The sequence below is a fragment of the Cupriavidus sp. GA3-3 genome (assembly GCF_000389805.1).
GTDB lineage: Bacteria > Pseudomonadota > Gammaproteobacteria > Burkholderiales > Burkholderiaceae > Cupriavidus > Cupriavidus necator_D.
In genome coordinates, this window is sequence record NZ_KB944478.1 from 56,042 (window position 1) to 169,263 (window position 113,222).

107 protein-coding genes and 1 tRNA gene (2 of these 108 running past the window's edge) are annotated in these 113,222 nt (G+C 68.1%); 45 read left to right on the forward strand and 63 right to left on the reverse strand.

Translation table 11 applies throughout. From position 1 onward, the window contains the following. The 6 genes from C265_RS14045 to cysS all read right to left on the reverse strand — a co-directional run. Positions 1–63 (reverse strand) — tRNA-Ser (locus tag C265_RS14045); it reaches 31 nt to the left of the window's first position. A 129-nt stretch (positions 64–192) separates the two neighbouring features. Continuing rightward, on the reverse strand, positions 193–1,443 hold the full coding sequence (locus C265_RS14050; RefSeq protein WP_010808959.1) for an aspartate kinase: 1,251 nt from the start codon (positions 1,441–1,443) through the stop codon (positions 193–195). Positions 1,444–1,565: 122 nt separating this feature from the next. Then, entirely contained in the window at positions 1,566–3,017 is a 1,452-nt protein-coding gene (gene tilS, locus C265_RS14055) for a tRNA lysidine(34) synthetase TilS (protein ID WP_371258353.1), read from the reverse strand. After that, positions 2,983–3,954 carry an acetyl-CoA carboxylase carboxyltransferase subunit alpha gene (locus C265_RS14060; protein ID WP_010808961.1) on the reverse strand — a complete coding sequence of 324 codons (972 nt, stop codon included), beginning with the start codon at positions 3,952–3,954 and terminating at the stop codon, positions 2,983–2,985. The genes tilS and C265_RS14060 overlap by 35 nt, the downstream gene beginning before the upstream one ends. A gap of 115 nt (positions 3,955–4,069) precedes the next feature. Further along, positions 4,070–4,897, reverse strand: coding sequence for a DNA-3-methyladenine glycosylase (locus C265_RS14065; protein ID WP_010808962.1), 828 nt, complete (start codon positions 4,895–4,897; stop codon positions 4,070–4,072). Then, positions 4,894–6,282, reverse strand: a complete 1,389-nt coding sequence (cysS, locus tag C265_RS14070; protein ID WP_010808963.1) for a cysteine--tRNA ligase — start codon at positions 6,280–6,282, stop codon at positions 4,894–4,896. The genes C265_RS14065 and cysS overlap by 4 nt, the downstream gene beginning before the upstream one ends. A gap of 283 nt (positions 6,283–6,565) precedes the next feature. Between cysS and C265_RS14075 the strand changes: the two genes are divergently transcribed. The 4 genes from C265_RS14075 (at position 6,566) to C265_RS14090 (ending at position 9,320) form a co-directional block, all read left to right on the forward strand. Then, positions 6,566–7,276 carry a tetratricopeptide repeat protein gene (locus C265_RS14075; RefSeq protein ID WP_010808964.1) on the forward strand — a complete coding sequence of 237 codons (711 nt, stop codon included), beginning with the start codon at positions 6,566–6,568 and terminating at the stop codon, positions 7,274–7,276. Between the two features lie 74 nt (positions 7,277–7,350). After that, positions 7,351–7,932 carry a peptidylprolyl isomerase gene (locus C265_RS14080; protein WP_010808965.1) on the forward strand — a complete coding sequence of 194 codons (582 nt, stop codon included), beginning with the start codon at positions 7,351–7,353 and terminating at the stop codon, positions 7,930–7,932. Between the two features lie 23 nt (positions 7,933–7,955). Continuing rightward, the gene (locus tag C265_RS14085; RefSeq protein ID WP_010808966.1) at positions 7,956–8,456 is read left to right on the forward strand and encodes a peptidylprolyl isomerase; all 501 of its coding nucleotides are present in this window, start codon (positions 7,956–7,958) and stop codon (positions 8,454–8,456) included. A 66-nt stretch (positions 8,457–8,522) separates the two neighbouring features. Next, entirely contained in the window at positions 8,523–9,320 is a 798-nt protein-coding gene (locus C265_RS14090) for a UDP-2,3-diacylglucosamine diphosphatase (protein WP_010808967.1), read from the forward strand. 30 nt (positions 9,321–9,350) lie between these two features. Here C265_RS14090 and cysE read toward each other — a convergent pair whose 3' ends face one another. Next, complete coding sequence (gene cysE, locus C265_RS14095) at positions 9,351–10,094, reverse strand: serine O-acetyltransferase (RefSeq protein WP_010808968.1); 744 nt, start codon at positions 10,092–10,094, stop codon at positions 9,351–9,353. A gap of 305 nt (positions 10,095–10,399) precedes the next feature. Beyond that, positions 10,400–11,230 carry an RNA methyltransferase gene (locus tag C265_RS14100; RefSeq protein ID WP_010808969.1) on the reverse strand — a complete coding sequence of 277 codons (831 nt, stop codon included), beginning with the start codon at positions 11,228–11,230 and terminating at the stop codon, positions 10,400–10,402. 191 nt (positions 11,231–11,421) lie between these two features. On the opposite strand from C265_RS14100, the gene C265_RS14105 reads away from it, so the two are divergent. The 6 genes from C265_RS14105 to C265_RS14130 all read left to right on the forward strand — a co-directional run bounded on the left by C265_RS14105 (position 11,422) and on the right by C265_RS14130 (position 18,272). Then, complete coding sequence (locus C265_RS14105; protein ID WP_010808970.1) at positions 11,422–12,240, forward strand: inositol monophosphatase family protein; 819 nt, start codon at positions 11,422–11,424, stop codon at positions 12,238–12,240. 223 nt (positions 12,241–12,463) lie between these two features. Further along, on the forward strand, positions 12,464–12,679 hold the full coding sequence (locus tag C265_RS14110; protein ID WP_010808971.1) for a YdcH family protein: 216 nt from the start codon (positions 12,464–12,466) through the stop codon (positions 12,677–12,679). A gap of 13 nt (positions 12,680–12,692) precedes the next feature. Then, complete coding sequence (ppk2, locus tag C265_RS14115; protein ID WP_010808972.1) at positions 12,693–13,805, forward strand: polyphosphate kinase 2; 1,113 nt, start codon at positions 12,693–12,695, stop codon at positions 13,803–13,805. 52 nt (positions 13,806–13,857) lie between these two features. Then, the gene (locus C265_RS14120; protein ID WP_010808973.1) at positions 13,858–14,292 is read left to right on the forward strand and encodes a universal stress protein; all 435 of its coding nucleotides are present in this window, start codon (positions 13,858–13,860) and stop codon (positions 14,290–14,292) included. A 234-nt stretch (positions 14,293–14,526) separates the two neighbouring features. Then, positions 14,527–17,226 (forward strand): DNA mismatch repair protein MutS, encoded by a 2,700-nt coding sequence (gene mutS, locus C265_RS14125; protein WP_037024355.1) that lies wholly within the window; start codon positions 14,527–14,529, stop codon positions 17,224–17,226. Then, positions 17,223–18,272, forward strand: a complete 1,050-nt coding sequence (locus C265_RS14130) for a hypothetical protein (protein ID WP_010808975.1) — start codon at positions 17,223–17,225, stop codon at positions 18,270–18,272. Before mutS ends, C265_RS14130 begins: the two co-directional genes overlap by 4 nt. Before the next feature lie 82 nt (positions 18,273–18,354). Here C265_RS14130 and C265_RS14135 read toward each other — a convergent pair whose 3' ends face one another. Beyond that, positions 18,355–18,882: a peptidylprolyl isomerase gene (locus tag C265_RS14135; RefSeq protein WP_026201125.1), complete on the reverse strand. Its 528-nt coding sequence runs from the start codon at positions 18,880–18,882 to the stop codon at positions 18,355–18,357. Positions 18,883–18,893: 11 nt separating this feature from the next. Here C265_RS14135 and C265_RS14140 point away from each other — a divergent pair, with 11 nt between their 5' ends. Together C265_RS14140 and C265_RS32855 are read left to right on the forward strand one after the other, a co-directional pair. After that, positions 18,894–20,099: a cupin domain-containing protein gene (locus tag C265_RS14140; protein WP_174549450.1), complete on the forward strand. Its 1,206-nt coding sequence runs from the start codon at positions 18,894–18,896 to the stop codon at positions 20,097–20,099. A 199-nt stretch (positions 20,100–20,298) separates the two neighbouring features. Next, positions 20,299–20,535, forward strand: coding sequence for a hypothetical protein (locus C265_RS32855; RefSeq protein WP_037024358.1), 237 nt, complete (start codon positions 20,299–20,301; stop codon positions 20,533–20,535). Between the two features lie 93 nt (positions 20,536–20,628). Here the strand turns inward: C265_RS32855 and C265_RS14150 are convergent, their stop codons facing one another. The 7 genes from C265_RS14150 to C265_RS14180 form a co-directional block, all read right to left on the reverse strand. After that, the gene (locus tag C265_RS14150; protein ID WP_010808978.1) at positions 20,629–21,417 is read right to left on the reverse strand and encodes an MBL fold metallo-hydrolase; all 789 of its coding nucleotides are present in this window, start codon (positions 21,415–21,417) and stop codon (positions 20,629–20,631) included. 67 nt (positions 21,418–21,484) lie between these two features. Next, positions 21,485–22,711 (reverse strand): outer membrane protein assembly factor BamC, encoded by a 1,227-nt coding sequence (gene bamC, locus C265_RS14155; protein ID WP_010808979.1) that lies wholly within the window; start codon positions 22,709–22,711, stop codon positions 21,485–21,487. Between the two features lie 48 nt (positions 22,712–22,759). Next, the gene (dapA, locus tag C265_RS14160) at positions 22,760–23,644 is read right to left on the reverse strand and encodes a 4-hydroxy-tetrahydrodipicolinate synthase (RefSeq protein ID WP_010808980.1); all 885 of its coding nucleotides are present in this window, start codon (positions 23,642–23,644) and stop codon (positions 22,760–22,762) included. Between the two features lie 137 nt (positions 23,645–23,781). Continuing rightward, positions 23,782–24,360 (reverse strand): bifunctional 2-polyprenyl-6-hydroxyphenol methylase/3-demethylubiquinol 3-O-methyltransferase UbiG, encoded by a 579-nt coding sequence (locus C265_RS14165; RefSeq protein WP_010808981.1) that lies wholly within the window; start codon positions 24,358–24,360, stop codon positions 23,782–23,784. Between the two features lie 16 nt (positions 24,361–24,376). Further along, complete coding sequence (locus C265_RS14170) at positions 24,377–25,042, reverse strand: site-2 protease family protein (protein ID WP_010808982.1); 666 nt, start codon at positions 25,040–25,042, stop codon at positions 24,377–24,379. Positions 25,043–25,121: 79 nt separating this feature from the next. Next, a complete protein-coding gene (locus tag C265_RS14175; RefSeq protein ID WP_010808983.1) occupies positions 25,122–25,745 on the reverse strand; it encodes an L-threonylcarbamoyladenylate synthase in 624 nt (207 codons plus the stop codon). Between the two features lie 71 nt (positions 25,746–25,816). After that, a complete protein-coding gene (locus tag C265_RS14180) occupies positions 25,817–26,662 on the reverse strand; it encodes a 3',5'-nucleoside bisphosphate phosphatase (protein WP_010808984.1) in 846 nt (281 codons plus the stop codon). A 170-nt stretch (positions 26,663–26,832) separates the two neighbouring features. Here C265_RS14180 and C265_RS14185 point away from each other — a divergent pair, with 170 nt between their 5' ends. Beyond that, positions 26,833–27,918 (forward strand): NAD(P)/FAD-dependent oxidoreductase, encoded by a 1,086-nt coding sequence (locus C265_RS14185; RefSeq protein ID WP_010808985.1) that lies wholly within the window; start codon positions 26,833–26,835, stop codon positions 27,916–27,918. A 16-nt stretch (positions 27,919–27,934) separates the two neighbouring features. Here the strand turns inward: C265_RS14185 and C265_RS14190 are convergent, their stop codons facing one another. Beyond that, positions 27,935–28,834, reverse strand: a complete 900-nt coding sequence (locus C265_RS14190) for an alpha/beta fold hydrolase (protein ID WP_010808986.1) — start codon at positions 28,832–28,834, stop codon at positions 27,935–27,937. 169 nt (positions 28,835–29,003) lie between these two features. Here C265_RS14190 and C265_RS14195 point away from each other — a divergent pair, with 169 nt between their 5' ends. Then, positions 29,004–30,734, forward strand: a complete 1,731-nt coding sequence (locus tag C265_RS14195; RefSeq protein WP_010808987.1) for an acyl-CoA synthetase — start codon at positions 29,004–29,006, stop codon at positions 30,732–30,734. Here C265_RS14195 and C265_RS14200 read toward each other — a convergent pair. Then, positions 30,731–31,618, reverse strand: a complete 888-nt coding sequence (locus C265_RS14200; RefSeq protein WP_010808988.1) for a LysR family transcriptional regulator — start codon at positions 31,616–31,618, stop codon at positions 30,731–30,733. The genes C265_RS14195 and C265_RS14200 overlap by 4 nt on opposite strands. Positions 31,619–31,731: 113 nt before the next feature. Between C265_RS14200 and C265_RS14205 the strand changes: the two genes are divergently transcribed. Then, on the forward strand, positions 31,732–32,934 hold the full coding sequence (locus tag C265_RS14205) for a serine hydrolase (protein WP_037024360.1): 1,203 nt from the start codon (positions 31,732–31,734) through the stop codon (positions 32,932–32,934). 39 nt (positions 32,935–32,973) lie between these two features. Further along, entirely contained in the window at positions 32,974–34,179 is a 1,206-nt protein-coding gene (locus C265_RS14210; RefSeq protein WP_010808990.1) for an MFS transporter, read from the forward strand. A gap of 17 nt (positions 34,180–34,196) precedes the next feature. On the opposite strand, the gene C265_RS14215 is transcribed toward C265_RS14210, so the two are convergent. Then, positions 34,197–35,078 (reverse strand): ferritin-like domain-containing protein, encoded by an 882-nt coding sequence (locus C265_RS14215; RefSeq protein WP_081645127.1) that lies wholly within the window; start codon positions 35,076–35,078, stop codon positions 34,197–34,199. A gap of 137 nt (positions 35,079–35,215) precedes the next feature. Here C265_RS14215 and C265_RS14220 point away from each other — a divergent pair, with 137 nt between their 5' ends. From C265_RS14220 to C265_RS14230, 3 genes are all read left to right on the forward strand, one after another. Then, positions 35,216–35,740, forward strand: coding sequence for a gamma carbonic anhydrase family protein (locus tag C265_RS14220; RefSeq protein ID WP_010808992.1), 525 nt, complete (start codon positions 35,216–35,218; stop codon positions 35,738–35,740). A 39-nt stretch (positions 35,741–35,779) separates the two neighbouring features. Further along, positions 35,780–36,781: an Hsp33 family molecular chaperone HslO gene (locus C265_RS14225; protein WP_010808993.1), complete on the forward strand. Its 1,002-nt coding sequence runs from the start codon at positions 35,780–35,782 to the stop codon at positions 36,779–36,781. Between the two features lie 104 nt (positions 36,782–36,885). After that, complete coding sequence (locus C265_RS14230) at positions 36,886–37,308, forward strand: hypothetical protein (RefSeq protein WP_010808994.1); 423 nt, start codon at positions 36,886–36,888, stop codon at positions 37,306–37,308. A gap of 55 nt (positions 37,309–37,363) precedes the next feature. On the opposite strand, the gene ftsB is transcribed toward C265_RS14230, so the two are convergent. From ftsB to edd, 12 genes are all read right to left on the reverse strand, one after another. Then, the gene (gene ftsB, locus C265_RS14235; RefSeq protein WP_010808995.1) at positions 37,364–37,705 is read right to left on the reverse strand and encodes a cell division protein FtsB; all 342 of its coding nucleotides are present in this window, start codon (positions 37,703–37,705) and stop codon (positions 37,364–37,366) included. A 168-nt stretch (positions 37,706–37,873) separates the two neighbouring features. After that, on the reverse strand, positions 37,874–39,163 hold the full coding sequence (gene eno, locus C265_RS14240) for a phosphopyruvate hydratase (RefSeq protein WP_010808996.1): 1,290 nt from the start codon (positions 39,161–39,163) through the stop codon (positions 37,874–37,876). 88 nt (positions 39,164–39,251) lie between these two features. Beyond that, on the reverse strand, positions 39,252–39,545 hold the full coding sequence (locus tag C265_RS14245) for a DUF1330 domain-containing protein (RefSeq protein WP_010808997.1): 294 nt from the start codon (positions 39,543–39,545) through the stop codon (positions 39,252–39,254). 82 nt (positions 39,546–39,627) lie between these two features. Then, positions 39,628–40,497 (reverse strand): 3-deoxy-8-phosphooctulonate synthase, encoded by an 870-nt coding sequence (gene kdsA / locus C265_RS14250; protein ID WP_010808998.1) that lies wholly within the window; start codon positions 40,495–40,497, stop codon positions 39,628–39,630. Positions 40,498–40,525: 28 nt separating this feature from the next. Further along, positions 40,526–42,178, reverse strand: a complete 1,653-nt coding sequence (locus C265_RS14255; protein ID WP_010808999.1) for a CTP synthase — start codon at positions 42,176–42,178, stop codon at positions 40,526–40,528. A 139-nt stretch (positions 42,179–42,317) separates the two neighbouring features. Beyond that, positions 42,318–43,124, reverse strand: coding sequence for an alpha/beta fold hydrolase (locus C265_RS30995; RefSeq protein ID WP_010809000.1), 807 nt, complete (start codon positions 43,122–43,124; stop codon positions 42,318–42,320). 21 nt (positions 43,125–43,145) lie between these two features. Continuing rightward, the gene (locus C265_RS14260) at positions 43,146–43,967 is read right to left on the reverse strand and encodes a proteasome-type protease (RefSeq protein ID WP_010809001.1); all 822 of its coding nucleotides are present in this window, start codon (positions 43,965–43,967) and stop codon (positions 43,146–43,148) included. Between the two features lie 115 nt (positions 43,968–44,082). Then, the gene (locus tag C265_RS14265) at positions 44,083–44,922 is read right to left on the reverse strand and encodes a transglutaminase family protein (RefSeq protein WP_193385847.1); all 840 of its coding nucleotides are present in this window, start codon (positions 44,920–44,922) and stop codon (positions 44,083–44,085) included. A gap of 47 nt (positions 44,923–44,969) precedes the next feature. After that, positions 44,970–45,923 (reverse strand): alpha-E domain-containing protein, encoded by a 954-nt coding sequence (locus tag C265_RS14270; protein WP_010809003.1) that lies wholly within the window; start codon positions 45,921–45,923, stop codon positions 44,970–44,972. 67 nt (positions 45,924–45,990) lie between these two features. After that, on the reverse strand, positions 45,991–47,466 hold the full coding sequence (locus tag C265_RS14275; protein ID WP_010809004.1) for a circularly permuted type 2 ATP-grasp protein: 1,476 nt from the start codon (positions 47,464–47,466) through the stop codon (positions 45,991–45,993). A gap of 334 nt (positions 47,467–47,800) precedes the next feature. Then, positions 47,801–48,307: a gluconokinase gene (locus tag C265_RS14280; RefSeq protein WP_037024362.1), complete on the reverse strand. Its 507-nt coding sequence runs from the start codon at positions 48,305–48,307 to the stop codon at positions 47,801–47,803. A gap of 151 nt (positions 48,308–48,458) precedes the next feature. Continuing rightward, positions 48,459–50,354, reverse strand: a complete 1,896-nt coding sequence (edd, locus tag C265_RS14285) for a phosphogluconate dehydratase (protein ID WP_010809006.1) — start codon at positions 50,352–50,354, stop codon at positions 48,459–48,461. Here edd and C265_RS32200 point away from each other — a divergent pair. Together C265_RS32200 and C265_RS14290 are read left to right on the forward strand one after the other, a co-directional pair. Continuing rightward, complete coding sequence (locus C265_RS32200) at positions 50,353–50,565, forward strand: hypothetical protein (protein ID WP_136227752.1); 213 nt, start codon at positions 50,353–50,355, stop codon at positions 50,563–50,565. The genes edd and C265_RS32200 overlap by 2 nt on opposite strands. Positions 50,566–50,608: 43 nt before the next feature. Further along, entirely contained in the window at positions 50,609–51,556 is a 948-nt protein-coding gene (locus C265_RS14290; protein WP_010809007.1) for a MurR/RpiR family transcriptional regulator, read from the forward strand. Between the two features lie 2 nt (positions 51,557–51,558). On the opposite strand, the gene C265_RS14295 is transcribed toward C265_RS14290, so the two are convergent. The 4 genes from C265_RS14295 to C265_RS14310 form a co-directional block, all read right to left on the reverse strand. After that, positions 51,559–53,973, reverse strand: coding sequence for a DNA internalization-related competence protein ComEC/Rec2 (locus C265_RS14295; RefSeq protein WP_037024387.1), 2,415 nt, complete (start codon positions 53,971–53,973; stop codon positions 51,559–51,561). A 175-nt stretch (positions 53,974–54,148) separates the two neighbouring features. After that, the gene (locus C265_RS14300) at positions 54,149–54,988 is read right to left on the reverse strand and encodes a TatD family hydrolase (protein ID WP_010809009.1); all 840 of its coding nucleotides are present in this window, start codon (positions 54,986–54,988) and stop codon (positions 54,149–54,151) included. A gap of 12 nt (positions 54,989–55,000) precedes the next feature. Continuing rightward, positions 55,001–55,741, reverse strand: coding sequence for a lipoprotein-releasing ABC transporter ATP-binding protein LolD (gene lolD / locus C265_RS14305; protein WP_010809010.1), 741 nt, complete (start codon positions 55,739–55,741; stop codon positions 55,001–55,003). Continuing rightward, the gene (locus tag C265_RS14310; protein ID WP_010809011.1) at positions 55,734–56,984 is read right to left on the reverse strand and encodes a lipoprotein-releasing ABC transporter permease subunit; all 1,251 of its coding nucleotides are present in this window, start codon (positions 56,982–56,984) and stop codon (positions 55,734–55,736) included. Before C265_RS14310 ends, lolD begins: the two co-directional genes overlap by 8 nt. Positions 56,985–57,120: 136 nt before the next feature. On the opposite strand from C265_RS14310, the gene C265_RS14315 reads away from it, so the two are divergent. Both C265_RS14315 and recJ read left to right on the forward strand, forming a co-directional pair. Next, the gene (locus tag C265_RS14315; RefSeq protein WP_010809012.1) at positions 57,121–58,230 is read left to right on the forward strand and encodes a hypothetical protein; all 1,110 of its coding nucleotides are present in this window, start codon (positions 57,121–57,123) and stop codon (positions 58,228–58,230) included. Positions 58,231–58,281: 51 nt separating this feature from the next. Beyond that, on the forward strand, positions 58,282–59,979 hold the full coding sequence (gene recJ / locus C265_RS14320; protein ID WP_010809013.1) for a single-stranded-DNA-specific exonuclease RecJ: 1,698 nt from the start codon (positions 58,282–58,284) through the stop codon (positions 59,977–59,979). 25 nt (positions 59,980–60,004) lie between these two features. Here the strand turns inward: recJ and C265_RS14325 are convergent, their stop codons facing one another. Then, positions 60,005–60,715 carry a peptidoglycan DD-metalloendopeptidase family protein gene (locus tag C265_RS14325; RefSeq protein ID WP_010809014.1) on the reverse strand — a complete coding sequence of 237 codons (711 nt, stop codon included), beginning with the start codon at positions 60,713–60,715 and terminating at the stop codon, positions 60,005–60,007. A gap of 190 nt (positions 60,716–60,905) precedes the next feature. Between C265_RS14325 and prfB the strand changes: the two genes are divergently transcribed. The 4 genes from prfB (at position 60,906) to C265_RS14345 (ending at position 65,471) form a co-directional block, all read left to right on the forward strand. Then, positions 60,906–62,010, forward strand: a protein-coding gene (gene prfB, locus C265_RS14330; RefSeq protein ID WP_099045607.1) for a peptide chain release factor 2 whose coding sequence is annotated in 2 segments (ribosomal slippage) — positions 60,906–60,986 and positions 60,988–62,010 — 1,104 coding nt in all. Because the reading frame shifts where the segments join, the coding sequence is not laid out codon by codon here. 97 nt (positions 62,011–62,107) lie between these two features. Next, positions 62,108–62,866, forward strand: a complete 759-nt coding sequence (locus tag C265_RS14335; protein WP_010809016.1) for an SDR family oxidoreductase — start codon at positions 62,108–62,110, stop codon at positions 62,864–62,866. Positions 62,867–62,929: 63 nt separating this feature from the next. Beyond that, complete coding sequence (gene lysS, locus C265_RS14340; protein WP_010809017.1) at positions 62,930–64,474, forward strand: lysine--tRNA ligase; 1,545 nt, start codon at positions 62,930–62,932, stop codon at positions 64,472–64,474. Between the two features lie 250 nt (positions 64,475–64,724). Continuing rightward, the gene (locus tag C265_RS14345; protein ID WP_010809018.1) at positions 64,725–65,471 is read left to right on the forward strand and encodes a glycine zipper 2TM domain-containing protein; all 747 of its coding nucleotides are present in this window, start codon (positions 64,725–64,727) and stop codon (positions 65,469–65,471) included. A 76-nt stretch (positions 65,472–65,547) separates the two neighbouring features. Here the strand turns inward: C265_RS14345 and iscX are convergent, their stop codons facing one another. From iscX to uvrB, 14 genes are all read right to left on the reverse strand, one after another. Next, positions 65,548–65,742, reverse strand: a complete 195-nt coding sequence (gene iscX, locus C265_RS14350) for a Fe-S cluster assembly protein IscX (protein WP_010809019.1) — start codon at positions 65,740–65,742, stop codon at positions 65,548–65,550. 32 nt (positions 65,743–65,774) lie between these two features. Continuing rightward, a complete protein-coding gene (gene fdx / locus C265_RS14355; RefSeq protein WP_010809020.1) occupies positions 65,775–66,113 on the reverse strand; it encodes an ISC system 2Fe-2S type ferredoxin in 339 nt (112 codons plus the stop codon). Between the two features lie 40 nt (positions 66,114–66,153). Then, positions 66,154–68,019 (reverse strand): Fe-S protein assembly chaperone HscA, encoded by a 1,866-nt coding sequence (hscA, locus tag C265_RS14360; RefSeq protein ID WP_010809021.1) that lies wholly within the window; start codon positions 68,017–68,019, stop codon positions 66,154–66,156. Between the two features lie 109 nt (positions 68,020–68,128). Next, positions 68,129–68,647: a Fe-S protein assembly co-chaperone HscB gene (hscB, locus tag C265_RS14365; RefSeq protein ID WP_010809022.1), complete on the reverse strand. Its 519-nt coding sequence runs from the start codon at positions 68,645–68,647 to the stop codon at positions 68,129–68,131. A gap of 63 nt (positions 68,648–68,710) precedes the next feature. Further along, positions 68,711–68,932: a DUF3565 domain-containing protein gene (locus C265_RS14370; RefSeq protein WP_010809023.1), complete on the reverse strand. Its 222-nt coding sequence runs from the start codon at positions 68,930–68,932 to the stop codon at positions 68,711–68,713. 25 nt (positions 68,933–68,957) lie between these two features. Beyond that, positions 68,958–69,278 carry an iron-sulfur cluster assembly protein IscA gene (iscA, locus tag C265_RS14375; RefSeq protein WP_010809024.1) on the reverse strand — a complete coding sequence of 107 codons (321 nt, stop codon included), beginning with the start codon at positions 69,276–69,278 and terminating at the stop codon, positions 68,958–68,960. 43 nt (positions 69,279–69,321) lie between these two features. Further along, on the reverse strand, positions 69,322–69,720 hold the full coding sequence (iscU, locus tag C265_RS14380; RefSeq protein WP_010809025.1) for a Fe-S cluster assembly scaffold IscU: 399 nt from the start codon (positions 69,718–69,720) through the stop codon (positions 69,322–69,324). Between the two features lie 66 nt (positions 69,721–69,786). Continuing rightward, positions 69,787–71,010, reverse strand: coding sequence for an IscS subfamily cysteine desulfurase (locus C265_RS14385; protein ID WP_269446663.1), 1,224 nt, complete (start codon positions 71,008–71,010; stop codon positions 69,787–69,789). 55 nt (positions 71,011–71,065) lie between these two features. Further along, positions 71,066–71,620, reverse strand: coding sequence for a Fe-S cluster assembly transcriptional regulator IscR (gene iscR, locus C265_RS14390; RefSeq protein WP_010809027.1), 555 nt, complete (start codon positions 71,618–71,620; stop codon positions 71,066–71,068). Positions 71,621–71,726: 106 nt separating this feature from the next. Beyond that, positions 71,727–73,823: a site-specific recombinase gene (locus C265_RS14395; protein ID WP_010809028.1), complete on the reverse strand. Its 2,097-nt coding sequence runs from the start codon at positions 73,821–73,823 to the stop codon at positions 71,727–71,729. 87 nt (positions 73,824–73,910) lie between these two features. Continuing rightward, positions 73,911–74,399 carry a low molecular weight protein-tyrosine-phosphatase gene (locus C265_RS14400; protein WP_010809029.1) on the reverse strand — a complete coding sequence of 163 codons (489 nt, stop codon included), beginning with the start codon at positions 74,397–74,399 and terminating at the stop codon, positions 73,911–73,913. A 90-nt stretch (positions 74,400–74,489) separates the two neighbouring features. Beyond that, positions 74,490–74,732: a hypothetical protein gene (locus C265_RS14405; RefSeq protein WP_010809030.1), complete on the reverse strand. Its 243-nt coding sequence runs from the start codon at positions 74,730–74,732 to the stop codon at positions 74,490–74,492. 33 nt (positions 74,733–74,765) lie between these two features. Beyond that, entirely contained in the window at positions 74,766–74,987 is a 222-nt protein-coding gene (locus tag C265_RS14410) for a hypothetical protein (protein WP_010809031.1), read from the reverse strand. Between the two features lie 97 nt (positions 74,988–75,084). After that, the gene (gene uvrB, locus C265_RS14415; protein WP_010809032.1) at positions 75,085–77,169 is read right to left on the reverse strand and encodes an excinuclease ABC subunit UvrB; all 2,085 of its coding nucleotides are present in this window, start codon (positions 77,167–77,169) and stop codon (positions 75,085–75,087) included. A 185-nt stretch (positions 77,170–77,354) separates the two neighbouring features. Here uvrB and C265_RS14420 point away from each other — a divergent pair, with 185 nt between their 5' ends. Both C265_RS14420 and C265_RS14425 read left to right on the forward strand, forming a co-directional pair. After that, a complete protein-coding gene (locus tag C265_RS14420) occupies positions 77,355–78,551 on the forward strand; it encodes an amino acid aminotransferase (RefSeq protein WP_010809033.1) in 1,197 nt (398 codons plus the stop codon). A gap of 311 nt (positions 78,552–78,862) precedes the next feature. Continuing rightward, positions 78,863–80,122 (forward strand): polyhydroxyalkanoate depolymerase, encoded by a 1,260-nt coding sequence (locus tag C265_RS14425; protein WP_010809034.1) that lies wholly within the window; start codon positions 78,863–78,865, stop codon positions 80,120–80,122. Between the two features lie 47 nt (positions 80,123–80,169). On the opposite strand, the gene C265_RS14430 is transcribed toward C265_RS14425, so the two are convergent. After that, a complete protein-coding gene (locus C265_RS14430; protein WP_010809035.1) occupies positions 80,170–80,805 on the reverse strand; it encodes a TetR/AcrR family transcriptional regulator in 636 nt (211 codons plus the stop codon). A gap of 295 nt (positions 80,806–81,100) precedes the next feature. Here C265_RS14430 and rsxB point away from each other — a divergent pair, with 295 nt between their 5' ends. Further along, positions 81,101–81,910 carry an electron transport complex subunit RsxB gene (rsxB, locus tag C265_RS14435; protein ID WP_010809036.1) on the forward strand — a complete coding sequence of 270 codons (810 nt, stop codon included), beginning with the start codon at positions 81,101–81,103 and terminating at the stop codon, positions 81,908–81,910. Beyond that, a complete protein-coding gene (nth, locus tag C265_RS14440) occupies positions 81,907–82,551 on the forward strand; it encodes an endonuclease III (RefSeq protein ID WP_010809037.1) in 645 nt (214 codons plus the stop codon). Before rsxB ends, nth begins: the two co-directional genes overlap by 4 nt. Positions 82,552–82,566: 15 nt before the next feature. Here nth and C265_RS14445 read toward each other — a convergent pair whose 3' ends face one another. Continuing rightward, complete coding sequence (locus C265_RS14445) at positions 82,567–83,193, reverse strand: TetR/AcrR family transcriptional regulator (protein ID WP_010809038.1); 627 nt, start codon at positions 83,191–83,193, stop codon at positions 82,567–82,569. A gap of 85 nt (positions 83,194–83,278) precedes the next feature. Here C265_RS14445 and C265_RS14450 point away from each other — a divergent pair, with 85 nt between their 5' ends. The 3 genes from C265_RS14450 to C265_RS14460 are packed head-to-tail and all read left to right on the forward strand — an operon-like array spanning position 83,279 to position 86,573. Further along, positions 83,279–84,844 (forward strand): NAD(P)/FAD-dependent oxidoreductase, encoded by a 1,566-nt coding sequence (locus C265_RS14450; protein ID WP_010809039.1) that lies wholly within the window; start codon positions 83,279–83,281, stop codon positions 84,842–84,844. Next, positions 84,841–85,824, forward strand: a complete 984-nt coding sequence (locus C265_RS14455) for an alpha/beta fold hydrolase (protein ID WP_010809040.1) — start codon at positions 84,841–84,843, stop codon at positions 85,822–85,824. Before C265_RS14450 ends, C265_RS14455 begins: the two co-directional genes overlap by 4 nt. Positions 85,825–85,841: 17 nt before the next feature. Next, positions 85,842–86,573 carry a Coq4 family protein gene (locus C265_RS14460; protein WP_010809041.1) on the forward strand — a complete coding sequence of 244 codons (732 nt, stop codon included), beginning with the start codon at positions 85,842–85,844 and terminating at the stop codon, positions 86,571–86,573. Positions 86,574–86,641: 68 nt separating this feature from the next. On the opposite strand, the gene C265_RS14465 is transcribed toward C265_RS14460, so the two are convergent. Together C265_RS14465 and C265_RS14470 are read right to left on the reverse strand one after the other, a co-directional pair. Continuing rightward, entirely contained in the window at positions 86,642–87,229 is a 588-nt protein-coding gene (locus C265_RS14465; RefSeq protein WP_010809042.1) for a malonic semialdehyde reductase, read from the reverse strand. 88 nt (positions 87,230–87,317) lie between these two features. Then, positions 87,318–88,256 carry a DMT family transporter gene (locus tag C265_RS14470; RefSeq protein WP_010809043.1) on the reverse strand — a complete coding sequence of 313 codons (939 nt, stop codon included), beginning with the start codon at positions 88,254–88,256 and terminating at the stop codon, positions 87,318–87,320. A gap of 101 nt (positions 88,257–88,357) precedes the next feature. Here C265_RS14470 and C265_RS14475 point away from each other — a divergent pair, with 101 nt between their 5' ends. Together C265_RS14475 and C265_RS14480 are read left to right on the forward strand one after the other, a co-directional pair. After that, positions 88,358–88,789: a DUF1841 family protein gene (locus tag C265_RS14475; RefSeq protein WP_010809044.1), complete on the forward strand. Its 432-nt coding sequence runs from the start codon at positions 88,358–88,360 to the stop codon at positions 88,787–88,789. A gap of 133 nt (positions 88,790–88,922) precedes the next feature. Next, positions 88,923–90,215, forward strand: coding sequence for a phospholipase A (locus C265_RS14480; RefSeq protein WP_010809045.1), 1,293 nt, complete (start codon positions 88,923–88,925; stop codon positions 90,213–90,215). 6 nt (positions 90,216–90,221) lie between these two features. On the opposite strand, the gene C265_RS14485 is transcribed toward C265_RS14480, so the two are convergent. Together C265_RS14485 and grpE are read right to left on the reverse strand one after the other, a co-directional pair. Beyond that, positions 90,222–90,650, reverse strand: a complete 429-nt coding sequence (locus C265_RS14485) for a thioredoxin family protein (protein WP_010809046.1) — start codon at positions 90,648–90,650, stop codon at positions 90,222–90,224. An 88-nt stretch (positions 90,651–90,738) separates the two neighbouring features. Next, a complete protein-coding gene (grpE, locus tag C265_RS14490) occupies positions 90,739–91,299 on the reverse strand; it encodes a nucleotide exchange factor GrpE (protein WP_010809047.1) in 561 nt (186 codons plus the stop codon). Positions 91,300–91,574: 275 nt separating this feature from the next. Here grpE and C265_RS32520 point away from each other — a divergent pair, with 275 nt between their 5' ends. Further along, positions 91,575–91,748: a hypothetical protein gene (locus C265_RS32520; RefSeq protein WP_010809048.1), complete on the forward strand. Its 174-nt coding sequence runs from the start codon at positions 91,575–91,577 to the stop codon at positions 91,746–91,748. A 68-nt stretch (positions 91,749–91,816) separates the two neighbouring features. On the opposite strand, the gene C265_RS14500 is transcribed toward C265_RS32520, so the two are convergent. The 3 genes from C265_RS14500 to hrcA form a co-directional block, all read right to left on the reverse strand. Next, positions 91,817–92,212, reverse strand: coding sequence for an RNA-binding S4 domain-containing protein (locus C265_RS14500; RefSeq protein WP_010809049.1), 396 nt, complete (start codon positions 92,210–92,212; stop codon positions 91,817–91,819). Beyond that, positions 92,209–93,324 (reverse strand): ferrochelatase, encoded by a 1,116-nt coding sequence (hemH, locus tag C265_RS14505; RefSeq protein ID WP_010809050.1) that lies wholly within the window; start codon positions 93,322–93,324, stop codon positions 92,209–92,211. The genes C265_RS14500 and hemH overlap by 4 nt, the downstream gene beginning before the upstream one ends. Before the next feature lie 106 nt (positions 93,325–93,430). Then, positions 93,431–94,465: a heat-inducible transcriptional repressor HrcA gene (gene hrcA / locus C265_RS14510; protein ID WP_010809051.1), complete on the reverse strand. Its 1,035-nt coding sequence runs from the start codon at positions 94,463–94,465 to the stop codon at positions 93,431–93,433. A gap of 102 nt (positions 94,466–94,567) precedes the next feature. Between hrcA and C265_RS14515 the strand changes: the two genes are divergently transcribed. From C265_RS14515 to mprA, 4 genes are all read left to right on the forward strand, one after another. Then, positions 94,568–95,485 carry an NAD kinase gene (locus C265_RS14515; RefSeq protein ID WP_011614898.1) on the forward strand — a complete coding sequence of 306 codons (918 nt, stop codon included), beginning with the start codon at positions 94,568–94,570 and terminating at the stop codon, positions 95,483–95,485. Positions 95,486–95,551: 66 nt separating this feature from the next. After that, positions 95,552–97,306 (forward strand): DNA repair protein RecN, encoded by a 1,755-nt coding sequence (gene recN, locus C265_RS14520; RefSeq protein WP_010809053.1) that lies wholly within the window; start codon positions 95,552–95,554, stop codon positions 97,304–97,306. Positions 97,307–97,360: 54 nt separating this feature from the next. Next, on the forward strand, positions 97,361–97,810 hold the full coding sequence (locus tag C265_RS14525; protein ID WP_010809054.1) for a hypothetical protein: 450 nt from the start codon (positions 97,361–97,363) through the stop codon (positions 97,808–97,810). A 109-nt stretch (positions 97,811–97,919) separates the two neighbouring features. Further along, positions 97,920–99,542, forward strand: a complete 1,623-nt coding sequence (mprA, locus tag C265_RS14530) for an MprA protease, GlyGly-CTERM protein-sorting domain-containing form (protein ID WP_010809055.1) — start codon at positions 97,920–97,922, stop codon at positions 99,540–99,542. An 18-nt stretch (positions 99,543–99,560) separates the two neighbouring features. On the opposite strand, the gene rrtA is transcribed toward mprA, so the two are convergent. Further along, the gene (gene rrtA, locus C265_RS14535; protein ID WP_010809056.1) at positions 99,561–100,199 is read right to left on the reverse strand and encodes a rhombosortase; all 639 of its coding nucleotides are present in this window, start codon (positions 100,197–100,199) and stop codon (positions 99,561–99,563) included. Beyond that, entirely contained in the window at positions 100,189–103,182 is a 2,994-nt protein-coding gene (gene glnE / locus C265_RS14540) for a bifunctional [glutamate--ammonia ligase]-adenylyl-L-tyrosine phosphorylase/[glutamate--ammonia-ligase] adenylyltransferase (protein WP_010809057.1), read from the reverse strand. The genes rrtA and glnE overlap by 11 nt, the downstream gene beginning before the upstream one ends. 194 nt (positions 103,183–103,376) lie before the next feature. Between glnE and C265_RS14545 the strand changes: the two genes are divergently transcribed. The 3 genes from C265_RS14545 (at position 103,377) to tldD (ending at position 110,065) form a co-directional block, all read left to right on the forward strand. Next, positions 103,377–107,657, forward strand: coding sequence for a YhdP family protein (locus C265_RS14545; protein WP_234788126.1), 4,281 nt, complete (start codon positions 103,377–103,379; stop codon positions 107,655–107,657). A 17-nt stretch (positions 107,658–107,674) separates the two neighbouring features. After that, complete coding sequence (locus C265_RS14550) at positions 107,675–108,505, forward strand: carbon-nitrogen hydrolase family protein (RefSeq protein ID WP_010809059.1); 831 nt, start codon at positions 107,675–107,677, stop codon at positions 108,503–108,505. A 99-nt stretch (positions 108,506–108,604) separates the two neighbouring features. Continuing rightward, positions 108,605–110,065: a metalloprotease TldD gene (gene tldD / locus C265_RS14555; protein ID WP_010809060.1), complete on the forward strand. Its 1,461-nt coding sequence runs from the start codon at positions 108,605–108,607 to the stop codon at positions 110,063–110,065. 64 nt (positions 110,066–110,129) lie between these two features. On the opposite strand, the gene C265_RS14560 is transcribed toward tldD, so the two are convergent. Continuing rightward, on the reverse strand, positions 110,130–111,191 hold the full coding sequence (locus C265_RS14560; protein WP_010809061.1) for a class I SAM-dependent methyltransferase: 1,062 nt from the start codon (positions 111,189–111,191) through the stop codon (positions 110,130–110,132). A 502-nt stretch (positions 111,192–111,693) separates the two neighbouring features. Here C265_RS14560 and aroG point away from each other — a divergent pair. Continuing rightward, the gene (gene aroG, locus C265_RS14565; RefSeq protein WP_010809062.1) at positions 111,694–112,773 is read left to right on the forward strand and encodes a 3-deoxy-7-phosphoheptulonate synthase AroG; all 1,080 of its coding nucleotides are present in this window, start codon (positions 111,694–111,696) and stop codon (positions 112,771–112,773) included. Between the two features lie 100 nt (positions 112,774–112,873). Here the strand turns inward: aroG and C265_RS14570 are convergent, their stop codons facing one another. Continuing rightward, a protein-coding gene (locus C265_RS14570) for a c-type cytochrome (RefSeq protein ID WP_010809063.1) crosses the window boundary here: on the reverse strand, positions 112,874–113,222 show its 3' portion. It continues 50 nt past the right edge of the window; 349 of the gene's 399 nt are visible here — the last part of the coding sequence; its start codon lies beyond the right edge, outside the window; it ends in the stop codon at positions 112,874–112,876.

Consider the following 113,222-nt stretch of genomic DNA (forward strand, 5'->3'; position numbering starts at 1 on the left):
CCAGGTTTTGGCCCGGATGCTCCCTTAGCAGGGGAGTGCCTTCGACCTCTCGGCCACGTCTCCCAAACTTGCGTTGTGTGAGGGAGCCACACAACGAAGCGCGTATTCTAGCGGCGCCGCACGTGTTGGTCAACGAAAAATCGATCACTCAACACAAAAATCGCGGCCCCGCCAGAAGTGTTCACGAACGGATCACGCCTGTTCCAGTTCGAAGGCCTTGTGCAGCGCGCGCACGGCCAGTTCCATGTACTTCTCGTCGATCAGCACCGAGATCTTGATTTCCGAGGTGGAGATCATCTGGATGTTGATGCCCTCTTCCGACAGGGTGCGGAACATCTTGCTGGCGATGCCCACGTGCGAGCGCATGCCCACGCCCACCACCGACACCTTCGATACCTTCGGGTCGCCCGACACGCTGCCGGCGCCGATATGCGACTTCACGCCGTCGTTCAGGATGGCCAGCGCGCGCTGGTACTCGCCGCGCGGCACGGTGAAGGTGAAGTCGGTCTTGCCGTCGACGGACTGGTTCTGGATGATCATGTCGACGTCGATGTTGGCGTCGGCGACCGGGCCCAGGATCTGGTAGGCGATGCCCGGCTTGTCCGGCACGCCCAGAACGGTGATCTTGGCTTCGTCACGGGCAAAGGCGATGCCGGAGATGACGGCTGCTTCCATGGTGGAGTCTTCCTCAAAAGTGATCAGCGTGCCCGAGTGCATTTCCTGCTCGAGCGGCATAAGCGGGTCGGTCAGCGACGACAGCACGCGAGTCTTCACGCGGTACTTGCCGGCGAACTCCACGGAGCGGATCTGCAGCACCTTGGAGCCGAGGCTGGCCATTTCCAGCATTTCTTCGAAGGTGATCTGGTCCAGGCGGCGGGCGTCTTCGACCACGCGCGGGTCGGTGGTGTACACGCCGTCGACGTCGGTGTAGATCAGGCACTCGTCGGCTTCGATCGCGGCGGCGATGGCCACGGCCGAGGTGTCCGAGCCGCCACGGCCGAGGGTGGTGATGTTGCCGTCGTCGTCGATGCCCTGGAAGCCGGTGATCACGACCACGCGGCCGGCGTCGAGGTCGGCCAGGATGCGCTCGTCGTCGATCGATTCGATACGGGCCTTGGTATAGGCCGAGTCGGTCTTCACCGGCACTTGCCAGCCGGTGTAGCTGACCGCGTCAATGTCTTCGCCGTGCAGCGCGATGGCCAGCAGTGCCACGCTGGCCTGTTCGCCGGTCGAGGCGAGCATGTCCAGCTCACGCGGATTGGGCTGCGGCGAAATTTCCTTGGCGAGTCCCAACAGGCGATTGGTCTCGCCCGACATGGCCGAAGGCACCACGACTACGCGGTGACCGGCGCGGTGCCATTTGGCCACGCGCTTGGCGACATTCTTGATGCGTTCCGTGGAACCCATCGAAGTGCCGCCGTATTTGTGAACGATGAGAGCCATCTTCTTGTCGACGCCAGCGATTATGCAAAGCCCTTGAAAATACACGAACAAGCCCTGTCAGGCAAGGCGGGAGCGGGATTCGGCTGCAGAGCGGGAGTGATGCCGACGGCGATCCGGCCGCTTCAGTGCGGCGGCATCGCCACTGCCGGCGGCCGCGGATGCCACTCGACGCGCCAGCGCGGCGCCGCCGGGGCGTCCGGCCAGCGGCGGTGCATGCCGAGGCCGGCGGCCAGCACCAGGGTATCGCCAGACCACAGCAGCGGCAGCCAGGCGCGGCGCCAGGCCGGGATGCCGGCTTCCTGGCAGGCTTGCTTCAGGGCCCGGGCCGGACCGCCCGGGCGCAGCACGATACGCTCGCCGCCACTGCGGGCGGCCAGGCGCAAGGGCTGGCGCAGCGCCGCTTCGGGCACGCCGAAGGTGTCATCGCGGAAGAAATGGAGTTCGCCGCGCCAGCCGGGCACGACGATACGGGCCTCGCCGCGCCAGTCCAGCATCACGGGTGCCGGCGCGGCAATCGGTGGCGGCGTGCAGGCCAGCACGCGGTCGCGGAAGCGGCGCAGGACCAGCCCTTCATGCGCGATCGCGGGCTCGCCGCCAGCGTGGGCGACCAGTTGCTCGCGCATCGCCGCCAGCCTGGCGGTGGACGGCGCGCGCACGCCGAGGTCGCGCAGCCAGAAGCGCAGCACGGCATCGGCATGTGCCACGGGCAAGGCGCGCAGCCCTCCCAGGTCGAGTTCGGCAAGCGTGTCGGCATCGCGGCCGGGGCGTGCCAGCGCCGCCAGCGAGGCGGCTGCCAGTTCATCGATCAGTGCGCCTGCCTGGGCGAAATGCGCTGCCGCCTGCACCACGTTGGCCGACAACGCCGGAAAGGCCGCGACCAGCGCCGGCAGGTGCGCGCGCAAGGCATTGCGCGCATAGCGCTCATCGGCATTGGACGGGTCGTCGACCCATTGCAGCGCGTTGGCCGCGCAGTAGGCCTCGATCTCGGCGCGGGCCACATCCAGCCAGGGGCGCAGCAGCGTCACGCCGCTGCGCTCGTCGAGCGGGCGCAGCCCTGGCATGCCGGCCATGCCGGCCACGCCGGCGCCGCGGAACAGCCGCAGCAGCACGGTCTCGACCTGGTCGTCCTGGTGGTGGGCAAACAGCAGCAGGCGCGCGCCGCTATCGGCACACATCGCCGCCAGCGCGGCGTAGCGCGCGCGGCGCGCGGCCGCTTCCACGCCCTCGCCCACTTCGGGCTGCACCGACACCCGCCGCACGAAATAGCCGACCTGCCACTGCGCGCACAGCGCGGCGCAGAAGCGGTCCCAGTCGTCCGCATCCGCCTGCAGGCCGTGGTGGACATGCAGCGCCACCACGCGCGCGCCAACGCCCCACTCCGCCGCGGCCGCACGGGCGGCATGCAGCAGCGCGACCGAATCGCGTCCGCCCGACAGGGCCACCGCGATCGTCGGCGCGCCCGTGCCGCCGCCAGAAACAACAAAGGCCGCACCGGCCTGGAGGGCCTGTGCGACCTTGTCGGTCAGCCGGGCGGACGGGTCAGTCCTGGGTGCCGGTTTCCTTGAACTTGCCATAGGCGAGCAGGCGCTCGTAGCGGCGGGCCTGCAGCTCCTTCACGCTCATGCCCTGGAACTGGCGCAGCGACTCGGCCAGCGAGCGCTTGAGCATCGCCGCCATGCCCTTGTAGTCACGGTGCGCGCCGCCCAGCGGCTCGCTCACGATCTTGTCGATCAGGCCCAGCGCCTTCAGGCGGTGCGCGGTCAGGCCCAGCGCCTCGGCGGCTTCCGGTGCCTTCTCGGCGGTCTTCCACAGGATCGAGGCGCAGCCTTCCGGCGAGATCACCGCGTAGGTGGCGAACTGCAGCATCTGCACCACGTCGCCCACGGCAATCGCCAGCGCGCCGCCCGAACCGCCTTCACCGATGATGGTGGCGATCAGGGGCACCTTCAGGCCGGCCATCACGTACAGGTTGTGGCCGATGGCTTCGGACTGGCCGCGCTCTTCGGCGTCGATGCCGGGGAATGCGCCCGGGGTGTCGACGAAGGTGAAGATCGGCAGGCCGAACTTGTCCGCCAGCTCCATCAGGCGCTTGGCCTTGCGGTAGCCCTCGGGCTTGGGCATGCCGAAATTGCGCATGGCGCGCTCTTTCGTATCACGGCCCTTCTGGTGGCCGATGACCATGCACGCCTGGCCGTTGAAGCGCGCCAGGCCGCCGATGATCGAAAGATCGTCGGCAAAGGTGCGGTCGCCGTGCAGCTCGTGGAAATCGGTAAAGATCTCGCGCACGTAGTCCAGCGTATAGGGACGCTGGGGGTGGCGGGCGATTTGCGCAACCTGCCACGGGGTCAGGTTGGCGTAGATGTCTTTGGTCAGCTGCTGGCTCTTGCCAGCCAGCCGCGAAATCTCTTCGGAAATATCAACAGCCGAATCGTCCTGCACAAAGCGCAGTTCTTCGATCTTTGCCTCGAGTTCGGCAATGGGCTGCTCAAAATCCAGGAAGGTGGTTTTCATAAAATCACACGTACCTGTCTGTGAAGGGGCGCATTCTACCGGAATTTGGTCGCTATCTTAGCGCCTGCCAGATAGCCCGGACTGCACCTGCCACTAAATTTTCTTGCTGCAATGCCTAATACGTCACTGGGAGCGGGTCAAGACTGCGCCACATATACCACGTGGCCACGGTTCGCCAGGGCTCCCAGTTGGCCGCCACCTCGCGCGCCTCGCTGCGCGTGACCGGCTCGCCGCTGAAGTAATTGGCGGAGATCGCGTTGATCAGGCCGATGTCATCGAGGGGCAGCACGTTGGGCCGCATCAGGTTGAACATCAGGAACATCTCGGCGGTCCAGCGGCCGATGCCGCGTATCTGCGTCAGCTCCGCAATTACCGCTTCGTCGTCCATCTGCGCCCATTCGCCGACATGCACCGTGCCCGCCTTGAAATGGTCGGCCAGGTCGACCAGGTATTCCCCCTTGCGCTTCGACAGGCCGCAACCGGCCAGCTTCTCGGGACCGGCGCGCAGGAACTGTGCCGGGGTCAGCCTGGGGCACAGGGCATGCAGCCGCTCCCACACCGACTGTGCCGCCTTGACCGAGATCTGCTGGCCCACCACCGCGCGCGCCAGCGTGACGAACGGATCCCCGCGCGACACCAGGTGCGCCGGGCCGTAGGTCGGGATCATCTTGCGCAGGATGCGGTCGCGCTTCATCAGGTCGGCGCAGGCCTCGTCCCAGTAGGCGGGGCGCACCGCGTCGATGACGGTTTCGACCGGCAGCGGCACCGCATCCGCTTCGGGCAGCACGGCCTTGGCGTTGCGCGTGTCCCTGGCCGTGTCTTTGCCGTCAGGCAGCGGCGCCTCCTTGGCGCCAGCCTTGCCCGGGCGCGGACCGGCCGCCTTCACCCGGCCCCTCGTGGCGGGAGGCGTGGCGATGGCGGGCTTGCGCGCGGCAGCGTTCAAGCACGCCTCCACTCGGTGGCACCGCCCGGCTTGTCTTCCAGCACGATGCCAGCTTCCAGCAGTTGCGCACGGATGCGGTCCGCTTCGGCAAAGTTGCGCTCCACCTTGGCGGTCTTGCGCGCGGCGATCAGGGTCTCGATCTGTTCCGGCGAGATGCCGTCGTCGGACCTGCCGCCTTGCAGGAAGGTATGCGGATCGCGCTCGAGCAGGCCCAGCGTGCCTGCCAGCCCCTTGAGCTGGCGCGCAGCCGCGGTCGAGCCGGTGCGGTTGATCTCGCTGGCCAGATCGAACAGTACCGACATCGCAATCGGCGTGTTGAAGTCGTCGCCCATGGCCTCGGCAAAGCGCCTGGCGTGCGGCTCGTCCCAGTCCACCGCGCAGCCGCCCGGCTGGCTGTCCTTGAGCGCCGTGTACAGGCGTGTCAGGGCGTGACGCGCATCGTCCAGGTGCGCGTCGCTGTAGTTCAGCGGGCTGCGGTAGTGCGCGCGCAGGATGAAGAAGCGCACGACCTCGGCGTCGTACGACTTCAGGACCTCGCGGATGGTGAAGAAATTGCCAAGCGACTTGGACATTTTTTCGTCGTTGATGCGCACGAAGCCGTTGTGCATCCACATGTTGACGAAGGGCTTGCCGCTGGCGCCTTCAGACTGCGCAATCTCGTTCTCGTGGTGCGGGAACTGCAGGTCTGCCCCGCCGCCATGGATGTCGAAATGCTCGCCCAGCAGCGTGCAGCTCATGGCGGAGCATTCAATGTGCCAGCCCGGGCGGCCGGCGCCCCACTTCGAGTCCCACTTGCTCTCGGGCGGCTCGCTGGCCTTGGCGGACTTCCAAAGCACGAAGTCGAGCGGGTCCTGCTTGGCGTCGTTGGCGCTGACACGCTCGCCGGCGCGCAGGTCTTCCAGCGACTTGCCCGAGAGCTTGCCGTAGCCGGCGAACTTGCGCACCGAATAGTTCACGTCGCCGTCGCTGGCCTGGTAGGCCAGGCCCTTGGCTTCCAGCTTGCCGATCATGTCGAGCATCTGCGGCACGTAGTCGGTGGCGCGCGGCTCGTGGTCGGGGCGGATCACGCCCAGCTCGGCGGCATCCTCGTGCATGTACTGGATGAAGCGCGTGGTCAGCTCGCCGATGGTCTCGCCGTTCTCGGCCGCGCGGCGGATGATCTTGTCGTCGATGTCGGTGATGTTCTGCACATACGTCACCTCGTAGCCGGCGGCACGCAGCCAGCGGTGCACCATGTCGAACACCACCATCACGCGAGCGTGGCCAACGTGACAATAGTCGTACACCGTCATGCCGCACACATACATGCGGACCTTGCCGGGTTCGATTGGCACGAATGGCTGTTTCTCACGCGCGAGCGTGTTGTAGATGTTCAGAAGCTGCATGAAACGAAGTGAGTGGTGAGAGGAGACTGCCGGGGTTCGCACAGCAGGCAGCACGGGCCGTGGCGCCGGTTGCCCGGCGCCTGGCAGGCCGCCGGCGGCAACGCGGCCACTGGCGCAATTCCGTCGCGCCCCATATCTTACCGGAAGGCGCTGCGCTGGTTGCCTCCGGCACGGCGCCGCCAGCGCCGCGCGAGATGCCGCGCCCGCTGCCCCGATGTCATCGCCTTCGTGCCGGACTTGCCGCTTTGCTAGAATGCCGCGGAGTATAACGGACCTGTCCTCAATGAGCCTGCCGCTGCCCTCCCCGTCTTCTGCCATGTTCGCCGCCCCCGCGCGCCGACGCGGCCATCGCGCCGTACTGCCCCTGCTGGCCCTGGCCGCCGCGCTGGCGGCCCCTGCCTACGCGCAGAACGGCCCGCTGTCGCTGGCCGCGCCGACGACGCCGGTCGGCGGCATCCAGTCGACCGATCCTGGCATGAGCGAGGCCCAGCAGGCGGCCAACGCGCGCCGTTACGACGAAGCCATCAAGGGCTTCGACCGCGTGCTGGCCGCCAACCCGCGCAATGCGCAGGCACGCTTCCAGCGCGCCTGGGCCCTGGCCCAGTCCGGCCGCGAGGACGCCGCCATCCAGGCCTTTGCCGAAATGGCGCAGGAGTTCCCGGAACTGCCCGAGCCCCACAACAACCTGGCGCTGCTCTACGCCAAGCGCGGCGACCTGAAGCGCGCCGAGGCCGAGTTGCTGCTGGCCACCGAAGTCAAGCCGGGCTTTGCCATCGGCTATACCAACCTGGGCGACGTCTACCGCCGCCTGGCCGAGCAGGCCTACGCCGAAGCGCTGCGCCGCAATCCGGGCGATACCCGCGCCAGTGCCGGCCTGCGCCAGCTGAACCCTGATGCCGCGGCGCCGGCCAAGCCGGCGGCGCCCGCCGGCACCGGCCGCAAGGCGCCGCCAACGCAGCGCCAGGCACCTGCCAGCGCCCCTGCAGCCAACTGACGGCCACTCATCCCAAGGTCCGGGCGCGGCGCGCCCGGACCATGTGCATCATCCAGACATACCGGAGTTCCTTCATGATCCGTTCCCGCCGCATCGTCCTGGCCGGCCTGACCGCAGGCGCCCTGGCACTGTACTCGTTCAGCGCGCTGGCTCAGCAGGCCGCCGAGCGCGTCCAGTTCGTCACCAGTGCCGGCAAGTTCACCGTCGAGCTCTACCCCGAGGCCGCGCCCAGGACCGTCGCGAACTTCCTGGAATATGTGAAGAGCGGCTTCTACAGTGGCACCATCTTCCATCGCGTGATCAATGGCTTCATGGTGCAGGGCGGCGGCTTCGACCGCGACATGAAGGAAAAGCCCACCCGTGCTCCGATCCCGCTGGAAGCCCGCGGCGGCCTGAAGAACAAGGCCGGCACGGTGGCCATGGCACGCACCAGCGACCCCAACTCGGCCACCGCGCAGTTCTTCGTCAATGTGGTGGATAATCCGAATCTCGACTACCCGCAGCCGGACGGCAACGGCTACGCAGTGTTCGGCAAGGTGGTGGAAGGCATGGAGACGATCGACAAGATCAAGAGCGTGCCGACCACGGCCTACGGCCCCATGCGCAATGTGCCGGCCGCGCCGATCGTGATCGAGTCGGCCACCGTCGTCAAATAACACTACCGAACAGAGGAAATCCCATGTCCAAGGTCCAGCTCCACACCAACCAGGGTGTCATCACCATTGAACTCGACGCCGAAAAGGCCCCGAAGTCGGTCGAGAACTTCCTGTCGTACGTGCGCAAGGGCCACTACGACAACACCATCTTCCACCGCGTGATCAAGAACTTCATGATCCAGGGCGGCGGCTTCGAGCCCGGCATGAAGCAAAAGGGCACCGACGCCCCGATCGAGAACGAAGCCGGCAACGGCCTGAAGAACGACCGCTACACCGTGGCCATGGCGCGCACCAACGCCCCGCACTCGGCCACCGCGCAGTTCTTCATCAACGTGGTCGACAACGACTTCCTGAACTTCTCCTCGCCCACGCCGCAGGGCTTCGGCTATGCCGTGTTCGGCAAGGTCGTGGAAGGCACCGACGTGGTCGACCAGATCAAGGGCGTGCGCACCGGCAGCTCGGGCTTCCACCAGGACGTGCCGCTGGAAGACGTGGTGATCGAGAAGGCCGTCATCGTCGAGTAAGCCGATGCCTGACGATTGCGGTTCCGTGCGCATCCACGTGCCGGCATTCCCCTTCCGACACCGCGCATGACCGCAATCTCCCACACGCCGGTGGCCGGTCCCTTCGAGGCACAGGCGCCGGCGTGGTTCATTTCAGACCTGCACCTGACGCCCGGCATGCCCCGCACGCTGGCGGCCTTCGAGCGCACGCTCGAGCGTGCCGCGCAGCACGCGCGCACGCTGTTCATCCTGGGCGACTTCTTTGAATTCTGGATCGGCGACGAAGAAACCGACTCGCCCTTCGCGCAGCGCGTGACCGCAGCCCTGCGCGCACTGGCAGCGCGCGGCGTGGCTGTGTACCTGATGCACGGCAACCGCGACTTCCTGCTGGGCCAGCGCTTCGCCAGCGCTGCCGGTGCCAGCCTGCTGCCCGACCCCGCCGTGATCCACTGTGCCGGCCAGCGCGTGGTGCTGAGCCACGGCGACATGCTGTGCATCGACGACGAACGCTATAACCGCTTCCGCCGCTGGACCCGCAAGCGCTGGGTGCAACGCGTGTTCCTGGCACTGCCGCTGAGCGCGCGTCTGTCGATCGCCCGCAAGCTGCGGGCAGACAGTGAAGGCAACCGCGCCAGGCAATTGAGCGCAGGTGCGGCCGTTCCGGTGATTTATGGTGATGTGGCGCCCGCGGCCGCGGCCGAGTTGCTCGGCGCCGCCGGTGCGTCGCTGCTGGTGCACGGACACACGCACCGCCCGGCACGGCATGAAGAAGCCGCCGGCGTGCGCTGGGTGCTCACTGACTGGGACCTGGATGGCGCCCATCCACGCGCCGCGGTGCTGCAACTGGATCGCGACGGCTTCCGCCTGTTGCCGCAGACCGACTGAGCGGCAACGCCGGCCCGGTCCCTGCCCCGCTCACTTCATCAGCCTGCGCAGTTCGCTCGCGTCGAAGGGATCGTTCGGCGTGTTCTCCAGGTGTTCGCCAAGCCGGTCGAGCGCGGCCAGCACCGCCTCGATGCGGTCGTGCTGGCGCCCCGCATTGTCGATCAGGCTCTTGAGCGCCAGCGACACCGGATCGTCCGCATTGGGCGTGATGCCATAGGCCGAGAACTCCTGCTTGGCACCCTGCTGCGCCGATGGCGCATCCGGCAGGATGATGCGGGCCGGGATGCCCACGGCGGTCGCGCCCGGCGGCACCGGCTTGAGCACCACCGCGTTGGAGCCCACGCGCGCGCCGTCGCCCACCACGAATCCGCCCAGCACCTTGGCGCCCGCGCTCACCACCACGTTGGCGCCCAGCGTGGGGTGCCGCTTCTGGCCCTTGTACAGCGAGGTGCCGCCCAGCGTCACGCCCTGGTAGATGGTGCAGTCATCGCCGATCTCGGCGGTCTCGCCGATCACCACGCCCATGCCGTGGTCGATGAACACGCGCCGGCCCAGCTTGACCGCCGGATGGATTTCGATGCCGGTGAAAAACCGCGCCCAGTGCGAGATCCAACGCCCCAGCCAGTGGAAGCCCGCGTTCCAGCATCGATGCGCAAAGCGGTGGAACACCACGGCATGCAGGCCGGGGTAGCAGGTCAGCACTTCCAGGCGGCTGCGCGCGGCGGGATCGCGCAGCATGATGGTGTCGATATCTTCCTTCAGGCGAGAGAACATCTTGGTCGTGTCGTGTTGCCGCGCCGTGCGCCGCGCCACGCGGGCTGGTGCCCGGGGCAGGGTCGCCGGCGAGGTCAGTGGCCGGTGGGGACGGGATCAGGGAGTGTAAGTGATTTGCCGGGCCCGCTTGGGGTACCGGTGTTTGGCCCCTGATCCGTCAGGGACATTGCGGCGATGCTGCGATCAACATCGCCCGGGCCTGCGCAAACCCGCAGCCGCGGGGCGACAGCACGCGCGCTTGCCGCGCGTGCCTGCCTCGCCCTGCATCGAATCGCTCCGGTTTGCTGCCACTGTCCTTGCTCCTGTCACCGGTCCTTGTGCGGGCCCGGCTGGTTCTGCGCGGCGATCAGCATATGCTTGGCGATGCCGCGCAGGATATTCACTTCCTCGCGCTCCAGGCCGCTGCGTGCCAGCAGCCGGCGCAGCCGGGTCATCAGCCTGCGCGGGTTGGACGGATCGAGAAAACCGATTGCCTCCAGGCCCGTCTGCAGATGGCCGAACATGGCCTCGACCTGCTCGGCCGTGGCCGGCTCACCAGCATAGCCGATATTGGCGCCGGCGTCCGGGGCCGCCTCCAGCAGCGCCAGCCGCATCTCGTAGGCGATGAGCTGCACTGCCTGCGCCAGGTTGAGCGAGGTATAGGCGGGGTTGGCGGGAATATGGGTGACTGCGTTGCAGCGCTCGACCACTTCATTGGGCAGGCCATAGCGCTCGTTGCCGAACACGAAGGCAACGCCGCCGCTGCCGGACAGCGTCTGGCGCGCACGTCCCGCTGCCGCGCGCGGCAGCAGCCGCGGCGGGCCGAATTCGCGGTGGCGCGCGGTCATCGCCACGGTCAGCGCGGCGCCGGCCAGCGCCGCGTCGACCTGATCGACGATGAGCGCGCCTGCCAGCACATCGTCGGCGCCGCTGGCCATGGCGACGGCGTCGGAGTGCCGCAGCACATCCGGCTCGCGTGGCGAGACCAGCACCAGGCTGCCGAAGCCCATGGTCTTGATCGCGCGCGCCACCGAGCCCACGTTGCCCGGGTGGCTGGTTTCGACCAGCACGAAGCGCACGCGGCCAAAAGCGTTGCCGCCGGTATCACCGCTGTTGCCATCGGCAGCGGGCTGGCTCGTATCAATTGCCGGGTTCATATACAATTCGGGGTTCTTCTTTGGCGCGGCGCCAGGTTTTTGCTTGCTCGCGAGACTCTCGCGGCACATTTGCAGCAGAACCGGCGACGCCCGACGTTCTTCTACAATCCGTTGTGTTGTCAGCTGCCCATGAGCGGGCGTGCGGCGCTTTTGCGCCCCGCCGCGTCGTCGTGGCCGGCCTGGAGAGATTCATGCATCCGATGCTCAATATCGCCATCAAGGCGGCCCGCAAGGCGGGATCCATCATCAACCGCGCGTCGCTCGACGTCGATCTGGTGCGCGTCTCGCGCAAGCAACACAACGATTTTGTCACCGAGGTGGACCGCGCCGCCGAAGCCGCGGTGATCGAGATCCTGCGCACGGCCTACCCGGAACACGGCATTCTAGCGGAAGAATCCGGCCAGTCCTGGGCCGAGGGTGAAGACTCCCACGAGTACACCTGGGTCATCGACCCGCTGGACGGCACCACCAACTTTATCCACGGCTTCCCGCAATACGCGGTCTCGATCGCCCAGCTGCACCGCGGCACGCCCGTGCAGGCCGTGGTCTACGACCCGACCCGCGACGAGCTCTTCACCGCCAGCAAGGGCGCCGGCGCCTTCCTGAACAACCGCCGCATCCGCGTTACGCGCCGCGACAAGCTGGCCGACTGCCTGATCGGCACCGGCTTCCCGTTCCGCGACCTGGAAGGCCTGGACGAATACATGGAATTGTTCGCGCTGATGACCCGCAACTGCGCCGGCCTGCGCCGCCCGGGCGCCGCCGCGCTGGACCTGGCCTATGTGGCCTGCGGCCGCCTGGACGGCTTCTTCGAGCGCGGCCTGCAGCCGTGGGACATGGCTGCAGGCATGCTGCTGATCACCGAATCGGGCGGCCTGGTCGGCAACTACGCCGGCGAGCCGCGCCAGATGGAACAGGGCGAAGTGCTGGCCGGCAATCCCAAGGCGTTCGCCCAGATGGTGCGCCTGCTGTCGCCGTTCTCGCTGGACAACGCCAAGCCCGCCGCCTGACACCGGCACATGGCCTGACGGCCAGATCAGCCACACCCCGACGCCCGCCGCACCCCGGCGGGCTTTTTGCATGGTGCGCCCCGCGTGCCACCGCACCCGGCACTGCAGACCTTTCTCATTCCCGAGACGGCCATGATCCTCGTCAAGGTCGCCCCACCCTGCCCTCCCCAAAATGAAACCATGCGCCACGCCCCGTGCGCGCGGATCCATCAGGAGAGCCAGCATGTTTCCCGAATACCGCGACCAGATCACCACCCTGAAGACCCAGGATGCCCGCTTCGCGCGCCTGTTCCACCGCCACAACGCGCTGGACCAGGAAATCCACAACATGGAGTCGGGGCTGGTGCCGGCCTCCACCTTCGAGATCGAGCGGCTGAAGAAAGAGAAACTCCTGCTCAAGGACCAGCTCTACGCGATCCTGCGCAACACCGCAGCCTGACGGAGGACCGCAGATGACAGATCGCGACACCATCCAATCCTCCCACACCGCCACCGCGCCACGTGCCCGCGCCACGGCCAGGGGTGACGTGCTGCCCACCAACTCGGCGCTTTCAGCCCAGCGCAACGAAGTCGACAGCGCCGTCGACGCCTCGGTGCAGCTGGCGGCCAGCAGCATGCAGGACATCCTGGCCAGCCGCGCAGGCAACGGCGCCGACATGCTCGACGCCATGCGCACGCTGCTTGACGGCCTGGCGCCCGACGAGGCCGCGCAGCTGCGCAGCCTGATCCTCGAAGGCGATCCCGCCGCGTGGCAGGCCGGCCGCAAGCGCCACCCGGACGACGAGCTGTCCGCGGGCTGGCGCGAAGGCGCGTACCCGTACCAGAACCTGATGTCGCGGCGCAATTATGAAAAGCAGAAGTACCGCCTGCAGGTGGAGCTGCTCAAGTTCCAGGCCTGGGTGCGCGAGACCGGCCAGCGCGTGGTAATCGTATTCGAAGGGCGCGACGCCGCCGGCAAGGGCGGCACCATCAAACGCTTCATGGAACACATGAACCCGCGCGGCGCGCGCGTGGTGGCGCTGGAAAAACCCACCGAGGCCGAGCGCGGGCAATGGTACTTCCAGCGCTATGTGCAGCACCTGCCGTCGGCAGGTGAGATCGTGCTGTTCGACCGCTCCTGGTACAACCGCGCCGGCGTTGAGCACGTGATGGGCTTCTGCTCGCAGCGCGAATACCAGGACTTCCTGCAGCAGGCGCCGGACTTCGAGCGGCATCTGGTGCGCAGCGGCATCCACCTGTTCAAGTTCTGGTTCTCGGTCAGCCAGAAGGAACAGCGCCGGCGCTTCCGCGAGCGCGAGATCCACCCGCTCAAGCAATGGAAGCTGAGCCCGGTCGACCTTGCCTCGCTGGACAAATGGGACGAATACACCCAGGCCAAGGAGGCCATGTTCGCCCACACCGACACCGCCGATGCGCCGTGGACGGTCATCCGCTCGGACTGCAAGAAGCGCGCGCGGCTCAATGCGCTGCGCGCCATCCTGTCGCGCTTCCCCTACGGCAACCGGGACACCACTGCCATCGGGCAGCCCGACCCGCTGATCGTGGGGCGCGCGCTGGCCAATTGAACTTCGCCCCCTACTCCCGCACTTCTTCCGTTTTCCCTTTACCAAGGCCCCTATGTTCAAGCACATCCTGCTGCCCGTCGACGGTTCCGAGCTTTCCCACAAGGCCGTGTCCGCCGCCATCCAGTTTGCCCGCACCGCCTCCGCGCGCCTGACGCCCTACATGTGCGTGGAGACCTACCCCTACATGGTGGGCAGCGACAGCACCCATGAGCGGCGCGAAGTGTTCCAGCAACGCGTGGAAGCACTGGCGCGCCAGGAACTGGTCAAGATCGAGGCCGCGGCGGCAATGGCCGGCGTCCCCTGCGCGGGCCACGTCTCGGCCGCCAGCGCCCCGTATCACGGCATCATCAACGCCGCGCGGGACCTCGGTTGCGACGTCATCTTCATGGCCTCGCACGGCCGCAAGGGAATCAGCGGGCTGCTGCTGGGCAGCGAGACGCAGAAGGTACTGACACACAGCGACGTGCCGGTGCTGGTGTTCCGCTGACGGCACGCCGCTGACCCCGCCGCCGGGCCGGATCCGGCCCGCGCGGCGCGGCAACCGCTGCCCCGTGCTGTACCATATCGTCCATATTCGAAAACGCCCCTTCGCGCCCCGGCCCCAGGCCGTCGGATGACCGCCCGGACGCCCCGCGCGGCCGCTATCCGGCTTGCGCAAGGCGGCGATCCGAGCGGAGCGGGCGGCATCACGCAGGCCCACCGCCAGACAGGCTGAATGGCAATGGGATTGCAGAAGAAAACCGACCCGGAACAGGCGCAGGCAGATTCGGCCGCAAGCCGCCACACGCCAATGATGCAGCAATACCTGCGCATCAAGGCAGACCACCCCGACACCCTGCTGTTCTACCGCATGGGTGACTTCTACGAACTCTTCCACGACGATGCCGAAAAGGCCGCGCGCCTGCTCGACATCACGCTGACCGCGCGCGGCGCCTCCAATGGGGTGCCGATCCGCATGGCCGGCATCCCCTTCCACTCGGCGGACCAGTACCTGGCGCGCCTGGTGAAGCTGGGCGAATCCGTGGCGATCTGCGAGCAGATCGGCGACCCGGCCACCAGCAAGGGGCCGGTGGAGCGCAAGGTGGTGCGCATCGTCACCCCGGGCACGCTCACCGACGCCGCGCTGCTGCCGGACAAGGCCGATACCTTCCTGATGGCGGTGCACCAGCAGACCACGCGCCGCGGCGTCAGCAAGACCGGGCTGGCATGGCTGAACCTGGCCAGCGGCGAGCTGCGCCTGATGGAATGCGAAGCAGCGCAGCTGGGCCGCGAGCTGGAGCGCATCCGCCCGGCCGAGCTGCTGTATGCCGATGGCATCGAGCTGCCCGCGCTGGCGTGCGCGCGTACCCGCCTGCCCGAATGGCATTTCGACCAGGACGCCGGCACGCGCCGGCTGCGCGAGCAGCTGGGCGTGGCCAGCCTGCACCCGTTCGGCTGTGCCGGGCTGGGTGCCGCGCTGGGCGCGGCCGGCGCGCTGCTGAACTACGCGGCCACCACGCAGGGCCAGTCGTTGCGCCATGTGCAGGGCGTGAAGGTCGAGCGCGAATCGGAGTACGTCGGCCTGGATTCCGCCACGCGGCGCAACCTGGAACTGACCGAGACCCTGCGCGGCGGCGAGTCGCCGACGCTGTTCTCGCTGCTGGACACCTGCTGCACGGCCATGGGCAGCCGCGCGCTGCGCCACTGGCTGCACCACCCGCTGCGCGACCCGGCGCTGCCGCAGGCACGCCAGCAGGCCATCGGCGTGCTGATCGACCAGGGCACCGATGCCCTGCGCACGGCGCTGCGCCGGCTGGCCGACGTCGAGCGCATCACCTCGCGGCTGGCGCTGCTCAATGCGCGGCCGCGCGACCTGTCCTCGCTGCGCGACACCTTGCGCGCGCTGCCGGACGTGCAGGCCTGCATCCGCGATGACCAGGGCAGCACCTTGCTGGCGCAGACCCTGCACGACCTGGCCGTGCCGCAGGACTGCCTGGACCTGCTGGTGCGCGCCGTGGCCGAAGAGCCGGCCACCGTGGTGCGCGACGGCGGCGTGATCGCGCGCGGCTACGATGCCGGACTGGATGAACTGCGCGACATCTCCGAGAACTGCGGCCAGTTCCTGATCGACCTGGAAACGCGCGAACGCGCCCGTACCGGCATTGCCAACCTGCGCGTCGAGTTCAACCGCGTGCATGGCTTCTATATCGAGGTCACCAACGGCCAGGCCGACAAGGTGCCCGACGACTACCGCCGCCGCCAGACGCTGAAGAATGCCGAGCGCTACATCACGCCTGAGCTGAAGGCCTTCGAAGACAAGGCGCTGTCGGCGCAGGACCGCGCGCTCGCGCGCGAGAAGCAGCTCTACGACGGCCTGCTGCAGGCGCTGCTGCCGCACATCGGCGAGTTGCAGCGGGTGGCGGGCGCGCTGGCGCGCCTGGACGTGCTGACGGCACTGGCCGAGCGCGCGCAGACGCTGGACTGGTCCGCGCCTGAGCGCGTCGCCGAGAACGTGGTCGACATCGTGCAGGGCCGCCACCCGGTGGTCGAAGGCCAACTCGCGGCCGAGTCGGTGGCGTTCATCGCCAACGACTGCCAGCTCAACGAAGCGCGCAAGCTCTTGCTGATCACCGGCCCGAACATGGGCGGCAAGTCGACCTTCATGCGCCAGACCGCGCTGATCGTGCTGCTGGCCTGTGTCGGCGCCTACGTGCCGGCGCGGCGCGCGGTGATCGGGCCGATCGACCGCATCTTTACCCGCATCGGCGCCGCCGATGACCTCGCGGGCGGCCGCTCCACCTTCATGGTCGAGATGACCGAGGCCGCCGGCATCCTGCACCACGCGACCCCGGCTTCGCTGGTGCTGATGGACGAGATCGGGCGCGGCACGTCGACCTTCGACGGGCTGGCGCTGGCCTGGGCGATCGCGCGTCACCTGCTGTCGCACAACCGCAGCCATACCCTCTTCGCCACGCATTACTTCGAGCTGACGCAGCTGCCGCAAGAGTTTCCGCAGGCAGCCAACGTGCACCTGTCGGCGGTCGAGCATGGCGATGGCATTGTCTTCCTGCACGCAGTGCAGGACGGCCCCGCCAGCCAGAGCTACGGCCTGCAGGTAGCGCAGCTGGCCGGCGTGCCGCAGCCGGTGATCCGCGCCGCGCGCAAGCACCTGGCCTGGCTGGAGCAGCAATCGGCCGACGCCACGCCCACGCCGCAGCTGGACCTGTTCGCGGCACCGCCAACGCCGGATGACGACGAGGACGACTTCGGCGCTGCCCCGTCGGCCGTGCCCGCGCCGCTGGCACCCACGCTCGCACCCGAACAGGCCGCGCTGGTCGATGCGCTGGCCAACCTGGATCCCGACACCCTGACGCCGCGCGCAGCGCTGGAGGCGCTGTACCGGCTCAAGGCACTGGCAGGCGAGGCGCTCGACGCCGCATGAACGCTGCACGCCGTGCCCTGCTTGCCATGCTGCTGCCGCTGCTTTGCACGGCCGGCATGGCATCGGCCGCGCCCGCGGGCCGCGCCGGCAAGGCACCGGCCAGGCCAAAGCTGACGCGCATCGCGCTGATCGCCGACCTGCCCCAGTGGCCGGCCGCGGAGGCCAACGCGGCGGCACTGCTCGACTACTTCGGCGAGCGCAAGCTGGACCTGGTCATTCATGCCGGCGGCATCAAGGGCGATACGGAGTCGTGCAGCGATGCGGTGCTGGGCAACCGCCAGCAATTGCTGGACCAGTCGCCGCTGCCGCTGGTCTACGTGCCCGGCGAGACCGACTGGTCCGAATGCCGGCTGCCGGTCAACGGCGGCTTTGACGCGGTCGAGCGCCTGAACCGGCTGCGTGAGCTGTTCTTCCCCGAGGACGCCACGCTCGGCCGGCATCCGCGACCGCTGCACCGGCAGTCGGACCAGGCGCTGTTCCGCAGCTTCCGCGAGAACATGCGCATGGAGGTGGCCGATATCCTGCTCGTCGGCATGAACCTGCCGGGTGACAACAACCACTACCGCGACGAAGGCGGGCGCAATGGCGAGTTCGAGGACCGGCGCGAGGCCAACCGCCAGTGGCTGGCGCGCGCGTTCTCGGTGGCGCGGCAACGCGACCTGAACGGCATCGTGGTGGTGGTCCACGCCGACCCGCATTTTGCCAACGGCTGGGAGAAGAAAGGCCGCCCGACGCTGCTGGACGGCTTCATGCGCCACCGCACCCGCGACGGCTACCTGGAATTCAAGCGCCAGCTGCGCGAGCTGGCCGGTCGTTTCCGCGGCCAGGTGCTGCTGGTGCATGCGGGCGGGAACGGGGCCAACGGGGCGGACAACGGCTTCGGCATCGACAAGCCGCTGCGCGATGCGGCCGGCAAGGTCATGCAGAACTTCACGCGTGTGTCACTGCCCGCCAACACGGTCTCGCAATGGGCCGAACTGGTGATCACGCCGGGCGCGGCCTCACCGTTCGCGGTCATGCTCAAGGACGCACCGGCACCGCGCTGAGACCGCTCGCCGGCCCGACAACGAAAAAGCCGGCTGCGGCCGGCTTTTTCCTGGGGTGCGGAATACGAACCGTGCAGCGCGATCAGTGCAGCGTGCGCGGCGTGTCGTCGTCCTCATCCTCATCGACGACTTCAACGCCCGAGGCGCCATGGGCGTGGCCGTGCTCGATTTCCTCGGCGGTGGCCTCGCGGACTTCGGAGACCTTCAGCCAGAAGCGCAGCGCCATGCCGGCCAGCGGATGGTTGCCATCCAGCACGACCTTGTCCTCGGCCACGTCGGTCACGGTGTAGATGACGGAGTCCTCTTCGTCGCCATCTTCGGGCATGCCTTCGAACTGCATGCCGACTTCCAGCGGCTCGGGGAAGCGGTTGCGCGGCTCGACCTTCACCATATCGGCGTCATAGTCGCCGAACGCGTCTTCCGGCTCCAGCTGCAACTGGGTCTCGAAGCCCGCGTCATGACCGTCGAGCGCTTCCTCGATCTTGGGGAACGTGCCATCATACCCGCCGTGCAAATAAACCATGGCTTCATCTGACTCCTCGATCAGATTGCCTTGCGCGTCCGACAGCTTGTACATCACGGACACCACAGTATTCTTAGCGATTTTCAATTCTTGACTCCATGAACGATTCCGCATTATACGCGCAGGCCCTGCCCCCTGGCCCCGTCGATCCAGACACTCCGCTCGACCTGCTTGGTGGCATGACGCCTGCTGCATTCATGCGGGATATCTGGCATCGCAAGCCCCTGCTGATTCGACAGGCAGTACCCGGAATCGTGCCGCCTGTGTCGCGCGAGGCTCTTTTCGACCTGGCCGACAGCGATGACGTCGAATCGCGCCTGGTGACGCACTTCCGTAACCGCTGGAAACTCGCGCATGGCCCATTTGCGCGCGAAAACCTGCCCGGCGTCAAGGCCCGCCAGTGGACCCTGCTGGTGCAAGGGGTAAATCTGCATGACGCCGCCGCGGCGGAACTGATGGGCCGCTTCCGTTTCGTGCCGGACGCGCGCCTGGACGACCTGATGATCAGCTACGCCACCGACGGCGGCGGCGTGGGCCCGCATTTCGACTCCTACGACGTGTTCCTGCTGCAAGTCTCGGGCCGGCGCCGCTGGCGCATTTCGTCGCAGACCAGCCTTGAGCTGATCCCGGACATGCCGCTGAAGATCCTCGCCGACTTCAACGCGGAACAGGAATGGGTGCTCGAACCCGGCGACATGCTCTACCTGCCGCCGCAATATGCGCACGATGGCATTGCCGAAGGCGAATGCATGACCTGCTCGATCGGCTTCCGCGCGCCGGCCTACCGCGAGCTGGCCGGGCATTTCCTGGCCTGGCTGTCTGAAACGGTCGAAGACAATGAAGACCTCGGCGGCCGTTATGCCGACGCCGGCGAGCGCGCCGCCACGCGGCCCGCGCAGTTACCCGCCGGCATGGCCAAGGCAGTCGCCGAGCGGCTCAAGGCGTTGCAATGGAATAGCCAGATGGTGTCCGAATTCCTCGGCAGCCATCTGTCAGAACCCAAACCTGGCGTTGAATTTGCAGAGATACCCGACATGCCGTTGCGCCGTTATGCGACACTGGCGGCCCGCCATGGTGTGGTACTGCCATCAGCATCGATTGCGCTTTACGACCGCGCGAATTTCTTCCTCAATGGAGAAGCCTACGAGCCGCCGGCCGAACTGATGCAATGGCTGAAAAAGTTGGCCGATTATCGGCAGCTTAGTAGCGAAGATGTTGCGGCTTGCGCGGACCTACCCGATCTGATGGAAACTTTCCATCACTGGACGCTGGAAGGATGGCTGCAATTGGGCCCGCGGCTGTAATAATACGTAACATTGCGAATCAGTAAATTTCGGCGCTACACAAGCCGGGAAAACGCGGATATAATTGTTGGCTGGCTAGTACTGTGGACCATTGCATTTATCGGGACCCGGGAGGGCCTCTATTTTGCAGTTCAAGAGCGATAATTACCGGTAATTATTCATCGCCTGTTTTCCGTTATTACAAGTTAAAGGACGAACAATGAAGAAGTCTCTCCTGATCGCATCGCTGCTGGCCGCTGTTGCTCTCGCCGCTTGCGGCAAGAAGGAAGAAGCTGCCGCTCCGGCCGCTGACACGGCTGCTCCGGCTGCTGCCGCTCCGGCCGCTGAAGCTTCGGCTCCCGCTGCTGAAGCCCCGGCCGCTCCGGCTGCTGCTGCTCCGGCTGCTGACGCTTCGGCTCCGGCTGCTGACGCTTCGGCTCCGGCTGCCAAGCAGTAATCGGTTCCTGACCGATGAAAAAACCGGCCTTCGGGCCGGTTTTTTTATTTGGGCGCTGCTACCGCACTGCGCCCTGCCGAATCTACGCATCCCTCAGGCGCGCACCGCCTGCCAGTCCAGGCCCTCGTCCTGGTCTGCCACCAGCACCTCGGACGGCAACGCACCCAATGCCATTGCCAGCGCCCCCGTTGCCAGCTCACGCGTATTGTTCTGCTTGCTGAGGTGGGCCGCGACCACGCGGTTCAGGCCGGCATGGGCAACTTGCGCCAGGATACTGGCCGCCACTTCATTGGCCAGGTGGCCGAAGTCCCCGCCGATGCGCCGCTTCAGCGAAGCCGGATAGACCGAATTGCGCAGCATCTCGCGGTCATGGTTGCATTCCAGCACCAGCGCATCCACGCCTGCCAGGCGCGCCGTCACGTAAGGCGTCTCCATGCCTGCATCGGTCAACACACCCAGCCTTGCCTGCCCGTCCGACAAGACGAACTGCAGCGGCTCGCGCGCATCGTGCGGCACGGTGTACGGCAGCACCTGCAGTCCGCCGATGGCAAAGGCATGGTCGGCGCCGCAGACGCGCACGTCGGCCGCATCGGCGCCGCGCAGGTGCGAGGTCGCCAGCCAGGTGCCGTGGCTGGTATACACCGCCAGGCGGTGGCGGGCGGCAAAGGCGTAGGCCGAGCCGACGTGGTCGCCATGCTCGTGCGTCACCAGCACGGCGTCGAGCTGGTCCGGCGCGACGCCCAGGCGCTCCAGGCGCCGCGCGGTCTCGCGGATGCCGAAGCCGCAGTCGAGCAGCACGCGCGTGGTGGTGGTGTCTTCGCGGGATTCGATCAGCAGCGAGTTGCCCTCGCTGCCGCTGCCGAGGAAGGCGAAGCGCATCATGGCCGCGCCCTCCCCGCCAGACACCGGCCAGGACGGCCGGCTGGCATGCCAGCAGTCATGCGCCGGCTCAGTGCAGTTGCTCGTCGATCAGCGACAGGATGCGCTTGCCGATTTCGCCGTTCTCAGGCTGGCCGGCATCGTTGAGCACCGTCACCAGCGTGCCGCTGCCCGTGCCCTTGAGCGACACGCGATACTTCTTGGCGGTCTTGGAATCTTCCGGCTTGGTGAACAGCTTGGAGAAGAAGCCACGGCTGTCGGCAACGGTGCGCGGGTCGACATAGCGCACGTAGTACAGGCCCTGGCCGCGGTCGCGGTCTTCAACCGTGAAGTTCACGCGGTCCAGCGACAGGCCGACCGAGCGCCAGGCGCGGTCGAACGGTTCGGGCAGCTGCAGCGCCGGAGCGCCGTTGACCTGGGACAGGTACGACTTGGCCGGCGCGGCGCCATCGGCACCAGCAGCAGCGCCAGCAGCGGCGGCCGTGCCCGCAGCGGCTGCGGCATTGCCCGCCGCCGCCGGGTTCTTGGCCATGCGGTCGGCTTGTTCCTTCTGCACGCCCAGGCGCTGGGCCAGGCGCGACAGGAATTCGGCTTCCAGCTCAGGATCGGCCGGACGCGGGGTCCAGACCGTGCTCGACTTGTCGATGCCGGTCAGCTGCTCCTGCGCACCGCGGTGGCTGATGAAGACCTCCAGCGTGCCGTTCTGCGAACGCTCGACGCGGGTGCGGAACTTGTCGCGCTCCGAGGTCGAGTACAGGCCGTCGAAGACCTTGCCAATGGTGTTGCGGATGATGTCCTGCGGGATCTTGGCGCGGTTCTCGGCCCAGTCGGTTTCCATGATGCCGGTCTCGGGCGAGTCCTGCACCAGCAGGAAACCGCTTTCCTGCCAGAAGCCGCGCAGCTGCTGCCACAGCTGGTCGCCGCGCATGCCGTTGCTGATCACCAGCCAGCGCTGGTTGCCGTCGCGCTCCATGCGGATACCCTGGGCGGAGGGCAGCACGTTCTCGCTCGGGGACTGCTCGCGCACCTTGGTGGCCTGGCTGTACGTCGACAGCGTCGAGGTGCCGTTCGCATCGGGCACCGAATAGCGGCGATCGCCCTCCAGCTTGGTCAGGTCGGGCGGGATATCCAGCGTAGGCGTGCGCTTCGAGGCCGACGACTTGTAGTCGATCTTGTCCGGCTGCATCGCTTCGTTGATGCTGCTGCAGCCGGTGATCACGCCAGCGGCGAGCACGGGCACAACCAGGGCGGCGCGGCGGACTTGCGTCGCGCCGCGGCGGTTAAGCTTCAGTTTCATTGACACGCAATCCTAGTAGGTGGTGCGACAGCAGGACGCCGCGAAAGATCAGGCCAGCAGGCCGGCGGCGGCCAGTGCCTTGCGTACATAGTCGTGGTTGGCCTCGGATAGAGGGGTCAGCGGCAGGCGGATACCGCCTTCCATCCTGCCCATCTGCTGGAGCGCCCACTTGACCGGGATCGGGTTGGCCTCGATGAACATGGCCTTGTTCAGCCCGATCAGCTCCATGTGCAGGCGGCGCGCGGTGACGACGTCGCCCTTGAGCGCCGCGACGCACATCTCGTGCATCTTGCGCGGTGCCACGTTGGCGGTGACCGAGATATTACCGTGGCCGCCCAGCAGGATCAGCGCAACCGCGGTGGGGTCATCGCCGCTGTAGATGGCAAAGCCTTCCGGCGCGTCCTTGATCAGCTGCGCGGCGCGGTCGATATTGCCCGTCGCCTCCTTGACGCCGACGATGCCCGGCACCTGCGCCAGGCGCAGGATGGTCTCGTTGTTCATGTCCGCGACCGTACGGCCCGGCACGTTGTACAGCAGCACCGGCAGCTCCACCGCTTCGGCGATGGTGCGGAAATGCCGGTACATGCCTTCCTGGGTCGGCTTGTTGTAGTACGGCACGACCTGCAGCGACGCATCGGCGCCCACCTTCTTGGCGAAGGCGGTCAGCTCGATGGCCTCCTTGGTGGAGTTGCCGCCGGTGCCCGCGATGATCGGGATGCGCTTGCCGGCCTGTTCCACGGCAACGCGGATCAGTTCGCAGTGCTCCTCGACGGAAACCGTCGGGGACTCGCCGGTGGTGCCCACGATCACGATGCCGTCGGTGCCTTCGGCCACGTGCCAGTCGACCAGTGCGCGCAGGGCCGGGAAGTCCAGGCTGCCGTCTTCATGCATCGGGGTAACGATGGCGACAATGCTGCCGGTAATCTGTGTCATAACGTTAAGGAATTCGGGATGCGAATAAGGGGATTGTACCGGAACCGCAGGCCGCCTCGACCGCCGCCCGGACAGGGGTTGATACCAACTGTTTCAACGTGTGCAGCGGCATTCTCGCCGACAGCGCCGTGCCTGGCTCAGGCGTCGAGCCGGTAGCGTGCCGGCGCGGGCGCATCGGCGCCGCCAGCCGCCTCGCGCACCGCACATATCCGCTGCACGAAGGCTGTTTTCGGCACTTCGACCAGGCCATCCTCATAGGCGACTACGCGCAGGCCATGCTGTCGCGCCACTTCGAGCAATTCGCCCGGCCGCAGCAGGAAATCCGGCCGCGACGGCTTGCCGACGGTTTCATTGCCCGCGGCAAAGGTTTCATAAATCCACATGCCGCCGGGCGCCAGTGCCGCCGCCAGGTGCGGCCACAGCGGCCGGTGCAGGTAGTTGGTGACGACGATGGCGTCGAACGGCGCCTCGCCGGCCAGCGGCCAGGCGCCCTGCTCCAGGTCGGCCACCCGGCCGGTCACGCCGGCCGGCAGGCCGGCGATGGCCTCGCCGTCGCGGTCGACGGCCAGCACCGTGTGGCCGCGTGCCGCCAGCCAGGCGGCATGGCGGCCGCTGCCGCAGGCCAGGTCCAGCACCCGCGCGCCGGGGCGCAGCAGGCGGGCCCAGCGGGCAACCCAGGGGGATGGCGCCGAAAGCCCGGCATGCGATAGCGTCATGGCGTTCCCCTGCACGTCAATGCAGCAGCATCACGATCGGGCGCAGCATCAGCTCGATCAGCGACATCAGCACATTGACCACCGGCGTCATCCAGATCGTGGTGATCACGCCCGCGGCCACCAGCGCCAGCACCACGAAGATGCCGTACGGCTCGATGCGCGACACCGCGCGGGCAATGCCCTGCGGCAGCAGCGCGGTCAGCACGCGGCCGCCGTCCAGCGGCGGCACCGGGAACAGGTTGAAGGCCGCCACCACCAGGTTGACGCGCACGCCCGCCAGCGCCATCTCGCCGAAAAACGGCTCGCGCACGCCGCCCCAGGTCAGGCCGATGGCCAGCAGCACCCAGACGAAGGCCTGCACCACATTGCTGGCCGGCCCGGCCAGCGCCACCCACATGCCGTGCCAGCGCGGGTTGCGCAGGCGCTCGAACGCCACCGGCACCGGCTTGGCATAGCCGAACACGAACTGGCCGCTGGTCATGATGTAGAGCAGCAGCGGCACCGCGATGGTGCCGATCGGATCGATATGGCGGATCGGGTTCAGGCTGACGCGCCCGAGCGCATAGGCCGTGTCGTCGCCGAAAAGCTTGGCCACGTAGCCATGCGAGGCCTCATGCAGCGTGATGGCGAACAGCACCGGCAGGGCATAGACCGCGAAGGTCTGGATAAGGGAGGAATCCATGGCCCCTATTGTAACGGCCCGGCGCCGCCCAGGCGCACGCTCGTGCACCCGCCAGGCGGGGTGGCAGCGCCCGGGGAAGTCAGAGCCCGAAGCGCCCGACGTCGCCGCGGCCCGCGCGGATCAGCTCGGGCTCGCCGCCGGTCAGGTCGATCACCGTGGTCGGCTGCGCCGGCGCCGGGCCGCCGCACACCACCAGATCAAGCTGCTTCTCCAGCCGCGCGCGGATTTCCGCCGGGTCGTTGAGCGGCTCTTCGTCGCCCGGCATCTGCAGCGTGGCCGAGATCAGCGGCTCGCCGGTCTCGCCCAGCAGCGCCAGCGGAATCGCGTGTTCAGGCACGCGCACGCCGATGGTCTTGCGCGCCGGGTGCGACAGCCGCCGCGGCACCTCCTTGGTCGCCTCCAGGATGAACACGTACGGGCCCGGCGTGGCGCCCTTGAGCCAGCGGTACTGCCGGTTGTCGACGCGCGCAAAGTTGCCGAGCTCGGACAGGTCGCGGCACATCAGCGTCAGGTGGTGGCGGTCATCGATGCCGCGCAGCCGGCGCAGGCGCTCGACGGCGGCCTTGTCGTCGAGCCGGCAGGCCAGCGCATAGCTGGAATCGGTCGGCAGCGCAATCAGGCCGCCCTTCTGCAGGATCTGGGCGGCCTGCTTGACCAAGCGCGACTGCGGATTGAGCGGATGGATCTCGAAGTACTGTGACATGGACCAGGGTGGCGGATTCGGACAGATCGGAGCGGAATCTGGGGGGTACCCCGGCCAGGCCGGGCTTGCATCTACCAGTCGTGCCAGACCGGCGTCACCGTCGACGGCAGCGGCGGCAGCTTGCCCAGCTCAACGCGCCCTTCGCCAGGGCCGTGGAAGTCCGAGCCACGCGAGGCCAGCAGCCCGTAGTGGCGGGCCACCGCGGCATAGCGGCGGTACTGGTCGGGCGTGTGGCTGCCAGTCACGACCTCGACGGCGCCACCGCCCAGGGCGGTGAATTCATCGAACAGCGCGTCGTGCTGGGTATCGGTGTAATTGTAGCGGCCCGGGTGCGCCATCACGGCGATGCCGCCGGCGGTGCGGATCCAGCCGACTGCGTCGGCCAGGCTGGCCCAGCGGTGGCCGACATAGCCGGGGCGGCCTTCCGACAGGTACTCGCTGAAGACCTCGCCCACGGTGGCGCAACGGCCCTGGTCGACCAGCCAACGCGCAAAGTGCGTGCGCGAGATCAGGTCCGGGTTGCCCACGTGCTGCAGCGCCCCTTCATAGGCGCCTGTGATGCCCACTTTTGCCAGCGCGTCGGCAATATCGCGCGCGCGGCGCGCGCGGCCCGAGCGGGTATCGGTCAGGCCGTCGATCAGTTCCGGGCAGTGCGGGTCGATCTGCAGGCCGACGATATGCACGGTCTGCCCGGCCCAGGTCACCGAGATCTCCACGCCCGGCACATAGCGCATGCCGAATTCCTCGGCCGCGGCACGCGCCTCGGCCTGCCCGCCCAGTTCGTCGTGGTCGGTCAGGGCCCAGAACGCGACACCCGCGTCGCGGGCGATTTCCGCGATGGCGCGCGGCGCCAGCGTGCCGTCGGACACGGTGGAATGGCAATGCAGGTCGGCATTGATGGCGTGGGCGTTTTGCATGGGGCCATTCTACTCCCGTCGCCCCCTCCATGCGTGACGCCGGCGCCCCCTGGAAAGCCATGCCAAAGCCCTGCCGGCAACGCTGGCGTGGGCGGAAACGGGCGATGTGCGGGGTATAGTCGGGCCTTGCACCGTCTTTTTGCGGGCACCTGGCGTGCCCGCCATGCCCAATGTCCACCGCTACCCCTCTCGCACCAACCCCCGTCACCACCACCGATGTCCTGATCGTGGGCGCCGGCCCGGTCGGGCTCTTTGCCGCGTTCCAGGCCGGCGTGCTCGGCCTCAGATGCGAGCTGATCGATGTGCTCGACCGGGCCGGCGGCCAGTGCACCGAGCTCTATCCCGAAAAACCGATCTACGACATCCCCGCCGTGCCGGGCTGCCTGGCGCAAGACCTGGTCGACCGGTTGCTGGAGCAATGCGCGCCGTTCGCTTTCCCGATGCACTTCGGCCAGCGCGCGGAGAGCCTGTCCGAAATCCCGCGGCAGCCGGCACCTGACGGGCATGCCGCCCATGAGCGCCTGCTGGTCACCACTGACGGCGGCAAGCGCTTCGATGTCTCTGCGGTGCTGATCTGCGCCGGCGCGGGCGCGTTTGCGCCGCAGCGTGTATCGCTGCCGGAAGCGCCGGCACTGGAAGGCCGCCACGTGCACTACGCCGTGCGTGATGTGTCGCGCTTTGCCGGCAAGCGCGTGGTGGTGGCCGGCGGCGGCGACTCGGCGCTGGACTGGGCGCTCGCGCTGCGCAAGGTGGCCGCGCGCGTGACTCTGCTGCACCGGCGCGAAGGCTTCCGCGCGGCCGACGGCACCGTCGCGGAAATGCGCGAGGCAGTGGCGGCCGGCGAGATGGATTTCGTGGTCGGCATGCTCGGCGCCCTGCGCACCGAAGGCCAGGACGGCCCGCTGACCGAGGTCGAGGTGCGCACCCGCGACGGCAGCACGGTGCTGCCCGCCGATGAACTGGTGGCGCTGTACGGCCTGGTGTCCGAGCCGGGCCCGATCGCGCAGTGGGACATGGACATGCGCGCCGGCCGCATCCTGGTCGACACCACCACTTATGAAAGCTCGCGCCGCGGCATCTTTGCCGCGGGCGATATCGCCTACTACACCAACAAGCAGAAGCTGATCCTGTCAGGCTTCCACGAGGCCGCGCTGGCGTTGCGCCGCGCCTACCACTACGCCTTCCCGGAAAAGGCGCTGGTGCACGTGCACACCAGCAACAATGCCGCGCTGAAGGAAAAGCTGACGCACGCCTGAGCGGCGGCGCCAGCGCTCACACCGCGCTACAGAACGATTCCACCAGCTCCGCCACCGCCGCGGGCTGGTCGTGATGCAGCATGTGGCCGGCATCATCGACCACGGCTTCACGGAAGTCGCGGAAGGCGCGGAAGCGCTCCTTGAATTCGTCGATGGCCTGCTTGTGGGCGATATTGCGCAGCGTTTCAGAATCGCGCGCTTCCACATGCAGCACTGGCGCGCTGACCTGCTCCCAGATCGCCATCACCTCATCGAGCCGGTACAGCATCGGGTTGACCAGCTTGTGCGCCGGATCTCCCAGGATCTCCCAGCGGCCCTCCGCATTGCAGCGCGACCAGTGCGCGGCCAGGAAGGCGGCACGGTCGTCGGGCAAGCGCGGGTTGGTCTTCTGCAGCCGGGCGGCAACGCCGTCCACGCTGTCATACGTCTTCAGCGCCGAGCCGGTGCGCAGTTCGTCGAGCCAGCGCGCATAGCGCTTCGGCGCATGCACCGGCCGCGTCGCCGTCATACCGAAGCCCTCCAGGTCCACCACGCGGCGCACGCGCTGCGGGCGGATGCCGGCATACAGGCAGATCACGTTGGCGCCCATGCTGTGGCCGACCAGGTCGACCTGGCCGTCGGGCTCATAGTGGTCGAGCAAGGCCTCCAGGTCGGCGATATAGTCGGCGAACCAGTACGACTGCGTGCCCGGGTAGCGCGTGGGCCAGTCGCTCTCGCCAAACCCGCGCCAGTCCGGCGCAATCACATGCCAGTCGCCGCGCAGGTGGTCGACCAGGAACTGGAACGACGCGGACACGTCCATCCAGCCATGCAGCATGAACAGCTTGCGCGCGCCGGGCTGGCCCCAGTGGCGCACGTGGTAGCGCAGTCCGCGCAACGTGATAAATTCAGACCGCGAGGTTTCCTTGATTGTCATTGTCTCTACCCTTGCGCGCGGGTCTTCCTGCCGCCGGGCGCGGCGCCACGGGGGCTGGCGAGGGAAGCCCACGCAAAATAGAACGATCGTTCGCTTGCGCGCATTATAGCGGCCGCCGCCATTCCGGGGGCCCCGTGGCCGCGCGAGCCGGACCTACCGGAGACCTTGGATGGCCGCAGCTGCGTTGCCGGCAAGCCGGCGCGACGACTATCGCGCCCTGTATGAATCCTTCCGCTGGGAAATCCCCCCGCATTTCAATATCGCCGAGGCCTGCTGCGGGCGCTGGGCGCGCGACCCGGCCACGATGGACCGCATCGCGGTCTATACCGAGCATGAGGACGGCCGCCGCAACGCGCATACCTTTGCCCATATCCAGGCCGAAGCCAACCGCCTGTCGGCGGCGCTGCGCGCACTGGGCGTGGCGCGCGGCGACCGCGTGGCAATCGTGATGCCGCAGCGGATCGAGACCGTGATCGCGCATATGGCGATCTACCAGCTCGGCGCCATCGCCATGCCGCTGTCGATGCTGTTCGGGCCCGAGGCGCTGGCCTACCGTATCGCACACAGCGAAGCCAATGTGGCGATCGCGGACGAGACTTCCATCGACAATGTGCTGGCCGCGCGCCCGGAATGCCCGACGCTGGCCACCGTGATTGCCGCCGGCGGCGCGCATGGCCGCGGCGACCACGACTGGGACGTGCTGCTGGCCGCGCAGCTGCCGACTTTTGTCGCCGAGCAGACCAAGGCCGACGAGGCCGCGGTGCTGATCTACACCAGCGGCACCACCGGCCCGCCCAAGGGCGCGCTGATCCCGCACCGCGCGCTGATCGGCAACCTGACCGGCTTTGTCTGCTCGCAGAACTGGTATCCGCAGGACGACGACGTGTTCTGGAGCCCGGCCGACTGGGCCTGGACCGGCGGCCTGTGGGATGCGCTGATGCCGGCGCTGTATTTCGGCAAGCCCATCGTCGGCTACCAGGGCCGCTTCTCCGCCGAGCGCGCCTTCGAGCTGCTGGAGCGCTACGCCGTCACCAACACCTTCCTGTTCCCGACCGCGCTCAAGCAGATGATGAAGGCCTGCCCCGAGCCGCGGCAGCGCTACGACATCAGGCTGCGTGCGCTGATGAGCGCCGGCGAGGCCGTGGGCGAGACCGTGTTCGGCTGGTGCCGCGATGCGCTGGGCGTGATCGTCAACGAGATGTTCGGCCAGACCGAGATCAACTACATCGTCGGCAACTGCACCGCGCAGAACGACGACAAGCAGCTGGGCTGGCCGGCACGACCGGGCTCGATGGGGCGTCCCTATCCGGGCCACCGCGTGCAGGTGATCGACGACGAAGGCCAGCCCTGCGCGCCGGGCGAGGACGGCGAGGTCGCGGTATGCGCCACCGACAGCGCCGGGCATCCGGACCCGGTGTTCTTCCTCGGCTACTGGAAGAACGAAGCCGCCACCGCGGGCAAGTACGCCGAGCGCGACGGCCTGCGCTGGTGCCGCACCGGCGACCTGGCGCGCGTCGATGCCGATGGCTACCTGTGGTACCAGGGGCGTGCCGACGATGTGTTCAAGTCCTCGGGCTACCGCATCGGGCCGAGCGAGATCGAGAACTGCCTGCTCAAGCATCCGGCGGTGTCCAACTGCGCCGTGGTGCCCTCGCCCGACCCCGAGCGCGGCGCCGTGGTCAAGGCCTTCGTGGTGCTGACACCGTCGGTGGCGCGCTCGTTCGACGGCGACGCGGCGCTGGTCACGGAGCTGCAGGCGCATGTGCGCGGCCAGCTGGCGCCGTATGAATACCCGAAGGCGATCGAATTCATCGACCAGCTGCCGATGACCACCACCGGCAAGATCCAGCGGCGCGTGCTGCGCTTGCTGGAGGAAGAGCGCGCGGGCAAGCGCGCCTAGGCAGGAAAGACCCGCTCGCAGAGGAAATCGACCAGCGCCCTCACCTTGGGCGAGGGATGCCTGCTCGCCGGCCAGAGCACGTGAAAGGCCTTGGCTGGCCCCACATGGCCAGCCAGTACCTGGCACAGGCTGCCATCGGCGAGCTGCTCGCGGATGGCGAAATCCGGCAGGCAGGCAATGCCCAGGCCGCGCAGCGCAAAACACAGGCGCGTCTCGATGTTGTTGCAGATCATCGATGTCGGCAGCGCCAGCTCGGGCTCGCCCGGCGCGCGCCGCAGCGGCCAGGCCTCGAGCTTGCCGGTGTGCGGGAAACGGTAATGCAGGCAGGCATGGCCGGCCAGGTCGGCAGGCAGCTTCGGCGTGCCACGCTGCGCGAGGTAGTCGGGCGATGCCACCAGCATCGCCTGGAACGCACCCAGCCTGCGTGCCGACAGGCGCGAGTCGGCGGGCTCGCCGGTGCGGACCACCGCATCGAAGCCCTCCTCGATGACATCGACCAGCTGGTCGGTGAAATCCAGGTCCAGCTCGATGTCCGGATACGCGCGCATGAAGTCGCCCAGCACGGGCAAGACCAGTGAACTGACCAGCGGCAGGCTCACCCGCAGGCGGCCGCGCGGTGCCGCGGTGGCTTCGGCCAGCTCCAGCTCCGCCGCTTCGATCTCGGCGAGCACGCGGCGGCTGCGCTCCAGGAACAGCGTGCCTTCGGCGGTCAGCGTCACGCTGCGCGTGCTGCGGTGGAACAGCCGTACGCCGAGCCTTTCTTCCAGCCGCGCCACGCTCTTGCCGACGGCGGAGGCCGACACCCCAAGCAAGCGCCCCGCCGCGACAAAACTGCGGGTCTCGGCCACCTGCACAAACACTGCGAAGCCACTGAGGCTGTCCATGATGCCCCCGATTGCGGACACAAAGTTCCGGAGAAAAAGGAACTGTAGCCCACTTTTTCTTTAATGGCCGGGTCCTTATCGTGAGCGGGTCGTTCATTGAACAAGGATTCGCTGTGTCCCTCCCCACGATTGCACCGCCCCCGGGCGTGTCCCCTGCATTCCCCGCGCCCGTGAGTGCGCGCATCGACGCCGTGGTCCGGCAGGCGCTGGAGCAACGGCGACTGGTCGGCGCCGTCGTGCTGGTCAGCCGTGACGGCGAACTGGTCCACCGGCAGGCGGCAGGCCTGGCCGATCGGGAAAGCGGACAGCCGATGCGCATGGATGCGGTCTTCCGGCTGGCTTCGGTAAGCAAGCCGATCGTCTCCGTGGCGGCACTGGTGCTGGTCGCACAAGGCCGGCTCGAGCTTGACCAGGGTATCGACCGCTGGCTGCCTGAATTCCGCCCGCGCCTGGCCGATGGCCGACCGGCACGTATCACGGCGCGGCAACTGCTCAGCCATACCGCGGGGCTGGGCTATCGCTTCTTCGAGTCTGGCGAAGACGGACCCTATGCCCGCGCCGGCGTCTCCGACGGCATGGACGACGCCACCATCAGCCTGGCGGAGAACCTGCGGCGCATCGCCAGCGTGCCCTTGCTGTACGAACCGGGTACCGCGTGGGGCTACTCGCTCGCGACCGACGTGCTGGGCGCGCTGATCGAGCGCGTCCATGGCACGCCGCTGGACACCGCAGTGCGGCAGCTGGTGACCGGCCCGCTGGGCATGGCCGACACCGGCTTCGTGGCACACGACGTGCACCGCGTGCCGACCCCGTACGTGAACGACAGCCCGCACCCGCACCGCCTGCGCGAAGGCGAAACCGTGCCCGTGCTCGAAGGCACGGTTGGCATTCCCTACAGTCCCGCACGCATCTTCAATGCGCGGGCCTTCCCCTCCGGCGGGGCGGGCATGGCGGGCACGGCGCAAGACTTCCTGTGCCTGCTGGAGAGCTTGCGCCAGGGCGGCGGCGCGCTGCTGCCATCCGCCCTGGTCGAGGACATGGCGCTCGACCAGACCGGCGGCCTGGACCTGCCCGATGCGCCGGGAACCGGCTTCGGGCTGGGCTTCTCGGTGCTGCGCGATCCGCGCCGGGCGGGCTCGCCGGAAGCCACCGGCACCTGGCGCTGGGGCGGGGCCTACGGCCACGCCTGGTTCGTCGACCGCAGCCAGGGGCTGAGCGTGGTGGCGTTCACCAACACGCTGTACGAGGGCATGTCCGGCCGCTTTGTCACCGACCTGCGCGACGCGGTCTACGGTGTCGCCCCCACAGCCGCGTAACCATCCAAGCAACACATCAGTCCTTATCCAGGCGCCAACATGACCACAGCCACCAACACGCTTGCGAACGATGCACAGCCGGACACGCGGCCTGCGCGGCTACCGCTTCCGGCACTGCTTGCGCTTGCCGTCGCAGGCTTCATCACCGTCCTGACCGAGGCCTTGCCGGCAGGGCTGCTGCCGCAGATCGGCGCGGGCCTTGCCATCTCCGAGCCGCTTGCCGGCCAGCTCGTCACCATCTACGCCTTCGGTTCACTGGTGGCCGCCATGCCGCTGACGGCGGCCACGCAAGGGCTGCGGCGAAGGCCGCTGCTGCTCCTTGCGATCGCGGGCTTTGCCGTCGCCAACGCCGTGACGGCCTGGTCCGGCAGCTATGTCCTGACGATGGCGGCGCGCTTCGTTGCGGGGGTCTCGGCCGGCCTGCTGTGGGCGCTGCTGGCTGGCTATGCCGCGCGCATGGTTCCCGATCACCTCAAGGGCCGGGCCATTGCTGTCGCAATGGTTGGCATCCCCCTGGCCTTGTCGCTGGGCGTGCCATCCGGGACCTTCCTCGGTGCGCTCATGGGCTGGCGCGCGTGCTTCGGCATCATCAGCGTGCTGACGCTGGGACTGATTGCCTGGGTGCTGGCGAGCGTGCCGGATTTTGCCGGCCAGCCCGCCGGCCAGCGGCTGCCGATCGCGCGCGTGTTCACCGTGCCGGGCGTGCGTCCGGTGCTGTTCGTGACGCTCGCCTTCGTGCTGGCGCACAACATCCTCTACACCTATATCGCGCCGTTCCTGCGAGCCGGCAACGCCGGGGCACGGCTTGACCTGGTCCTGTTCGTGTTCGGCGTGGCCTCGCTCGCCGGCATCTGGATCACCGGCGTGCTGATCGACCAGTGGCTGCGGGCGCTGACGCTGGCCAGCACGCTGCTGTTCGGGCTTGCGGTGCTGGCGCTTGGGGCCGGGGGCGGGCACCCGGCCGTGGTCTATGCCGCGGCCGCGATCTGGGGCCTGGGCTTCGGCGGCGTCTCAACGCTGTTCCAGACGGCGCTGGCGAAGACCGCCGGCAAATCCGCGGACGTGGCCCAGTCGATGCTGGTCACGGCCTGGAACATTGCCATCGCCGGCGGCGGCGTCATCGGCGGGCTGCTGCTCGATGGCTTCGGGATCGGCGCATTCCCGCCCGTGCTGGCTGCGCTGCTCGCCGCAACCTGGCTGGCGGTCTGGTCGGCGCGCAAGCATGGCTTTCCGCCGCGCGGCTGAGGCACTGGGCGGCAGCACTAACCGGCCGATGCCTCCAGCCAGGCCAGTTCCTCTTCATCGAAGCCCGCAGCGCGCCGCGCATCGAGATTGAACGGCCCGCGCAGCTTCGGCGCGCGGTACTGCCCGGCCAGCTGCGCGTAGGTGGCAACGGGGTCCAGGCCGCGCTGCGCGCACAGCCAGCGGTACCAGTGGTTGCCGATGGCGACGTGGCCGACCTCGTCGCGCAGGATGATGTCGATGATGGCCGCGGCGGCGTGGTCGCCTGCGCCGGCCAGCCTGGCGCGCACCGGCGGCGACGCATCGAGCCCGCGCGCCTCCAGCGTGCGCGGCACCAGCGCCATGCGCGCAAGCACGTCGCCGGCGGTCTTGTCGGTCATCTCCCACAGGCTGTTGTGGGCAGGGAAGTCGCCGTAGGCCGCGCCCAGCGTGCCAAGGTGGTCGGCCAGCAGCGAGAAGTGGTACGCCTCTTCATCGGCCACGCGCAGCCAGTCGCGGTAGTAGCCGGGCGGCATGCCGGCGAAGCGCCAGGCCGCGTCCAGTGCCAGGTTGATGGCATTGAACTCGATATGGCACAGCGCATGGATCATCGCCGCGCGCCCGGCCGGGGTATGCAGCGAGCGGCGCCGCTCGACGTCCTGCGGCGCCACCAGCGGCGGCCGCGCGGGGCGGCCGGGGATGGCCTGGCCGGCATCGGCCTGGATCGCCTCGCCGGCGGCAAGCGCCTCGTCCGGCAATGTCGTCACATGGCGGTAAAGTGCCCGCACCGCCACGGACTTTTCCCGAGGATCCGTCATGCACAACACCGCCAGCGCCTGGTGGCGCGGCGAAAGTGACGGTTCGGGCAAGGCGGCGGCGGGTGTTTTTTCTGGCATGAGCGTAAAATCCGGGTCTGCCGCCATTGTAGGGCCTGGCCGGTGCCCGACTGCCGGGCAAGCCGCGCAGTCGCCGTGGCGCCGCGCGCCCGCACTCCACCCTGGCCCTTTAAAGTCCGGCGGCAACCCCCACTTCAACAAAAGCCTTTCGTGCAGGAGACCCCATGGCGCTTTACCAGCTCGGCGACGTCAAGCCCAATATCGACAGCGATGCCTACGTGGCCCCCGAAGCCACCGTCATCGGCAACGTGACCCTCAAGTCCCGCGCCAGCGCCTGGCCCGGTGTCGTGATCCGCGGCGACAACGAACCGATCGTGGTGGGCGAGGACACCAACATCCAGGAAGGCTCGGTGCTGCATACCGACCCGGGCTGCCCGCTGACCCTGGGCGACAAGGTCTCGATCGGCCACCAGGCCATGCTGCATGGCTGCACCGTAGGCGAAGGCTCGCTCATCGGGATCCAGGCCGTGGTGCTGAACCGCGCCGTGATCGGCAAGGAATGCCTGGTCGGCGCCGGTGCCGTGGTGACCGAGGGCAAGGTCTTCCCGGACCGCTCGCTGATCCTGGGCGCGCCGGCCAAGGTGGTGCGCCAGCTGACCGACGCCGACGTCGCCAACCTGTACCGCAACGCCGAGACCTACGCCACCCGGCAGGCCATGTACAAGCAACAGCTCAAGCGGATCGGCTGACGACCGCGGCGGCACTTACCGAATCATCGACAGATTATTGTGACCGATACCACCACCCCCGACACCCTGCAGAAATTCCTGTTCGACGCGGCTCCCGTGCGCGGCGAGCTGGTGCGCATGGAAGCCACCTGGCAAGAAGTGCTGGGCCGCCACAGCTACCCCGCACCGGTGCGCCGGCTGCTGGGCGAGATGATGGCCGCCGCGGCGCTGCTGTCGGCCAACCTGAAGTTCAACGGGGCGCTGGTGATGCAGCTGCACGGCGACGGCCCGGTGCGCATGCTGGTGGTGGAATGCCTGTCCGACCTGTCGATGCGCGCCACCGCCAAGCTGGCCGAGGGCGCGCACATCGCCGACGATGCCACGCTGGCGCAGATGGTCAACGCCCACGGCCACGGCCGCTTTGCCATCACGCTGGATCCGAAGGACAAGCTGCCGGGCCAGCAGGCGTACCAGGGCATCGTGCCGCTGGCCGACGCGCACGGCCCGCTGGCCTCGATCAGCGCCGTGCTGGAGCACTACATGCAGGCGTCCGAGCAGCTCGACACGCGCCTGTGGCTGGCGGCGGACGACCACGTCGCCGCCGGCATGCTGCTGCAGAAGCTGCCGGCCTACGGCGGCACCGCGGAAGTCGGCGAGACCGGCGCGCCGCTGGCCAGCCATGCCCGCGCGCAGGACCTGGACACCTGGGACCGTGCCGTGCAGCTGGGCGCCACGCTCAAGGCCGACGAACTGCTGGCCGAGACCCCCGACACCCTGCTGCGCCGCCTGTTCTGGGAAGACCTGCAGGCCGCCGGCCTGCGCGTGTTTGAGCCGCTGACGCCGCATTTCCATTGCTCCTGCTCGCGCCCCAAGGTGGCCGGCATGCTGCAGTCGCTGGGCCAGGAAGAGATCGAAGGCATCATCGCCGAGCGCGGCCAGGTCGAGATCCACTGCGACTTCTGCGGCCTGCGCTATGAGTTTGATCCGGTCGACTGCGCCCAGCTGTTCTCGGCCACCCATATCGCCACCGGCGCCGGTGCCGGCGCGCACCAGCACCACTGAGCGGCAGGCGCGGGGCGGCACGGCGGAAACAACCGCCTTGCCGTCCTGTCCAACGGCTGTACGATGGCAGCATCCAGCTGCCCCAAGCGCGCCTGAGAACAGCCATGTCCGCCCGAGCCACCCCCTCCCTGCCTGAATCTCCCGCCATCGTGCCGGCCGTGCTGCGCGGCCTTGCCGCCTGCGCCACGATCGTCGCACTACTGCTGGCCGCCGGCTGCGCAGAGCTGCCGCGCGACGTCAACGGCTCGCCGCCCACGGCGCGGCTGGCGCCCAACGCCATCCCGCCAGCGCCGCTGACCGCCGACGACAAGCAGAAGCTCGACACGCTGAACCAGCAGATACTGCGCGAGCAGGCCGCCGCGATCGCGCTCGACCAGCAGGCCGCGGCCGCGCGCGCGGCTTATGGCTATCCGAACACCAGCTGGAACCTGTATTACGGGGGATGGGGTGGTGGCCACTGGGGCGGCGGCGTCAGCGTCGGCATGCCCGGCTGGGGCTGGGGCGGTTATCCGTACGGCTGGTGGTGACAGGCAGGCGGCGGGCTGGATGCAAGCCCACCGACAGCGAGAGGCAAGGCGCCCCTTAGTGGCCGCCTCTTCCGGCGACCGAATTCGCCGGCGGCGGCAACGGCGGCGTCGCGCTGACCTTGGGCGCCGGCGCGACAAACTGCACGAAGACCTCGCCTTCCCTCACCATGCCCAACTCATAGCGGGCACGTTCCTCGATCGCGCCGGTGCCGTCCTGCAGGTCGGCGACTTCCCCTTCCAGCTTGGCGTTGCGCAGCTTGAGCGTCTGGTTGCGGGTGCCCTGCTCGGTCAGTTGCCGGTTCAGGTCCCACACGCGCAGCCAGCCGCCCTTGCCCAGCCAGAGCGGGTACTGGATGGCAAGCAGCAGCACAAACAACAGCAGCGAGATCAGGCGCATGAAAGATGGCGGACAGGAAATTCCGCACAATGATCTGCGAACTCAGCCCGGAAGGCAATTGCCAGGCAGATTTCGATACAAAAACGGCGGCGGCCAGGGAATCCCGGCCGCCGCCATTCCATCCGCTTGCTGCCGCTCCCGCGCAAGCGGGAACGGCAGGGCAAGGTGTCAGCGCAGGTTGTAGAACGCGCCCTTGCCCGGGTAGCTGGCGATATCGCCGAGGTCTTCCTCGATGCGCAGCAGCTGGTTGTACTTGGCCATGCGGTCCGAGCGCGACAGCGAGCCGGTCTTGATCTGGCCGGCGTTGGTGCCCACGGCGATATCGGCAATGGTGCTGTCTTCGGTTTCGCCCGAGCGGTGCGAGATCACGGCGGTGTAGCCGGCGCGCTTGGCCATCTCGATGGCGGCGAAGGTTTCGGTCAGCGTGCCGATCTGGTTGATCTTGATCAGGATCGAGTTGCCGATGCCCTTCTCGATGCCTTCCTTCAGGATCTTGGTGTTGGTGACGAACAGGTCGTCGCCCACCAGCTGCACGCGCGTGCCCAGCTTCTCGGTCAGCGTCTTCCAGCCGTCCCAGTCGCCTTCGGCCATGCCGTCCTCGATCGACACGATCGGGAACTTGTCGCACAGGTTGGCCAGGTAGTCGGCGAACTGGGTCGACGACAGCTTCAGGCCTTCGCCTTCCAGCTGGTACACGCCTTCGCCTTCGTGGTAGAACTCGCTGGCGGCGCAGTCCAGCGCCAGCAGCACGTCTTCACCGGCACGGTAGCCGGCCTTCTCGATGGCCTGCACCACAGTGTTCAGGCATTCCTCGTTGGACGAGAAGTTGGGGGCGAAGCCGCCCTCGTCGCCGACCGCGGTGGACATGCCCTTGTCGGCCAGGATCTTCTTCAGCGCGTGGAAGATCTCGGCGCCGCAGCGCAGGGCTTCGCGGAAGCTGGTCTGCGACACCGGCATGATCATGAATTCCTGGATGTCCAGGCTGTTGTTGGCGTGCGCGCCGCCGTTGACGATGTTCATCATCGGCACCGGCAGCTGCATCGCGCCCGAACCGCCAAAGTAGCGGTACAGCGGCAGGCCGGCTTCTTCAGCGGCGGCCTTGGCAACGGCCATCGACACCGCCAGCATGGCGTTGGCGCCCAGGCGGCCCTTGTTCTCGGTGCCGTCGAGGTCGATCAGGGTGCGGTCCAGGAAGGCCTGCTCGGAGGCATCCAGGCCCATGATGGCTTCGGAGATTTCAGTGTTGATGTGCTCGACGGCCTTCAGCACGCCCTTGCCCAGGTAACGCGACTTGTCGCCGTCACGCAGTTCGATGGCTTCGCGCGAACCGGTCGAGGCGCCCGACGGCACTGCCGCACGGCCCATCACGCCGGATTCCAGCAGCACGTCGCATTCGACGGTGGGGTTGCCGCGCGAGTCGAGAACCTCGCGACCGATGATATCTACGATTGCACTCATGAATTCCTCTCTGACTGTTGATTCTTGCTGCTGCTGATTACTTCAACCTGTGCCCGTGTCAGGCGCATGTCAAACTGCCCGGCAACCCTCAGGCAGCGCCTTCCACCACGATCATGTTCATCTTTGCCGCGTGCTCGCGCGCCTTGCGGGCGGCGCGATAGGCTTCGCCGTCATGGAACGACCTGGCGGCTTCATAGCTGGGGAATTTCAGCACCACGACGCGGGTCGGCGCCCACTCGCCCTCCAGCGGCTCGGTCTTGCCGCCGCGCACCAGCACTTCGGCGCCATGAATCTGCATGGCCTTGCTCGAAAGCACTTTGTATTCTTCGTACTGCTGGGGGTCGGTCACGTCGACGTAGGCGATGATATAGCCCGCGGCCATGGAATATCTCCCGATTTTTTGTATTGTCTTTCGATATGGTTTGTCACCACCGGCATTGCGGTGGTGACAAGACCGGGCCTGCTCAGGCGCAGGCCGGCCAGCCGAAGTTGTCTTCCAGGAAACCGGCGCGCTTGACCAGCGTGTCCAGGTCCTTGAGCACGGCCAGCAGTTCCTTCATGCGCGACAGCGGCACCGCGTTGGGGCCATCGGACATGGCCTTGCTCGGGTCCGGGTGCGTTTCCATGAACAGGCCCGCCACGCCGGTGGCGACGGCGGCGCGCGACAGCACCGGCACGAACTCGCGCTGGCCGCCCGAGCTGGTGCCCTGGCCGCCCGGCAGCTGCACCGAGTGGGTGGCGTCGAACACCACCGGGGCACCGGTCTCGCGCATGATCGCCAGCGAGCGCATGTCGGACACCAGGTTGTTGTAGCCGAACGAGACACCACGCTCGCAGGCCATGAAGACATCGTCAGGCAGACCGGCTTCGCGCGCGGCATCGCGCGCCTTGTCGATCACGTTCTTCATGTCATGCGGCGCCAGGAACTGGCCCTTCTTGATGTTCACCGGCTTGCCGCTCTGGGCGCAGGCACGGATGAAATCAGTCTGGCGGCACAGGAAGGCCGGCGTCTGCAGCACGTCCACCACGGCAGCGACGGGCTTGATCTCGTCGATCTCGTGGATGTCGGTCAGCACCGGCACGCCGATCTCGCGCTTGACGGTGGCCAGGATCTCCAGGCCCTTTTCCATCCCCAGGCCGCGGAACGACTTGCCGGACGAACGGTTGGCCTTGTCGAACGACGACTTGTAAATGAACGGGATGCCCAGTTCGGCGGTGATGGCCTTGAGCTCGCCGGCCGTATCCAGCGCCATCTGCTCCGACTCGATCACGCACGGACCGGCGATCAGGAAGAACGGCTTGTCGAGGCCGGCCTCGAATCCACAGAGTTTCATGACTGTCTCTCCTGCTTGCCGCCGGGGCTTACGCGCCCTTGCGCTGCTGGCTGGCCAGCGCGGCTTCGACGTAGGCCTTGAACAGCGGGTGGCCGTCACGCGGCGTCGAGGTGAATTCCGGGTGGAACTGCACGCCGACGAACCAGGGGTGCATCGACTCGGGCAGCTCCATCATTTCCGGCAGGTTCTCGGTCGGCGTGCGCGCCGAGATCACCATGCCGGCCTTTTCCAGCGTCGGCACGTAGTGGTTGTTGACCTCGTAGCGGTGACGGTGGCGTTCATTGACCTCGGCGCCGTAGATCGTCGCTGCCTTGGTGCCTTCCTTGACCGGCACGCGCTGGGCGCCCAGGCGCATGGTGCCGCCCAGGTCGGAATCGGCCGAGCGCTGCTCGACCTTGCCTTCGCGGTCCACCCACTCGGTGATCAGCGCGACCACGGGGTGTTCGGTTTCCAGGTTGAACTCGGTCGAGTTGGCATCGGTCATGCCGGCCAGGTGGCGGGCAAACTCGATCACGGCCAGCTGCATGCCCAGGCAGATGCCCAGGTACGGGATCTTGTTCTCGCGGGCGTACTGGATCGCGCGGATCTTGCCTTCCGTGCCGCGCTTGCCGAAGCCGCCCGGCACCAGGATGGCGTCGAGCGGGGCCAGCACTTCGAGGTGGCCCGATTCCAGTTCCTCGGAGTCGATGTACTCGATGTTGACGCGCGTGGCGGTGTGCATGCCGGCGTGGCGCAGGGCCTCGATCAGCGACTTGTACGACTCGGTCAGGTCGACGTACTTGCCGACCATGCCGATGGTGATCTCGTGCTCGGGATTTTCCTGGGCGTTGACCAGCTTCTGCCACATCGACAGGTCGGCGGGCTTGGGATCCAGGCGCAGTTCCTCGCAGATCAGGCGGTCCAGGCCCTGCTCGTTGAGCATCTGCGGGATCTTGTAGATGCTGTCCGCATCCCACACCGAAATCACGGCGTCTTGCGGGATATTGGCGAACAACGAGATCTTGGCGCGCTCGTCGTCCGGGATCGGGCGGTCGGCGCGGCACAGCAGCGCGGTCGGCGAGATGCCGATTTCACGCAGCTTCTGCACCGAGTGCTGGGTCGGCTTGGTCTTGAGCTCGCCAGCGCTGGCAATGAACGGCACCAGCGTCAGGTGCACGAAGGCGCAGTGGTTGCGGCCCATGCGCAGGCTCATCTGGCGCGCGGCTTCCAGGAACGGCAGCGATTCGATGTCACCCACGGTGCCGCCGATTTCCACCAGCGCCACGTCGGCCTTGCCGTCGTGCGACGCCGCGGCGCCCCTTTCGACAAAGGCCTGGATCTCGTTGGTGATATGCGGGATCACCTGCACGGTCTTGCCCAGGTATTCGCCGCGGCGCTCCTTGCGGATCACCGATTCGTAGATCTGGCCCGTGGTGAAGTTGTTCGACTTGCGCATCTTGGCCGAGACGAAACGCTCGTAGTGGCCGAGATCGAGGTCGGTTTCAGCACCGTCTTCCGTGACAAACACCTCGCCATGCTGGAAGGGGCTCATCGTGCCGGGATCGACGTTGATGTAGGGATCTAGCTTGAGGAGGGTGACTTTGAGGCCGCGCGACTCAAGAATGGCCGCGAGCGAGGCAGCAGCGATGCCCTTGCCGAGAGAAGAGACGACGCCACCGGTGACGAAGACGAATTTGGTCATAAACCGAGCTTGCCGGGGAAATCGGGATTATACATGAGAGCCCGATTCCCGCCGACCCGGAAATTGTGACAGCACCCCTCCTCGGCGGGGCTGCAACAGGCCTTCCCGGTGCGTTGCGGCGCATGCGCCGCACCCCGCCTCAGCGCCCCTCGCGGCGCATCGCGCCGATCAGGTCGCGCACCAGCTGCGCCGTCTCCTGCGGCCGCTCCATCGGGTACAGGTGGCCGCCCTCGATAAAGCGCAGATTCGGGCCGACCAGCTTGCGGGTGGCACCCAGCCCACACTGGCGCACCTCGCGCGAACGCGTGCCGGCGACAAAGCCGACCGGCACCGGCGCGCCGCGCGCCACCTTGCGCCCCAGGCTGGTCGGCAGCGTGCGGTAGATCCAGTATTCGACCTCGCGGTCAAAGCGCAGCCGCCGCTCGTTGTCCTTGCCGGTCGGCTCGGTGCCGTGGATGGCGTAGTCGCGCAGCACCTCTTGGTCCCACACCGCGAAGTTGGGCTTGGCGCGGAAGTGTTCCCAGACCGCCTCGGCGTCCGGCCAGTGGGTGCGCCGGTTTTTGGTCACCGCCGCCGGGCCGGGCTTTTCGTCCATGCCGAACATCTGGGCGGTCTTCAGCAGCGACGCGCGCCAGCCGGCAATGATCGGCGAATCCAGCATCACCACGCCGCGCACGCGCTCCGGGCGCCGCAGCGCCGCCATCAGCGACAGGAAGCCGCCCAGCGAATGGCCCACCAGCCACACCGGCTCGTGGTACTGGCGGTCAATCTCGCCGAGCAGCTCCTCCACCAGGTGCGGCCAGCCGCGCGTCACCGGGAATTCAGGCTTGTGCCCGTAGCGGTCCACGGCGCGGAATTCGAAGTCGCCGTCCAGTTCGCCGAACAGCTTGCGGTAGGTGGTCACCGGGAAGCCGTTGGCATGGGAAAAATGAATGATCTCGCGCATCGCTTGTTTCCTCGCCCGGCCTCAGTCCTGGGTACGCGACGGATTGCGCTTGGCGCGCACCGGCTGGCCCCAGCGGTCGGCCTCGCCGGGACGCGCCAGCGAGAATTCCGCGGGCGCGCCGGGATCCCACTCGGGATTGTGGATCTCGCCGAAGACCTGGCGCAGGCGCTGCCCCCAGGTGTCGCGGATCATGCGGAAATAGGCGTTGCGCTCGTCGATGTTGACGAAGCGCGTCACGCACAGCGTATCGGCCTCATAGACCAGCAGGTCCAGCGGCAGGCCGACCGAGATATTCGACTTGAGCGTCGAATCCATCGAGATCAGCGCGCATTTGGCCCCCTCGGCCAGCGGCAGCGACGGGTGCACCACGCGGTCGATGATGGGCTTGCCGTACTTGGCCTCGCCGATCTGGAAGTAGCAGTTCTCGGGCGTGGCCTCGACAAAATTGCCGGCCGCGTAGATGTTGAACAGCCGCACGCGTTCACCGCGCACCTGGCCGCCGAAGATCAGGCTGACATTGAATTCGATGCCGGCATCGCGCAGCGCATGCGCATCGCGCTTGTGCACCTGGCGCACCGCCTCGCCGACGATGGAAGCGGCCTCGAACATGTCGCGCGCGGTCCACAGCGAGCGCTTCTCGTCATGGTTCTCGGCCAGGATCTGGCGCACCGACTGGCTGATCGCCAGGTTGCCGGCGGTCATCAGCACCATCACGCGGTCGCCGGGCTCTTCGAACACCGTCATCTTGCGCGACGTGGAGATGGCATCTACCCCCGCATTGGTGCGGGAATCGGACAGGAATACCAGGCCGGCATCCAGCCGCATGGCTACACAGTAAGTCATGGTCTTGTTTTGGTGTGCTTTGCGGCGGCCGGAAGTGGCCAGCCGATGGCCTGCATACCCGGGATTCTAGCGCCCGTATTGCGGCACCGCGCCCTGTCTGGAATCAGGCACCTAATCAGGTAAAAAGCGGCGTGATACTCACATCAACTTCAAGCGTCTCGCCGGAACCCCCTTCCAGGATGCCCCTGACTGGTGCAGCCGACGCATAATCGCGCCCCACCGCGAGGCGTATATGACGCTCGTCGGTCAGGCAGCCGTGGGTGATGTCGACGCTGCACCACACCTCGCGCGCCGGGTCCAGGCATACGTCGGCCCAGGCATGGCTGGCCATCTCGATCGCGGCCGGATCGTAGAAGTATCCGCTCACATAGCGTGCCGGGATACCGAGCGCCCGGCACGCCGCCACCATCACCTGCGCCTGGTCCTGGCACACGCCGCTGCCCAGGCTGAAGGCCTCGGCCGCCGAGGTGCCGACGTCAGTGGTGTTGGGCTTGTAGCGCACCCGCTCCGCAATCCCCTGGGCCAACGCCAGCAGCGCCGGAATCTCGTGCCCGGCCGCCAGGAACGGCGCGGCAAACGCCTGCATCTCCGGCGGAGCCGAGGTCAGTGGCGTGCTGCCGAGGAAGTACAGCGGCGACACCCGGGACTCGCCGGGGGGCGGAGCGTCGCAGAACGCATGGTGGCCGTCCCGGTCGAGGTCGCCATGCGGCGGCAGCACTTCCACCTCGCCGCTGGCTTCGATCGAGATGGTGCCGGTCGGTCCGGCCACCGTGAAGTTGTGCACGATATTGCCGAATCCGTCGCGCGCCGCCGACGGATTGCCAGGCGCGACCAGTTGCCAGCGGTGCACCGTCTGCAGCGGGCCCGAACGCGGCTCGAGCCGCACTTCGTGCACGCTGCGGCGCACCGGCTCGGCGTAGCGGTAAACAGTATGGTGGTGGATCTTGTATTTCACGGTATCAGGGCGCGGCGGCGGCACATGGAGGCTGCCGGCGGCCCATTTCAGGCAGCCAGCAGCGGCACGAGGAAGTCCCGGCTGATGCCATTGCCGAGATCGCCGATGCGCTCCAGGAAGCTGGTCAGGTACGCGTGCAGGCCGACCGCGAAAATATCGTCGATGCGCGCGTACTTCAGGTCGGCGTGGAGTTTACCAGCCTGGCGCTCGGTTTCCGCCGATTGCTGGTTGCGCACCGTATGCAGGATGGCCACCACCTCGTCCATGCTCGACACCAGCGAGCGCGGCATGTCGGGCCGCAGGATCAGCAGCTCGGCCACGCGCTGCGGCGTAATGACCGCGCGATAGACCTTGCGGTAGACCTCGAAGCCCGAGACCGAGCGCAGCACCGCGGCCCAGTGATAGAAATCGTTCTGGTCGCGGTTGGCATCGCTCTCGTCGCTGCCCGATGCCTGGAACTTGACGTCGAGGATCCGCGCGGTGTTGTCGGCGCGCTCCAGGAACGTGCCCAGCCGCATGAAGTGGAAGGCATCGTCCTTGAGCATGGTGCCGAACTGGACCCCGCGCGCCAGGTGCGAGCGGAACTTGACCCATTCGAAGAACGCCGACGGGTCCTCCTTCAGCACGCCGTCGGCGATCAGGCGCTGCACCTCCAGCCAGGTGGTGTTGACGGTCTCCCAGACCTCGGTGGTCAGCGAGCCGCGCACCGCGCGCGCATTCTCGCGCGCCGCACGCAGGCAGCTCATGATGGACGAGGCGTTGGTCATGTCGCGCACCATGAAGTCGATCACATCGTCGCGCGACAGCAGTCCGTACTTGTGGTCGAAGACATCGGTCAGCTCCGAGATATCGAGCATGGCCCACCAGCCCTGCTCGGCCACCTCGGCCGATTGCGGCAGGAGCGAGGTCTGGTAGTTGACGTCGAGCATGCGCGCGGTGTTCTCCGCGCGCTCGGTGTAGCGGGCCATCCAGAACAGGTGGTCGGCGGTGCGGCTCAGCATGTGGGCTCTCCTGGCGTGGCGGCGGTCGCCATGGCGGTCGTTGCGGCGGTCATCATGTGGTTCGCGTTCATCGTTCCAGCACCCAGGTGTCCTTGGTGCCGCCCCCTTGCGAGGAATTCACCACCAGCGAGCCCTCGCGCAGCGCCACGCGGGTCAGCCCGCCAGGCACCATGCGCACCTCCTTGCCCGACAGCACGAACGGGCGCAGGTCGATATGGCGCGGCGCGATGCCCGACTCCACATAGGTCGGGCAGGTCGACAGCGCCAGCGTCGGCTGCGCGATGTACTGCTCCGGGCGCGCCTTCACCACTTCGCGGAAGGCATCGATCTCGGCCCGCGTGGCGGCCGGGCCGACCAGCATGCCGTAGCCGCCGGCGCCGTGGGTCTCCTTGACCACCAGTTCTTCCATATGGTCCAGCACGTACTGCAGGTCGTCCGGGCGCCGGCACATATAGGTCGGCACGTTGCTGAGGATGGCCTCTTCGCCCAGGTAGAAGCGGATCATGTCGGGCACGTACGGATAGATCGACTTGTCGTCGGCCACGCCCGTGCCGATGGCGTTGCAGATGGTCACGTTGCCGGCGCGGTAGACCGACAGCAAGCCGGCCGCGCCCAGCGAGGAATCGTGGCGGAACACCAGCGGGTCGAGGAAGTCGTCGTCGACGCGGCGGTAGATCACGTCGACGCGCTGCGGGCCCTGCGTGGTGCGCATGAACAGGTGGTCGTCCTCGACGAAGAGATCGCTGCCTTCGACCAGTTCCACGCCCATCTGCTGCGCCAGGAAGGCATGCTCGAAGTAGGCCGAGTTGTACATGCCCGGCGTCAGCACCACCACGGTGGGATCGGCAATGGCCTGCGGCGACACCCCGCGCAGCATGTCGAGCAACAGGTCAGGATAGTGGGCCACCGGCGCCACGCGGTTGCGCGCGAACAGGTCCGGGAACAACCGCATCATCATCTTGCGGTTTTCCAGCATGTACGACACGCCCGAGGGCACGCGCAGGTTGTCTTCCAGCACGTAGAACTCGCCCTCGCCGGCGCGCACCACGTCGATGCCGGCCACGTGCGCATAGATGTCGTGCGGCACGTTGACGCCGAGCATCTCGGGCCGGTACTGGGCGTTGTTGTAGATCTGGTCGGGCGGGATCACGCCGGCGCGGATGATGTCCTGGCCGTGGTAGATATCGTGGACAAAGCGGTTGAGCGCGGCCACGCGCTGGCGCAGCCCTTTTTCCAGCAGCGCCCATTCGTTCGCCGGGAAGATGCGCGGGATCACGTCGAACGGAATGGTGCGTTCGGTGCCGCTGTTGGCTTCATCCTTGTCGCCGTAGACGGCAAAGGTAATGCCCACGCGCCGGAAGATCAGGTCGGCCTCGGCGCGCTTGTTGCCCATCGTGCCTTCAGACTGCCGCGCCAGCCAGTCAGCGAAATGCCGGTAATGCGGGCGCACCGCGCCTTCAGGCAACGCCTGCCCCGCCTGGATAACCCATTGCGCCCCGTCCGTGCGCCAGTCCAGCATCTCGTCGAAATACCGCCCCGCCATGATGGCCGTTCCTCCATGTCGCGGGCTTCCGGTGCTACCGCTTCACTGCGACTTCGTGGTCGCTACCGGCTGCCCTGGTTTTGCCCTGGCTTTCCCGTCCCCAGCCCGCCGCGCCTGCCCGTTCGGGACGCTCACGGCGATACTGTCGAGTCACTGGCCCTTTCAGCATACCCGTACCGGCGAAACCCGCAAGCTGGCGGGCGCCGGCCGGCACGGAAAGTGAACTAGCAAGATGTCTGCCAGCGCACGCAAAAGCGGCCGCCAGCCAGGCTGGCGGCCGCTTGCGGGCTGCACGGGAACGGGGCCGGCCGGAACGGTCGGCGAGGTCAGCAGGTCAGCGCGCCGCGCCGGCGCCCTGCGGCACCGTGGCCTGCAGGATGGTGGCGACCAGCGCCTCGGGCGACTGGCGGATGTCGAGCACCAGCGCGTCGCTGGGCTCTTCCAGCGTATCGAACTGGCTTTGCAGCAGGTCGGGGTTGAAGAAGTGTTCCGTGCGCGCGGACAGGCGCGTGCCGATCAGCGATGCATCGCCCTTCATGAAGACGAAGGTCACGCCGCCGTCGGGCGGGGTCAGCCGGTCGCGGTAGGCCTGGCGCAGTGCCGAGCAGGTGAACACATGGGTGCGGCCTTCGGCCCGGGCCGCGTCGATGGCGGCGCGCATGGCCGCCAGCCATGGCCAGCGGTCTTCGTCGGTCAGCGGGACGCCAGCGTGCATCTTGGCCTTGTTGGCGTCGCTGTGGAATGCATCGGCGTCATGGAAGCCGCAGCCCAGTCGCTGCGCCAGCAACTGGCCGACCGTGGTCTTGCCGCTGCCGGAAACGCCCATCAGGATATAGATCATGTCTGCTCCGTCGGTCTTGGTATCGGATGGTGTCGCCATCCTTGTCTGTCCTTGTCGGTCCAGCTGGACGTCCTTGCGGCGGCGCAAAGACGTCCGGGGGGGCGCTGCCGCCCCGCAGGGAACTTCAGGGGAAAATCGGCCTCAGGCCTGGCTATTGTGCGACGGTTTGCGCCGCTGCGGTACGTTGGCGCCCGCCTGCGCCGGCCCCAACATCCGCCTCGGACAGGTCAAGTGCGCTGCCGCCCTCTTCCGCGATGCGCGCGTGGCGCCGGAACAGGCCGAACAGGCCGCGCCCCAGGCTGAATTGCGCGAAATCGTCGTCCGGCGCCGCGGCCAGCTCGCGCGCCGCGAATTCACGTTCGTCGCCCAGCCACTGCAGCGTGCCGGCAACGGCATCGACACGGATGCGGTCGCCGTCGCGCACGCGCGCGAGCGCGCCGCCGGCCAGCGCCTCGGGGCCAACGTGGATCACCGCCGGCACCTTGCCCGACGCGCCGGACATGCGGCCGTCGGTCACCAGCGCCACCTTGTGGCCGGCGTCCTGCAGCGCGCCCAGCACCGGGGTCAGGCGGTGCAGCTCGGGCATGCCGTTGGCGTTCGGCCCCTGGAAACGCACCACCGCGACCAGGTCGCCGGTCAGCTCGCCCGCATCGAAGGCCGCCTGCAGCGCCTCCTGCGCATCGAACACCCGCACCGGGGCTTCGACCACGCGGTGCTCCGGCGCCACCGCCGAGACCTTGATCACGCCGCGGCCCAGGTTGCCCTGCATCAGCCGCAACCCGCCCTCGGCCGAGAAAGGCTCCGCGACCGTCGCCAGCACCTGCGCGTCGCCGCTGTGCGCCGCGCCGTCGCGCCAGCGCAGCACGCCGTCGGCCATCACCGGCTCCTGCGCATAGCGGGCCAGCCCGGGGCCGGCCACGGTCTGCACGTCCTCATGCAGCAGGCCGGCCTGCAGCAGTTCGCGGATGACGAAACCGGCGCCGCCCGCGGCATGGAAGTGGTTCACATCGGCCGAGCCGTTCGGGTAGACGCGCGCCAGCAGCGGCGTGATGCGCGACAGCAGATCGAAATCGTTCCAGTCGATGACGATGCCCGCGGCGCGCGCCATCGCCACCAGGTGGATGGTGTGGTTGGTGGAGCCGCCGGTCGCCAGCAGGCCGACCATGGCGTTGGCAATGGCGCGCTCGTCGACGATGCGCGCCAGCGGCAGGTATTCGTCGCCGCGCGCGCGCAGGGCGATCGCGCGTTGCGCGGCCGCCGCGGTCAGCGCATCGCGCAGGCCGCTGTCCGGGTGCACGAAGGCCGCGCCCGGCAGGTGCAGGCCCATGATTTCCATCAGGAACTGGTTGCTGTTGGCGGTGCCGTAGAAGGTGCAGGTGCCGGCGCCGTGGTAGGCCTGGCATTCGGCTTCGAGCAGCGCATCGCGCCCGACCTGGCCGGTGGCGTAGAGCTGGCGCACGCGCGCCTTCTCCTTGTTGGGCAGCCCGCTGGCCATCGGGCCCGCCGGCACGAACACCATCGGCAGGTGGCCGAACTGCAGCGCGCCCATCAGCAGGCCGGGCACGATCTTGTCGCACACGCCCAGCATCAGCGCCGCATCAAAGGTGTTGTGCGACAGCGCCACCGCGGTGCCCATCGCAATCGCATCGCGCGAGAACAGCGACAGCTCCATGCCCGGGTTGCCCTGCGTGATGCCGTCGCACATCGCCGGCACGCCGCCCGCCACCTGCGCCACCGCGCCCACCGCGCGCGCGGCCTCGCGGATCACGGCGGGGTAGCGCTCGTACGGCTGGTGCGCCGACAGCATGTCGTTGTACGCGGTGACGATGCCCAGGTTGGGGGCATGGTCGACGCGCAGCTTCAGCTTGTCGTTGGCCGGCAATGCGGCAAAGCCGTGCGCCAGGTTGGCGCAGGACATGCCGCGCAGCGGCCCCAGTTCAGCCTGCGCGCGCTCGCAGCGGGCAAGGTAGGCGGCGCGGCTGGCGCGGCTGCGCGCGACGATGCACTCGGTGACGGCAAGAAGCTCGGCATGGACGGCAGAAGGCATGGCGGAGACGTTCCTTGTGGGCTTGGTGGCGGCGCGGCAATGCCGCGCCATCGCATGTAGATTTTCTACAGATCGCCGCCATTATACCGAGCGCGAGCACGCCGTCGACCCGCTCATGCATCACAATTGCGCAGAAATTCCCGGAATCAGGGCAAACCCCGAGGGCGGGCGACGCACCATTTCGGGCAAGATGCGGCGCCATCCGATGTAGAATCTCTACATATCCGCAACCCCAGACACTGCCTCCCGCCGCCATGCGCGACCGAATCCTAGCCGTCTACGACACGCTCCGCCCTTCTGAACGCCGCCTGGCCGACTATGTCGCCCGGCATGGCGCCGCCGTGATCCGGCTGTCGATGCCCGAGCTGGCCGAGCGCGCCGGCGTGTCGCAGCCCACCATCGCGCGCTTCTGCGCGGCGCTGGGCTACGACGGCTTCCGCGAATTCAAGCTGCAGTTCGCGCAGAACGTTGGCGGCGGCACGCCCTTCGTGCACCAGGACGTCGCGGCCGACGACCGCCCCGCGGACATCGCCGGCAAGGTCTTCGACCGCACCATTGCCACGCTGATGAGCGTGCGCAATGCGCTGTCGGCCGACCAGATCGAGCATGGCATCCAGCTGCTCGCCGGCGCGCGCCGCATCGAGTTCTACGGCTGCGGCAACTCCGGCATCGTCGCGCTGGATATCCAGCACAAGTTCTTCCGCCTGGGCATGCCGACGGTTGCGTATTCCGACCCGCACGTGTTCAGCATGTCGGCCGCGCTGCTCGCCCGTGGCGACGTGGCCGTGCTGGTCTCCAACAGCGGCCGCACCTGGGACATGCTGACCGCTGCCACGCTGGCGCGCAGCAGCGGCGCCAGCGTGCTGGCAATCACGCACAGCGGCTCGCCGCTGGCGCGGCTGGCTGACGTCTGCGTGTTTTCCGACGTCGAGGAAGACAGCGAGGTCTACACGCCGATGACCTCGCGCATCAGCCACCTGGTGCTGGGCGACGTCCTGGCCGCCGGCGTGGCGCTTGCGCGCGCCGACACCGTCGCCCCCCGCCTGCAGCGCGCCAAGGCGCATCTGCGCGAACGACGCATTGCCGGTGCGGAGCCGGCCCGGCCAGTACCGCCGGCACGAAACCGCGCCAGGCCCGCCGCAGCCGAGCCAGCCACGCCCGCGCTGCCCGCCACCCGCACGCGTAGCCGCAAAGCCAGTTGACGCTAACGCGGCGCCGGCGGCCGCGCCCGCCAGTAGCGCGGCTGCGCCTGCCGGAACACCGACAACGCAAAGCCCCCGGGCGCAGTGTCCATGGTCACCGCGCCGGTTTCATCGGTCCGGTAGCGCAGGACGCCCGCGCGGCCGTAGCGCTCCCACACCTCGCCGCTCGGGTGGCGATAGCGGTTGGCATAACCCAGCTGGAACACCGCCGCCGACGGGCGCACTGCCTCCAGCCAGGCTGCACCGGATGAGGTGCCGCTGCCATGGTGGGCCACCACCAGCACGTCGGCACGCAGCACCTCGGCCGGCAACCTGTCGATCAACGCACGCTCCTGCGCCACGCCGATGTCTCCGGTCAGCAGCAGGCTGTGCGCCGCCGCATCCACGCGCAGCACGCAGCTGCGCGCATTGCTGGCAATGGCTGCCTGCTGCGCCTGCTCCGCGAGCGGATGCAGCACGGTAAAGCGCACGCCGTCCCACTCCCATTGCTGGCCCGCCGCGCATGGCGACCAGTCATTGGCCGCCGACCCAAGCAGAACGTGACCGGAAGGCGCTCCGGTGCTGCGCGCGGACACGGCCACCGCCGCCGTGATGTCCGCCACGCCGCCGGCATGGTCGGTGTCCTCATGGCTGACCATCAGGTGGTCGATCCGGCCAACCCCCTCGCCCCGCAGCAATGGCACCACCACCTGCGCACCGGCGCTGGATCCCGACGCATAAGACGGCCCGGTGTCATACAGCAGCGCATGGGCGCGCGTTCGCACCAGCACCGCCGTGCCCTGCCCCACGTCCAGCATCACCGCGCGGAACTCGCCATGCGCAACCGGCGGGCCGCGCGCCAGCAGCATCGGCAACATCAGCAGCCCGCCGTGCAGGCGCGCGCGCGCGGTGGCGACCGGCGCGACCAGCAGCCCGACACCGAGCGCCGCCAGCACCAGCGCCAACGGCCCCGCGCTGGCCGCTTCCCACATCGCCCATGGCAGCGCCGAAAGCCAGCCCAGCACCGCGGCCAGCGCCACCATAGCCAGGTGGGCCACCGCCAGCACCGGCCCGGCCAGCGCCATCGGCAAGGCGGCGCCGAGCAAAGCCAGCGGCGTCACCAGCAGGCTGACGACCGGGATCGCCACCGCATTGGCCAACGGCGACACCACCGATACCTGGCCGAACAGCAGCAACGTCAGCGGTACCAGCCCGATGGTCACGGCCCACTGCGTGCGCGCCCCGGCGGCGAGCACGGACCGCAGGCGTTGCCAACGCCCTTCCGTCGAAGCATCCCGGCCGGGCCGGGCCGCGAAGAAGATCACGGCCACCGCGCCGAAGGAGAGCCAGAAGCCGGGCAACATCACCGCCCACGGATCCAGCAGCAATGCCGCCAGCGCCGCCCACGCCAGCACCACCGAGGCGGGCGGCGCACGCGCACTCCATACCGCAATGGCCGCCACGCAGAGCATGGCCACGGTGCGCAGCGCCGGGACCTGCATGCCGGCCAGCAGGCCGTAAGCCAGCGCACTGGCCACGGCCGCCACCAGCGCGGCCTGCCGGGCCGGCAGCCACAGCGGCAACGGCCGGCGCAGCCAGCGGCCGAGTCCGAACGAATGCCGCCACAACAGCCCGGCAAGCGACGCCGCCATGCCGGCGATCATGGTGATATGCAGCCCGGAGATCGCGACCAGGTGGCTGACACCGGTGCGCCGGAACAGTTGCCAGTCGTCCGCATCGATACCGCGCTGGTCGCCAATGACCAGCGCGGTCAGCACCGCGCCGAAGCGCGCATCGGCCGGCAGCGCCGCGCGCAGGTGATCGCGCACGGCGGCGCGCACGGCCTCAATGCGCCATGCCAGCCGCTCCGCGGACGCGTCCTGCGGCGGCCCTTGTGCGCGGCGCACATAGCCGGTGGCGCCATAGCCCTGCGCCAGCAGCCAATAGGCGTAGTCAGAACCAAAAGGATTGGCGAGTCCGCGCGGACGCCGCAGGCGCAGGGTCAGCGTGAGGCGCTGCCCGGGACGCAGGTCGGGCGGTGCGCCACGCCAGTTGAGGATCACGCGGCGCGGCAGAGGCTGGCCCGCATCACCCTGCTCCACAGTCAAGGCAAAACGCGTCCCGGTGGCGGCATCCGCCGGCAGCCCCGACACCACGCCGCGCACGTCGAGGTCGCGCGCCTCCAGCGTGGCCGGCAGCCAGTCGCGCATGCGCAGTTCGGCCCGCCAGGCCGCCCAGCAGAAGGCGGCGCCGAACGCCAGCCCGGCAAGCGCCAGGCCATGCAGCACGACGTGCAGGCGCCTGCCCCACAAGGCGATGCCGAGAGCGACCAATGTCAGCGCCACAGCACCGAGGCGCAGGCCATCCTGCGGCGGCAGCATTGACTGCTGCTGCAGCGTCCAGCATCCCGCGACGAAAGCCACCACGAACCAGCGCACCACAACTCTCCTGCGTGTTCTGCACAGAGACGGTTGTACCGCCGCAGTGGGGCTGGAACCTTGTCAGGCTGTCAGGAGGAAGTGAAGTTGTGTGACTGGATTCAGTACAGCACGCCGGTGATTCGGATGGGGTGAGGGCGGGCGCATCGACGAAGTCTGACCGGCGAAGTCCTGTCTACCTCAGGCCCGGTCGTGGCGCCATGCTTTCGGCAAAGGTTCCTAGCCGCGGCATCGCATCCACGGCGTTGCGCCATGTCGCGTGCGCCAGTGTCATCGCATCGATGCCGCGCAATTCAGCCATCACACGCGCCACGCCCGCCACCTCCGCCGGCGTGTTGCGCGCCTTGTGCTGTTCGCCGAACTGATCGTCAGACAGCCAGGCCGGCGCCATGTCGGGTGCGTCGGTTTCCAGCACCAGCGCCTCCAGCGGCAGTTCCGTCGCCAGCCGGCGGATCTGCCGCGCACGGCTGAAAGTGACGTTGCCGCCGAAGCCGAGCTTCAGGCCCTGCTCGACAAAGCGCCGCGCCTGTTCATTGCTGCCGTTGAAGGCGTGGGCAATGCCGCGCTTCACGCCCAGCTTGCGCAGTTGCGCGCCAACCTGGTCCTGCGACTTGCGCACATGCAGCAGCACCGGCAGGTCAAATTCGCGCGCAATCTTCAGTTGCTCCGCGTAGAGCCAGGTCTGGTGCTCAGCATCCAGCCCCGCGACGAAGAAGTCGAGCCCGATCTCGCCGATGCCGACAAAGCGCGGGTCGCCCATGCTCGCCGCCACCTCGCGCCGCAGCGTGTCAAGGTCGGCCTGGCCGGCGCCGGGCGAGCACAGCGGATGGATGCCGAGTGCATAGACGCAGCGCACATCGTGGCGCGCCAGCGCGCGCACGGCCTCGAAGTTCCACGCTGCCACCGCCGGCACCACGATGCCGCGCACGCCGGCGGCCTCGGCCGCGTCGGCCACCTGCTGGCGGTCAGCGTCGAACTCGCTGGCGTCGAGGTGGCAGTGGGTGTCGATCCACATGGGCCGGCCCGCTCAGCGTTCCTGGTGCAGGTGCCCGTCGCGCAGCCGCAGCACGCGATCGCAGCGTCCGGCCAGGTCCAGGTCGTGGGTGACGATGATGAAGCTGGTGCCGAGCGTGCGCGACAGCTCCAGCATCAGGTCATAGACGCCGCCGGCGGTGTGGTCGTCGAGGTTGCCGGTGGGTTCGTCGGCCAGCACGCAGGCCGGCTGCCCCACCAGCGCGCGCGCGATCGCCACGCGCTGGCGCTCGCCGCCGGACAGCTCGCCCGGGCGGTGCTTCGCGCGCCCGCCCAGGCCCACGCGCTCCAGCATGGCCTGCGCCACGCCGCGCGCGTCATGCTGGGTCAGGCCGCGGATGCGCATCGGCATGGCCACGTTGTCCAGCGCGGTGAATTCCGGCAGCAGGTGGTGGAACTGGTAGACGAAGCCCAGCTGGCGGTTGCGCACCACGTTGCGCTCGCGCTCGCGCAGCGCCGTGAAGGGCTTGCCGAGCAGCGCGACGCGGCCGGAGTCGGGCTCATCCAGCCCGCCCAGCACATGCAGCAGCGTGCTCTTGCCCGAGCCCGAGGCGCCGACGATGGCAACTTTCTCGCCGGCATCGACGCGCACATCGACGCCGCGCAGCACGTCCACGTCGAGTTCGCCCTGGCGGAAACGCTTGGTCAGGCCCTCGGCCACCAGCACCGGCGAGCCGGTGCGCGGCTGGTCCGCGGCGGGCGTGGGGGTATCGGCATGCAACACGGCTTCACTCATAGCGCAGCGCCTCCGCCGGGTTGACGCGGGCGGCACGCCAGCTGGGATAGAGCGTGGCCAGCGTGGCCAGCACGAAGGAGATGATGCCGATGGTGGCGATGTCGTTCACGCGGGGATCCGAAGGCAGTTCGCTGATGAAATAGATGTCGCGCGGCAGGAACTGCACGTGCAGCAGCCGCTCGATGAAAGGCACGATCACGTCGATATTGGTGGCGATCAGCGTGCCGCCGGCCACGCCCAGGACGGTGCCGATAAAGCCGATGGCCACGCCCTGCACGATAAAGATCTTCATGATCGAGCCCGGCTGCGCGCCCATGGTGCGCAGGATGGCGATATCGGCCTGCTTGTCGGTGACGGTCATCACCAGGGTCGACACCAGATTGAACGCGGCCACCGCGATGATCAGCGTCAGGATGATGAACATCATGCGCTTCTCGGTCTGCACCGCGGCAAACCAGTTGCGGTTCTGCTTGGACCAGTCGCGCAGGTAGAGCTCGCCCGACATGGTGCCGGCCAGCTCGTTGGCCACCTGCGGCGCGCGCTGCATGTCCTGCAGCTTCAGGCGCACGCCGGTGGGGCCGCTCAGGCGGAACAGGGTCTCGGCGTCATGCATGTTGACCAGCGCCAGCGCGCTGTCGAACTCGAAGTGCCCGGACGAGAACACGCCCACCACGGTGAACTGCTTGAGCCGCGGCAGCACGCCCGCCGGCGTGATGGTGCCCTGCGGCGCCACCAGCGTGACCTTGTCGCCGACCTGCACGCCCATGGCGTTGGCCAGCTCGTTGCCCAGCGCGATGCCGAAGCCGCCCGGCTCCAGCGCCGTCATGCTGCCGGCCCGGAACTGGCTGCCGATGTCGGAGACCTTGGGCTCCTGCGACGGCTCCACGCCGCGCAGCAGCACGCCGCGCACGGCGTCGTCGCGGGTCAGCATGGCCTGGGCCGCGACATAGGGCGCGGCGCCGGTCACTTCCTTGTTCTGCAAGGCCTCGGCCGCGGTCTTCTGCCAGTCCGGCAGCGCCGACGGGCCGATCACTTCGATATGCGCCAGCACCGACAGCATGCGGTCGCGCACTTCCTTCTGGAAGCCGTTCATCACCGACAGCACCACGATCAGCGCAGCCACGCCAAGGGCGATCCCGAACATCGAGATCATCGAGATGAACGAAATGAAGGTGTTGCGGCTGGCGCGCTTGCTTGCGCGGGTGTATCGCCAGCCGATCTGCCACTCGTAGGGAAAGTTCAAGAGGATTCCTGTTGTTTCGGGAAAGCGCCGGTGCCCGGTGGAGGGGCGCCGGCGGCACGCATGCGGGCCATCGGGTGCGCCGCCTGCCTCTCGCAAGACTGGCGCCGGCCAGCCGGGAGTTTACAATCTCGCCACCATGATGACGCACCTGACCCTGATTGTGCCCTTTTCCGTCCCGCCGGGCGCCGGCGACGACGGCCGGGACGATGTCGTCCCCGGCGCGCTGCTGCGGCAGTTGGAGCTGCCCGCGCTCGGAAAGTTGCTGACCCGGGCCGAGCCCGGCCCGCGCGAGCGGCATGACGACCCCTTCCTGCGCAGCCTGCCGCAGGAGCGCTGGCTGGCCGGCAAGGCGGGGCTGGACCCGGTCCGGGTGCCGCTGGCGCCCTATATGCGGCTGGCCGACAGTGGCGGCGCCGTCCCCGCCACCCCCGATGGCCAGTCCTGGACCTGCCTGCAGCCGGTGCACATCCACGCCGCGCGCGATCACCTGGTGCTGATGCCGCCCGCCCAGCTGGGCATCCGGCCGCAGGAAGCCGCGGCCCTGCGCGCCGCCATCGACGAACTGCTGCTGGAATCGGGCATCGCGCTGGAATCGCCCTGCCCGCAGCGCTGGTACCTGCCCGAAGCCGTATTCGGCCCGCTGGAGGCGACCACGCCGCTGCGCGCGGCGGGCCGCAATATCGATATCTGGATGCAGGCCGGCGAACGCGCCCGCGACTGGCGCCGCCTGCAGAACGAGATCCAGATGACCTGGTACGACCATCGCGTCAACCAGGCCCGCGAGGCCGCCGGCGAGGCGCCGGTCAATTCGGTCTGGCTGTACGGCGGCGGCGCGCTGCAGCCGGTGCCGCGGCTGGCCGATACGGTGCTGAGCAACGATCCCTTCCTGAGCGGGCTGGCCCTGGCCGCGGGCAGCCGCGTGCTGCCGGTGCCGGCCGGCCTGGCTGGCGCCAGCGCGGTGCAGGGCACGGTGCTGGCCATGCTCGACAGCGCCACCGAAGCGCATATCGCCGAAGACTGGGGCCTGTGGCTGGACCGCATGCATGCGCTGGATGCCGACTGGTTCGCGCCGGCACTGGAAGCACTGGTGGCCGGCCAGGTCGGCGCCATCACGCTGGTGCTGGCCGGCGAGAATCACTTTGCCGAGTTCACCGTGCGCCGTGCCGACCTGCGCAAGTTCTGGCGCGGAATGGGCCAGCGCGGCGACTGGCGCGCACTGCTGTCCGACCTCGCCTATGCCGCATAAAGCCGCCTGACACGCGCCGCCCCTACTGAAACATCACCTGCCGCCCCGCCCATGACCCGGATCGCCATCCGCCAATACTCTCCCGAACACGCCAGCTCGCTGGCGGCCGCCGGCCTGCACCCCACGCTGGCGCGCATCCTGGCCGCGCGCGGCGTGGCGCGCGCGGCCGAGCTGGCCACCGACCTGCCCGAACTGGTGCCGCCCGCGGCCATGAAGGGCATCGGCCACGCCGCAGCCTACCTGGCCGACGCCATCGCCGCCGGCAAGCGCCTGCTGATCGTGGCCGACTATGACTGCGACGGCGCCACCGCCTGCGCGGTGGGCGTGCGCGGGCTGCGCATGCTGGGCGCGCGGGTGGAATACATCGTGCCGAACCGCTTCGAGTACGGCTACGGCCTGACCCCGGAGATCGTGGCGCTGGCGGCCAGGCAGCAGCCGGACGTGATCGTCACGGTCGACAACGGCATCGCCAGCGTCGACGGGGTGGCCGCGGCCAATGCGCTGGGCATCGACGTGGTGGTGACCGACCACCACCTGCCGGGGTCGGAGCTGCCGCAGGCCGCGGTGATCGTCAACCCGAACCAGCCGGGCTGCGAATTCCCCAGCAAGAACCTGGCGGGCGTGGGCGTGATGTTCTACGTGCTGCTGGCGCTGCGCGCCGAACTGCGCCAGCGCGGCGTCTATACCCAGGCCACGCAGCCGCCGCTGCAGACGCTGCTGGACCTGGTGGCGCTGGGCACGGTGGCCGACGTGGTCAAGCTGGATACCAACAACCGCATCCTGGTGGCACAGGGCCTGCGCCGCATGCGCGCAGGACGGATGCAGCCGGGCGTGGCGGCGCTGTTCCGCGCCGCCGGGCGCGAGGCGGCGCGCGCCAATACCTTCGACCTGGGTTTCGGGCTGGGTCCGCGCCTGAACGCGGCCGGCCGGCTGGCGGACATGTCGCTGGGCATTGAATGCCTGCTGACGGAAGATGCCAACCGCGCATGGGAGATCGCGCAGGAGCTGGACAGCATGAACCGCGAGCGGCGCGACATCGAGGCCGGCATGCAGCAGGAGGCGCTGCAGATCCTGGAGCAGCCGCTGGCCGGCCCGGACCCCTCAGCGCGCTTCACCGTCAGCGTGTTCAACGACACCTGGCACCAGGGCGTGATCGGCATCGTGGCGTCGCGTCTGAAAGACAAGTTCCACCGCCCCACCATCACCTTCGCCCCGGGCGACGAGACCACCGTCAAGGGCTCGGGCCGCTCGATCCCCGGCTTCCACCTGCGCGATGCGCTTGACCTGGTGTCCAAGCGCCATCCCGGCATGCTGCTCAAGTTCGGCGGCCACGCCATGGCGGCCGGGCTGACCGTGCGCGCCGAGCGTTTTGCCGAGTTCCAGGAGGCCTTCGAGGCGGTCGGCCGCGAATGGCTGACCGACGACCAGCTGGCGCGCGTGATCGAGACCGATGGCGATATCGAGGACCAGTGCTTCAGCCCGGAATTCGTCACCCTGCTGGAGCAGCAGGTATGGGGCCAGGGCTTCCCGGCGCCGACCTTCTGCGGCGAGTTCGACGTGCTGCGCCAGAGCGTGCTCAAGGGCAAGCACCTGAAGCTGCAGCTCGGGCGCGGCAGCCAGCGCCTCGACGCGATCTGGTTCAACCATGCCGACTCGCTCGGCGCCAGCGCACAGGTGGCCTACCGGCTCGACAACAACACCTTCAACGGCGTCACCCGCGTGCAGCTGGTGATCGAACACGCGCAGTAGCGTGCTCCCGGGGGCTCCCCCCCGTTCAGCCCCGCGACGGCAGGTAGGCAGCGGGATCCACTGGCTTGCCGTTGCCGCGCACCTCGAAGTGCAGCTCGCTCGGGCTCGCGCCCATGCGGCCCACGTCCTGCCCTGCCGAGACCTGGGCGCCTTCCGTGACCAGCGGCTGGTCCAGGTTGCCGTAGACGGTCAGCCAGTCGTCGCTGTGCTTGACGATCACCAGCATGCCGTAGCCGCGCAGGTTGCCGACGTGGATGGCGCGCCCGGCGGCGGCGGCGCGCACCGCGCCGTTGGCCGGCACAGCGATGCTCAGGCCCTTGCTGGCCGGCGGCGCGAAGCCGGCGGTGACGCGCCCGTCGGCCGGCCATTGCAGGCGGATGCTGCTGGCGGGCGGCCGGGAGGCCGGGCCGCTGTCGACACGCGGGGTATCGGTCACGGCCTGGCCGGCCGAAGCACTGCCTGAGGCACCACCCGGCGGCCGCACGCGGATCAGCTGGCCCACCTCGATCTGGCTGGGGCTGGTGATGTCGCTGTTCCAGCGGGTCAGGTCGCGTACGCTGCGGCGGTGCTTGCGCGCGATCGAATACAGCGTGTCGCCGCGCTCGACGCGGTAGTAGCCGTCCGGCACGGGACCGCCCGTGGTGCCGCAGCCGGCCGCGACCGCGGCCGCGGCGGCCAGCAGCAGGCCCAGCGCGCGGCGCCGGCCTGGTTCGATGTCATGTCTGGTTTGCGTCATTCGTCCCTGTTCTTTGTCGTGCCGGGGGCGGCTTGCGACCCGTATTATCGCCGCGTGCGTCGCCCGGCACCGGCGGATAGACCGCGCCGCGGCCGATCCGTTCGGTCCGCGGCCCGCCGAGGCGGTCCGGAAGCCCCGGGTTGCCGCGCCGATCCGCTATAATTCGAGGTTTTCGAAGCGCAGGAACATCATGGAAGCAGAACGCCTCAACGCCATCTCCGGTGCCATCTCCGATCTCCGTTCGCGAACGGAAGATCTACGGGGGTATCTTTGACTACGATGTCAAAGTAGGAAGGCTGGACGAAGTCAACGGTTTGCTGGAAGACCCCGACGTCTGGAACAACCCCAAGCGGGCCCAGGACCTCGGCAAGGAAAAGAAGGCAATCGAGGGCGTGGTAAGCGTGCTCAGCAAGCTCACCGACGACCTCAGCGGCGCCGAAGAGCTGTTTGAGCTCGCCAGGGAAGAAGGCGACGACGACACCCTCGAAGCGATCGAGGCCGACGTCAAGGGCTTCGAGGAGATCGTCGCGGGCATGGAATTCCGCCGCATGTTCTCGGGCGAGATGGACCAGGCCAACGCCTTTATCGACATCCAGGCCGGCGCTGGCGGCACCGAAGCGTGCGACTGGGCCTCGATGCTGCTGCGCCAGTACCTGAAGTACTGCGAGCGCAAGGGCTTCAAGGCCGAGGTGCTGGAAGAGTCCGAAGGCGACGTGGCCGGCATCAAGAGCGCGACCATCAAGATCGAGGGCGAATACGCCTTCGGCTACCTGCGTACTGAAACCGGCGTGCACCGCCTGGTGCGCAAGTCGCCGTTCGATTCGTCGGGCGGGCGCCATACCTCGTTCTCGTCGGTGTTCGTCTACCCCGAGGTCGACGATTCGTTCGAGGTCGAGGTCAACCCGGCGGACCTGCGCGTGGACACCTACCGCGCCTCGGGGGCGGGCGGCCAGCACATCAACAAGACCGATTCGGCCGTGCGGATCACGCACATCCCTACCGGAATCGTGGTGCAGTGCCAGAACGACCGCTCACAGCACCGCAACCGTGCCGAAGCCATGTCGATGCTGAAATCGCGCCTGTACGAGCACGAGATGCGCAAGCGCCAGGCCGAGGCCGACAAGCTCGAAGCCGGCAAGACCGACGTGGGCTGGGGCCACCAGATCCGCTCCTACGTGCTGGACCAGAGCCGCATCAAGGACCTGCGCACCAACGTGGAAATGTCCAACACCCAGAAGGTGCTGGACGGCGACCTGGACCCGTTCATCGAGGCCAGCCTCAAGCAGGGACTGTAAGGCCGTACCGGGCCGCCCGCGGCGGCACAGCAACATCACCGCAATCGCTGGATCATCGCTGTACCGCCGCAGCTGCGGCCTTTCCGACCGGGGCACCATGAGCGAAGCCAATCACCTCTACATCATCACCGGCGCCTCGCGCGGGCTGGGCGCGGCACTGACCAATGCCCTGCTCGTGCCGGGCAACCGACTGATCTGCGTGGCGCGCAGCCGCAACAGCGAGCTCGAGCGCATCGCCACCATGAGCGGCGTGCCGGTGGCCTGGCACCTGCAGGACCTGTCGCAGGCCGGCCCCGCCGCAACCTGGCTCGCCAGCGTGCTCGATACGCTCGACATCCCGCCGACCAGCGCCACGCTGATCCTGAACGCGGGCGTGGTCGAACCGATCGGCCCGGTCACGCGCCTGCAGGAGAAAACCCTGGTGCCGCACCTGCTGACCAACCTGGCGGCGCCGATGACGATGACCGCGGCGTTCCTGGAGCGCACCGAGAAGTTCGACTGCCCGCGCAAGGTGCTGGCGATCTCCTCCGGCGCGGCGCGCCGCCCGGTCGAAGGCTGGAGCGCCTACTGCGCCGGCAAGGCCGGGCTGGACATGTTCATGCGCTCGGTCAACGCCGAGTACGCCCAGGCCGAAGCCCCGCGCACCGTGCGCGCCGTGGCGCTGGCCCCGGGCGTGATCGACACCGGCATGCAGGCCACCATCCGCAATGCCGACTTCGCCCAGGTGCAGCGCTTCCGCGAGCTGAAAGCCAATGAACAGCTGGCGTCGGCCGAGGAAACCGCCGGCCGCATCGTCGCCTACCTGCACCGCCCGGATTTCGGCAGCACCGAGCTGGACGATCTCCGCAACTACTAAGCCGCACCCATCAAGCCATCTGAATCCGCGCGCGGCACGCCGCGCGCGATCCGACAAGACATCATGACTGAACCGAACCGCGCCCAGGCCAAGCCAGCCGCCGCAGATACTCCCGCCGTCGACGAGAACAAGATCATCGCGGAGCGGCGCGAGAAACTGGCCGCGCTGCGCCAGCAAGGCGTGCCCTTCCCCAACGATTTCCGCCCCACCCACCAGGCCGCCGCGCTGCAGGCGCAATACGCCGAGACCGAGCAGGCCACGCTCGAGGCCGCGCCGGTCGAGGTCGCCATCGCCGGGCGCATGATGCTCAAGCGCGTGATGGGCAAGGCCAGCTTTGCCACGGTGCAGGACGGCAGCGGCCAGATCCAGTTCTACATCACCCGCGACAAGGTCGGCGAAGAGGTCTACGCGGCCTTCAAGCACTGGGACCTGGGCGACATCATCAGCGCCCGCGGCGAACTGTTCCGCACCAACAAGGGCGAGCTGTCGGTGCAGGTGCGCGAGCTGCGCCTGCTGTCCAAGTCGCTGCGTCCGCTGCCGGACAAGTTCCACGGCCTGGCCGACCAGGAAATGAAGTACCGCCAGCGCTATGTCGACCTGATCGTGTCGCCGGAAACACGCAACACCTTCCGCGCCCGCACCAATGCGATCTCGTCGCTGCGCCGCCATATGGCCGATGCCGGCTTCATGGAAGTGGAAACGCCGATGCTGCACCCGATCCCGGGCGGCGCCGCGGCCAAGCCCTTCATCACGCACCACAATGCGCTGGACATGCAGATGTTCATGCGCATCGCGCCCGAGCTGTACCTGAAGCGCCTGATCGTCGGCGGCTTCGAGCGTGTGTTCGAGATCAACCGCAACTTCCGCAACGAAGGGGTGAGCCCGCGCCACAACCCCGAGTTCACCATGATGGAGTTCTACGCGGCCTACACGGACTACCGCTGGCTGATGGACTTCACCGAGGACCTGATCCGCAAGGCCGCGATCGATGCGCGCGGCAGTGCCGTGCTGACCTACCAGGACCGCGAGCTGGACCTGTCCAAGCCGTTCCATCGGCTGACGATCTGCCAGGCGATCCAGAAGTTCGCACCGCAGTACACCGATGCGCAACTGGCCGATGCCGGGTTCCTGCGCACCGAGCTGAAGAAGTTCGGCGTCAACACCAACGCGCCGCAGTTCCTCAACGCCGGCCTGGGCACGCTGCAACTGGTGCTGTTCGAGGAAACCGCGGAAAGCCAGCTGTGGGAGCCGACCTTCATCGTCGACTACCCGGTCGAGGTCTCGCCGCTGGCACGCGCCTCGGACACGGTGCCTGGCATCACCGAGCGCTTTGAACTGTTCATCACCGGCCGCGAGATCGCCAACGGCTTCTCGGAGCTGAACGATGCCGAGGACCAGGCCGACCGTTTCCGCAAGCAGGTCGAGCAGAAGGACGCCGGCGATGAAGAAGCCATGTACTTCGACGCCGACTACATCCGCGCGCTGGAATACGGCATGCCCCCGACGGGCGGCTGCGGCATCGGCATCGACCGCCTGGTGATGCTGCTGACGGATAGCCCGAATATCCGCGACGTCATCCTGTTCCCGCATCTGCGCCGGGAAGACTGAGCAAGCGCTTTGGCAAGATGAAGCCCCACCGAATCGGTGGGGCTTTTTCCTTGGGGCGCCGCCAATGTCATGCCAAGCCGCCGAATGTTACAGCCTGGCCCCGTGATATGCGCCCCAACCAACCATAAGGCATTGATATAAAAGATATTTTCCGCCTACATATATTTACAAAAACAAACGGAAAACCCCACCCGCTTCGGCCACACTGGTTCCATCCCAACGCGGCCTTCGCCGCACCGGAGCCATAGCAATGCAAAGCCAAGCCACCCCGAACGACAACACCCCTGCCCCGCTGCCGCCGCAACGCCGGCTGCATCCGCTCGTCGGTGCGGCAGCCGTCGCCGTGGTGATCGCCAGCCTGACCGCGGTCGCCGCCGTCACTGGCGTGCTGCCGATCGGCAAGGCCAGCCCTGACCTGCCGGCGCAGGCCGGTGCGCAGGCAGACCCGCAAGGGCCGCTGCCGGTCACGGCAGCGCCCGCCCCGGGCAGCACCACCCGGCCGCCGGTCTACAACGACGGCCAGCAGCGCCCGGCCGGCCAGGATGCCACCGGTTCGTCGCAAGCCGCGCCACGCACCGCCCCGGCACGCCAGGCCGCGCAGCGCGACAGCGAGCCGCGCGCCAGCCAGCGTGCCGACACCGAGCGCCAGGCTGCCAAGGGCAGCCCCTACGCCGGCCGTATCGTCTCGGTGACGCCGATCCAGACCCAGAAGCCCAACACCAGCGGCCTGGGCGCGCTCGGCGGGGCCGTGGTGGGCGGGCTGCTGGGCAACCAGGTCGGCAAGGGCAATGGCCGCATCGTCGGCACCGTGGTGGGTGCCGTGGGTGGCGGCGTGGCCGGCAACCAGATCGAGAAGACCGTCAGCAAGGACACGCACTATGAAGTGCGCGTGCGCATGGATGACGGCAGCCACCGCACCTTCACCTACGAGAAAGACCCCGCCGTGCAGCCAGGCGAGCGCGTGCACCTGGAGAACGGCGCGCTGATGCGGGGCTGATCCGGCTCTCGCGCAGCAGCAAAGCAAAAGGCCGGCAATTTGCCGGCCTTTTGTCGCCATCCCGATACTGCGTCGCTTATTCGGCTTCCTGGATCCAGGCCTGCTGGATCGCCTCCAGGATCTTCTCGCCCGAGCGCTCGGGCGCGTCGGCAAAGCCGTCGAGCTCCAGCACCCAGCGGCGCAGGTCAGTGAAGCGCACGCCCGCCGGATCGACATCCGGGAACTTGTCATACAGCGCTTCGGCAATGGCGTAGGTATCGGTCCACTTCATGGGATTGTTCTCCGCTGAGATTTGCCGGCCGCTCAGTGGCCTTCCTTGGCGTGGTTGATGGTGTACTTCGGGATTTCGATGGTCAGGTCTTCATCATCGACGATTGCCTGGCACGACAGCCGCGAATTCGGCTCCAGCCCCCAGGCCTTGTCGAGCAGGTCTTCTTCCTTCTCCTCGGCCTCATTGAGCGAATTGAAGCCCTCGCGCACGATCACGTGGCAGGTGGTGCAGGCGCACGACTTCTCGCACGCATGCTCGATCTCGATGCCGTGCGAGAGCAGCGCGTCGCAGACGCTGACGCCCTTCTCGGCTTCGATCACCGTCCCTTCCGGGCAATATTCAACGTGGGGCAAAACAACGATCTGTGGCATGTGGTGTCCTGATGTCTGTATGTCGGTGCGGGCCCGGTGATCAGCCCAGCTCCTGCACCTTGCGCCCGGCCAGCGCGCTCTTGATCGAACGGTCCATGCGGCGGGCGGCGAATTCGTCGGTACCGTGCGACAGCTTCTCCACCGCGGCGTGGATGGCGTGGTGGTCTTCGCCGGTGGCGATCTCGCGCACCGTAGCCATCAGCGCCTCGACCGCGGTGCGCTCTTCCGCCGACAGCAGGTCGCCATCGGTTTCCAGCGCGCGCTGCGTGGCCTCGACCAGCCGGTCGGCTTCCACGCGCTCTTCGGCCAGCGCGCGGCTCTTCATGTCGTGCTCGGCCTCGCGGAAGCTTTCCTGCAGCATGCGCGCGATATCGTCGTCGGCCAGGCCGTACGACGGCTTGACCGTGACCGAGGCTTCCACACCCGAATGCGTTTCGCGCGCGGTCACCGACAGCAGGCCGTCGGCATCGACCTGGTAGGTCACGCGGATGCGCGCCGCGCCCGCCACCATCGGCGGGATGCCGCGCAGCTCGAAGCGCGCCAGCGAGCGGCAGTCGCTGGCCAGCTCGCGCTCGCCCTGCAGCACGTGGATCGCCATCGCGGTCTGGCCATCCTTGAAGGTGGTAAATTCCTGCGCGCGCGCCACCGGGATGGTGCTGTTGCGCGGGATGATCTTCTCGACCAGGCCGCCCATGGTCTCGACGCCCAGCGACAGCGGGATCACGTCGAGCAGCAGCCAGTCCTCGCCCGGGGCATGGTTGCCGGCCAGCAGGTTGGCCTGCATCGCGGCGCCCAGCGCCACCACGCGGTCCGGGTCGAGGTTGGTCAGCGGGGTCTGGCCGAAGTAGTCGCCCACGGCCTTGCGGATCGACGGCATGCGCGTGGCGCCGCCGACCAGCACCACGCCCTTGACCTCGTCGGGCGCGACGCCCGCGTCGCGCAGCGCCTTGCGCACCGGCGCCAGGGTCTTCTGCACCAGGTGCGCGGTGACCTGGTCGAAGATCTCGACAGTCAGCGTCAGGTGGACGATCTCGCCGGACTCCAGCACGGCGTCGATCACGGTGCTGTCGCTTTCCGACAGCGCTTCCTTGGCCGCGCGCGCACGCACCATCAGCAGGCGCATGTCCTGCGCCGATAGCGGCTGCAGGCTGGCCTGCTCGACGATCCAGCACAGCAGGCGCTGGTCGAAGTCATCGCCGCCGAGGGCCGAGTCGCCGCCGGTGGCCAGCACCTCGAACACGCCCTGCGTGAGCTTGAGCACCGAGATATCGAAGGTGCCGCCGCCCAGGTCGTAAACCGCGTAGATGCCTTCCGAGGCATTGTCCAGGCCGTAGGCAATGGCCGCGGCAGTGGGCTCGTTGAGCAGGCGCAGCACTTCCAGGCCGGCCAGGCGCGCGGCGTCCTTGGTCGCCTGGCGCTGGGCCTCGTCGAAGTAGGCCGGCACCGTGATGACGGCGCCGACCAGGTCGTCGCCCAGCGTGTCTTCAGCGCGCTGGCGCAGCGTGGCCAGGATCTCGGCCGAGATCTCCACCGGGCTCTTTACGCCGGCGGCGGTCTTGATCTGCAGCATGCCCGGCGCGTCGACAAAGTCATACGGGCTGTGCTCGATATTGGCCACGTCGCGCAGGCCGCGGCCCATGAAGCGCTTGACCGAGACGATGGTGTTCTTGGGGTCGCGCACCGCTTCTTCCTGGGCCCGGTAGCCGATATGGGCGGTACGGTCCGGCAGGTAGCGCACGACCGACGGCAGCAGCGCGCGGCCGCGCTCGTCGCCCAGCACTTCGGGAATGCTGCTGCGCACCGCGGCCACCAGCGAATTGGTGGTGCCGAGGTCGATGCCGACGGCCAGGCGGCGTTGGTGGGGCGCCGGCGACATGCCGGGTTCGGAAATCTGGAGCAGTGCCATGGTATTTCTTTGCTGTCTTGTGCGGCAGTGGAAACCGCCATGCGGGTGGCATTGGGGAGCGGTTTTCGCGCCGGGCGCCATTGTGTCACGGCCCCGGCAAACGTGCCGGTCAGTGTTCCAGCCGGTCGATGGCCTCGCTGGTATCGTGCTCGATCTTCTCGATAAACATCAGTTGCCGCACCGCGCCGCCAGCCGCCTCGTTGTCGCCGGAATCCAGCAACGCGCCCAGTGCTTCGTGGCGCTCACGCTTTTCCTGGCGCAGCTCGCGCAGCAGCGCATCGAGCCGGTCCACTGCGCGCTCCTCCACCGCTTCCTGCAGCGCTTCGCGCCATTCCATCTGCTGCATCAGGAAGGCCGGAGTCATGGCCGTGTTGTTCTCGGCCTGCACATCGACGCCGCGCAGCTTCAGCAGGTAGGTCGCGCGCCGCAACGGCTGGCGCAGCGTACGGTAGGCTTCATTGGCATGCGCGGCCCATTGCATGGCCACGCGGCGCTCGGCGTCGCCCGCCTTGGCAAAGCGGTCCGGATGCGCCTGCGACTGCACGGTGCGGTACGCCGCATCCAGCGCGGCGTCATCGACGCCGTACTGCGCCGGCAGGCCGAACAGCGCAAAAAAATCGTCTTTCAACTGCTTCCCCAAGAAAAAAGAGCGGCCGCGCCGCCCCTTTGTCCATTGCCGCCACGGTGCCGCTCAGGCGGGCTTGCGTGCCCACTCGGCCGGCGGTTCGTTGCGGTCGCACTTCAGGCAGTTCACCCGCATGCCGATCATGCCGGCGCGGCCCTGCTCGCTTTGCGTCCATGGCCGCGACTGCCATGGCGGGTCGTGCCGCATATGCTGGCCGTGCCCGCATTCGAGTTCGGCCACCCAGTGGCCTTCCTCGTCCCGGCGGAACCCGACGATGCTGCGCTCCACCGGGGCTTGCTTGCGCTGGCGCGCCTCAGACCGTGAAGGACTCGCCGCAGCCGCACTCGTCCTTGACGTTGGGGTTGTTGAAGCGGAAACCTTCGTTCAACCCTTCACGTGCGTAGTCGAGTTCGGTGCCGTCGATATACGGCAGGCTCTTGGCGTCGACGATGACCTTGATGCCGTGCGATTCGAACACCGCGTCTTCCGGCAGCAGCTCGTCGACGTATTCCAGCTTGTAGGCCAGGCCCGAGCAGCCGGTGGTCTTCACGCCCAGGCGCAGGCCCACGCCCTTGCCGCGGCGTTCCAGGTAGCGGGCCACATGCTTGGCCGCCTTCTCGGTCATGGTGATCATCGTTGCGTCTTCCTTCGTCGATGCCGTGGTCAGTGCGACAGAATCAGGCAGCCTTCTGCTCGGCGCCGTGCTTCTTCTTGTAGTCTTCGACGGCGGCCTTGATCGCGTCTTCGGCCAGGATCGAGCAGTGGATCTTCACCGGCGGCAGCGCCAGTTCTTCGGCGATCTGGGTGTTCTTGATCTCCAGCGCCTGGTCCACGGTCTTGCCCTTGACCCACTCGGTCACGAGCGAGGACGAGGCAATGGCCGAGCCGCAGCCGTAGGTCTTGAACTTGGCGTCTTCGATCACGCCCGCCTCGTTGACCTTGATCTGCAGCTTCATCACGTCGCCGCAGGCCGGCGCACCGACCATGCCGGTGCCGACCGCATCGTCGTTCTTGTCGAACGAACCGACGTTGCGGGGGTTTTCATAGTGATCGAGAACCTTGGTGCTGTATGACATTTTGCTTACCTCTTGCGTATCTTTGCGGGGGTATTGCGTTTTGTTCTGATGATCTGTGCGGGCGCGTCAGTGCGCGGCCCACTGGATCGAATTCAAATCGACGCCGTCCTTGAACATTTCCCACAGCGGCGACAGGTCGCGCAGCTTGCCGATCTTGCTCTTGAGCAGTTCGATGGTGTAGTCGATCTCCTGCTCGGTGGTGAAGCGGCCCACCGTGAAGCGGATCGAGCTGTGCGCCAGTTCGTCGTTGCGGCCCAGGGCGCGCAGCACATACGACGGCTCCAGCGAGGCCGAGGTGCAGGCCGAACCCGACGACACCGCCACGTCCTTGATCGCCATGATCAGCGACTCGCCTTCGACGAAGTTGAAGCTGACATTCAGGTTGTGCGGCACGCGCTGTTCCAGGTCGCCGTTCAGGTAGACCTCTTCCATGTCCGACAGGCCGTTCCACAGGCGGTCGCGCAGCATGCGGATGCGTTCGTTCTCAGTCGCCATCTCTTCGCGGGCGATGCGGAAGGCTTCGCCCATGCCGACGATCTGGTGCGTGGCCAGCGTGCCCGAGCGCATGCCGCGCTCATGGCCGCCGCCGTGCATCTGCGCCTCGATGCGCACGCGCGGCTTGCGGCGCACGTACAGCGCGCCGATGCCCTTGGGGCCGTAGGTCTTGTGAGCCGAGAACGACATCAGGTCGCACTTCAGCTTGCCCAGGTCGATCGCCACCTTGCCGGTTGCCTGCGCGGCGTCGCAATGGAAGATGATGCCCTTCTCGCGGCAGATCTCGCCGATCTGCGCGACGTCCTGGATCACGCCGATCTCGTTGTTGACCAGCATCACCGACACCAGGATGGTGTCCGGGCGCAGCGCCTGCTTGAACACTTCCATGTCGAGCAGGCCGTTTTCCTTCACGTCCAGGTAGGTCACTTCAAAGCCCTGGCGCTCCAGCTCGCGCGTGGTGTCGAGCACGGCCTTGTGCTCGGTCTTCAGGGTGATGATGTGCTTGCCCTTGCCCGAATAGAAGTTCGCGGCGCCCTTGATCGCCAGGTTGTTCGATTCGGTCGCACCCGAGGTCCACACGATCTCGCGCGGATCGGCGCCGACCAGTGCGGCCACCTGCTCACGTGCTTCTTCCACCGCGCGCTCCGCTTCCCAGCCGTACGCGTGGCTGCGCGAGGCGGGGTTGCCGAACTGCTCGCGCAGGTACGGAATCATCTTGTCCGCCACGCGCGGGTCCACCGGCGTGGTGGCCGAGTAATCCATGTAGATGGGGAAATGTGGGGTGCTCATCGTTATGACTGCCTTGTTAGGGACCGCTGATCGCTGTTTTGCTGTCGTTGACTGGGCGCGCTCAGGACTGCGCCAGGCTGAAAACTGAATTCACCATTCTGGCCCGGACCGGCTTTTCCTGCTTGTCGGCCTTGCCGCGCGCAGCGGCCGCGACCGGCTGCGCGGCGTCCTCGCGCATGTCGTGCAGCACGGCCGGCTGGCGCTCGCGCTGCTGGTCCACCAGGTTCTTGAGGGAAACGGAGTCGAGGTACTCGACCATCTTCTGGTTCAGCGTGGCCCACAGTTCGTGGGTCATGCAGCGCCCGGTGCCGTCATCTCCGTTACAATTGCCCTTGCCGCCGCACTGGGTGGCATCCAGGGGCTCGTCCACGGCGATGATGATGTCCGCCACGGTGACGTCTTCGGCCTTGCGCGCCAGACTGTAGCCGCCGCCCGGGCCGCGCACGCTTTCGACGATCTCGTGCCGGCGCAGCTTGCCAAACAACTGCTCCAGGTAGGACAGCGAGATCTTTTGCCGCTGGCTGATGCCGGCGAGCGTGACCGGTCCCTGGTCCTGGCGCATGGCCAGGTCGATCATCGCAGTGACCGCGAAGCGGCCTTTGGTGGTCAGTCTCATGGTGCAGGGCTCTGGGGGTGAAGCTAATACTTGATCGTTTCCGTCAAGTATAAAGGTACCCGACTAATTCAGTCAACTACCCCTGCCGCAGCGCACCACGCCCCGCTCACGCTTCGCGCCCGCCCGCGGCCGTCTCCGGGCCTGCCGTGCGCGGCGGAATCACCAGCGACAACGGGTGCTTCAGGATGCGCCGCCGCACGGCCGCGCTCAGTTCGGCGCGGTCCACGCGCCGCAGGTTGCGTGACCGCAGCGCCATATTGAACGCCAGCGCGAAGCTCACCGCCACGTTCAGCATCCCCATCAGCGCAATGCCCGCCACCGCCAGCCACAGCGACGGCATGCGCAGTGCATCCAGCCCCAGCACGCCGATGGCGGCGCCGACCGAGCCCGTCGACAGCGTCACATGGCGCACTTCCATATGGGGCCCGAAGAAGCTCAGGATTTCCGGCCCCAGCCCCAGCAGCAGGCCCAGCGACACGTTGGCGGCTATGCCCGACAGGTTGCGCTTCCAGAAATCCGCCAGACGGGTGGCGCCGCGCGCACCCAGCACGTACTGGAGGCGCCGGTTGTAGGCCATCACGTCGTGCACGCGATGCAGCGCGAACCAGTTGTCGGCCCAGCCGGCAATCAGGCTGGACAGCCACAGCAGCACGCCGGTGAAGGCGGCATAGAGCGGCGTCGGGCCCAGGATCGAGAACGACTCGATGGTGGCAATCGCCTTGGCCGGCGTGATCAGGTTGGCGCCGAGCAGTTTGTGCGCCAGCCACTGGATCCCCAGCGCCACCGGGAACACCACCGCCAGGTTGCCGACGATCGCCGCCGCGTTGGAGCGGATCATGGCAATGGTGTCGTCGACGAATATCTCGCGCCCTTCCGGCCGCCCTGCCCCGTCCAGCCGGTGCGCCAGCGCCGGCCCGGTCATGGCCGGCTGCTTGGTCGCCAGCGTGAAGTGCGCAAAGTGGATGGCCAGGAAGCTGCCGGCGTAGTTGAGCGAGGCCAGCAACCCTTCACTGAACTTGTCCAGGTGCAGGCCGTAGATCAGGAACTTCAGGTACACGGTGGCGACCGAGACCAGGCCGCCGCCGGCCGCGGCGCGCACCAGCTCGGCGTATTCCTTGCGGTCGCGCGTGATGTAGTGCTCGCCGGTCTCGGCCGAGCGCTCCACCACCTTGCGCGCCAGCTGCGCGAACGAGGTGCCGGCCAGGTGCAAGATGCTGCGCCGGGCCTGGGTCGATCGGATCAGCTCCGCCACCAGGTGCGCATGCATGCCGGGCCGGCGGGGCTCGACCCAGGCCGCCAGCAGCAGCTCGATGCGGCTGAGCTGCACCTTCATGCGCTCGATCTGGAACACCACCTCGACCGACACGCCGTTTTCTTCCAGGTCCTCATACACCTGGCGGATCGCGGCATGGCAGCCGTCCAGCAGCGCGCGGAAGTAGTTCAGGCGGTGGCCAAAGCTGTTGTCGTCCTGGCGCAGGCCCTCTTCACGCAAGGCCTGGATGGCCTCGTCCAGGCGGAAGAACGGTGTCTCTTCCACGCGCCCGGCCAGGCGCGAACGGATCGCCTGACTCAGGCCGGTGGCGCGCACCTGGCTGACCAGCACCGCGATGCTGGTGGCCAGCGTCTGGCCCAGCGCATCGCGATAGTGCGCCATGCCCGCCGCTTCGCCCCCGGCGCTGCCGGCCTGCAGCACGCGCGCCAGCCGCGCCAGCAGCCCATCGTCGATGGCCTCGACCCACTCCGCGTCCTCATCCCCGACGAACACCAGCGCAAACAGCCCCGCCATGTCGCTGCGGTTGGGCGGCGGCGGCAGGAAGCGGTTCTGCAGCCGGCCCACCATCTCGCTGACGAAGCCCGGGTGCAGGGCCACGCCGGTATCGCAGAACAGTCCGGTGGGGTCGTTCTCGCGCACCAGGCTGCGCACCGTCAGGGCGAAACGCCCGGCCCAGTCGGGATGCCGCTCCAGCACCTGCAGCAGGTAGCGCAGCCGCACATGCTCGGGGTGGCGGCGGTCCGTGCCAGGTTCCTGGCTGTCAGCATCGGCGCCCAGCCCGCCATCGCGGCGGATCCAGAAGCCCAACTCGATCAGCCAGCCGTTGCGCTCGGCCAGCGGCGCCTCAGGATCGGCAGCGGCCAGGATGGCGTCGAGCTGCAGGCTTGCATTGCGCGATTCGCGCCATTTGCGGAACAGTTTGCGAAGCATGGATTCTCGTGGGATTGGTCCGCCGGCCGCGGCGCTGGAGGCGTCGCGGCGCGGGCCGCAGAAAGGACGATGGAGCGGGCGCCGGGATCAGCCGGCGTTGCCTTGCAGGCGCTGGCGCAACTCGGCCACCAGGCCGTCGCAGGCATCTTCGATGTAGTCGAGCACGCGCTCGAAGCCATCGCCTTCGCCGTAGTAGGGGTCCGGCACCTCGTCGGCGTCGTGGCGGGTGGCGAAGCTCATCAGCAGGCGCAGCTTGGCGCCGGCATCGGGGCGCAGCCGCGCCAGGCCGGCCAGGTTCTCGCGGTCCATCGCCAGGATCAGGTCGAAGCGGTCGAAGTCAGGCAGGCCGACCTTGCGCGCGCGCAGCGCGGACAGGTCATAGCCGCGCTGCAGCGCGTGGCGCTGGGTGCGGGGATCGGGCGCGCGGCCCAGGTGGTATTCATGCGTGCCCGCCGAATCCAGTTCCACCAGTGCGTCCAGCCCCGCCGCAGCCAGCTTGGCGCGCAGCACGCCCTCCGCCGTCGGGGAACGGCAGATGTTCCCCATGCAACACATCAGGATGGCGTATGTCTTCATCGGATCACGGCTTGGCGGGAGTGGAACGGCGGGCGCACCGGCACACGGCAGGGCCGCCGGCCGGACAGCCGCAATTCTACCCGCAGCCCTTCAGGCCAGCTGCTTGGCCAGCCGCTCGCCGTGCGCAAACCCGGCCACTTCCGCGGCCTCGCGCGATTTGTAGTGCTCGGTGATGCGCGAGGTCTCGGTCAGCGTGCCGGCGGCGCGGATATTGGTGCCGGGGCGGCAGACGCGCACGGTGTAGGACCATTCGCTCTGTGAGCGCTGTTTGACCTGGACCTGCACCTCGTGGGTTTCATAGACCTTCTTCTTCCATTCACCGATATCGCTCATTGTGGTTCTCCACGGAAAATGGGTGATGCCTGGCTAGTTGACCTCGCCGGCGTCGATCGCGCGCATGGCGCCGGCCTCCGCCAGGGCGATGGCCCCTTCGGGCGTGGGCGCGTCGCCCGCAATCGCCTCGTAGCTGGGGCCGGATGGCTCGCCGAAGGCATCGGCGATGCGCATCTGCGCCGCAAACCCGCCGGCGGCATTGGGGACCGCGCTGACCACGACCGCGTAGCCGCCGTATTCAAACTGGCGTTCCATCTTGCCTCCTTCGCGGCAGCCTTCGCGCTTTCACCCTTCATGACCGGCGCCGCCGCGAATTTCACTATAGGCGAAGCGCGCGTGGCGGTGCGGCGTATCAGGCAGGCGGCAGCGCGCCCTCTCCACTGGCGCCGAACACCTGCGCCTTGAGCTTGGCCAGCTGGTCGCGCACCTGCGCCGCCTGCTCGAACTCCAGGTTGCGGGCGTGATCGAGCATGAGCTTCTCCAAACGCCTGATTTCCTTGGAGACCTGCTTCTCGCTCATGTCCTCGTAGCGGGCCTGCTCCTGCGCCGCCAGCAGCTCGGCCCTGGCATCGTTGACGCTATAGACGCCGTCGATAATGTCCTTGATGCGCTTGACCACGCCGCGCGGCGTGATGCCGTTGGCCTCGTTGAAGGCGATCTGCTTGGCACGGCGGCGCTCGGTCTCTCCAATCGCCTTCTTCATCGACTCGGTCATGCGGTCCGCGTACAGGATCGCGGTACCGTTGACGTTGCGCGCGGCGCGCCCGATGGTCTGGATCAGCGAGCGCTCGGCGCGCAGGAAGCCTTCCTTGTCCGCATCGAGGATCGCCACCAGCGACACCTCGGGAATATCCAGGCCTTCGCGCAGCAGGTTGATGCCCACCAGCACGTCGAAGGTGCCCAGGCGCAGGTCGCGGATGATCTCCACGCGCTCGACCGTGTCGATGTCCGAGTGCAGGTAGCGCACCTTGACGCCGTTCTCGGACAGGAACTCGGTCAGCTGCTCGGCCATGCGCTTGGTCAGCGTGGTCACCAGCACGCGTTCGCCAACTTCCACGCGGGCGTGGATTTCCGATAGCAGGTCATCCACCTGCGTGGTCGCCGGGCGCACCATGATGATGGGATCGACCAGCCCGGTCGGACGCACCACCTGCTCCACCACCTGCCCGGCATTGTCCTGCTCGAACTGCGCCGGCGTGGCCGAAACAAACATCACCTGGCGCATCTTGCGCTCGAATTCGTCGAACTTCAGCGGCCGGTTGTCCAGCGCCGAGGGCAGCCGGAAGCCGTACTCCACCAGCGTGGTCTTGCGCGCGCGGTCGCCGTTGTACATGCCGTTGAGCTGGCCGATCAGCACGTGCGACTCGTCCAGGAACATCAGCGCGTCGGGCGGCAGGTAGTCGACCAGCGTCGGCGGCGGCTCGCCCGGCTTCGCGCCGGACAGGTGCCGCGAATAGTTCTCGATGCCCTTGCAGAAGCCCAGCTCGGACAGCATTTCCAGGTCGAAGCGGGTGCGCTGCTCAAGCCGCTGCGCCTCCACCAACCGGTTTTCCTTGTGGAAGAACTCCAGCCGCTCGCGCAGCTCCGACTTGATCGCCTCGATCGCGCGCAGCACGGTCTCGCGCGGGGTCACATAGTGGCTCGACGGATAGACCGTGAAGCGCGGGATCTTCTGGCGCACGCGGCCAGTCAGCGGGTCGAAGAACTGCAGCGACTCGACTTCGTCGTCGAACATCTCCAGCCGCACCGCCATCTCGGCATGCTCGGCCGGGAAGATGTCGATGGTGTCGCCGCGCACGCGGAAGGTGCCGCGCTGGAAATCGGTCTCGTTGCGGGTGTACTGCATCGCGATCAGGCGCGCGATCACATCGCGCTGGCTGATCTTGTCGCCGGCCCGCAAGGTGAGAATCATCTGGTGGTATTCGGTCGGGTTGCCGATACCATAGATCGCAGAGACGGTCGCCACGATGATCGTGTCGCGGCGCTCCAGCAGGCTCTTGGTCGCCGACAGCCGCATCTGCTCGATATGCTCGTTGATCGACGAGTCCTTCTCGATAAACAGGTCGCGCTGCGGGACGTAGGCCTCGGGCTGGTAGTAATCGTAGTAGCTGACGAAGTACTCGACCGCGTTGCGCGGGAAGAACTCGCGAAACTCGGCGTAGAGCTGGGCCGCCAGCGTCTTGTTGGGCGCGAACACGATCGCCGGCCGTCCCATCCGGGCGATCACATTGGCCATGGTGAAGGTCTTGCCCGAACCCGTCACCCCCAGCAGCGTCTGGAACGACAGGCCGTCCTCGACCCCCTCCACCAGTTGCCGGATGGCCTCCGGCTGGTCGCCGGCGGGCGGGAACGGCTGGTAGAGCTGGAACGGGGAGCCGGGGAATGTGACGAATTTGTCTTCGTCCAGGGCCGGCGCGGCTTCTGCAAGGTTCGACATAGGGGGCGAATTTACGGGCGGGATTAGGGAAATACCTCAGGAATACGGGGCGAATACGCTAGAATCTTGGGGTTGCCAGCCCCCGCTTCAAGCCGGAAGCGTCACGGGGGCCTGTCAGCCCCCAGCGCAGTCCGAAGCATTCTACGCCTTCCCGTTTTCTTACATAGCCGACCACGAGATTCCAAATGAGTTTGTTTTCTGCCGTCGAGATGGCCCCGCGCGACCCGATCCTGGGCCTCAACGAAGCCTTCAATGCCGATACCCGCCCGACCAAGGTCAACCTGGGCGTTGGCGTGTACTTCACCGACGAAGGGAAAATCCCCCTGCTGCGCGCCGTCCAGGAGGCAGAAAAGGCACGTCTGACTACCGCCACGCCGCGTGGCTACCTGCCGATCGAAGGCATTGCCGCCTATGACCAGGCCGTGCAGACGCTGCTGTTCGGCAAGGAATCGCCGCTGATCACGGAAGGCCGCGTGGTGACGGCCCAGGCACTCGGCGGCACCGGCGCGCTGAAGATCGGCGCCGACTTCCTGAAGCGCCTGTATCCGGACGCCAAGGTCGCCATCAGCGACCCGAGCTGGGAAAACCACCGCGCACTGTTCGAATCCGCCGGCTTCCCGGTGGTCAACTATGCCTACTACGACGCCCCCAGCCACGGCCTGAACTTTGCCGGCATGGTGGAATCGCTGAAGTCGTTCCCGGCCAACACCATCGTCGTGCTGCACGCCTGCTGCCACAACCCGACCGGCGTGGACCTGTCGCCCGAGCAGTGGAAGCAGGTGGTGGAACTGGTCAAGGAACGCAACCTGATCCCGTTCCTGGACATGGCCTACCAGGGCTTTGCCGACGGCATCGACCCGGACGGCGCCGCCGTGCGCCTGTTCGCGGACTCCGGACTGCCCTTCTTCGTGTCGAGCTCGTTCTCGAAGAGCTTCTCGCTGTACGGCGAGCGCGTCGGCGCGCTGTCGATCGTCACCACCAGCAAGGAAGAAGCGCAGCGCGTGATGTCGCAGGTCAAGCGCGTGATCCGCACCAACTACTCCAACCCGCCGACGCACGGCGGCACCGTGGTCGCGACCGTGCTGAACAGCCCGGAACTGCGCGCCATGTGGGAAGAAGAGCTGGCCGAGATGCGCGACCGCATCAAGCTGATGCGCCATGCGCTGGTCGACAAGCTGGCCGCCAAGGGCGTGCCGGGCGACTTCTCCTTCGTCAAGGCGCAGCGCGGCATGTTCTCGTACTCGGGCCTGACCTCGGCCCAGGTGGACCGCCTGCGCAACGAGCATGGCATCTACGCCGTCGGCACCGGCCGCATCTGCGTGGCCGCGCTGAACAGCCGCAACATCGACGCCGTCGTCGATGCGATCGCAGCTGTGATGTAAAAGGCTTTTGCAATCGCCATCCCGCAACAGGTGGCGACTGGCGCAAGCGTCACAAGGCAATGCACAAAAAGCGGCTTCGGCCGCTTTTTGCATTTGTTTACGATTTATCAGCCAATGTCATCAAGAAATCAGCCTTTTACCTTATTGTTTTCCGCAGCAACGGATGTACTTTAAGGTATATGCTGCAGAGCAAGATCGTTAGCACGGTCGTTCGGTTAAAGGCATAATCGGCGCCACGATCCCCCGGTGTATTGTCAGTACATTAGTACTTGGTAGTACGTACCTCTTAGCTAGACCCAGGCAGAAAAGGCATGCTCTACCAATTGCATGAGTTCCAGCGCTCGATCCTGCACCCGCTGACCGCGTGGGCCCAGGCGACCGCCAAGACCTTCACCAACCCCCTCAGCCCGCTCTCGCTGGTTCCCGGCGCACCCCGCCTGGCTGCCGGCTATGAACTGCTGTACCGGCTCGGCAAGGAATACGAAAAACCGGCATTCGACATCAAGTCGGTGCGCTCCAACGGGCGCGACATCCCCATCGTCGAGCAGACCGTGCTTGAAAAGCCGTTCTGCAAGCTGGTGCGCTTCAAGCGCTATGCCGACGACCCGGAGACCATCAAGCTGCTCAAGGATGAGCCGGTGGTGCTGGTGGCCGCGCCGCTGTCGGGCCACCATGCCACGCTGCTGCGCGACACGGTGCGCACGCTGCTGCAGGACCACAAGGTCTACGTCACCGACTGGATCGACGCACGCATGGTGCCGGTCGAGGAAGGCGCGTTCCACCTGTCGGACTACATCTACTACATCCAGGAATTCATCCGCCATATCGGCGCCGAGAACCTGCATGTGATCTCGGTATGCCAGCCCACCGTGCCGGTGCTGGCCGCGATCTCGCTGATGGCCTCGGCCGGCGAGAAGACGCCGCGCACCATGACCATGATGGGCGGCCCGATCGACGCCCGCAAGAGCCCCACCGCGGTCAACTCGCTGGCGACCAACAAGTCGTTCGAGTGGTTCGAGAACAACGTCATCTACACCGTGCCGGCCAACTACCCCGGCCACGGCCGCCGCGTCTACCCGGGCTTTTTGCAGCATGCCGGTTTCGTGGCGATGAACCCGGACCGGCACCTTTCCTCGCACTATGACTTCTACCTGAGCCTGGTCGAGGGCGATGCGGATGACGCCGAAGCCCACGTGCGCTTCTACGACGAATACAACGCGGTGCTCGACATGGCCGCCGAGTACTACCTCGACACCATCCGCGAGGTGTTCCAGGAATTCCGCCTGGCCAACGGCACCTGGGCCATCGACGGCAATCCGGTGCGGCCGCAGGACATCAAGAGCACCGCGCTGATGACCGTCGAGGGCGAACTGGACGACATCTCGGGCGCGGGCCAGACCGCCGCGGCGCACGACCTGTGCGCCGGCATCCCGAAAACCCGCAAGCAGCACCTGAACGCGGCACACTGCGGCCACTACGGCATCTTCTCGGGCCGGCGCTGGCGCGAAGAGATCTACCCGCAGCTGCGCGACTTTATCCGCAAGTACCACCAGGCCTCGGCCACCAGGTAAGAAAACGCCCGCGATTGCGGGCGTTTCTTCTTGCGGGGCCGGGATGCTCAGTGCTTCTTCAGGTAGCTGAGCAGCATTTCCGAGTGCAGCTCGGCAAAGCGCTCATGCTCCTGCTGCGAGGCCACGTCGCGGCCGATCACGGCACTGATGGTATAGCGGTTGGACAGCACGTAGTAGCCCAGCGCGGAAATCGTCAGGTAGAACTGCGGCACGTCGATATCGTCGCGGAACACGCCTTGTTCCTGCCCGCGCCGGATCACGTCGGCCAGCACATCCACCACCGGGTTGATCAGCTGCTGCAGCTGCGCCGACTTCTTCAGGTGCCGGGCCTCGTGCAGGTTCTCGCTGTTGACCAGGCGGATGAACTCCGGGTGCTCGTAATACCAGTCCCAGACGAAACGCGCCAGCGTGCGCACGCCCTGGACCGGGTCTTCGTCGACCAGGTGCAGCTGCTCCTCGTCGGCGCGGAAATTAGCGTATTGCTTCTCAAGCACCGCCAGGAACAGGCCTTCCTTGCTGCCGTAGTAGTAGTACAGCATGCGTTCGTTGGTTTCCGCGCGCCGGGCAATCTGGTCGACGCGGGCGCCGGCCAGACCCCCCTTGGCGAATTCCTCGGTGGCCGCAGCGAGGATGCGTCGGCGCGTCCCTTCCGGGTCGCGTTTGGTCTTGGGCTCAGTTGACATGGGGTGGCTGGTCGATCGTTGCGCGGATTATGGCATAGGCCGGAATGCGGCAATCCGGCGGTGCGCGCATCATCGCCGTTTCTGCCCGCCGGCGAAATCGGGGATAATCCTTGCGGCGCGATGGCTCGCAGGGGTCCACAGAGATCCCGGTGCCGCAGGGTCGCTGGCCTATTGTCCGCCGCCGGGTTCGGCTGTTATGTCGCCAAACCCTCACAGCGCCCCGTAAATATCGTGTCTTGACCGTTCTGATCCGGCCTTGGTCCCTGTCTTGTCCCCTGATTTCCTGCCCGTAGTCGTGAATCCCGCCGTCAAGTCCCTTGCCGACCGCATCGAAGCGCTGCTGCCACAGACCCAGTGCACAAAATGCGGCTTCAACGGCTGCCGCCCCTACGCCGAAGCCATGGCCAGCGGCGAAGCCGCCTGCAACCGCTGCCCGCCCGGCGGCGCGGAAGGAATCGTGCGCCTGGCCGCGGCGCTCGGCACCGAACCACTGCCGCTGGACCCGGAGCGCGGCAGCGAACAGCCGCGCGCGGTGGCCCGCATCGACGAGAGCCTTTGCATCGGCTGCACGCTTTGCATCCAGGCCTGCCCGGTCGATGCGATTGCCGGCGCCGCCAAGCAGATGCATACGGTGATCCCTGACTGGTGCACCGGCTGCGACCTGTGCGTGGCGCCCTGCCCGGTCGACTGCATCGACATGGTCCCGGTCACCGGCGCGCGCACCGGCTGGGCCGCGTGGTCGCAGGCGCAGGCCGATGCCGCGCACGCGCGCTACCTGGCACGCAATGCGCGGCTGGTGCGCGAGCGCGAGGAAAACGACGCGCGCCTGGCCGCCAAGGCCGCCGCCAAGCTGGCCGCGGTGCAGGCCGAAGCGCCGGAAAGCGATGCCGAGCGCGCCGCGCAGGAACGCAAGCGCGCCATCATCCAGGCCGCCATCGAACGCGCCCGGCAGAAGCAGCAAGCCGCGCAGCCGCGCAATACGGAGAACGTCTCGGCTGCGGTGCAGGCCCAGATCGACGCCGCCGAAGCACGGCGCGCGCGTGCGGGGCTTGCCAAGCCTGGATCCGACCAGAACGCCAATTCCGACCCAGAAGAAAAACAATGAACGCCGCCAAGTGCCGTGCCATCTTTGAGACGCTGCGCGAAACCAACCCTGCCCCGACCACCGAACTGGAATACAGCTCGCCGTTCGAGCTGCTGATCGCCGTGCTGCTGTCGGCGCAGGCCACCGACGTCGGCGTCAACAAGGCCACGCGGAGGCTGTTCCCGGTGGCGCATACCCCGCGGCAGATGCTGGACCTGGGCGAAGCCGGCCTCAGCGAGTACATCAAGACCATCGGGCTGTACAAGACCAAGGCGAAGCATGTGATCGAAACCTGCCGCATCCTGGTCGAGCGCCACGGCGGCAAGGTCCCGCCCGAGCGCGAAGCGCTGGAGGCGCTGCCGGGCGTGGGCCGCAAGACCGCCAACGTGGTGCTCAACACCGCGTTCGGCGAGCCCACCATCGCGGTGGACACGCATATCTTCCGAGTAGCGAACCGCACCGGGCTGGCGCCGGGCAAGACCGTGCAGATCGTCGAGCAGAAGCTGCTCAAGTGCGTGCCGCATGAGTTCCTGCACGATGCCCACCACTGGCTGATCCTGCACGGCCGCTACGTGTGCAAGGCGCGCAAGCCCGAGTGCTGGCACTGCGTGATCGAGCCGCTATGCGAGTTCAGGGAAAAGACGCCGGCGCCGCAGCTGTAACCCGGGCCTGGTGTCCTAGTCCGGCTCGTGCGCCAGCACCAGGGCCAGCTGTAGCGCGGTGCGCGCGACCACCTCCACCTCGGGCGCGTAGCCGTGCGTGATCCAGCGCAGGGCGATGTGGACCACCCCGCCCGCCACCCCCGCCGTCAGCAACGGATCGAGCTTGCGTCCCGGCGGCAGCAGCGCTTGCGCGAGCAGCCCGCCGAATTCATCCAGCGAATCCGCCAGCGCCCCGTCGACCAGCTTGCTGACGCCGCGGATTTCCACCAGGAACACCCGCGCTGAACGCGGCTCGCGCCGCAGCGCCCCGAAATAGGCGCGCAGCATGGCCAGCGCGCGTTGCTGGCCCTCGCCTCCGGCCCCCTCGCCCGCCAGGGCGAGGGTGTGCAGCAAGCGGTGGGTCACCGTTTGAAACGATGCCAGCAGCAAGGCCTCGCTGTTGGCGAACGACTCATAGAAATACCGTTCGGTCAGGCCCGCGGCCTCGCACACGGCCTTGACGGTGGCGTTCTGGTAGCCGCGCTCGCCGTAGACCTGCACGGCCGCGGCAATCAGCTGCACACGGCGTTGGGCACGTCGTTCTTCGGCTTCGGCGCCGCGGTAGCGACGCGCGGGGGTGAGCTCGGTCGTCATGCGCGCCATTATGACATTCCCTATTGTCAGATTCCTTGCCGGATCGTTTCTGACAATCTATGTTGTCAGAAGCGCCACTCGCCCGGACCCCCCCATGACCGCCTCAAGTCCCGATGACGCAGTCCTTGATGTCCTGATCGTAGGCGCCGGCCTGTCCGGCATCGGCGCCGCGCGCCAGCTGCAAATGCGCTGCCCCGGCAAGCGCTACGCCATCCTGGAGGCGCGTGAGGCCATGGGTGGCACCTGGGACCTGTTCCGCTACCCGGGCATCCGCTCGGATTCGGACATGTACACGCTGGGCTACCGCTTCAAGCCCTGGCGCGGCGCCAAGGCCATCGCCGACGGGCCGTCGATTCGCGCCTACATCCGCGAAACCGCCGAAGAGGCCGGCATCACGTCACATATCCGCTTCGGCCATCGGGTCATCAGCGCGGCATGGGACAGCGCCGCAGCCTGCTGGACGGTCGAAGCCGAACGCACCGCGGACCACAGCCGGCTGCGCCTGCGCACACGCTTTCTCTATGTGTGCGCAGGCTATTACAGCTATGCCGAGGGCCACCGGCCCGAATTTGCAGGCGAAGCGCAATTCCGCGGCAGCATGGTGCATCCGCAGTTCTGGGACGAATCGCTCGACTATTCCGGCAAGCGCGTGGTGGTGATCGGCAGCGGCGCCACGGCGGTCACGCTGGTGCCGGCCATGGCGAAAAGCGCCGCGCACGTGACGATGCTGCAGCGCTCTCCCACCTATATCGTGACGCGCCCCGGCGAGGACGCCATCGCCCACAAGCTGCGCCGCGTGCTGCCGGAGCGGCTGGCCTACGCCGCCACGCGCTGGAAGAACGTGCTGCTGGGCATGATGTTCTTCCAGCTGGCGCGGCGCCGGCCGGACCGCGTCAGGCAGCGCCTGATCGCCATGGCGGCAGCGCAACTGGCGCCGGGCTATGACGTCGGCACCCACTTCACGCCCCGCTACCGGCCCTGGGACCAGCGCCTGTGCCTGGTGCCCGACGGCGACCTGTTCCGAGCGATCCGCGACGGGCGCGCATCGGTGGTGACCGACACCATCGACCGGTTCACCGAGAACGGCATCGTGCTGGCCAGCGGCAAGACGCTGGCCGCGGATGTCGTGGTGGTGGCCACCGGCCTCAAGCTGAACATGCTGGGCGACATTGCGCTCACCGTGGACGGCCAGCCGCGCCGCCCCGCCGAATGCCTGGCCTACAAGGGGATGATGCTGAGCGATGTGCCCAACCTCGTGCTGGCCTTCGGGTACACCAATGCCTCGTGGACGCTCAAGGCCGACCTCACGGCCGAGTACGTCTGCCGCCTGCTGCGTCATATGGATCGCCACGCCCACCGCATTGCCGTGCCGCGCGCCCCGGCTGACGTTGAGCCGACCCCGTTCCTGGATTTCACCTCCGGCTACGTGCAGCGTGCCGCCACCGTGCTGCCCCGGCAAGGGCATCGCAAGCCATGGCGCGTGCACCAGAACTACCTGAAAGACCTGCTGACGATCCGGCACGGGCGCATCGCAGACGGCGTGTTGCAGTTCGATGTCCCGCCTCCCTCTCCCCTGGCACACCGGGCGCACCGGGACGGCCAGGACACCACCGACAACAACACGGTGCCGGCCGTTGCCGCCAGCGAGGTGCAATCATGACCATCGTCCTGACCGTTTTCGCGGTGCTGATCGGGCTGATCCTGGCGCTGGGCGCGTCGCTGTATCTGTACACGTGGCGCACCGCGCGGCGCATCGAAGCCGCCATGCCGCCGCACGGCCGCTTTGTCGACGTGCCCGGCGCGCGGCTGCACGTGGTGGAGCGCGGCCAGGGCCCGGCGGTGCTGCTGGTGCATGGCCTGTCCGGCCAGCTTGAGAATTTTGGCTACGGCATGATCGGGCCGCTTGCCGAGCATTTCCGCGTGATCGCCGTCGACCGCCCCGGCGCGGGCCACTCCATACGCACGCCGGGCAGCGCCGCGGACCTGCCGGCGCAGGCCGCAGCGCTCGCCGCGCTGTGCGACAAGCTTGGCCTGGAGCGTCCGCTGGTGGTGGGCCATTCGCTCGGTGGCGCGATTGCGCTGGCACTGGCCATCCACCACCCCGAGCGCGTGGGCGGGCTGGCACTGATCGCGCCGCTCACGCACCCGCCCAAGGCGATCTCGCCGGTGTTCCAGGCCATGACCGTGCCCAGCACGTGGCTGCGCCGGCTGATGGCATGGACGCTGGTGGTGCCGATGTCGATTCGGCGCCGCGAAGCCGTGATGGACATCGTGTTCGGCCCGGACCCGGTGCCGGACGACTTCCCGACGCGCGGAGGCGGGCTGCTGGCGCTGCGGCCCCGCCACTTCCTGGCCGCGTCCGAAGACCTGATCGGCGCCGCGCAGAGCCTGCCGGCGCTGCTGCACCGCTACGGCACGCTGCGCGTGCCGGTCAGTGTCCTCTACGGCCGCGAAGACCGCATCCTGGATTTTGCCGAGCATGGCGAAGCGCTCGCCGCCAAGGTTCCGGGCGCCACGCTGACATTGGTCAGCGGCGGGCATATGCTGCCGGTGACCGCCATCGACACCAGCGTCGATTTCGTCCGCGACGCCGCCGCCCGGCTGCAAGTCCCCGCGCCGGCCCAGGCGCAGGTCGCCTGATCCACGGAGCCCCGCCCATGGCCACCACCACCGCTTCCAACCCCTACAAGCACAATGTCTTCGCCGCGTTCCAGGCCGTTCGCAAGCTGATGGCGAACGGCAACGACACGGAGCAGGTGTTCCGCATCATGCGCGCGCTCAACGGGCCGTCCATGCCCCGCAACTTCAAGCGGCTGCTGAGCACGCCCGACGGGCGGCGCATGGTCTACCAGCGCATCGAGCTGGCGGAGCGCCTGTCCGATCCCGCCTACGTGGCCAGGTTCGCACCGGGCACGGTGGGCGCGGCCTATCGCGCGTTCCTGGAACAGACCGGCTACAGCGCTGACGGGCTGGCCAAGGTCTCGAACCTGGACCAGGAACCGTTGATCGAGGACGCCTACATGTGGTTCGGCCGGCGTACCCGCGACATCCACGACATCTGGCATGTGCTCACCGGCTACCGGGCCGATGAAAGCCTTGGCGAAGCCGCACTGGTGGCATTCAGCTATGCGCAGACCGGCGGCAAGGGCTGGGCCTTCATCGCCATCGCGGCGTCGCTGAAAAGCCTGCGCGTGAGCGGCAGGCTGGCCTTTGCGCGGGCCGTGCTGGAGGGCTACCGGCTGGGCCGGCGCGCCCGCTGGCTGTTGGGCGAGGACTATGAAAAGCTGCTGCACGAACCCATCGGCGCGGCCCGCGCGCGGCTTGGCATTGCCGAACCCCAGCGCTACCTGGCCTGCAATCCCGATCCCCTGCAGGAGTGGACGGCCTGAAGCGCTGCTGCGTGCCCCAAAAAAAAGCGACCACGGCCGGGTCGCTTTTTTGATGGTGCGCAGCGCGATCAGACGATGCGGCAGGCTTCGTCGAACGACAGGCGCGGGCCGCGCGGGAACAGCTTGTCGGCCTCGCCGTAGCCCAGGTTGCACAGGAAGTTGACCTGCCACTTGCCATCGGGGAAGAAGGCTGCGTTGACCTTGTCGGCATCGAAGCCGCCCATCGGGCCGCAGTCCAGGCCCAGCGCGCGCGCCGCCAGGATGAAGTAGCCGCCTTGCAGCGAGCTGTTCATCAGCGCGTCGCGGGCGATCTTCTCGTCGTTGCCGGCGTACCAGGAACGGGCGTCGGCATGCGGGAACAGCTTGGGCAGCTGGTCGTGGAAGGCGGTGTCGAAGGCGATGATGGCCGTCACCGGCGCCGAACGGGTCTTGTCGACGTTGCCGGCCGACACGCAGTCCACCAGGCGCGCCTTCTCGGCAGCGCTCTTGACGAACACGATGCGCGCCGGGCTGCTGTTGGCAGCGGTCGGGCCGAACTTCATCGCTTCATAGATCTGGTGCAGCACGGCGTCGTCCACGTGGCGGTCCTGCCACACGTTGTGCGTGCGGGCTTCGGTGAACAGCTGCGCCAGCGCGGCGTTGTCGATCTGGGACATGCGCTTCTTTCCTGTACGGGATTTGAGGGAAGGGGCGATTGTACCCAACGCTTTGTGCGCGCCACGACAGCGCCTTTGAGCAACCCGTTCAATTCCCTTGCATATCGGCGCGGGCCGGCACCGGCGCACTGCCCCTGCGGGTCAGCCACAGCACGCCGGCCAGGATCAGCCCGCCGCCCACGGCCTGCGCCGTGCCGATATGCTCGCCCAGCAGCAGCGCCGCCAGCAACACGGTGACCACCGGCTCCAGCGTCGACAGCATCGACGCCTGCGCCGCGCCCAGTCGCTGCAGGCCGGCGAAGAAGGTCAGGATCGCCAGCACCGTCGACAGCAGCGCGATGCCCGCCAGCGCCAGCCAGCCGCCGGCAGTGGCCGGGAACTGCGGCGGCGCGCCCGCCCCCATCCGCAGCAGGCCGACGGCGCCGTAGACCAGCGCCGCCGCGGTGCAGATCACCGTGGTGGTGGCAATCGGGTTGACGCCAGCGGTCACGCGCGCGCCGACGATGATATAGACCGAGTAGATCACCGCCGCCGCCAGCCCCAGCGCGATCCCCAGCGGCGAGCCCTCGCCGCCGCCGACGGTCAGGCCGGCGCCGACCGAGCACAGCACCAGCGCGATCACCGCGGCGGTGGTCAGCCGCTCCTTCAGGAAGATGGCCGCCAGGATCGTCACGAACAGCGGGTACAGGTATAGCAACAGCGCCACCAGGCTGGCCTGCGCATGGTTGAGTGCGCTGAAGAAGCAGAACGACTGGCCGACATAGCCGATGCCGCCCATCGCCGCCAGCGCCAGCACGCGGCGCCACGGCGGCAGGCCGATGCCGCGCGTGCGCATCACCCAGGCCAGTGCCGCGGCGGCCAGCACGAAGCGCACCAGCAGCAGCCCGTAGACATTCGCGCCGGCCGCGTAGGCAAAGCGCGCGAAGATCGCCATGGCGCCAAAGGCGCTGGCCGACAACGCGATCAGCAGCACGCCGGCCAGCTTGTCGCGGGCATGGTCCGGGGCGGTTTGGGCGGAAGCGGTCATCGGGCGGGCGGGAAGTCGGCGATCCCGCATTCTACTTGGCGCCGTCTGCAGCAACCGGGCCGCCAGCGCGGGCCGCGGCCCTCGTTTACAATGTCGCCACCATGTTTAATCCCTCACGAGAAGAAGTCCGCCGGTTCTTCTGCGATGCCTGGCAGAAGCAGCTCACAGGCGGCGTGCTGACCCCGCTGGAAGCCATCGCTGTAGACTGGATCGGCGAGCACCCCGAGTACCACGGCCTGCTGCGCGACACCGAAGGTGCGCTGTCGCAGGACTACACACCCGAGCAAGGCCAGACCAACCCCTTCCTGCACCTGTCGATGCACCTGTCGATCTCCGAGCAGGTCTCGGTCGACCAGCCGCGCGGCATCCGCCAGGCCTATGAGGCGCTGGCACGCCGCCTGGATTCCCCGCACGAAGCGCAGCACCAGGTGATGGAATGCCTGGGCGAAATGCTGTGGCAGGCACAGCGCACCGGCCAGCCGCCCGACGGCGACCACTATGTCGATTGCGTCAAGCGCCGCGCCAACCGCTAAGTCCGGTACGCGTCACGCATCAAGTGCAGCGTACAATTCGTCACAACCCTCCGATGGGTGCGTGGTAGTCTTTGCGGGTCCGCATTTTCCCTAGCCGCGTTGCCGTCACATAGCGGCGCGGTGCCCGCAAGCCATGTCCCGTATTGCCCTCCCCCGCCGGCGCCGGCTCGCGCCCGCCGGCCGCGCCGTTGCCCCGCTCTGCCTGTCGCTGATGCTGGCCTGGCCCCTCGCCGGCCACGCCGGCGTGGCGCTGTTGCAGCCGCCGCGCGTGATCGACGGCAACCAGCCGCTCACACTGACGCTGGTGGTCAGCGCCGACGACGCCACGCGCCGCTACCGTATTCCCGACACGCTCGAAGTGACCGCCTCGGGCGACCTGCAGGCGCCGGTGCGGCTGGTGCTGTGGCGCGAAGTCTCGGGCCCGGCCGTGGTCAACCTGCGCCGCGGCGAGCACCGCGCGATCCGCTACACGGTGGCGCTGCCGCCGGCCCTGCGCGGCCAGGTGCGGCTGGATGCCACCGGCATCGACGCCGCGCCGGTGCTGTTGACGCTGAACCGCCTGCCGCGGCCCGGTGAATCCGCCACCGCTGAGCCGCCGGTTGCCGGCAAGGCGCTGGCAGCGAACGGCTTGGAGCCGGCCACCGAAGCCGCCGTACCGGTGACCCCGGTCACCACCGCCGACGCTGCCGCACCCGCTCCGGCCGACCTGCGCGACAGCGCCCGGCTATCGTTCCATGACCCGATGTATTTCATGGTCGGCGCGCATGACGGGGCCAACGCCAAGTTCCAGCTGAGCTTCAAGTACCGCCTCTTCCAGGGCGAAGATCCGGCGTCGAAGCGTCTGTTCGACAACCTCTACGTGGCCTACACCCAGTTCTCGCTATGGGACCTGTCCGAGCAGTCCAAGCCGTTCCGCGACACCAACTACCGGCCCAGCCTGTTCTATTACCTGTCGGATACCGGCGTGCGCAACAACGCCATCAGCCGGCTGTCGCTGGCGGCCGGCCTGGAGCATGAATCCAATGGCCGCAACGGCGACGACTCGCGCAGCATCAATACGGTCTTCGTCAAGCCGACCTTCTACTTTGGCGACCAGAACGACTGGCACTGGCGCGTCGCGCCCAAGCTCTACGCCTACGTGGAAAAGGGCGACAACCCCGACATCGCCCACTACCGCGGTTTCATGGACCTGGGCATTGCCTACGGGCGCCCGGACTCATGGGAGCTCTCCGCCACGCTGCGCAAGGGCACGCGCAAGTGGTACGGCAGCGTCGACGCGCAGCTGACCTACCCGATGGCGCGGCTGATCCCCGGCACCGCGGGCTACCTGATGGCGGGCTACTTCGTCGGCTATGGCGAGAGCCTGCTGGACTACAACCACAAGCTGCCGTGGCAGTTCCGCATCGGCTACGCGCTGTCCCGCTGAACCCACTCAGCCGGCCAGCGGCTTGCCGCTGGCCTTGAGCCGCGCATTGGCCACCGCGGCGGCAAACTGGCCGTGGCCATGCCAGCCGGTGGCGCGGCCCAGCTTCTTGCCGTTCCGGAAGAACATGAACACCGGGATGCCATGCAGGCCAAAGCGCCGGCCCAGCCCGGGATGCGCGTAGACGTTGGCATGCAGCCAGCGCAGTTCCAGCGCGCGGATCGGTTCGGGGTTGGCCAGCATGGCCTTCTTGGCCATCTCGCAGTTGAAGCAGTCCTCCCCCCAGAAGAACACGCACACCAGCGCATCACCCGCAGCGGCGATGGCGGCGTCGATGCTGCCGTCATCGACCTCGCGCATGCCGAATGCCTCGAAGCCGCGGTGGTCGAGGTGGGGGGCCGGGAATGTCGCCGGGCCGGCGCCTGGTTCAGTGGTCATGCTCGCTCCAGAATGACAAACGCCCGGGCCAGCCGGCACCGGGCGTCAGGTCGCGATCCAGGACGGCACGCCGCCGCCCCAGGCGGCCTTATTTCGGTGCCGCCACCGTCACCAGAGCCGGCCGCAGCACGCGCTCGGCAATGGTGTAGCCGCGCTGGAGCACGGTCACCACGGTATTGGGTTCCTGGTCCGCCGGCACCATCGAGATGGCCTGGTGGCGGTGCGGGTCGAATTTTTCGCCCACCGGGTTGAGTTCAACGATCTTGCCGCGCTCAAAGGCGGCGGCCAGCTGGCGCGCGGTCAGCTCGACGCCTTCGCGCAGCTTGGCGATATCGCCCGAGCCGTCGGCCAGCGCGGCCTGCAGGCTGTCCATCACCGGCAGCAGGTTGTCGGCGAAGTTCTCGATGGCGAACTTGTGCGCCTTGGCGACATCTTCCTGCGCCCGGCGGCGGATGTTCTCGCCCTCGGCAACGGCGCGCATATACAGGTCGTAATGCTCGCGCGCCTTGGCTTCCAGGGCGGCCAGCTGGGCCGCCACGTCGTCCACGGCAGCGGTTTCCGGCGCGCCGGCCTCCTGGCTGGCGTTGGCCGCCTCATCGCCAGCGGGCGTAGGCGTCTGGGTGGTTGGCGTCTGCTTCTGTTCTTCCATGTCGATCCGTATCAATGCATTGTCGCGGCCCGCCGTGGGCCTGGCCGCGGGTGGTAAATCGGCGCGTGTTCCGTGCAGGTGGTGGCAAGGCGCAGGTTTTCAAGAGTGGCGCTGGCGTGACGCGGAAACACACGGTTACAAAGGCCAGGCATATGCAATCGACGCCTTATTGCTTTGCTGCATCGCAATCACTAAGATTCTCAGTAATAAAAATGACAAAAATGCCGGGGGTTGTGGAGATGGTTCATCTTTGTGCCTCTTCCGGAAGGTTGGCCATGCATAAGCTGCCAGTCGTGACACTCTGCCTTGTGGCCGCATTGGCGGTCATGACCGTCTTTATCTGCCTTTCCGGCGCATTCACCCCGCGCGATACGGAGTATGGCAGCGGCAAGGCGGTGTTCAAGCACTACATCGTCCCTATCGTCAGCCAGGAAGTCACGCAGGAATAAGCGCCACCTGACCCTGGTCCAAGCGCGCGGCGGCAGCGGGGGCTTCCCGGTGCCGCCGCGTTGTCATTTCAGCTCTTCAGGTGGTCGATGCGGCGCCGGTCCCGCTTGGTCGGGCGCCCCTGGATCTGCGCGGACGGCTCCGGCTGCAGGCGCCGGCGCTCGGCGTCGGCCAGCCGGCGCGACTGGCTTTCGGCACTTTCCTCGTACAGCGTCTGCGCCACCGGCGCCGGCCCGCGCGCCGGGGCAATGCCTTTCACCACCAGTTCCCAGCGCTGCTGGTGCGCTTCCAGCACCACCATGTCGCCGGGCTTCACCTCGCGCGAGTTCTTGCATGGCTGGCCGTTGACGGTCACCTTGCTGCGCTCCACCGCTTCGGCCGCGAGCGAGCGCGTCTTGAAGAAGCGCGCGCACCACAGCCATTTGTCGATGCGCTGGCGCGCATCCGGCTCAAAGTCGACATTCATGCCGCCGCTCCCCGGGTCTGGGCGCGCGTGCGCCGTGCTTCCAGTTCATGCGGATGCGGCGTGGCCAGCGGCCAGCCCTGCAGGTGCTGCAGCGCGATCTCGGCCATGGCCGCGACCCACGGATCGGCGTCATTCAGGCACGGGATGAAGTGGAAATCCTTCCCGCCCGCGACCTTGAACTCGGTCTGCCCTTCCATGGCGATTTCCTCCAGGGTCTCGATGCAGTCGGCCGGAAAGCCGGGACAGAAGACATCGACCCGGCCCGCGCCGACCTTGCCCAGCTCGGCCAGCGTCGGCGCGGTGTACGGCTGCAGCCATTCCGCCTTGCCGAAACGAGACTGGAACGTCACCTGGTACTGGCCCGGCTGCAGGCCCAGCGCCTCGCCCAGCAGCCGGCCGGTCTTCAGGCATTCGCAGTGATAGGGGTCGCCCAGCTCCAGCGTGCGCCGCGGCACACCGTGGAACGACAGGATCAGCTTGTCGCCGCGGGCAAAGTCCGGCATGCCGTGGCGCGCCCAGTAGGCGCCGACCTGCTGGTGCAGCGCCGAGATATAGGCCGGATGGTCATGGAAATGCTTGACCAGCCGCAGCTCGGGCTGGTTGCGCCACTGGCCCAGCACCCGGAACACCTCGTCGAAGGCCGTGGCCGTGGTGGTGCCGGAGTATTGCGGATACATCGGCAGCACCAGCACCTGCTCGCAGCCCTGCCGGCGCAGCGCCTCCAGCACCGAGGCGATCGACGGGTTGCCGTAGCGCATTGCGCACGCGACCGTCACTTCATGGCCGTGCTGGTTCATCAGCCGCTGCAGCGCATGGGCCTGGCGCTCGCTGTAGACCAGCAGCGGCGAGCCCGTCATATGGGCCTCGCGCAGCCAGATCGATTCGTATTTCAGCGCCGAGGCGCGCGAACGCAGCGGCAGGATCACCCCATGCAGCAGCGGCAGCCAGGCCGCGCGCGGGATCTCGACCACGCGCGGGTCGGACAGGAACTCCTTCAGGTAGCGCCCCACCGCCTTGGGCGTGGGAGCGTCCGGGGTGCCCAGGTTGACCAGCAGGATCGCCGTGCGCGGCGCGTGGCCGTGCTGGTAGGCCGGTTCGGGAGAAAACGTCATGTCGCTTCCGGGTTGACACGGTGCCGGGATGGCGCCGGTGCGGCGCACCGGCGATTGCCGCGCTCGGCAGGAATGGGGCCGCTTGTCAGACCAGCCAGTCTTTGCACTAGTTCTGGCTCAGGGCGCTGGACAGCAGGCGCGCGGTGATGTCGACGATGGGGATCACGCGCTCATACGCCATGCGCGTGGGGCCGATCACGCCGAGCGTGCCGACGATCTGGCCGTCGACCTCGTACGGGGCGGTGATGACCGCCATGTCTTCGATCGGCACCAGCCGGCTTTCGCCGCCGATAAAGATCTGCACGCCCTGCGCATGGCTGGACACATCCAGCAGCTGCAGCAGGCTGGTCTTGTGCTCGAACACGTCGAACAGGCGCCGCAGCTTGTCCATGCTGGAGGCCAGGTCTTCCACTTCCAGCAGCTTGCGCTCGCCACTGATGAAGACGTGGTCGTCGTCCTCGTCCTCGGCGACGCTGCCGGCCTCGACCGCGGCCTGCATCAGCTGCGACATGTCGCGGCGCAGGTCCTGCAGTTCCACCCGCAGGTGGCCGCGCACCGCGTCGAAGCTCATGCCGGCATAGTGCGAGTTGAAGAAGTTGGCCGCCTCGATCAGCTGGGCCGGCGTGTACGACAGCTCGGTCTGGATGATGCGGTTCTGCACGTCGCCCTCGGGGCTGACGATGATCAGCAGGATGCGCTTGTCCGACAGCCGCATGAATTCGATCTGCCGGAACGCCTGCGCGCGGCGCGGCGTCATCACCACGCCGGCAAAGTGCGACAGGTTGGACAGCGTGCGCGCCGCCGCCGTGATCATGCGCTGCGGCCCCAGCTGCTGGCCGCCGAGCTGGTCCTGGATCTGGCCGGTCAGCTCGGCCAGGTCGGCGTTGCGCTCCAGCGGCTTGGCCGTCAGCATCGAATCGACGAACAGCCGGTAGCCGCGCGGGGTCGGGATACGGCCGGCCGAGGTGTGCGGACTGGCAATAAAGCCCATTTCCTCCAGATCGGACATCACATTGCGAATCGTCGCAGGCGACAGGTCCAGCCCCGAGTATTTCGACAAGGTGCGGGAACCGACCGGCTGCCCTTCGGCAATATAGCGCTCGATCAGGGTCTTGAGCAGCGTTTTGGAGCGTTCATCCATGATGCCCCGATTTTACGCAAGTTTTGGACCTTCTGGCGGCCGGCCTGGCCCGCTCGCTGGCGCCTGCTGACAAGCGTCATGGCGGTATGGTCTAATCCACGCATGTCCGCCCCCCCGAAAGCCAGCGCCGTGCGCACTTCGTTCAAGACCGTCGCCCTGGTGGGCCGGTACTCCACTGCCGGCATCGAAGGGCCGCTGGAGGAGATCGCCTCTTATATCCTGCGCAACGGGCAGGACGTGGTGTTCGAGCGCGAAACCTCGCTCGCCACCGGGCTGACCGCCTACCCTGCCCTGTCCGCCGAGGAGATCGGCCGGCAGGCCGACGTGGCCGTGGTGCTGGGCGGCGACGGCACGCTGCTGGGCATCGCCCGCCAGCTCGCCGGCTATGACGTGCCATTGATCGGCGTCAACCACGGGCGGCTGGGCTTCATGACCGACATCGCGCTGGAAGACGCGCACACCGTGCTGCCCGACATGCTCGACGGCCGCTATGAGGCCGAGACCCGCCTGCTGCTGGAATCGCGCGTGGTGCGCGACGACATGAACATCTTCTCCGCGCTGGCCCTGAACGACGTGGTGGTGAACCGCTCGGGCATCTCCGGCATGGTCGAGCTGGCGGTGTCGGTGGACGGCCACTTCATGTACAACCAGCGCTCGGACGGCCTGATCGTGTCGACCACCACCGGGTCCACCGCCTACGCGCTGTCCGCCGGCGGCCCGATCCTGCATCCGACGCTGTCGGGCGTGGTGCTGGTGCCGATTGCCCCGCACGCGCTGTCCAACCGCCCGATCGTGCTGCCGCACGACGCCGAGGTCACCATCGAGGTGGCCAGCGCGCGCGACGCCAGCGTCAACTTCGACATGCAGTCGCTGACCTCGCTGCTGCCGGGCGACCGCATCGTGGTGCGGCGCTCCGAAAAGACCATCAACCTGCTGCACCCGGTCGGCTACAACTACTACGCCACGCTGCGCAAGAAGCTGCACTGGCACGAATACCCGTCCGAGGACAACCGCCTCTGAGCCAGTATCAAGCCGCCCTCCAAGCCTGAGCCCGAACCCATCGGACCGACTACCTTCCACGCCACGATGCTGCGCAGCCTGTCCATCCGCGATTTCGTCATCGTCGATACGCTCGACCTGGACTTCACCACTGGCTTCACCGTCTTCACCGGCGAGACCGGCGCCGGCAAATCCATCCTGATCGATGCCCTGGCGCTGGTGCTGGGCGAACGCGCCGATGCCGGCGTGGTGCGCGAAGGCGCCCCGCGCGCCAGCGTCAGCGCCACCTTCTCGACCCACCCGGCACTGGATGCCTGGCTGGCCGAGCGCGAGCTCAACAGCGAAGCGGAGGACGGCGTGCATACCGTGCTGCTGCGCCGCACGGTCGATGCCGGGGGCCGCAGCAAGGCCTTTATCAACGGCACCGCCGCCACCCTGGCGCAGCTGCGCGAAGTCGGCGACCAGCTGGTCGACATCCACGGCCAGCACGCGCACCAGCTGCTGCTGCGCCCCGATGCGCAGCGGCTGCTGTTCGACGCCCACGCCGGCCTCACCCAGCAGGCCGGCGCGGTGGCCGAGGCCTGGCGCGCCTGGCGTGCCTGCGTGCGCCAGCGCGAGGCGGTGGAACACCAGTCGCGCGAGATGCAGCTCGAACGCGAGCGGCTGGAATGGCAGGTCGGCGAACTGGACAAGCTCAACCCGCAGCCGGGCGAATGGGAAGAGATCCAGTCCGAGTACAACCGGCTGTCGCATGCCGCCGGCCTGATCGACGGCAGCCGCGCCGCGCTGGACGCACTGTCCGAGGCCGACGGCTCGGTGCTGTCGGCGCTGAATACCATCGTGCACAAGCTGCAGCAGCTGGCCGATGTCGACGGCGCGCTGCGCGACGTGCTGGCCGCGCTCGAGCCCGCGCAGATGCAGGCCGAGGAAGCCGCGCACTCGCTCACGCGCTATGTCGACCGGCTCGAACTCGATCCCGAGCGGCTGCAGGCGGTCGACGAACGCATGCAGGCGCTGCACGCCACCGCGCGCAAGTACCGCCTGCCGCCCGAGCAGCTGCCCGACGAGCTGGTGGCCCGCCGCCAGCAGCTGGACGACCTGCAGGCCGCGCAGGACCTGAACAAGGTGATGGCGCGCGAGGCCGCGGCCAAGGCCGCCTACCTGACCCTGGCGCAGCATCTCAGCCACGCCCGCAAGCAGGCCGCGCAGGCGCTGTCCGCCGCGGTCACCGACGCCATGCAGGGCCTGTCGATGGCCGGCGGCAGCTTTGTCGCCGCGCTCAATGCGCTCGACGAAGGCCAGAGCCACGGGCTCGAGCAGGTCGAATTCCTGGTCGCCGGCCATGCCGGCGTGAGCCCGCGGCCGCTGGCCCGGGTGGCCTCCGGCGGCGAGCTGGCGCGCATCAGCCTGGCGATCTCGGTGATCACCAGCGAAGCCTCGCCCACGCCCACGCTGATCTTCGACGAGGTCGATACCGGCATCGGCGGCGCGGTGGCCGAGGTGGTCGGCCGGCGCCTGCAGGAGCTGGGCCGCGCGCGCCAGGTGCTGTGCGTGACGCACCTGCCGCAAGTGGCGGCGCAGGCCGGCACGCACCTGCTGGTGAGCAAGGAAACCACCGATGCGGGCGACGGTTCGGTCACGCGCTCGCGCATCAGGGTGCTGGACCCCGCCGGGCGCGTGGTCGAGACCGCGCGCATGCTGGGCGGCGCCACCGTCACCGCCACCACGCTGCAACATGCGGAAGAAATGCTGGCGCAAGGCATGGCCGGCGGCCAGGGCAGCCAGCCCGCGCGCGGCGCGGGCGGCAAGGATGGCCGGCGCAGCCGCCGCGCCGCCGGCTGACGGCCCCGCCCGCCCCGCACGTGCGCCAATCCATACACTGACAGGAGCTTCACCATGACCCGCCAAGCGCAAGCCGGCCTCCGGCAACGACCGCGCGCATCGCTGCGCGCCGTGCTGGCCATCGTCACCGCCGCATCGGCCGCACTGCTGGCGCTGTCCGCCTGCCAGGCCCAGCCCAAGTCCTCGGCCCCGCCGCCGGGCAGCATCAGCGATGACCGTTCTCTTGGCGACATCATGGTGCGCTTCAAGCCGCCCGCGGTGAACCTGTCGGAGGACGCCGGCAAGCTGCTGGCCGGGATCAAGGGCCCGATCCGCTATGTGGTCAAGCGCCCGATGTCCGGCGGCGTCTGGCTGGTCACCGCGATCTCGCCTTCGGCGGATGCCACCATCGACCAGGCGGTCGAAACCCTGCGCGCCACGCCCCGCATTGAGACCGCCGAGCCCGACCGCGTGCTCAAGCCTAACCGCAACATTCCCACCAGCCGCGACATGCCGCAGAGCTGAGCCCGACTGCAGGACGGTTCTTAAGCCTTCGGTCGCCCTTGCGCAACGACGCTGAATCGTATTCGCTACATAACAAGCCCCCCCGCGCGCTACGCCCCAGGAGGTATGCATGCCGCAACCCGCGCAGTCCGACTTCCGTAGCAGCCCCGTGGCCCGCCGCTGGCGGGCCATCGTCATCGCCGCCGCCGCTGTGTGCGGCGCAATACCGGCCAGCGCGGCTCTGGCTGCCGGCGTCCATGCCGCACCCGCCTACACCGGCCAGATCATCGTGCGCTGGCGTGACGGCGCCGATGGCACAAGCAAGACGCCCGCAGCCGCGGCGGATGCGCTCAAGCAGCTGAGCGCGCGCACCGGCATTGCCGTCACGCCGCGCCGCGCCATGGGCGGCAACCTGCAACTGCTGCAGGTCCCCGACGCACTGGCAGCCGACCCGGAAGGCGCGGCGGCCCGGCTGCGCCAGGACCCGCGCATCGCCGATGCCGTGCCCGACCGCTGGCTGAAGCTGCACGACACCCTGCCCAACGATTCCGAGTTCATCTCGCGCCAGCCTTACCTGATGGGCACCGGCACGGCGGTGGGCGGCGTCAACCTGCCGCGCGCGTGGGACCGCAGCCGCGGCAGCAGCGGCGTGGTGATCGCGGTGGTGGACACCGGCATCCTGCCGCACCCCGACCTGGCGGCGCGCGTGTTGCCTGGCTACGACTTCATCAGCAGCAGCACCATTTCCAATGACGGCGATGGCCGCGACGCCGATGCCACCGATGCCGGCGACAACGTGACAGCGGGTTTCTCGTGCCCGGGTGGATCGCCGGCCCCGACGACCGAGCCCAACAGTTGGCACGGCACCCGTGTCGCCAGCGTGCTGGGCGCGCTGACCAACAACGCGCAGGACATCGCGGGCGTCGACTGGAACGCGCGCATCCTCCCGGTGCGCGTCTCGGGCCGCTGCGGCGCGCTGCTGTCCGATACCGTCGATGCCATGCGCTGGGCCGGCGGCTTGTCGGTACCCAACGTGCCGGCCAATCCGACGCCGGCGCGCGTGGTCAATATCAGCCTCGGCGGTGGCACCTGCAGCAGCATTGAGCAACAGGCCGTCACCGACCTGAACGCGCGCGGCGTGGTGGTGGTGGCCGCCGCCGGCAACGAGCGCGGCGCGGTGGAGGCGCCGGGCGACTGCAGCGGCGTGATCGCGGTCACGGCGCATGCCAACGACGGCGAGAATGCCAGCTATGCCAATGTCGGCCCGCAGGTCGCGATCAGCGCGCCAGGCGGCGGGTGTGGCAACTCGCAGGTAGTCAATGGGCAGTGCACGACCGCGCCCTCGGTCATTCGCACCCTGAACAACGATGGCAAGACTGGCCTGGGCAACTATGTGGTGACGTCATCCGCGGGCACCAGCTTCGCCGCACCGATGGTCTCGGGCGTGGTGGCCATGATGTTCGCGGTCAATGGCTCGCTGACCCCGGCCCAGGTCACCGCGGCGCTGAAGTCTTCGGCACGCCCGCATCCGTCCGGCACCTATTGCACCACCAATCCGGGCGTCTGCGGCGCCGGCCTGCTCGATGCCGACGGCGCACTGGCGGCCGCGGCGGGCATGCCACCGGCGCAGGCTGCGCCGGCACCGGCCTCGGGCAACGGTGGTGGCGGTGGCGGCGGCGCCGTTCCGACCTGGACCGCGGTGCTGCTGGCGCTGTCCGGCCTGCTGGCCTTCGCGCTGCGGCGCCGCATGTAAGCCCGGCGCCTGGTCGGTTCAGGCGTCGTCGCCGCGGGCCGGGCGCCGCGCCAGCCACCACTCCTGCAAGACCCAGCACAGCAGGCCGGCGACGGCGCCGGCCGCGTGCGCGACGCGCACCACGCCAAAACCCCAGGCCGGATCGAACACCACCGGCGCCAGCCACGACTGTTCCACCCAGACCTTGGCCAGCACGCCCAGGCACAGCAGCACGCCGGTGACGCGCGCCAGGCCCGATGCCCGCAACAGCCCGAGCGCGCCCCACAGGGCCAGCCCGTGCAAGGCGCCTGAGAGCCCGCCATACCATGCAATCGCCGGCACGCGCAGCAGCACCACCTGCACGCCGATGCCGCAGGCAATCAGCACCAGCAACAGGGTGCGCGCACGCGCCACGCGCGCGGCGATGGCAAGCACGCCGGTGGCGGCCAGCGCGTCGGCCAGCCAGTGGTGTCCGTCCAGGTGCACCCACATGGCGGTGGCCAGGCGCCACCACTGGCCGTCCAGCCGCACCGCATCGCGCAGGTAGAGGCCGTGCGCATGCCACCACGGCATGAAGGTGAACCAGGCCGACAGCGCCCACACCAGCGCGATCGCCGCCAGCAGCCCCGGCCACGATGCGCCGGCGGGTGCCGGCGGAACTGCCGCGTCAGGCCTCACCGAACACGGCCTGCCACAGCGCGCGCACCTGTCCGGTCTGCTGCGCCACCGACTCGGGCGCGACGCGCGCATGCGCCTGCCCCTCGAGCCGCAGCTGGTGCTGGCGCGCGCGGAACAGCCGGTAGGCATCGCCCACCGCCAGTGCCAGGGTGGCGTCGATCAGGCCCAGCTCGCCCGCTGCGCGCAGCAGCGCGATATTGCCCGCGTTGCGCGTCAGCTGCGGGTGCGCCCGGCTGTGCAGCAGCACCAGGTACTGCACCGTGAATTCGATATCGACCATGCCGCCGCGATCGTGCTTCAGGTCGAACAGGTCGGTCGGGTTGGGATGGCCTTCGGCGACCTTGCGGCGCATCTGCACGATCTCGTCGCGCAGCGCGGCGGCATCGCGGTCCTGGCACAGCACCTCGCCGCGCAGCGCCTCGAAGCGGTCACCGATGGCGGCATCGCCGGCGCAGAAGCGCGCGCGCGTCAGCGCCTGGTGTTCCCACACCCAGGCGGTGTTGTCGCCTTCGCGCAGCTGGTAGCGGCGGAACGCCTCGAAGCTGGTCACCAGCAGGCCGGCCGCGCCGTTGGGGCGCAGCCGAGTGTCGACGTCGAACAGCGCACCGGCGGCGGTATGGCTGGTCAGCCAGGTGATCAGCCGGCGCGCATACGCGGAGTAGACGTCGGGCGCGCGTTCATGGTCATCGTCGTACAGGAAGATGATGTCCAGGTCCGAGGCATAGCCCAGTTCCTTGCCGCCCAGCCGGCCGTAGGCGATCACCGCGAAGCGCGGCGTGTCGCGGTGGCGCGTGGCCAGCTGGCGCCAGACCGTTTCCAGCGTGGCCTCGAGCATGGCATCGGCCAGGTCGGACAGGCGGTCGGCCACCTGCTCCACCGTCAGCATGCCCTGCAGGTCCTGCAGCAGCACGCGGAAGGTCTCGACATGATGCTCGCGCCGCAGGATGTCCATCTGCTGCTCGATCTGGCCTTCGGCGGCCAGCAGCCGCTCATGCAGGCGCTTGCGGAAGGCGGCCCAGTCGGGCGCGCCGGCCAGCGCATCGCTGTCGAGCAGTTCGTCCAGCAGCTGCGGATGCCGCGTCAGGTAGGCCGCGGCCCAGCGCGAGGCATGCAGCGTCTGCGCGACGCGGTCCATCGCCTGCGGGTATTCGGACAGCAACGACAGGTAGGAGGCGCGGCGGCTGATCGCCTCGAGGAAGTCGATAAAGCGCGCGATGGTGCTGTCGGCATCTTCCTGGCGCGCGGCCAGGTCGAGCGCGCGGTTCACCAGCTGGTCGAAGCGCGCGCGGCTGGACTCGGACAGCGCGCGGTAGCGCAGCGACGAGGCGATCGCGCGCAGCCGGTCCAGCAGCCCGGTGCAGTCGGTAAAGCCGGCGGCCTGCAGGCGCTGGCAGGGCGCGGCGTCATCGCCGCAGGCCGCGTCGTCCTGCTTCTGTTCCGGGTTGTCCTGCGCTTGCGCGGCGTTGTCGTCGAACACAATGCCCGGCCACAGCGCTTCGCACGGGGCGGCATCGGGATCCGAGAAGGTGGCCTCGAACTGCTGCGCCACCGGCTCCTGCAGCGCCGCCAGGCGCGCCAGCAGTTGCTGCCAGTCGTCGCAACCCATCATCCGCGCCACCGCCAGCTGTTCGTCGGGCGAAGTCGGCAGGTGGTGGGTCTGGGCGTCGTCGCGGTACTGCAGCCGGTGTTCGAGCTGGCGCAGGAAGCGGTAGGCATCGCCGAGCTGCCCGGCCTGGCCGGCGGGAAGCAGCCCGCGCTCGACCGCCACCGCCAGCACTTCCAGCGTCGGGCGCACGCGCAGTGCCGGGTCCTGGCCGCCGCGGATCAGCTGGAACACCTGCGCCATGAACTCGATCTCGCGGATGCCGCCGCGGCCCAGCTTGATATTGAATGACCGCTGGTTGACGCCGTGCCCCGCCAGCCCGCCGCTGCGCTTGGCGGCCTCGCTGCGGATCTGCGCGTGCAGCGAGCGGATCGCGGCGATCACGCCGTAGTCCAGGTAGCGGCGGAACACGAAGGGCGTGGTCAGCCGCGCCAGCAGGCCGGCGGTGCGCTGCGCGTGCGGCGTGTCGAGCGCCGACACCACGCGGCCCTTGATCCAGGCATAGCGCTCCCACTCGCGCCCCTGCACCACCAGGTATTCCTCCAGCATGCCAAGGCTGCACGCCAGCGGTCCGGCGTCGCCGTTGGGGCGCAGCCGCATGTCGACGCGGAACACATAGCCGTCGGCGGTCACCTCGGCCAGCAGGTTGATCAGCCGGCGGCCGAGACGGATGAAGTACTCGTGGTTGGACAGGCTGCGCGAGCCGCCCTGGGTCTCGCCGTCCTCGTCATAGAGGAAGATCAGGTCGATGTCGGACGAGACATTGAGCTCGCGCCCGCCCAGCTTGCCCATGCCCACCACCACCAACTCCTGCACCTCGCCGCTTTGGGCGCCGACCGGGCGGCCGAAGGTGGCGGCCAGGTCGTCGCCCAGCATCGCCAGGCCGTGCTGGATCGCCAGCTCGGCCAGGTCGGTCATGGCGCCGGTGACCTCGCCCAGCGTGGCCAGGCCGCGCAGGTCGCGCTCGATCACCGCGCACATCACTTCGGCGCGCAGACGGCGCAGGCTGCGCTTGGCGGATTCCTCGGCATCGGCCGAGGGCTCGTGCAGCGCCTGCAGCCGCGCCTGCATCCAGGCGCGCGTCAGCGGCTGGGCGGCTGCGGCAGCCAGGATGGCCGGCAAATCCGGCCGGGCCTGCACCACGCGGCGCGCGTAGTGCGAATACGCAGCCGAGTACAATACGTGGCCGCCCGCGTGGCCAGCCTCGTCAGCCGGCTGCAGCGCCTGCGCCGCGGTGATGGCGAAGGCGCCGGCAGCCATGGTGCCGGCGCCCGGCCCCGGCTGCGGGTCCGCCGGATTGGCCGGATCCGGTGTGGCGCGCGCGCCATGTTGGTCAGCAGCGTCGCCAGCGGCGGAACTCGTCGGTTCAGAGGCAGTCATTCCAGTATTTGAAATGCGAGAAAAGGTGCGGCCCGTGGTTGGTCCCGCGGTTCACCTGCTCGCGTCCTGTTGTCCGCGCAGCGGGCGCGCCATCGTGGCTATTGTCGCTTTGGGTGCGCGCAGCTTGCGCGTTCTTGTTTCAGCCGGCCGGGCACCAGATTGGAGAGCGGCTAGTATTGTCGGATAATCTGCGCATGTCCAGCCGCGCCCCACAACCCGCTGATGGTTCCCCCCCCAATGGCGGCGCGGGCGGGCAGGACGCCGCCTCCACCCTGGCCCCGCCACACCCCGTGAATCCCCCGGCCAACGATGCCACCAGCGCCCGGCGCAACGATTCCGCCCGCGCGCACGCCGGCGCGTTCCTGCGCGCCTGCACGCGCGGCGTGGCGGCAGCCGTGCGCCACCCGTTCTGGCGCGGGCTGGGCCGCGCGCTGGTGCGGCTGGCGCTGGTGCTGGCCGCGCTGGCGCTGGTGGCGGGCCTGCTGATCCGCTTCGTGCTGTGGCCACAGGCGTCCACTGCGCGCCAGTGGCTGGAAGAACGCGGCTCGGTGGCGCTCTCGGCCAAGGTCAGCATCGGCGCGCTCGATACCTACTGGGACGGCTGGCACCCGGCCTTCCGCGCCCGCGGCCTGCGCGCCGTGGACTCCGGACAGCGCGTGCTGCTTGCGGCCGCCACGCTCGACGGCAAGCTGGCGTGGCGCTCGCTGTTCAGCATGAACCTGCAGTTCGTCAGCCTGGGCGCGACCGGCACCGACATCCTGGTGCGGCGCACGCCCGAGGGCCGGCTGCTGGTCGGCGGCATGCTGGTGGACGCGACCGGCGGCCAGCAGGACGACGATCGCTTCCTGGGCTGGCTGATGTCGCAGGGGCGCGTGGCGCTGTCCGACGGCAAGCTGCGCTGGCTGGACGAGAAGGCACGCCTGCCCCAGCTCGATATCGGCGAGATCCGCCTCGACACCCGCCGCGACGGCGCGCGCCACACGGTGACGCTGGAAGCGCGCTCGCCGGCGCTGGGCCCGAGCCCGCTGGTGGTGCAGTCCTCCTTCAGCAACGACTACCTGCACAGCGCCGGCAACTGGCGCTACTGGACCGGGCAGGCCAGCTGGGACCTTGGCCAGCTGCAGCTGCCGGTGCTGCAGCGCTACCTGGCGATGTTCGAGCGCGTCGCCAGCGGCACCTTCAGCACCGACGGCAGCATTGAATTCCGCCAGGGCCGCATCGTGCGCAGCCAGACGCGGCTGCGCGCCAGCGGCGTCGACCTGCAGCTGGCCGGCGCCTCCGCCCCGCTGCGCCTGGCCAATGCGCAGGCCTTCCTGCTACACCGGACCGAGCGCGACGGCAGCAACCTGCTGACCGTCGACACCCTGCTCTGGCAACCCCAGCCCGCCAGCGACGACGAGGGCACCCCCGCCGACAGCACCTGGCGCGAAGGCATGCGCAAGGTCACCCTCGGCTGGGCCTCCGGCAAGGACGGCACCCTGCGCAAGTTCTCGCTCAAGGCGCCCACGCTGGACCTGAACACGCTGCGCGCGGTGTCCAGCTCGATGCCGCTGGACACCGCGGTGCTGCGCCGGCTGCGCGCGCTGCAGCCAGCTGGCCACATCGACAACCTCAACGTGAGCTGGAGCCGCGAGCGCGCCGGCATGCTCGAGCGCGGCGACGGCAAGCTGCGCTACAGCGTGCAGGGCACGCTGCGCGACGTCTCGGTCAACGGCCAGCCGGCCGTGCCCGCGGTGGACGCCAGCGGCCACCCCCGGCTGGGCACGCCTGGCTTTTCGCACCTGTCCGGCACCTTCTCCTTCGATGACCAGCAGGGCAATGCCCGCTTCGAAGGCAACGGCGCGGCACTGGTGCTGCCTGGCCTGTTCGAGGAGCCGCGGCTGCCGTTCGACCAGATCGGCGGCGAAGTGCGCTGGACCCATGCCGGAGGCAAGCTCGCGGTTACGCTGGACGGCGTGCGCTTTGCCAATGCCGATGCGGCCGGCTCGGTGCGCGGCACCTGGCGCGCAGGCGGCGACGGTGTATCCGGCATCGCCGACCTGAGCGGTGAAATGACCCGCGCCCAGGTGGCGCGCGTGCCGCGCTACCTGCCGCTGAGCATTCCGGCCGGCACCCGGCACTACCTGGCCGGTGCGCTGGCGGGTGGCGAAGCTGCCGGCGTGAGCTTCGTGCTGCGCGGCGACCTGGCGCATTTCCCGTTCCATGCCCCGCACGAGAAGGCCGGCGAGTTCCATGTCGAGGTGCCGATCGAACACGTCAGCTACCAGATCGCCCCGCACGAGACCGCCAGCGGCACCACCACCGGCGCGCAGGCGTGGCCAACCTTCACCGACATTTCCGGGCGGGTCGTGTTCGACCGCGGCGGCATGACGTTCCTGGCAAGCCGGGCCACGGTCCACGACATCCCCGGCGTCACGCTGCAGGACGTCAAGGGCCGCATCGATGACCTTGGCCCGCACGGCAAGCTGGTGATCGACGGCGGCGCCAGCGGACCGGTGCAGGGCTTCCTGCGCTACATCAGTGCTTCGCCGGTGCGCGAATGGACCGGGCACGTGGCCGATGCGGCGCAGGCCCACGGCAACGGCGAGCTCAGGCTCAAGCTCGACATGCCGCTGGAACACGCCAATGCCGCCAAGGTGGACGGCCGCTTCCGCTTCCCCGGCAACGATGTCGTGCTCAGCCCGCAGCTGCCGCAACTGGGCCATGCCAACGGCACCATCACATTCAATGAACACGGTTTCGGGCTGGAGAACATGCGGGCCCGCTTCCTCGGTGGCGAGATCCGGCTCGGCGGCGGCACCCAGCCGGACGGCGCCACGCAAGTCACCGCCAGCGGCAGCGTCTCGGCCGCCGGGCTGCGCGAGGCCGCCGCGGGCTCGGCGCTGGCGCCGGTGGCCGCGCGGCTCGAAGGCAGCACCAGCTACAGCGCCGTGATCGCCACGCGCGAGCGCCAGCTGCAGGTGCAGTTGAGCTCCGAACTCAATGGCATGGCGATCGGCCTGCCCGCGCCGCTGGCCAAGGCCGCGGCGCAAGACCTGGCGCTGCGCGCGGACCTGCGCCCGGCCAGCGCCCCGGACCGCGCCGGCACCAGCGAGCTGGTGCTGCAGCTGGGCCATGCGCTGAACGCGCGCTACCTGCTGCGCCGCGACCAGGGCGGCGGCATCGACGTGCTCGCCGGCGCCATCGGCATGCAGCAGGCGCCGCCGCCGCCCGCGGCCGGCGTCAGCGCCGCGGCCACCTTCGACCAGCTCGATATCGATGCATGGCGGGCGGCCTTCGGCGGCGGTGCCGGCAGCGCGGGCCCCGCCGCGGCGCCCTCACCCTTCCTGCCTGGCCGCATTGCGCTGCGCGCGCGCACGCTGCACGCCATGGGCCGCACGCTCGACGAGGTGGTGCTCGACGCCAACCGCGAAGCCGGCGGCTGGAACGCCAGGATCGACTCGCGCCAGGTGGCCGGCGCGGTGCAGTGGCGTCCGGCCGGGCCCTCGGCCACCGGGTCGCTGCAACTGCGCCTGGCGCGCCTGAACGTGCCCGATGCCAGCGACGAGCGCAACGTGGTGGACGCGCTCGCCAGCAGCATCGACGAGCTGCCCGCGATCGACCTGGTGGTCGACCAGTTCATGCTGCGCGGGCACGACTTCGGCAAGCTTGAAGTCAAGGCCCATACCGGCACCAGCTCCGCCGATCCGGTCTGGACCCTGGAAAAACTGCAGATCGAGCAACCCGGCGCCACCCTGACCGGCAGCGGCAGCTGGCGCGTGCCGCGCCAGCTGCGCGCCGACGCCAATGCCGAGCGCCGCACCCTGTTGTCCTTCAGCATCGACGTGCGCGATGCCGGCGCCACGCTGGAACGGTTGGGGCTGGCGCACACGCTGAGCGACGGCAAGGGCAAGCTCGAAGGCCGCGTGGCCTGGCGCGGCTCGCCGCTGTCGATCGACTACCCGACGCTGTCGGGCAAGCTGTCGCTGGACCTGGAGAATGGCCAGATCCTGAGCGTGGAGCCCGGCGCGGCGCGGCTGCTGGGCGTGCTCAGCCTGCAAGGCCTGCTGCGCTTTGCCATGCTGGACTTCCGCACCCTGTCGGGCCGCGGGCTGGTGTTCGACCGCATTGCCGGCACTGGCACGATCGAGAACGGCGTCGGCACGATCCAGGACTTCGAGCTCAGGAGCCCGCAGATCATCGCCAGCATGAGCGGCACCGCCAACCTGCTGCGCGAGACCCAGGACCTGCGCGTGGATGTGGTGCCACGCATCAACGCCACCTCCACCTCGATCGCGGCCGCCTTTATCAACCCGGTGCTGGGAATCGGCACGCTGGCCGCGCAACTGCTGTTTGCCGACGAGTTCTCCAAGGTGTTCACCCAGCACTACCGCATCACCGGCAGCTGGGCCAACCCGCAGATCGGCAAACTGGAGGACAATAAGGCGCAAGCCCCGACCTTCCAGAACCGCGCGGACCCCGCCCTCCCGCGCTGAGGAAAACAACGCCGCCTATGACTGCAACCGCCGCCTCCGCCCCGTTCCGCGTTGCCGCCGTCCAGACCGTGACCGGCACCTCGCTCGATGCCAACCTGGCGCGCGCCGACGCGCTGATCGCCGAGGCCGCAGCCGGCGGCGCGGCACTGGTGCTGCTGCCCGAATACTTCTGCATGATGGGCCGCTCCGAATCCGACAAGGTGGCCGTGCGCGAGCATGACGGCGACGGCCCGGTGCAGCAGTTCCTGGCCGATGCGGCACGCCGCCACGGCATCTGGCTGGTCGGCGGCACGCTGCCGATGTGGTGCGACGACCCGGCGCGCGTGTACAACACCTCGCTCGCCTTCAACCCGCGCGGCGAGCGCGTGGCGCGCTATGACAAGATCCACCTGTTCGGCTTCACCCGCGGCACTGAAAGCTACGACGAGTCGCGCACCATCCTGGCCGGGCGCACGCCGGTCAGCTTCGACGCGCCCTGCGGCCGGGTGGCGATGTCGGTGTGCTACGACCTGCGCTTCCCCGAGCTTTACCGCGGACTGGCCGCCGGCGACGGCACCAGCTTGATTCTGATGCCGGCCGCCTTCACCTACACCACAGGGCAGGCGCACTGGGAGATCCTGCTGCGCGCCCGCGCCATTGAAAACCAATGCTATGTGCTGGCCGCGGCACAGGGCGGCAAGCATGAGAATGGCCGGCGCACGTGGGGCCATTCGATGCTGGTCGATCCGTGGGGCGAGGTGCTGGCAACGCTGCCTGAGGGCGAAGGCGTGGTCGGCGGCGTGATCGATCCCGCGCGCCTGGCCGAGGTCCGGCAGAACCTGCCGGCACTGCGACACCGGGTGCTGTAGCATGTACGCAATCGCGGCAGCCTTCACCGGCTCCCGCCCGGAGAATTTTTTGTCGCGCCGGCCGCAAGCCGGCGCGTCCCCAGGAAGAAAGGACATCTCATGAACGCCGGCGATCTCGGAATCCGCAACCTGGCCACCGCGCAGCAACTGCTGCTGGCACCGTACGGCCTGGACGAGGCCAAGCTCCAGCGCGTGCTGGCCGATATCTTCACGCACAAGGTCGACTATGCCGACCTGTACTTCCAGTACACCCGCAACGAGGCCTGGAGCCTGGAAGAAGGCATCGTCAAGTCGGGCAGCTTCAGCATCGACCAGGGCGTGGGCGTGCGCGCGGTCTCGGGCGACCGCACCGCCTTCGCCTATTCGGACGACATCAGCCTGGCGGCGCTGTCGCAGGCCGCGGCGGCCACGCGCACCATCGGCCGTGCCGGCAACGGCCGCGTCAAGGTGGCCGGCGAGCTGGCCACGCACGCCGGGCGCAACCTGTACGCGCCCAACGACCCGCTCGACTCCATGAGCGCGGCCGAGAAGGTGGCGCTGCTTGAGCGCGTCGAGCGCATGGCGCGCGCCAAGGATCCGCGCGTGGTGCAGGTGATGGCAGGCCTGGCCGGCGAATACGACGTGGTGCTGGTGGCGCGCAGCGACGGCGTGATCGCCGCCGACGTGCGTCCGCTGGTGCGGGTCTCGGTCACGGTGATCGCCGAACACGGCGGGCGCCGCGAGGTCGGCTCTTCCGGCGGTGGCGGCCGCTATGCCTATGGCTACTTCACCGACGAGCTGCTGCAGAAATATGTTGACGAGGCCGTCTCTTCGGCCCTGGTCAACCTGGACGCGCGCCCGGCCCCGGCCGGCTCGATGACCGTGGTGCTGGGCCCGGGCTGGCCCGGCGTGCTGCTGCATGAAGCCGTCGGCCACGGCCTGGAGGGCGACTTCAACCGCAAGGGCTCGTCGGCCTTTGCCGGCCGCATGGGCGAACGCGTCGCGGCCAAGGGCGTGACCGTGGTCGACGACGGCACGCTGGCCAACCGCCGCGGCTCGCTCAACCTGGACGACGAAGGCAACCCGACCCAGTGCACCACGCTGATCGAGGACGGCATCCTGCGCGGCTATATCCAGGACACGCTCAACGCGCGCCTGATGAAGATGCCGGTCACCGGCAACGCGCGCCGCGAAAGCTATGCCGCGCTGCCGATGCCGCGCATGACCAACACCTACATGCTCAACGGCGACAGGGATCCGCAGGAGATCATCGCCAGCGTCAAGCGCGGCCTGTATGCAGTCAACTTCGGCGGCGGCCAGGTGGACATCACCAACGGCAAGTTCGTGTTCTCGGCGAGCGAGGCCTACATGATCGAGGACGGCAAGATCACCTACCCGGTCAAGGGCGCGACGCTGGTCGGCAACGGCCCGGAATCGCTGAAGGATGTCACCATGATCGGCAACGACATGCGCCTGGACTCGGGCGTCGGCGTGTGCGGCAAGGAAGGCCAGAGCGTGCCGGTGGGCGTGGGCCAGCCGACGCTGCGCATCGAGAACATGACGGTGGGCGGCACCGCCTGACCAGTCCGGCGATGACGAAGACGGGACCCTGCGGGGTTCCGTTTTTCACGGGATCGCCCCGGCCTTACGGCCGCACTTCATACACCAGGTTGAACGGCGTCTGCGCCGCGCGGCGGAAACTGCTGATGCTGAAGCCGGCCTGCTCAACCACTGCGCGCATGCGCGCCTCGCCCGCCTGCGCGCCCAGGCACAGGCCGACTTCCTGCGCGCGCGACGCTGGCGTGCAGATGAAGGTGGACGCGGAATAGAACACCCGGCCCAGCGGGTTCAGGTTCTGCTCCAGCGTGTCGTTGGCAAACGGTTCCACGATCATCCAGGCGCCATCGGCACGCAGGGTCTCGCGCACGTGGCGTGCCGCGCCGACCGGATCGCCCATGTCGTGCAGGCAGTCGAATACCGTCACCAGGTCATAGTCCTTGCCGCCGTAGTCCTTGGCGGTGGCCACTTCGAAGCGCACGCGCTCGGTCATGCCGGCGCGGCGCGCGGCTTCGGCCGCATGGCGCACCGAAGGCTCGTGGTAGTCGAAACCGACAAAGCGCGAGGCCGGATACGCCTGCGCCATGATGATGGTCGACGCGCCGTGGCCGCAGCCCACGTCCGCCACCGATGCGCCCGCCTTGAGCCGCGCCTCCATGCCGTCCAGCGCGGGAATCCATTCCGAAACCAGGTGCGCCGCGTAGCCCGGCCGGAAGAAGCGCTCGGTGCCGTGGAACAGCGCGGGATCGTGCTCGTGCCAGCCCAGCCCGCGGCCGTTGCGGAAGATATCGATCACCTTCGGGATAGCGCGGAACTGCGCCACCGCGATCTGGAACGCGCCCGGGATGAATGCGAGGCTGCCCTCCTGCGCCAGCGCATAGGCCTGCTCTTCGTTCAGGCTGAACTGCCCGGTGGCCGGGTCATAGTCGACGTAGCCGCTGGCCGCCTGTGCCGACAGCCATTCGCGCAGGTAGCGCACGTCTGTATGGGTCTTTGCCGCCAGCACTTCGGCGGTCATTGCTTTTTCCGCCATGGCCTTGTACAGGCCGAGTTCATCGCCCACCACCACGGTCGCGGCATGCATCACCGCGCCGATATCGTTGACGAATTTTTCCATGAAGGCATTCAGCCTCGCTTCATCGACGCTCATGATGCACCTCCCCGTGCTCACTGCTCCCCGGTTCCAATATAGCCCCCGGGTATGTCGGGGAAAGCCGAAAAGCAGTGGCGGGACAAGGCTTGGCAAGGCGCCGGGAGATGCGTACGCCAGCGCACCGCGTGGCCTCGTCGACACTTGCCAATTCTGGCAAAAGGCGCTATAAAGATGCTTCGCGGCGCGACAGGCAACTGACGCACGCCCGAAAATTGACCGACCGGCGCGCAATTTCCTGCCTTTCTGCTACGCAGTGCAGCATAAATTCGGCGCTCACGACGATAATCGATTCAAGCTGACCCAAGCCAAAGCCTTTTTCCGCCATGTCCGCTAAGTTTTACTTTTACTTTTTTAGCGATCTCACACCGCTGGCGGATAGGGAGGGACGGCTGTAGGCAGCGCCCCGAATACAAAAAAGACCGCCAGCGACCCTGGCGGTTTTTTTATACCTGTTTGTTTCCCCACCCACTCACGACCTCACAAGAATCCCGGAGCCATCATGCTGAAGAACACCGACGACCTGCGCATTCGCGAACTCAAGGAACTGCTGCCGCCCGCGCACCTGATCCGCGAGTTCGGCTGCTCCGAACAGGCTTCGGACGTGATCTACGGCGCGCGCCAGGCCATGCACCGCATCCTGCACGGCATGGATGACCGCCTGATCGTCATCATCGGCCCGTGCTCGATCCACGATACCCGCGCCGCGCTGGACTACGCCAAGCTGCTCAAGGTCCAGCGCGACCGCTTCGCCGGCGAGCTGGAAGTGGTGATGCGCGTGTACTTCGAGAAGCCGCGCACCACGGTGGGCTGGAAGGGGCTGATCAACGATCCGCACATGGATGGCAGCTTCAAGATCAACGATGGCCTGCGCACCGCGCGCGAACTGCTGCTGAACATCAGCGAGATGGGCGTGCCCACCGGCACCGAGTACCTCGACATGATCAGCCCGCAGTACATCGCCGACCTGGTCAGCTGGGGCGCGATCGGCGCCCGCACCACCGAGTCGCAGGTGCACCGCGAGCTCGCCTCGGGGCTGTCGTGCCCGGTGGGCTTCAAGAACGGCACCGACGGCAACGTCAAGATCGCGGTCGATGCGATCAAGGCCGCGTCGCAGCCGCACCATTTCCTGTCGGTGACCAAGGGCGGCCACTCGGCGATCGTGTCGACCTCGGGCAACGAAGACTGCCATGTGATCCTGCGCGGCGGCAAGGCGCCCAACTACGACGCCGCCAGCGTGCAGGAAGCGTGCGACGCCATCGCCAAGGCCGGCCTGGCCTCGCGCCTGATGATCGATGCCTCGCACGCCAACAGCAGCAAGAAGCATGAGAATCAGATCCCGGTGTGCGAGGAGATCGGCCGCCAGATCGCCAGCGGCGACCAGCGCATCATCGGCGTGATGGTGGAATCGCACCTGGTGGCGGGCCGCCAGGACCACGTTCAGGGCCAGCCGGTCGAGCAGCTGACCTACGGCCAGTCCGTGACCGATGCCTGCATCGGCTGGGACGACTCGGTCAAGGTGCTCGAGGGACTGGCCGAATCGGTGCGCCAGCGCCGGCTGGTGTCGGGCAGCGGCAACTGATAGCGCCGCGGGGCCAGGGCCCCGCGCTCGCGCACACAACAAAAAAGCCGCTTCCAGGGAAGCGGCTTTTTTGCATTGGCGCGGCGGCGGCCGCGCGTTCTTACTTCTTCAGCACCAGGTCGCCAGGCAGCGACTCGATGTAGGCGGCCATGTCCTTCAGCTCCTTGCGGGTGAACGGGCGCGGCTTGCCGTCCTTGTCGGTCACGGCCGGATTGGCGTTGACCTGGCCCGCCATGATGGCATTGGAGCGGCCCACCAGCGGGTTGCCCGACACCTGGTACGACGCCAGCGCGTGGTACAGGTAGTCGGCGTGCTGGCCCGCCAGCTTGGGGTAGTCCGGCGAGATCGGGGCGTTCATGCCCGCGCCGTGGCAGGCCACGCAGGCACCCTTTTCCACCAGCGCCTTGCCGGCGGCAAGGTCGGCGGCCGAGGCCGGCATCGCGGCAGCA

Coding starts and splice junctions, on each gene's coding strand:
- C265_RS14050 (WP_010808959.1), bottom strand. CDS start 1,443: ATGGCTCTCATCGTTCACAAATACGGCGGCACTTCGATGGGTTCCACG.
- tilS (WP_371258353.1), bottom strand. CDS start 3,017: ATGGCAAGTTCAAGGAAACCGGCACCCAGGACTGACCCGTCCGCCCGG.
- C265_RS14060 (WP_010808961.1), bottom strand. CDS start 3,954: ATGAAAACCACCTTCCTGGATTTTGAGCAGCCCATTGCCGAACTCGAG.
- cysS (WP_010808963.1), bottom strand. CDS start 6,282: ATGCAGCTTCTGAACATCTACAACACGCTCGCGCGTGAGAAACAGCCA.
- C265_RS14075 (WP_010808964.1), top strand. CDS start 6,566: ATGAGCCTGCCGCTGCCCTCCCCGTCTTCTGCCATGTTCGCCGCCCCC.
- C265_RS14080 (WP_010808965.1), top strand. CDS start 7,351: ATGATCCGTTCCCGCCGCATCGTCCTGGCCGGCCTGACCGCAGGCGCC.
- C265_RS14085 (WP_010808966.1), top strand. CDS start 7,956: ATGTCCAAGGTCCAGCTCCACACCAACCAGGGTGTCATCACCATTGAA.
- C265_RS14090 (WP_010808967.1), top strand. CDS start 8,523: ATGACCGCAATCTCCCACACGCCGGTGGCCGGTCCCTTCGAGGCACAG.
- cysE (WP_010808968.1), bottom strand. CDS start 10,094: ATGTTCTCTCGCCTGAAGGAAGATATCGACACCATCATGCTGCGCGAT.
- C265_RS14100 (WP_010808969.1), bottom strand. CDS start 11,230: ATGAACCCGGCAATTGATACGAGCCAGCCCGCTGCCGATGGCAACAGC.
- C265_RS14105 (WP_010808970.1), top strand. CDS start 11,422: ATGCATCCGATGCTCAATATCGCCATCAAGGCGGCCCGCAAGGCGGGA.
- C265_RS14110 (WP_010808971.1), top strand. CDS start 12,464: ATGTTTCCCGAATACCGCGACCAGATCACCACCCTGAAGACCCAGGAT.
- ppk2 (WP_010808972.1), top strand. CDS start 12,693: ATGACAGATCGCGACACCATCCAATCCTCCCACACCGCCACCGCGCCA.
- C265_RS14120 (WP_010808973.1), top strand. CDS start 13,858: ATGTTCAAGCACATCCTGCTGCCCGTCGACGGTTCCGAGCTTTCCCAC.
- mutS (WP_037024355.1), top strand. CDS start 14,527: ATGGGATTGCAGAAGAAAACCGACCCGGAACAGGCGCAGGCAGATTCG.
- C265_RS14130 (WP_010808975.1), top strand. CDS start 17,223: ATGAACGCTGCACGCCGTGCCCTGCTTGCCATGCTGCTGCCGCTGCTT.
- C265_RS14140 (WP_174549450.1), top strand. CDS start 18,894: ATGAACGATTCCGCATTATACGCGCAGGCCCTGCCCCCTGGCCCCGTC.
- C265_RS32855 (WP_037024358.1), top strand. CDS start 20,299: ATGAAGAAGTCTCTCCTGATCGCATCGCTGCTGGCCGCTGTTGCTCTC.
- C265_RS14150 (WP_010808978.1), bottom strand. CDS start 21,417: ATGATGCGCTTCGCCTTCCTCGGCAGCGGCAGCGAGGGCAACTCGCTG.
- bamC (WP_010808979.1), bottom strand. CDS start 22,711: ATGAAACTGAAGCTTAACCGCCGCGGCGCGACGCAAGTCCGCCGCGCC.
- dapA (WP_010808980.1), bottom strand. CDS start 23,644: ATGACACAGATTACCGGCAGCATTGTCGCCATCGTTACCCCGATGCAT.
- C265_RS14165 (WP_010808981.1), bottom strand. CDS start 24,360: ATGACGCTATCGCATGCCGGGCTTTCGGCGCCATCCCCCTGGGTTGCC.
- C265_RS14170 (WP_010808982.1), bottom strand. CDS start 25,042: ATGGATTCCTCCCTTATCCAGACCTTCGCGGTCTATGCCCTGCCGGTG.
- C265_RS14175 (WP_010808983.1), bottom strand. CDS start 25,745: ATGTCACAGTACTTCGAGATCCATCCGCTCAATCCGCAGTCGCGCTTG.
- C265_RS14180 (WP_010808984.1), bottom strand. CDS start 26,662: ATGCAAAACGCCCACGCCATCAATGCCGACCTGCATTGCCATTCCACC.
- C265_RS14185 (WP_010808985.1), top strand. CDS start 26,833: ATGTCCACCGCTACCCCTCTCGCACCAACCCCCGTCACCACCACCGAT.
- C265_RS14190 (WP_010808986.1), bottom strand. CDS start 28,834: ATGACAATCAAGGAAACCTCGCGGTCTGAATTTATCACGTTGCGCGGA.
- C265_RS14195 (WP_010808987.1), top strand. CDS start 29,004: ATGGCCGCAGCTGCGTTGCCGGCAAGCCGGCGCGACGACTATCGCGCC.
- C265_RS14200 (WP_010808988.1), bottom strand. CDS start 31,618: ATGGACAGCCTCAGTGGCTTCGCAGTGTTTGTGCAGGTGGCCGAGACC.
- C265_RS14210 (WP_010808990.1), top strand. CDS start 32,974: ATGACCACAGCCACCAACACGCTTGCGAACGATGCACAGCCGGACACG.
- C265_RS14215 (WP_081645127.1), bottom strand. CDS start 35,078: ATGGCGGCAGACCCGGATTTTACGCTCATGCCAGAAAAAACACCCGCC.
- C265_RS14220 (WP_010808992.1), top strand. CDS start 35,216: ATGGCGCTTTACCAGCTCGGCGACGTCAAGCCCAATATCGACAGCGAT.
- C265_RS14230 (WP_010808994.1), top strand. CDS start 36,886: ATGTCCGCCCGAGCCACCCCCTCCCTGCCTGAATCTCCCGCCATCGTG.
- ftsB (WP_010808995.1), bottom strand. CDS start 37,705: ATGCGCCTGATCTCGCTGCTGTTGTTTGTGCTGCTGCTTGCCATCCAG.
- eno (WP_010808996.1), bottom strand. CDS start 39,163: ATGAGTGCAATCGTAGATATCATCGGTCGCGAGGTTCTCGACTCGCGC.
- C265_RS14245 (WP_010808997.1), bottom strand. CDS start 39,545: ATGGCCGCGGGCTATATCATCGCCTACGTCGACGTGACCGACCCCCAG.
- kdsA (WP_010808998.1), bottom strand. CDS start 40,497: ATGAAACTCTGTGGATTCGAGGCCGGCCTCGACAAGCCGTTCTTCCTG.
- C265_RS14255 (WP_010808999.1), bottom strand. CDS start 42,178: ATGACCAAATTCGTCTTCGTCACCGGTGGCGTCGTCTCTTCTCTCGGC.
- C265_RS30995 (WP_010809000.1), bottom strand. CDS start 43,124: ATGCGCGAGATCATTCATTTTTCCCATGCCAACGGCTTCCCGGTGACC.
- C265_RS14260 (WP_010809001.1), bottom strand. CDS start 43,967: ATGACTTACTGTGTAGCCATGCGGCTGGATGCCGGCCTGGTATTCCTG.
- C265_RS14270 (WP_010809003.1), bottom strand. CDS start 45,923: ATGCTGAGCCGCACCGCCGACCACCTGTTCTGGATGGCCCGCTACACC.
- C265_RS14275 (WP_010809004.1), bottom strand. CDS start 47,466: ATGGCGGGGCGGTATTTCGACGAGATGCTGGACTGGCGCACGGACGGG.
- C265_RS14280 (WP_037024362.1), bottom strand. CDS start 48,307: ATGATCTATATCCTGATGGGCGTTTCCGGCAGCGGCAAGACCACGGTC.
- C265_RS32200 (WP_136227752.1), top strand. CDS start 50,353: ATGGCGGAGACGTTCCTTGTGGGCTTGGTGGCGGCGCGGCAATGCCGC.
- edd (WP_010809006.1), bottom strand. CDS start 50,354: ATGCCTTCTGCCGTCCATGCCGAGCTTCTTGCCGTCACCGAGTGCATC.
- C265_RS14290 (WP_010809007.1), top strand. CDS start 50,609: ATGCGCGACCGAATCCTAGCCGTCTACGACACGCTCCGCCCTTCTGAA.
- C265_RS14300 (WP_010809009.1), bottom strand. CDS start 54,988: ATGTGGATCGACACCCACTGCCACCTCGACGCCAGCGAGTTCGACGCT.
- lolD (WP_010809010.1), bottom strand. CDS start 55,741: ATGAGTGAAGCCGTGTTGCATGCCGATACCCCCACGCCCGCCGCGGAC.
- C265_RS14315 (WP_010809012.1), top strand. CDS start 57,121: ATGATGACGCACCTGACCCTGATTGTGCCCTTTTCCGTCCCGCCGGGC.
- recJ (WP_010809013.1), top strand. CDS start 58,282: ATGACCCGGATCGCCATCCGCCAATACTCTCCCGAACACGCCAGCTCG.
- C265_RS14325 (WP_010809014.1), bottom strand. CDS start 60,715: ATGACGCAAACCAGACATGACATCGAACCAGGCCGGCGCCGCGCGCTG.
- C265_RS14335 (WP_010809016.1), top strand. CDS start 62,108: ATGAGCGAAGCCAATCACCTCTACATCATCACCGGCGCCTCGCGCGGG.
- lysS (WP_010809017.1), top strand. CDS start 62,930: ATGACTGAACCGAACCGCGCCCAGGCCAAGCCAGCCGCCGCAGATACT.
- C265_RS14345 (WP_010809018.1), top strand. CDS start 64,725: ATGCAAAGCCAAGCCACCCCGAACGACAACACCCCTGCCCCGCTGCCG.
- iscX (WP_010809019.1), bottom strand. CDS start 65,742: ATGAAGTGGACCGATACCTACGCCATTGCCGAAGCGCTGTATGACAAG.
- fdx (WP_010809020.1), bottom strand. CDS start 66,113: ATGCCACAGATCGTTGTTTTGCCCCACGTTGAATATTGCCCGGAAGGG.
- hscA (WP_010809021.1), bottom strand. CDS start 68,019: ATGGCACTGCTCCAGATTTCCGAACCCGGCATGTCGCCGGCGCCCCAC.
- iscA (WP_010809024.1), bottom strand. CDS start 69,278: ATGATCACCATGACCGAGAAGGCGGCCAAGCATGTGGCCCGCTACCTG.
- iscU (WP_010809025.1), bottom strand. CDS start 69,720: ATGTCATACAGCACCAAGGTTCTCGATCACTATGAAAACCCCCGCAAC.
- iscR (WP_010809027.1), bottom strand. CDS start 71,620: ATGAGACTGACCACCAAAGGCCGCTTCGCGGTCACTGCGATGATCGAC.
- C265_RS14395 (WP_010809028.1), bottom strand. CDS start 73,823: ATGCTTCGCAAACTGTTCCGCAAATGGCGCGAATCGCGCAATGCAAGC.
- C265_RS14400 (WP_010809029.1), bottom strand. CDS start 74,399: ATGAAGACATACGCCATCCTGATGTGTTGCATGGGGAACATCTGCCGT.
- C265_RS14405 (WP_010809030.1), bottom strand. CDS start 74,732: ATGAGCGATATCGGTGAATGGAAGAAGAAGGTCTATGAAACCCACGAG.
- C265_RS14410 (WP_010809031.1), bottom strand. CDS start 74,987: ATGGAACGCCAGTTTGAATACGGCGGCTACGCGGTCGTGGTCAGCGCG.
- uvrB (WP_010809032.1), bottom strand. CDS start 77,169: ATGTCGAACCTTGCAGAAGCCGCGCCGGCCCTGGACGAAGACAAATTC.
- C265_RS14420 (WP_010809033.1), top strand. CDS start 77,355: ATGAGTTTGTTTTCTGCCGTCGAGATGGCCCCGCGCGACCCGATCCTG.
- C265_RS14425 (WP_010809034.1), top strand. CDS start 78,863: ATGCTCTACCAATTGCATGAGTTCCAGCGCTCGATCCTGCACCCGCTG.
- C265_RS14430 (WP_010809035.1), bottom strand. CDS start 80,805: ATGTCAACTGAGCCCAAGACCAAACGCGACCCGGAAGGGACGCGCCGA.
- nth (WP_010809037.1), top strand. CDS start 81,907: ATGAACGCCGCCAAGTGCCGTGCCATCTTTGAGACGCTGCGCGAAACC.
- C265_RS14445 (WP_010809038.1), bottom strand. CDS start 83,193: ATGGCGCGCATGACGACCGAGCTCACCCCCGCGCGTCGCTACCGCGGC.
- C265_RS14450 (WP_010809039.1), top strand. CDS start 83,279: ATGACCGCCTCAAGTCCCGATGACGCAGTCCTTGATGTCCTGATCGTA.
- C265_RS14455 (WP_010809040.1), top strand. CDS start 84,841: ATGACCATCGTCCTGACCGTTTTCGCGGTGCTGATCGGGCTGATCCTG.
- C265_RS14460 (WP_010809041.1), top strand. CDS start 85,842: ATGGCCACCACCACCGCTTCCAACCCCTACAAGCACAATGTCTTCGCC.
- C265_RS14465 (WP_010809042.1), bottom strand. CDS start 87,229: ATGTCCCAGATCGACAACGCCGCGCTGGCGCAGCTGTTCACCGAAGCC.
- C265_RS14470 (WP_010809043.1), bottom strand. CDS start 88,256: ATGACCGCTTCCGCCCAAACCGCCCCGGACCATGCCCGCGACAAGCTG.
- C265_RS14475 (WP_010809044.1), top strand. CDS start 88,358: ATGTTTAATCCCTCACGAGAAGAAGTCCGCCGGTTCTTCTGCGATGCC.
- C265_RS14480 (WP_010809045.1), top strand. CDS start 88,923: ATGTCCCGTATTGCCCTCCCCCGCCGGCGCCGGCTCGCGCCCGCCGGC.
- C265_RS14485 (WP_010809046.1), bottom strand. CDS start 90,650: ATGACCACTGAACCAGGCGCCGGCCCGGCGACATTCCCGGCCCCCCAC.
- grpE (WP_010809047.1), bottom strand. CDS start 91,299: ATGGAAGAACAGAAGCAGACGCCAACCACCCAGACGCCTACGCCCGCT.
- C265_RS32520 (WP_010809048.1), top strand. CDS start 91,575: ATGCATAAGCTGCCAGTCGTGACACTCTGCCTTGTGGCCGCATTGGCG.
- C265_RS14500 (WP_010809049.1), bottom strand. CDS start 92,212: ATGAATGTCGACTTTGAGCCGGATGCGCGCCAGCGCATCGACAAATGG.
- hemH (WP_010809050.1), bottom strand. CDS start 93,324: ATGACGTTTTCTCCCGAACCGGCCTACCAGCACGGCCACGCGCCGCGC.
- hrcA (WP_010809051.1), bottom strand. CDS start 94,465: ATGGATGAACGCTCCAAAACGCTGCTCAAGACCCTGATCGAGCGCTAT.
- C265_RS14515 (WP_011614898.1), top strand. CDS start 94,568: ATGTCCGCCCCCCCGAAAGCCAGCGCCGTGCGCACTTCGTTCAAGACC.
- recN (WP_010809053.1), top strand. CDS start 95,552: ATGCTGCGCAGCCTGTCCATCCGCGATTTCGTCATCGTCGATACGCTC.
- C265_RS14525 (WP_010809054.1), top strand. CDS start 97,361: ATGACCCGCCAAGCGCAAGCCGGCCTCCGGCAACGACCGCGCGCATCG.
- mprA (WP_010809055.1), top strand. CDS start 97,920: ATGCCGCAACCCGCGCAGTCCGACTTCCGTAGCAGCCCCGTGGCCCGC.
- glnE (WP_010809057.1), bottom strand. CDS start 103,182: ATGACTGCCTCTGAACCGACGAGTTCCGCCGCTGGCGACGCTGCTGAC.
- C265_RS14545 (WP_234788126.1), top strand. CDS start 103,377: ATGTCCAGCCGCGCCCCACAACCCGCTGATGGTTCCCCCCCCAATGGC.
- C265_RS14550 (WP_010809059.1), top strand. CDS start 107,675: ATGACTGCAACCGCCGCCTCCGCCCCGTTCCGCGTTGCCGCCGTCCAG.
- tldD (WP_010809060.1), top strand. CDS start 108,605: ATGAACGCCGGCGATCTCGGAATCCGCAACCTGGCCACCGCGCAGCAA.
- C265_RS14560 (WP_010809061.1), bottom strand. CDS start 111,191: ATGAGCGTCGATGAAGCGAGGCTGAATGCCTTCATGGAAAAATTCGTC.
- aroG (WP_010809062.1), top strand. CDS start 111,694: ATGCTGAAGAACACCGACGACCTGCGCATTCGCGAACTCAAGGAACTG.